General features: G+C 62.3%; 97 protein-coding genes, 5 pseudogenes and 1 riboswitch (1 of these 103 running past the window's edge). Of the genes and pseudogenes, 34 read left to right on the forward strand and 68 right to left on the reverse strand.

Features of this window, described 5'->3' with window-relative positions:
- The 10 genes and pseudogenes from SB772_RS30125 to SB772_RS30170 form a co-directional block, all read right to left on the reverse strand.
- Nucleotides 1–159, reverse strand: a pseudogene (locus SB772_RS30125) (c-type cytochrome biogenesis protein CcsB); the annotation flags it as partial.
- A 104-nt stretch (nucleotides 160–263) separates the two neighbouring features.
- Nucleotides 264–935: a c-type cytochrome gene (locus tag SB772_RS30130; protein ID WP_410836813.1), complete on the reverse strand. Its 672-nt coding sequence runs from the start codon at nucleotides 933–935 to the stop codon at nucleotides 264–266.
- A gap of 175 nt (nucleotides 936–1,110) precedes the next feature.
- Nucleotides 1,111–2,496 carry a cytochrome C gene (locus SB772_RS30135; RefSeq protein ID WP_410836814.1) on the reverse strand — a complete coding sequence of 462 codons (1,386 nt, stop codon included), beginning with the start codon at nucleotides 2,494–2,496 and terminating at the stop codon, nucleotides 1,111–1,113.
- A 213-nt stretch (nucleotides 2,497–2,709) separates the two neighbouring features.
- Complete coding sequence (locus SB772_RS30140) at nucleotides 2,710–4,311, reverse strand: cytochrome C (protein WP_410836961.1); 1,602 nt, start codon at nucleotides 4,309–4,311, stop codon at nucleotides 2,710–2,712.
- 95 nt (nucleotides 4,312–4,406) lie between these two features.
- Nucleotides 4,407–5,243 (reverse strand): hypothetical protein, encoded by an 837-nt coding sequence (locus tag SB772_RS30145; protein ID WP_410836815.1) that lies wholly within the window; start codon nucleotides 5,241–5,243, stop codon nucleotides 4,407–4,409.
- Between the two features lie 27 nt (nucleotides 5,244–5,270).
- Entirely contained in the window at nucleotides 5,271–6,089 is an 819-nt protein-coding gene (locus SB772_RS30150) for an outer membrane lipoprotein-sorting protein (RefSeq protein ID WP_410836816.1), read from the reverse strand.
- 42 nt (nucleotides 6,090–6,131) lie between these two features.
- Nucleotides 6,132–6,653, reverse strand: a complete 522-nt coding sequence (locus SB772_RS30155) for a hypothetical protein (RefSeq protein ID WP_410836817.1) — start codon at nucleotides 6,651–6,653, stop codon at nucleotides 6,132–6,134.
- A gap of 13 nt (nucleotides 6,654–6,666) precedes the next feature.
- Nucleotides 6,667–14,871, reverse strand: coding sequence for a choice-of-anchor Q domain-containing protein (locus tag SB772_RS30160; RefSeq protein ID WP_410836818.1), 8,205 nt, complete (start codon nucleotides 14,869–14,871; stop codon nucleotides 6,667–6,669).
- Nucleotides 14,872–14,888: 17 nt separating this feature from the next.
- On the reverse strand, nucleotides 14,889–16,496 hold the full coding sequence (locus SB772_RS30165; RefSeq protein ID WP_410836819.1) for a multicopper oxidase domain-containing protein: 1,608 nt from the start codon (nucleotides 16,494–16,496) through the stop codon (nucleotides 14,889–14,891).
- A gap of 10 nt (nucleotides 16,497–16,506) precedes the next feature.
- A complete protein-coding gene (locus SB772_RS30170) occupies nucleotides 16,507–18,072 on the reverse strand; it encodes a multicopper oxidase domain-containing protein (RefSeq protein WP_410836820.1) in 1,566 nt (521 codons plus the stop codon).
- 464 nt (nucleotides 18,073–18,536) lie between these two features.
- Here SB772_RS30170 and SB772_RS30175 point away from each other — a divergent pair, with 464 nt between their 5' ends.
- A complete protein-coding gene (locus SB772_RS30175; RefSeq protein WP_410836821.1) occupies nucleotides 18,537–18,791 on the forward strand; it encodes a pentapeptide MXKDX repeat protein in 255 nt (84 codons plus the stop codon).
- 69 nt (nucleotides 18,792–18,860) lie between these two features.
- Here the strand turns inward: SB772_RS30175 and SB772_RS30180 are convergent, their stop codons facing one another.
- The 3 genes from SB772_RS30180 to SB772_RS30190 all read right to left on the reverse strand — a co-directional run bounded on the left by SB772_RS30180 (nucleotide 18,861) and on the right by SB772_RS30190 (nucleotide 22,610).
- Nucleotides 18,861–20,507: a glycoside hydrolase family 32 protein gene (locus SB772_RS30180; protein ID WP_410836822.1), complete on the reverse strand. Its 1,647-nt coding sequence runs from the start codon at nucleotides 20,505–20,507 to the stop codon at nucleotides 18,861–18,863.
- Between the two features lie 95 nt (nucleotides 20,508–20,602).
- A complete protein-coding gene (locus tag SB772_RS30185; RefSeq protein ID WP_410836823.1) occupies nucleotides 20,603–20,854 on the reverse strand; it encodes a GntR family transcriptional regulator in 252 nt (83 codons plus the stop codon).
- A 166-nt stretch (nucleotides 20,855–21,020) separates the two neighbouring features.
- Complete coding sequence (locus tag SB772_RS30190) at nucleotides 21,021–22,610, reverse strand: glycoside hydrolase family 68 protein (protein WP_410836824.1); 1,590 nt, start codon at nucleotides 22,608–22,610, stop codon at nucleotides 21,021–21,023.
- Nucleotides 22,611–22,809: 199 nt separating this feature from the next.
- Between SB772_RS30190 and SB772_RS30195 the strand changes: the two genes are divergently transcribed.
- Complete coding sequence (locus SB772_RS30195) at nucleotides 22,810–23,823, forward strand: substrate-binding domain-containing protein (protein ID WP_410836825.1); 1,014 nt, start codon at nucleotides 22,810–22,812, stop codon at nucleotides 23,821–23,823.
- Between the two features lie 6 nt (nucleotides 23,824–23,829).
- Here SB772_RS30195 and SB772_RS30200 read toward each other — a convergent pair whose 3' ends face one another.
- Together SB772_RS30200 and SB772_RS30205 are read right to left on the reverse strand one after the other, a co-directional pair.
- Nucleotides 23,830–24,792, reverse strand: coding sequence for a substrate-binding domain-containing protein (locus tag SB772_RS30200; protein ID WP_410836826.1), 963 nt, complete (start codon nucleotides 24,790–24,792; stop codon nucleotides 23,830–23,832).
- 110 nt (nucleotides 24,793–24,902) lie between these two features.
- Nucleotides 24,903–26,243, reverse strand: coding sequence for a leucine-rich repeat-containing protein kinase family protein (locus tag SB772_RS30205; RefSeq protein ID WP_410836962.1), 1,341 nt, complete (start codon nucleotides 26,241–26,243; stop codon nucleotides 24,903–24,905).
- Nucleotides 26,244–26,515: 272 nt separating this feature from the next.
- Here SB772_RS30205 and SB772_RS30210 point away from each other — a divergent pair, with 272 nt between their 5' ends.
- From SB772_RS30210 to SB772_RS30220, 3 genes are all read left to right on the forward strand, one after another.
- Complete coding sequence (locus SB772_RS30210; protein ID WP_410836827.1) at nucleotides 26,516–27,106, forward strand: methylated-DNA--[protein]-cysteine S-methyltransferase; 591 nt, start codon at nucleotides 26,516–26,518, stop codon at nucleotides 27,104–27,106.
- 131 nt (nucleotides 27,107–27,237) lie between these two features.
- Nucleotides 27,238–28,017, forward strand: a complete 780-nt coding sequence (gene surE, locus SB772_RS30215) for a 5'/3'-nucleotidase SurE (protein ID WP_410836828.1) — start codon at nucleotides 27,238–27,240, stop codon at nucleotides 28,015–28,017.
- A 183-nt stretch (nucleotides 28,018–28,200) separates the two neighbouring features.
- A complete protein-coding gene (locus tag SB772_RS30220) occupies nucleotides 28,201–28,779 on the forward strand; it encodes an NnrU family protein (RefSeq protein ID WP_410836829.1) in 579 nt (192 codons plus the stop codon).
- Between the two features lie 82 nt (nucleotides 28,780–28,861).
- On the opposite strand, the gene SB772_RS30225 is transcribed toward SB772_RS30220, so the two are convergent.
- From SB772_RS30225 to SB772_RS30270, 10 genes are all read right to left on the reverse strand, one after another.
- A complete protein-coding gene (locus SB772_RS30225) occupies nucleotides 28,862–29,644 on the reverse strand; it encodes a DUF899 domain-containing protein (RefSeq protein ID WP_410836830.1) in 783 nt (260 codons plus the stop codon).
- Between the two features lie 51 nt (nucleotides 29,645–29,695).
- Nucleotides 29,696–30,325 carry a glutathione S-transferase family protein gene (locus SB772_RS30230; protein WP_410836831.1) on the reverse strand — a complete coding sequence of 210 codons (630 nt, stop codon included), beginning with the start codon at nucleotides 30,323–30,325 and terminating at the stop codon, nucleotides 29,696–29,698.
- An 88-nt stretch (nucleotides 30,326–30,413) separates the two neighbouring features.
- Complete coding sequence (locus SB772_RS30235; RefSeq protein WP_410836832.1) at nucleotides 30,414–30,875, reverse strand: SRPBCC family protein; 462 nt, start codon at nucleotides 30,873–30,875, stop codon at nucleotides 30,414–30,416.
- Nucleotides 30,872–31,207, reverse strand: a complete 336-nt coding sequence (locus SB772_RS30240) for an ArsR/SmtB family transcription factor (protein ID WP_410836833.1) — start codon at nucleotides 31,205–31,207, stop codon at nucleotides 30,872–30,874. The genes SB772_RS30235 and SB772_RS30240 overlap by 4 nt, the downstream gene beginning before the upstream one ends.
- Nucleotides 31,208–31,261: 54 nt before the next feature.
- Complete coding sequence (locus SB772_RS30245) at nucleotides 31,262–31,933, reverse strand: DUF2894 domain-containing protein (protein ID WP_410836834.1); 672 nt, start codon at nucleotides 31,931–31,933, stop codon at nucleotides 31,262–31,264.
- A complete protein-coding gene (locus SB772_RS30250; protein ID WP_410836835.1) occupies nucleotides 31,926–32,573 on the reverse strand; it encodes an OmpA family protein in 648 nt (215 codons plus the stop codon). Before SB772_RS30250 ends, SB772_RS30245 begins: the two co-directional genes overlap by 8 nt.
- Nucleotides 32,570–34,666, reverse strand: a complete 2,097-nt coding sequence (locus SB772_RS30255; protein WP_410836836.1) for a DUF802 domain-containing protein — start codon at nucleotides 34,664–34,666, stop codon at nucleotides 32,570–32,572. The genes SB772_RS30250 and SB772_RS30255 overlap by 4 nt, the downstream gene beginning before the upstream one ends.
- Before the next feature lie 10 nt (nucleotides 34,667–34,676).
- Nucleotides 34,677–35,420, reverse strand: coding sequence for a DUF3348 domain-containing protein (locus SB772_RS30260; protein ID WP_410836837.1), 744 nt, complete (start codon nucleotides 35,418–35,420; stop codon nucleotides 34,677–34,679).
- A 209-nt stretch (nucleotides 35,421–35,629) separates the two neighbouring features.
- Nucleotides 35,630–36,781 (reverse strand): branched-chain amino acid ABC transporter substrate-binding protein, encoded by a 1,152-nt coding sequence (locus SB772_RS30265; protein WP_410836838.1) that lies wholly within the window; start codon nucleotides 36,779–36,781, stop codon nucleotides 35,630–35,632.
- Nucleotides 36,782–36,911: 130 nt separating this feature from the next.
- Entirely contained in the window at nucleotides 36,912–38,141 is a 1,230-nt protein-coding gene (locus SB772_RS30270) for an NAD(P)/FAD-dependent oxidoreductase (RefSeq protein ID WP_410836839.1), read from the reverse strand.
- Nucleotides 38,142–38,561: 420 nt separating this feature from the next.
- On the opposite strand from SB772_RS30270, the gene SB772_RS30275 reads away from it, so the two are divergent.
- A complete protein-coding gene (locus tag SB772_RS30275; RefSeq protein WP_410836840.1) occupies nucleotides 38,562–39,965 on the forward strand; it encodes a PLP-dependent aminotransferase family protein in 1,404 nt (467 codons plus the stop codon).
- Nucleotides 39,966–40,006: 41 nt separating this feature from the next.
- Here SB772_RS30275 and SB772_RS30280 read toward each other — a convergent pair whose 3' ends face one another.
- From SB772_RS30280 to pxpB, 5 genes are all read right to left on the reverse strand, one after another.
- Entirely contained in the window at nucleotides 40,007–41,077 is a 1,071-nt protein-coding gene (locus SB772_RS30280) for a rhodanese-like domain-containing protein (protein WP_410836963.1), read from the reverse strand.
- A gap of 160 nt (nucleotides 41,078–41,237) precedes the next feature.
- The gene (locus SB772_RS30285; protein WP_410836841.1) at nucleotides 41,238–41,891 is read right to left on the reverse strand and encodes a peroxiredoxin; all 654 of its coding nucleotides are present in this window, start codon (nucleotides 41,889–41,891) and stop codon (nucleotides 41,238–41,240) included.
- A 375-nt stretch (nucleotides 41,892–42,266) separates the two neighbouring features.
- Nucleotides 42,267–42,407 carry a hypothetical protein gene (locus SB772_RS30290; RefSeq protein ID WP_410836842.1) on the reverse strand — a complete coding sequence of 47 codons (141 nt, stop codon included), beginning with the start codon at nucleotides 42,405–42,407 and terminating at the stop codon, nucleotides 42,267–42,269.
- A 266-nt stretch (nucleotides 42,408–42,673) separates the two neighbouring features.
- Nucleotides 42,674–43,624 (reverse strand): biotin-dependent carboxyltransferase family protein, encoded by a 951-nt coding sequence (locus tag SB772_RS30295; protein WP_410836843.1) that lies wholly within the window; start codon nucleotides 43,622–43,624, stop codon nucleotides 42,674–42,676.
- Nucleotides 43,621–44,388 (reverse strand): 5-oxoprolinase subunit PxpB, encoded by a 768-nt coding sequence (gene pxpB / locus SB772_RS30300; protein WP_410836844.1) that lies wholly within the window; start codon nucleotides 44,386–44,388, stop codon nucleotides 43,621–43,623. Before pxpB ends, SB772_RS30295 begins: the two co-directional genes overlap by 4 nt.
- A gap of 165 nt (nucleotides 44,389–44,553) precedes the next feature.
- Here pxpB and SB772_RS30305 point away from each other — a divergent pair, with 165 nt between their 5' ends.
- The 3 genes from SB772_RS30305 (at nucleotide 44,554) to SB772_RS30315 (ending at nucleotide 47,654) form a co-directional block, all read left to right on the forward strand.
- Nucleotides 44,554–45,435, forward strand: a complete 882-nt coding sequence (locus SB772_RS30305; protein WP_410836845.1) for a LysR family transcriptional regulator — start codon at nucleotides 44,554–44,556, stop codon at nucleotides 45,433–45,435.
- Between the two features lie 159 nt (nucleotides 45,436–45,594).
- Entirely contained in the window at nucleotides 45,595–46,422 is an 828-nt protein-coding gene (locus SB772_RS30310) for a creatininase family protein (protein ID WP_410836846.1), read from the forward strand.
- 59 nt (nucleotides 46,423–46,481) lie between these two features.
- Nucleotides 46,482–47,654 (forward strand): YncE family protein, encoded by a 1,173-nt coding sequence (locus SB772_RS30315; protein WP_410836847.1) that lies wholly within the window; start codon nucleotides 46,482–46,484, stop codon nucleotides 47,652–47,654.
- A 77-nt stretch (nucleotides 47,655–47,731) separates the two neighbouring features.
- Here the strand turns inward: SB772_RS30315 and SB772_RS30320 are convergent, their stop codons facing one another.
- The gene (locus SB772_RS30320; RefSeq protein ID WP_410836848.1) at nucleotides 47,732–48,823 is read right to left on the reverse strand and encodes a hypothetical protein; all 1,092 of its coding nucleotides are present in this window, start codon (nucleotides 48,821–48,823) and stop codon (nucleotides 47,732–47,734) included.
- Between the two features lie 563 nt (nucleotides 48,824–49,386).
- Between SB772_RS30320 and SB772_RS30325 the strand changes: the two genes are divergently transcribed.
- Nucleotides 49,387–51,060: an alkaline phosphatase family protein gene (locus SB772_RS30325; protein WP_410836964.1), complete on the forward strand. Its 1,674-nt coding sequence runs from the start codon at nucleotides 49,387–49,389 to the stop codon at nucleotides 51,058–51,060.
- Between the two features lie 75 nt (nucleotides 51,061–51,135).
- On the opposite strand, the gene SB772_RS30330 is transcribed toward SB772_RS30325, so the two are convergent.
- The 5 genes from SB772_RS30330 to SB772_RS30350 form a co-directional block, all read right to left on the reverse strand.
- Nucleotides 51,136–51,603: a universal stress protein gene (locus tag SB772_RS30330; RefSeq protein ID WP_410836849.1), complete on the reverse strand. Its 468-nt coding sequence runs from the start codon at nucleotides 51,601–51,603 to the stop codon at nucleotides 51,136–51,138.
- A 219-nt stretch (nucleotides 51,604–51,822) separates the two neighbouring features.
- A complete protein-coding gene (gene glnA, locus SB772_RS30335; RefSeq protein ID WP_410836850.1) occupies nucleotides 51,823–53,328 on the reverse strand; it encodes a type I glutamate--ammonia ligase in 1,506 nt (501 codons plus the stop codon).
- Nucleotides 53,329–53,412: 84 nt separating this feature from the next.
- The gene (locus SB772_RS30340) at nucleotides 53,413–53,622 is read right to left on the reverse strand and encodes a hypothetical protein (RefSeq protein WP_410836851.1); all 210 of its coding nucleotides are present in this window, start codon (nucleotides 53,620–53,622) and stop codon (nucleotides 53,413–53,415) included.
- Nucleotides 53,623–53,684: 62 nt separating this feature from the next.
- Nucleotides 53,685–53,978, reverse strand: a complete 294-nt coding sequence (locus tag SB772_RS30345) for a GYD domain-containing protein (protein ID WP_410836852.1) — start codon at nucleotides 53,976–53,978, stop codon at nucleotides 53,685–53,687.
- Between the two features lie 161 nt (nucleotides 53,979–54,139).
- Complete coding sequence (locus SB772_RS30350; RefSeq protein WP_410836853.1) at nucleotides 54,140–54,970, reverse strand: sugar phosphate isomerase/epimerase family protein; 831 nt, start codon at nucleotides 54,968–54,970, stop codon at nucleotides 54,140–54,142.
- A 411-nt stretch (nucleotides 54,971–55,381) separates the two neighbouring features.
- Here SB772_RS30350 and SB772_RS30355 point away from each other — a divergent pair, with 411 nt between their 5' ends.
- Nucleotides 55,382–56,809 (forward strand): MFS transporter, encoded by a 1,428-nt coding sequence (locus tag SB772_RS30355; protein ID WP_410836854.1) that lies wholly within the window; start codon nucleotides 55,382–55,384, stop codon nucleotides 56,807–56,809.
- A gap of 50 nt (nucleotides 56,810–56,859) precedes the next feature.
- Here the strand turns inward: SB772_RS30355 and SB772_RS30360 are convergent, their stop codons facing one another.
- Nucleotides 56,860–57,474, reverse strand: a complete 615-nt coding sequence (locus SB772_RS30360; protein WP_410836855.1) for a TetR/AcrR family transcriptional regulator — start codon at nucleotides 57,472–57,474, stop codon at nucleotides 56,860–56,862.
- Nucleotides 57,475–57,557: 83 nt separating this feature from the next.
- On the opposite strand from SB772_RS30360, the gene SB772_RS30365 reads away from it, so the two are divergent.
- The 3 genes from SB772_RS30365 (at nucleotide 57,558) to SB772_RS30375 (ending at nucleotide 59,801) form a co-directional block, all read left to right on the forward strand.
- On the forward strand, nucleotides 57,558–58,700 hold the full coding sequence (locus SB772_RS30365) for an MBL fold metallo-hydrolase (RefSeq protein ID WP_410836856.1): 1,143 nt from the start codon (nucleotides 57,558–57,560) through the stop codon (nucleotides 58,698–58,700).
- Nucleotides 58,701–58,773: 73 nt separating this feature from the next.
- The gene (locus SB772_RS30370) at nucleotides 58,774–59,052 is read left to right on the forward strand and encodes a hypothetical protein (RefSeq protein WP_410836965.1); all 279 of its coding nucleotides are present in this window, start codon (nucleotides 58,774–58,776) and stop codon (nucleotides 59,050–59,052) included.
- Nucleotides 59,053–59,363: 311 nt separating this feature from the next.
- Complete coding sequence (locus tag SB772_RS30375) at nucleotides 59,364–59,801, forward strand: YciI family protein (protein ID WP_410836857.1); 438 nt, start codon at nucleotides 59,364–59,366, stop codon at nucleotides 59,799–59,801.
- A gap of 55 nt (nucleotides 59,802–59,856) precedes the next feature.
- Here SB772_RS30375 and SB772_RS30380 read toward each other — a convergent pair whose 3' ends face one another.
- A complete protein-coding gene (locus tag SB772_RS30380) occupies nucleotides 59,857–61,773 on the reverse strand; it encodes a potassium transporter Kup (protein WP_410836858.1) in 1,917 nt (638 codons plus the stop codon).
- A gap of 303 nt (nucleotides 61,774–62,076) precedes the next feature.
- Nucleotides 62,077–63,681, reverse strand: a complete 1,605-nt coding sequence (locus SB772_RS30385; protein ID WP_410836966.1) for an alpha/beta hydrolase family protein — start codon at nucleotides 63,679–63,681, stop codon at nucleotides 62,077–62,079.
- Nucleotides 63,682–63,856: 175 nt separating this feature from the next.
- On the opposite strand from SB772_RS30385, the gene SB772_RS30390 reads away from it, so the two are divergent.
- On the forward strand, nucleotides 63,857–64,663 hold the full coding sequence (locus SB772_RS30390; protein ID WP_410836859.1) for an alpha/beta fold hydrolase: 807 nt from the start codon (nucleotides 63,857–63,859) through the stop codon (nucleotides 64,661–64,663).
- A gap of 389 nt (nucleotides 64,664–65,052) precedes the next feature.
- On the forward strand, nucleotides 65,053–65,280 hold the full coding sequence (locus SB772_RS30395) for a hypothetical protein (RefSeq protein ID WP_410836860.1): 228 nt from the start codon (nucleotides 65,053–65,055) through the stop codon (nucleotides 65,278–65,280).
- Between the two features lie 89 nt (nucleotides 65,281–65,369).
- Here SB772_RS30395 and SB772_RS30400 read toward each other — a convergent pair whose 3' ends face one another.
- Nucleotides 65,370–67,595: an NADP-dependent isocitrate dehydrogenase gene (locus tag SB772_RS30400; RefSeq protein WP_410836861.1), complete on the reverse strand. Its 2,226-nt coding sequence runs from the start codon at nucleotides 67,593–67,595 to the stop codon at nucleotides 65,370–65,372.
- A 509-nt stretch (nucleotides 67,596–68,104) separates the two neighbouring features.
- Between SB772_RS30400 and SB772_RS30405 the strand changes: the two genes are divergently transcribed.
- The gene (locus SB772_RS30405) at nucleotides 68,105–69,151 is read left to right on the forward strand and encodes a VTT domain-containing protein (RefSeq protein WP_410836862.1); all 1,047 of its coding nucleotides are present in this window, start codon (nucleotides 68,105–68,107) and stop codon (nucleotides 69,149–69,151) included.
- Between the two features lie 232 nt (nucleotides 69,152–69,383).
- Nucleotides 69,384–70,970: an inorganic phosphate transporter gene (locus SB772_RS30410; RefSeq protein ID WP_410836863.1), complete on the forward strand. Its 1,587-nt coding sequence runs from the start codon at nucleotides 69,384–69,386 to the stop codon at nucleotides 70,968–70,970.
- A 100-nt stretch (nucleotides 70,971–71,070) separates the two neighbouring features.
- Here the strand turns inward: SB772_RS30410 and ppk2 are convergent, their stop codons facing one another.
- The gene (gene ppk2, locus SB772_RS30415) at nucleotides 71,071–71,997 is read right to left on the reverse strand and encodes a polyphosphate kinase 2 (RefSeq protein WP_410836864.1); all 927 of its coding nucleotides are present in this window, start codon (nucleotides 71,995–71,997) and stop codon (nucleotides 71,071–71,073) included.
- A 229-nt stretch (nucleotides 71,998–72,226) separates the two neighbouring features.
- Nucleotides 72,227–72,634 (reverse strand): VOC family protein, encoded by a 408-nt coding sequence (locus SB772_RS30420; protein WP_410836865.1) that lies wholly within the window; start codon nucleotides 72,632–72,634, stop codon nucleotides 72,227–72,229.
- Nucleotides 72,635–72,820: 186 nt separating this feature from the next.
- Here SB772_RS30420 and SB772_RS30425 point away from each other — a divergent pair, with 186 nt between their 5' ends.
- On the forward strand, nucleotides 72,821–73,858 hold the full coding sequence (locus SB772_RS30425) for a S1C family serine protease (RefSeq protein ID WP_410836866.1): 1,038 nt from the start codon (nucleotides 72,821–72,823) through the stop codon (nucleotides 73,856–73,858).
- A gap of 107 nt (nucleotides 73,859–73,965) precedes the next feature.
- On the opposite strand, the gene ggt is transcribed toward SB772_RS30425, so the two are convergent.
- The 6 genes from ggt to SB772_RS30455 form a co-directional block, all read right to left on the reverse strand.
- The gene (gene ggt, locus SB772_RS30430; protein WP_410836867.1) at nucleotides 73,966–75,699 is read right to left on the reverse strand and encodes a gamma-glutamyltransferase; all 1,734 of its coding nucleotides are present in this window, start codon (nucleotides 75,697–75,699) and stop codon (nucleotides 73,966–73,968) included.
- A 189-nt stretch (nucleotides 75,700–75,888) separates the two neighbouring features.
- Nucleotides 75,889–77,292, reverse strand: coding sequence for an MFS transporter (locus SB772_RS30435; RefSeq protein ID WP_410836967.1), 1,404 nt, complete (start codon nucleotides 77,290–77,292; stop codon nucleotides 75,889–75,891).
- 102 nt (nucleotides 77,293–77,394) lie between these two features.
- Nucleotides 77,395–78,159 (reverse strand): NTP transferase domain-containing protein, encoded by a 765-nt coding sequence (locus SB772_RS30440; RefSeq protein WP_410836868.1) that lies wholly within the window; start codon nucleotides 78,157–78,159, stop codon nucleotides 77,395–77,397.
- Between the two features lie 25 nt (nucleotides 78,160–78,184).
- Nucleotides 78,185–79,204, reverse strand: a complete 1,020-nt coding sequence (locus SB772_RS30445) for a flippase-like domain-containing protein (RefSeq protein ID WP_410836869.1) — start codon at nucleotides 79,202–79,204, stop codon at nucleotides 78,185–78,187.
- Nucleotides 79,201–80,019, reverse strand: coding sequence for a 2OG-Fe(II) oxygenase (locus tag SB772_RS30450; protein ID WP_410836870.1), 819 nt, complete (start codon nucleotides 80,017–80,019; stop codon nucleotides 79,201–79,203). The genes SB772_RS30445 and SB772_RS30450 overlap by 4 nt, the downstream gene beginning before the upstream one ends.
- Nucleotides 80,016–80,726 carry a CDP-alcohol phosphatidyltransferase family protein gene (locus SB772_RS30455; protein WP_410836871.1) on the reverse strand — a complete coding sequence of 237 codons (711 nt, stop codon included), beginning with the start codon at nucleotides 80,724–80,726 and terminating at the stop codon, nucleotides 80,016–80,018. The genes SB772_RS30450 and SB772_RS30455 overlap by 4 nt, the downstream gene beginning before the upstream one ends.
- 236 nt (nucleotides 80,727–80,962) lie before the next feature.
- On the opposite strand from SB772_RS30455, the gene SB772_RS30460 reads away from it, so the two are divergent.
- Entirely contained in the window at nucleotides 80,963–81,397 is a 435-nt protein-coding gene (locus SB772_RS30460) for a hypothetical protein (RefSeq protein ID WP_410836968.1), read from the forward strand.
- Nucleotides 81,398–81,432: 35 nt separating this feature from the next.
- Here SB772_RS30460 and SB772_RS30465 read toward each other — a convergent pair whose 3' ends face one another.
- Nucleotides 81,433–81,963 (reverse strand): hypothetical protein, encoded by a 531-nt coding sequence (locus tag SB772_RS30465; RefSeq protein ID WP_410836872.1) that lies wholly within the window; start codon nucleotides 81,961–81,963, stop codon nucleotides 81,433–81,435.
- A gap of 627 nt (nucleotides 81,964–82,590) precedes the next feature.
- On the opposite strand from SB772_RS30465, the gene SB772_RS30470 reads away from it, so the two are divergent.
- The 3 genes from SB772_RS30470 to SB772_RS30480 all read left to right on the forward strand — a co-directional run bounded on the left by SB772_RS30470 (nucleotide 82,591) and on the right by SB772_RS30480 (nucleotide 85,054).
- The gene (locus SB772_RS30470; RefSeq protein WP_410836873.1) at nucleotides 82,591–83,742 is read left to right on the forward strand and encodes a porin; all 1,152 of its coding nucleotides are present in this window, start codon (nucleotides 82,591–82,593) and stop codon (nucleotides 83,740–83,742) included.
- A gap of 148 nt (nucleotides 83,743–83,890) precedes the next feature.
- Nucleotides 83,891–84,391 carry a hypothetical protein gene (locus tag SB772_RS30475; RefSeq protein WP_410836874.1) on the forward strand — a complete coding sequence of 167 codons (501 nt, stop codon included), beginning with the start codon at nucleotides 83,891–83,893 and terminating at the stop codon, nucleotides 84,389–84,391.
- A 156-nt stretch (nucleotides 84,392–84,547) separates the two neighbouring features.
- On the forward strand, nucleotides 84,548–85,054 hold the full coding sequence (locus SB772_RS30480; RefSeq protein WP_410836875.1) for a metal-dependent hydrolase: 507 nt from the start codon (nucleotides 84,548–84,550) through the stop codon (nucleotides 85,052–85,054).
- Nucleotides 85,055–85,427: 373 nt separating this feature from the next.
- Here SB772_RS30480 and SB772_RS30485 read toward each other — a convergent pair whose 3' ends face one another.
- The 3 genes from SB772_RS30485 to SB772_RS30495 form a co-directional block, all read right to left on the reverse strand.
- Complete coding sequence (locus tag SB772_RS30485) at nucleotides 85,428–86,624, reverse strand: PLP-dependent aminotransferase family protein (RefSeq protein ID WP_410836876.1); 1,197 nt, start codon at nucleotides 86,622–86,624, stop codon at nucleotides 85,428–85,430.
- 120 nt (nucleotides 86,625–86,744) lie between these two features.
- The gene (locus tag SB772_RS30490; RefSeq protein WP_410836877.1) at nucleotides 86,745–87,917 is read right to left on the reverse strand and encodes an NAD(P)/FAD-dependent oxidoreductase; all 1,173 of its coding nucleotides are present in this window, start codon (nucleotides 87,915–87,917) and stop codon (nucleotides 86,745–86,747) included.
- Nucleotides 87,918–88,067: 150 nt separating this feature from the next.
- Nucleotides 88,068–89,567: an aldehyde dehydrogenase family protein gene (locus SB772_RS30495; protein ID WP_410836878.1), complete on the reverse strand. Its 1,500-nt coding sequence runs from the start codon at nucleotides 89,565–89,567 to the stop codon at nucleotides 88,068–88,070.
- A gap of 326 nt (nucleotides 89,568–89,893) precedes the next feature.
- Between SB772_RS30495 and SB772_RS30500 the strand changes: the two genes are divergently transcribed.
- The 3 genes from SB772_RS30500 to SB772_RS30510 are packed head-to-tail and all read left to right on the forward strand — an operon-like array spanning nucleotide 89,894 to nucleotide 91,253.
- Nucleotides 89,894–90,217, forward strand: coding sequence for an ArsR/SmtB family transcription factor (locus tag SB772_RS30500; RefSeq protein WP_410836879.1), 324 nt, complete (start codon nucleotides 89,894–89,896; stop codon nucleotides 90,215–90,217).
- Nucleotides 90,214–90,657 (forward strand): SRPBCC family protein, encoded by a 444-nt coding sequence (locus SB772_RS30505; protein ID WP_410836880.1) that lies wholly within the window; start codon nucleotides 90,214–90,216, stop codon nucleotides 90,655–90,657. Before SB772_RS30500 ends, SB772_RS30505 begins: the two co-directional genes overlap by 4 nt.
- Before the next feature lie 32 nt (nucleotides 90,658–90,689).
- The gene (locus SB772_RS30510) at nucleotides 90,690–91,253 is read left to right on the forward strand and encodes a cytochrome b (protein WP_410836881.1); all 564 of its coding nucleotides are present in this window, start codon (nucleotides 90,690–90,692) and stop codon (nucleotides 91,251–91,253) included.
- Between the two features lie 93 nt (nucleotides 91,254–91,346).
- On the opposite strand, the gene SB772_RS30515 is transcribed toward SB772_RS30510, so the two are convergent.
- Nucleotides 91,347–92,234: a LysR family transcriptional regulator gene (locus SB772_RS30515; RefSeq protein ID WP_410836882.1), complete on the reverse strand. Its 888-nt coding sequence runs from the start codon at nucleotides 92,232–92,234 to the stop codon at nucleotides 91,347–91,349.
- Between the two features lie 172 nt (nucleotides 92,235–92,406).
- On the opposite strand from SB772_RS30515, the pseudogene SB772_RS30520 reads away from it, so the two are divergent.
- A pseudogene (locus tag SB772_RS30520) lies at nucleotides 92,407–92,967 on the forward strand (electron transfer flavoprotein subunit beta/FixA family protein); the annotation flags it as partial.
- A 1-nt stretch (nucleotide 92,968) separates the two neighbouring features.
- Nucleotides 92,969–93,286: pseudogene (locus tag SB772_RS30525) on the forward strand (electron transfer flavoprotein subunit alpha/FixB family protein); the annotation flags it as partial.
- 451 nt (nucleotides 93,287–93,737) lie between these two features.
- Here the strand turns inward: SB772_RS30525 and SB772_RS30530 are convergent.
- The 7 genes and pseudogenes from SB772_RS30530 to SB772_RS30560 all read right to left on the reverse strand — a co-directional run bounded on the left by SB772_RS30530 (nucleotide 93,738) and on the right by SB772_RS30560 (nucleotide 99,667).
- On the reverse strand, nucleotides 93,738–94,550 hold the full coding sequence (locus tag SB772_RS30530) for an HpcH/HpaI aldolase/citrate lyase family protein (RefSeq protein WP_410836883.1): 813 nt from the start codon (nucleotides 94,548–94,550) through the stop codon (nucleotides 93,738–93,740).
- The gene (locus tag SB772_RS30535; RefSeq protein WP_410836884.1) at nucleotides 94,547–95,923 is read right to left on the reverse strand and encodes an MmgE/PrpD family protein; all 1,377 of its coding nucleotides are present in this window, start codon (nucleotides 95,921–95,923) and stop codon (nucleotides 94,547–94,549) included. The genes SB772_RS30530 and SB772_RS30535 overlap by 4 nt, the downstream gene beginning before the upstream one ends.
- A gap of 82 nt (nucleotides 95,924–96,005) precedes the next feature.
- Complete coding sequence (locus tag SB772_RS30540; protein ID WP_410836885.1) at nucleotides 96,006–97,184, reverse strand: CaiB/BaiF CoA transferase family protein; 1,179 nt, start codon at nucleotides 97,182–97,184, stop codon at nucleotides 96,006–96,008.
- Nucleotides 97,185–97,203: 19 nt separating this feature from the next.
- Complete coding sequence (locus SB772_RS30545) at nucleotides 97,204–98,367, reverse strand: acyl-CoA dehydrogenase family protein (RefSeq protein ID WP_410836886.1); 1,164 nt, start codon at nucleotides 98,365–98,367, stop codon at nucleotides 97,204–97,206.
- Between the two features lie 18 nt (nucleotides 98,368–98,385).
- Nucleotides 98,386–99,228, reverse strand: coding sequence for a MaoC family dehydratase N-terminal domain-containing protein (locus SB772_RS30550; RefSeq protein ID WP_410836887.1), 843 nt, complete (start codon nucleotides 99,226–99,228; stop codon nucleotides 98,386–98,388).
- 161 nt (nucleotides 99,229–99,389) lie between these two features.
- Nucleotides 99,390–99,503, reverse strand: a pseudogene (locus SB772_RS30555) (citryl-CoA lyase); the annotation flags it as partial.
- Nucleotides 99,482–99,667 (reverse strand): hypothetical protein, encoded by a 186-nt coding sequence (locus SB772_RS30560; RefSeq protein ID WP_410836888.1) that lies wholly within the window; start codon nucleotides 99,665–99,667, stop codon nucleotides 99,482–99,484. The gene SB772_RS30560 and the pseudogene SB772_RS30555, both read right to left, overlap by 22 nt.
- A 350-nt stretch (nucleotides 99,668–100,017) precedes the next feature.
- On the opposite strand from SB772_RS30560, the gene SB772_RS30565 reads away from it, so the two are divergent.
- Together SB772_RS30565 and SB772_RS30570 are read left to right on the forward strand one after the other, a co-directional pair.
- Nucleotides 100,018–100,707, forward strand: coding sequence for a 2OG-Fe(II) oxygenase (locus tag SB772_RS30565; protein ID WP_410836969.1), 690 nt, complete (start codon nucleotides 100,018–100,020; stop codon nucleotides 100,705–100,707).
- A 377-nt stretch (nucleotides 100,708–101,084) separates the two neighbouring features.
- A complete protein-coding gene (locus tag SB772_RS30570; protein WP_410836889.1) occupies nucleotides 101,085–103,007 on the forward strand; it encodes an FUSC family protein in 1,923 nt (640 codons plus the stop codon).
- 110 nt (nucleotides 103,008–103,117) lie between these two features.
- Here SB772_RS30570 and SB772_RS30575 read toward each other — a convergent pair whose 3' ends face one another.
- From SB772_RS30575 to SB772_RS30600, 6 genes are all read right to left on the reverse strand, one after another.
- Nucleotides 103,118–103,381 carry a hypothetical protein gene (locus tag SB772_RS30575; protein ID WP_410836890.1) on the reverse strand — a complete coding sequence of 88 codons (264 nt, stop codon included), beginning with the start codon at nucleotides 103,379–103,381 and terminating at the stop codon, nucleotides 103,118–103,120.
- 19 nt (nucleotides 103,382–103,400) lie between these two features.
- On the reverse strand, nucleotides 103,401–104,006 hold the full coding sequence (locus tag SB772_RS30580) for a hypothetical protein (protein ID WP_410836972.1): 606 nt from the start codon (nucleotides 104,004–104,006) through the stop codon (nucleotides 103,401–103,403).
- Nucleotides 104,003–105,406 carry an Imm72 family immunity protein gene (locus SB772_RS30585; RefSeq protein ID WP_410836891.1) on the reverse strand — a complete coding sequence of 468 codons (1,404 nt, stop codon included), beginning with the start codon at nucleotides 105,404–105,406 and terminating at the stop codon, nucleotides 104,003–104,005. The genes SB772_RS30580 and SB772_RS30585 overlap by 4 nt, the downstream gene beginning before the upstream one ends.
- 11 nt (nucleotides 105,407–105,417) lie before the next feature.
- On the reverse strand, nucleotides 105,418–106,938 hold the full coding sequence (locus SB772_RS30590; protein ID WP_410836892.1) for a hypothetical protein: 1,521 nt from the start codon (nucleotides 106,936–106,938) through the stop codon (nucleotides 105,418–105,420).
- Complete coding sequence (locus tag SB772_RS30595) at nucleotides 106,935–109,646, reverse strand: type VI secretion system Vgr family protein (RefSeq protein WP_410836893.1); 2,712 nt, start codon at nucleotides 109,644–109,646, stop codon at nucleotides 106,935–106,937. Before SB772_RS30595 ends, SB772_RS30590 begins: the two co-directional genes overlap by 4 nt.
- Nucleotides 109,647–109,761: 115 nt before the next feature.
- Nucleotides 109,762–110,013 (reverse strand): PAAR domain-containing protein, encoded by a 252-nt coding sequence (locus SB772_RS30600; protein ID WP_410836894.1) that lies wholly within the window; start codon nucleotides 110,011–110,013, stop codon nucleotides 109,762–109,764.
- A 474-nt stretch (nucleotides 110,014–110,487) separates the two neighbouring features.
- Here SB772_RS30600 and SB772_RS30605 point away from each other — a divergent pair.
- Nucleotides 110,488–110,745 (forward strand): annotated as a pseudogene (locus SB772_RS30605) (metal-dependent hydrolase); the annotation flags it as partial.
- A gap of 269 nt (nucleotides 110,746–111,014) precedes the next feature.
- Here the strand turns inward: SB772_RS30605 and SB772_RS30610 are convergent.
- Nucleotides 111,015–111,764, reverse strand: a complete 750-nt coding sequence (locus SB772_RS30610; RefSeq protein ID WP_410836895.1) for a CbtA family protein — start codon at nucleotides 111,762–111,764, stop codon at nucleotides 111,015–111,017.
- An 11-nt stretch (nucleotides 111,765–111,775) separates the two neighbouring features.
- Nucleotides 111,776–111,997 carry a CbtB domain-containing protein gene (locus SB772_RS30615; RefSeq protein ID WP_341317949.1) on the reverse strand — a complete coding sequence of 74 codons (222 nt, stop codon included), beginning with the start codon at nucleotides 111,995–111,997 and terminating at the stop codon, nucleotides 111,776–111,778.
- Between the two features lie 42 nt (nucleotides 111,998–112,039).
- Nucleotides 112,040–112,179: riboswitch (cobalamin riboswitch) on the reverse strand.
- 57 nt (nucleotides 112,180–112,236) lie between these two features.
- Here SB772_RS30615 and SB772_RS30620 point away from each other — a divergent pair.
- From SB772_RS30620 to SB772_RS30630, 3 genes are all read left to right on the forward strand, one after another.
- A complete protein-coding gene (locus SB772_RS30620; protein ID WP_410836896.1) occupies nucleotides 112,237–112,812 on the forward strand; it encodes a histidine phosphatase family protein in 576 nt (191 codons plus the stop codon).
- A 104-nt stretch (nucleotides 112,813–112,916) separates the two neighbouring features.
- Nucleotides 112,917–113,477: a MarR family winged helix-turn-helix transcriptional regulator gene (locus SB772_RS30625; RefSeq protein ID WP_410836897.1), complete on the forward strand. Its 561-nt coding sequence runs from the start codon at nucleotides 112,917–112,919 to the stop codon at nucleotides 113,475–113,477.
- A gap of 6 nt (nucleotides 113,478–113,483) precedes the next feature.
- Nucleotides 113,484–115,343 carry the 5' portion of an FUSC family protein gene (locus SB772_RS30630; protein ID WP_410836898.1) on the forward strand. The gene runs 243 nt beyond the window's last position, so the window shows 1,860 of its 2,103 coding nt (coding positions 1–1,860); it begins with the start codon at nucleotides 113,484–113,486; its stop codon lies off the right edge, out of view.

The raw sequence follows: 115,343 nt of genomic DNA on the forward strand, positions 1-115,343 counted from the left end.
GCCCGCAACCATCGCGAGGGCGAACAGCCAGTCGGTCATGCCGAGGCGCTTCAGGAACGGCCGCTCGTCGAACTGCGTCGAAGACGGTAAGGCTTGCGAACGTAACGTGTGCTCGGAGGCGGGTACGCCGGAATCCGGGGATGATTGCGTCAGTTCCATGGCTCTTACCCTTGCGAAGATCGCGTCGATGGGTGCGCAGCACTGTTCACCATGACGTTACGGGTGCCCGATACCCTTGTTGACCGGCAACGACGGCCTGATCACTAATTGCTTGTCGTCTCGTTCGCCGTCCCGGGCTCCCCCGGCGGAAACGCCTCCAGGTAAGCCGCTACTGCACGCATATCCTGCTCCGACATGTTGTTGCAGACCGCCTTCATGGCTTCGCTGCGGGGCCGGTCTTCGGTGCGCTGGAAGATCCGTAGTTGTTTCAAGGTGTAGTCCGCATGCTGACCGGCGAGGCGCGGAAATTGCCCCGCCCCCTCGCCGTGCTGACCGTGACATGAAATGCACGCCGCCACGCCCTTAGCCGGCAGGCCGGAGGTAAAAATCGCCCGTCCTTGATCGATCAGTGCGGGATCGCCCGGCTCACCCATGACCGTCTGATGACTTGAAAAATACGTAGCAAGCTCGTCGATTTGCGCTTCGCTCAAGTGAGTAAAGCCCCACATGAATCTTTTGGCGTTCGGATCGGATCGACTATGCGTCTTGAAGTCCGTTAATTGATTGATCAGGTACTCCTTCTGCTGACCCGCCAGTTTGGGAAAGGCGGGCGACACGGACACGCCGTTCACGCCATGACAATTCGAGCACACTTGCAGAGCAATTGTCTTTCCGGGGACAGACGGGTTATCGACTGCCCTGGACCGTTCCAGGTCGTGACAACCCGACCCGGCAAGCAACATCCCCAGGGAGATGAACTGCGCCAATTTGTTCATGTCACGAACCTCCAAACTGTGCTTACCGCCCTTTAAGGCAGCGCGACAAGGCGCAGCGCATTCAGTGCGTATTTCAACGCCCTCGTTTCCGCCGGTATTGCAAAAACGCAAAGCACCTTCCTTTTATTCCAGGGGCAAGTACGACTATCTCGAGTGGCAAACGCTGGCGTCGATATCACCAGTACGCGGCCCATAAGTAGACAAACAGCGTGTCGTTGTCCGACGCGTTGCGTCCGCTACCGTCGTAGTTGGATCGGGATCCAAGGTATTTGGTGAAATGCGTGTACTGCAGGCCGACCCGGATGTTCTGCACCGGAATCCAGAAGATCTCGGGTATCCATCCCTGCGTGGCAGGAGAAAAGTTCGCGCTGCTGGCGTAAGCCGCGCTATCGGTGCTGCCCGTCACATTGAAGAAAGCGAGGCTCACGCCGTACTTGGCCTGATAGATGTACGACATTTTCAGCAGCATCGATTTGAGATTTGCCGACTGACTGTCGCCCAACACGAAATTATTCGGATCACTGATATTCTCGTGAACGTAGCGTGCCTGTGCGGTAATCGTATGCGGTTCCAGCAGGTATTGATACTGCGCGTCCACGCCGATATCGCGATAGCGGGTCACACCCTGCGTGAATATCGGGAAAGCGTTTGGATCGTTGGGATAGACGTCGGCCAACAACCCGAACGTCCCCAGCATGATGTTATGCGGGCCCCATTCGCGAGTCAGCGCAAGGCGCCAATACGGGTTGTAGCCTTTCAGATAGGTCTGCGGGTGGGCCAGGTCTCCGGCCTTGCTGCCGTGGCTCAGAAACGACCAGATCCCGTCGGCGGTGCCATACGCGGTCAGTTCCGCGTATACCGTCTTGTTCCAGTACATGTAGCCGCCAATGCCGACGACCTGCTGCGCCAATGCGCCCTCGATCAGAGGCGTAAACTGCGGGGACCCAACCGCGCTCGTCGACGAAGAAAGGTAGGGATAGCTCCATGCAGGCGCCGTGTTAAAGACGTCCTGCATGGTCGGATTGTTGTGCAACGTTACGCCCAGTATGAAATCGCTCGCTTCGCCGATGATCCGTTCCACATAACGGACATCGGTGTTGTCCGATGCCCATTTACCGATCCACCGGCCGTCGCCATTCTGGTGATCGTAGTTCGTGTAGGTATATTGGGCGAACGCGCCGATCTTGTCGGTGATCTTCCCGGCGAGGAAAATGCTCGCCGCGTCCCAGGTCAGATTGCCGTCTTTGGGAGAAATCGGATTTCCGTTAACGTCGTTGTTGTGCCGTGTCTTGGTCACATCGACCGTTCCCATCACGGCTAGCGGAATGGTGCGTTCGCCGAGGGTATAACCATTTAACTTGAACATTCGCCCATAGGGCGTGAGTTCGGGAAATTGCCCACCGGCGTGACACGCCACGCAACTTTGCCCCGTCTGGCGCGCGAATATGGGCAACGCGTGCGCGGTGGAAGCCAGCAACAGACACAGCGCCGCGAGTGCGGCTGTCGAGCCGCGGCGAAGCAAACGATAAAGCGCATGATTGCCGATACAAGCCTTTGGCATGGCCGTCTCCCCTGCGCCGTATACCGGCCGCCTTACACCACGAGCAATAAAGACCTGGGACTGCATCAACGGCAGTTCACAGTTCTCACCGCTCGCCACACTTCCATTGTGCAAACAGGCGATGAAACCCGGCAGGGGTCAACGTCCTACACTTTGGGTAGGTGGGCGCTCCAGTCCATCGCGTTTCGACGGCCGCCCGTGGTTCTCGGGAAACTACGGCACGATCCACGCACCGTCGGCGACGAGCCGCATGCTGTCAGGCTCCGCAAAGCGGACGATATAGCCGCCTTTGGACGCGAACTGCTGCCCCGGCGCCAGCGTCAGGCGCGGGTAGTAGCCAGTCAGGATGCGGCGTTCAAGCATGTCCTGGATACGCTCGATCAGATATTCCCTTCCGAACGCATCGACCATATGACTGAGCGTCTCCGCAAGCAGGCCGCACGCAAGATAAGTGTCCGCCTGCACCTGCGGGGCGATCATTGGAATTTTGCGAATCGAGAACCAGCCGAACGCATAGTCGACGCGGACACGCCGTCCGTCCGGCAAGTCGAACGGATACGCGAGGCGCGTGACGCCGCGCCAGTTCGCCGGCAATGGCGTGTTATCCAGCCCGCCCAGCAGCCCCGACATGAACACCGTGTCCGACGGCGGCGATGAACGGCCGAGCACCGCGATGTCGGGCGGACGCAGCCACAGCACGAGCACATCCCCACGCGAAATGCCATGCATGGCGCGCACGACGCTGTCGCCTGGCGCAAGAACGCGGTTCGCCACCGCCATGCCGTGACCCTTCAGTGCGGCGGCAAGCGCTTGCGCACCCTGTTCGCCGTTGTCGCCCGCGCGATAGACCTGCCAGACCCTTGGCAGCGCTTGCGCCGGCTTGCTGCGAGCTTCATCGAGAATCCGGCTGGCAAGCAGATCCGACTCGAGCAGCACGCCCTTCGAGAAATACACGGAATAGAAATCGTGGTCGGTTTCGACCGGCACTTCCACATTGGGAAAGAGACACGGCACGGCCTCCTGCTCGCAGAACTCGTGGACCGGCGCCCAGTTCCTCCCTCCGAGTCCCGACAGCACCGCAAGCACCGGCTGCGCCGCCAGATAGCGCCGCAACTGTTCATGCCATGTCGCCGGCGGGCCGCTCAGCTCCCACACGTGCAGTTCCCAGCGGCGATTGACCATGAACATCATTTTGCGCGACGAGCGCAGCGGCGGCGTCGCGCCAAGCGGAAACACGTTCTTGTCATCGAAGTACTGCTTGAGCACATCGAGCATGCCACGCCGTTTCACCGGGTCCGCATCGGGTGTGATGATCGTCGCGAAGTGCAGCACCGTGTCCGTGACACCCGTCGGCACGCGTCGATCAAGGCGCTTCAGATAGCCGGTCAGCGCTGCCATGTCGGTGTCGTTCAGCGCGTACTGCGGCATCAGATTGCTGAGCGGCTTGCCTTCCGAATCGAGCCCTTCGCGTATCGCTCTTGCGATCTTCGCATCCGTGTAGGGCTCGCGATCGGTGCGCATGCCGGGAATGTAGGGTATGTCGAGATCTTCGAGGCTGTCCGCGCGAGGATGGGCCAGATACCGACCGGTGATCGGCGGGATGCGGGTCGTTCCCTCTCTGGAGCCGAGGCCGCTGCGCCGATGGCAATTCATGCAGGCCGCAGCGGCGCCGCGCAGGTTCACGCCGCCGTCGTGCATCGCTTCGAGCGGTTCGCCCGAACCCAGCACGCCTTTCTGGTAGATCGCTTCGCCCGTGCTCGCCGTCGTGACCGGCGGCGCTGCGGGAGCACAGTTCGCCTTGCCCACCGGCACCATCAGTCCGGCGAGCAACACGCATTGAACGAGCGTGCGCGCCACGATCGGCCGCGCCCGCGCGATGGCTTCCGGGCTGACCCAGGCGCGGTCCATGGCTACGGCGTCGGCCGGGTCATCGCGCGAAGCACCGGCGGCGAGGCGCCGGCTTCGACCGACACCGAATTGCGATGGCCCTGCGAGGCGGGCCTCGTGAACGTCGCATCGTCCAGCGGCGGATTCAGCGATATTTTCTCGATCGTCAGCTTGTCGCTCCTGCCGGAAGCCGCCGCGCCGCTTTCGATCGTGAACGGCACCTGCAATCCAGCGACATTCTTATAGTCGCTGTACTTCACTTCCACCGTGACCGGCCCGTGAGCGCCCCGCGCCTGGCGATCGTACTTCACGTCCAGAAAGCTTTGCGCGTCGACCCACACATGACGGGTCACACCGGAAGGCAGCTTCACGCCAAGGCGGTAGGCATCGTGTCCGTCGAGCTTATCGATACCGTCGAGCGTGATATCGATGCCCTTCGCCTGATGGTCGATCAGCATGCCGTCGATGACCTGCTCGTCATGCGCGGACTTCACCTCGTCCATCGTGTACGGCCGAAAATCCGCGTTGCCCATGACGCTCGGGCTTAGCTTCCAGCCCTGCCGGCCGTCGAATACCCGGACCGCCTTCTGGTTGAGCACGGAAATCTCGAAACGTGTCTTGTTCGGGCGCTTCAGCGCGAGCATGAACGGCAGATCCCGTGCCGGGGCGTTGGCACTATCCACGTGCCCGACCCAGACCATCGTCTGGATCTTCCGCCATGCGTCGAGGCCGCCCCTCGCGGCGATGTTTTTTTCGACGATCTGGTCCGCGCTCAGATCGTGCTCCGCCGGTATCTGCTCGCTCGCGTACACCGCCATCGTCAGGCAGCCGACGAGCATCCACAATACGATTCGTGTCATGGCCGTGAACCTCACACGGATGTTCGGCTAGTGGCTCGGCACTTTGGCCATGGCCAGTTGCGGTTTCGCAAACAGGGTGTCGTCCGTCGGCGGATTCACCGTGACATGCTCGATCGTCAACTTGTGCGGCTGTTTGCCACCAGTGACAACGGTTTCCAGCGTGTGCGGCACGACGAGCCCACTTTCTTTCCGGTAGTCGCGATAGAAAATGGCGACGTCGTGCATCTTGCCGTCGAGCTTGCGTGGTTCGCCGTCGATCTTCAGTTCCAGAAAGCTGCTTGCGTCGATCCAGATGCGGCGTGAGGCATTGTCTTTCGTGGTCACTTTCAGGACGTACGCGCGATGTCCTTCCACCTGTTCCATACCCAAAGCCTCGACCCGCGAGCCCTTGCTCGCATAATCGATCAGCGGTCCGTCCAGTTCGGCCGACATCGCAGCCGATTTGGCCTCCGCAGGCGTATAGGGCTCGACTTCATCGCGTCCGAGGAAAGGTCTCACTTTCCAGCCCTGTGCGCCGTCGTAGACCTGAAACGCCGTCTGATCGTTGAAGCGAACCTCGAAGCGGCTCTTGTGCGGCCGCTTCAACGTCATCACGAACGGCAGCCTGGTGTTCTTCTTGCCGCCGGCTTCGATCTGCCCCGACATCGTCATCGTATTGACCGCGTGCCACGCCTGAAGCCCGCCGCGTGCCGCGACGTTCCGCTCGACGATTTGCGCCGCGCTCAAATGACTCGCCGCCGCGGCCTGAGCCGTGCCTGCGGCCGAGGCCGCGAACGCAACCGGGCCGGATGCCAGAGCACCGGCCATAGAGGCTGCGGAGAGCGCCATCAAAAGAAACCGGGTCATGAGTCACCTCCTGCGTTTATGTAGCAGACCGCTGTGCCGCGATCATTCGACAATCAATCCGTCGATATGAAGCGAACCGACGAATACGTCGACCCGGTCCCCCGCCTTGATCGGATTGCCCTTGTTGGAAAACACCATCCAGTATTCCTGACCGACTTCCAGCGGGCCGGTCTGGCGCAGCTGGCCAATCTTGTCCATGACCGGAATCTCTAGCAACGCGTGGCTCGCTTCCCCGTACAGATAGGCGGTCGCGGTCTTCTCGCCGAGCAGATGCGCCGCCTGCGGATCCGTCACGCGATAGCTGAAGCGAATCAGATTGCCCGATGCGGTTCGGCGCACGCTCAGGTTGTCGACGCCCTTCACCAGCCCGTAGTAGTTCTTCGCGTGCTGCGACATGTTCACCGGCAAATACGACGAGTGCCTGAGCGTGGACGCGGCCGGCGGTTTGTGGGCCGCCGGTGCGCCCTGATCGGCCGCGACCGGTTGAAGAACCGCGGTCGCGGCCAGACAAACGCTGCTCGAGAGCAGTACCGCCGACGTCATCCAGGGAGATCGAAGTTTCATTGCAGCGTCTCCATCACGGTATGGGCGACAGTGTCACGTTCACCAGCCCCTGCAACAGGCCGAACAGACCGCCCGCCTGGCCCCCCAATGCGAGCGGATCGATCGTAGTGCTGCCGAACAGGCCCGGCTGCACGAACTCGACTGCTCCGATGTCGTATCCGGCACCTTGCGGCCTCGACGTGCCGAAGATGTCATGATTCGGCGCACTGGCTGACGTGCCGCGATTGATTGCCGGCGAGGCGGACGTGATCGAGTAGTTGCCCAGCAGTACGCCATAGCCGGTGCCGCCGGATGTGACGGACATGTTGAACAGCGAAAGTGGGCCGTACGACATGTTGATCCACTGGTTGCCTTCATCAGGCACCGCCGAGGGCAGCAGGCTGAACAACGGATTCGGCAGCACCGCGTCCGCGATGCCCGGTGGCACCGCAAAGCCGTTTCCGCCGCCCTCCGGCGGCACACGCGCACCGTTGCAGTACTGGCTTACCACCGCCGGACTGGAACCGATGTTGTTCGCGCCCGGGTAGTCGCCGGCGTCGGTCAGGATCGAGAACCGCGGGCTCATCGACAAGCCCGCCTGACGGCTGCTGGCCGAGGTGTCGCCGAACGCGCCGATGTCCCAATAGACGGCGTTCGAAGCGCAATAGCCCGTCGGGTGCCCGGCCTGATTCAACGTCGGGTTCAGCGCCACCGTATTCTGCAAGCCCGGTATGTTCGGGTTCAGCCCTGCGACCGTGATATAGAACGAACGGTTTTGCCAGAACATGTTGTTGGTCAGCACCGGGTTCGAGAACGTCTTGCAGTTGGGCTGGCCCACGGGGCACACCACATTCGGATTGGTGAACGCGGCCACCAGGTTCGACGTATGGCGCGCGGTTTCCAGTCCGGCCGGCTGATAGGTCGACGTCGTGATCGGGTTGCATGTCGTTTCCGATCCCACCGTCGTGCAGTTCGGCGGCCCGACGTTGGCTTGCGTGGCGGCATTCGTATTGAACAGCACGCCCGCGGATGCCGTCGCATCGTTGGAGACCACCGTGTTGTTGACGAAGCTCACGCGCACCGCATCCTGCAGCGAAACACCGCCTCCTGCCCAGCCGGCCACGTTGTTCGCAATGATGTTGTTGATCACGCGAACCTGGTACCACTTGCTCTGGTCGCTGGGGCTGCGTTGCACGTCGGTGCCGTTGATGTTCTGCAGCCGCAGGCCTCCGCCCTTGCCGCTTTCCGCCGTGTTGCCCATGATCAGATTGCCGTCGATTACGAGACCGGGGCCGACGCCATCCGAAAGCTGCGGTGCACAGTCCACGTCCACGGTCGCGTTCTCGCAGAACGTGCCGTCCGGAGGCACGCCCTGAGCGATCACGCCGCCGCCGTACGTAGGCAGCGTCGGGTTGTTGCTCTGGTTGAACAACACCCAGTTGTGCGAGATGTCGCCGTTATAGCTGAACCCGAAGTGAGCGACACCGCCGCCGTCACCGCTGCTCATGTTGCCGCAGACCCAGTTGTAGTTGAAATGGTAATTGTCCGCGCCCGTGCAGAAGGTCACGCCCCCAGCCGACGAAGGCGTGGTCGAGTTGATTTCATCGCCATACGATGCGTTCGACGTGACCGCATTGTGATGCACATTCACCTGGGTATTGAACGCAAAGGGCAGTTCGGTCACACCGTCACGACCGCCGATGGTGCCGTCCGGTGTTTCGACCTGGCCGATCGTGATGCCGCCCGTGAGCGTCCCCGCATTACTGAACACACGGTTGTTAGAGACTTCCATGTTGTGGTTCCAGCCGTGCAGGAAAATCCCGCCGCCGCCTTGCGAACTATTGGTGAAGGTCATGCCGTCGATGCGCGACGGATTGCACTTGAAGTTGCTCGGATAGTTGGTGCAATCCGGGGGGTTCGGCTGGAACAGGGTCGGGCCCGCGAGCGGCGCGCAGATGCCGTTCGCGGTGCAGTTCGGATCGGGTTGCAGCACGCCGCCCACCAACACATCCTTCACGCCTTTACCGAGGACCGTGATAGCCGCGCCTTCATAGGCGCCCATCAGCGTCGGTTCGATCAGCAGCTCGGAAATGTTGCCGTTGAGGCTGAAGTCCCAGCCCGCGGTCGGCTCGAGCGGTATCGCATCAACGTGGCGCCGCATCGTCGACGGACAGGAATACGTGCCCGTCGGATCGTACGGATTGCTCGGCGAGATCAGGCCGCCGTTCAGTGCCGCGCCAAAGAGACAACCAACCTGCCTGCGCCACGGGTCCATCTTGCCCGACGGATGAGTGTTCGCGTTGACGGTCACTGACGTCGCGCCGACACCTTGCAGCCGGACCGGTTTCCACATGAGCAGCATTTCGTTATAGGTTCCCGGACCGACGATGATCAGGTCGCCCGGGGTCGCCTTGTCGATCGCGGTCTGGATCGCGTTGCTCGTGGCGTTCTCGCCATTCACGTAAGTCGGCGCCTTGCCGCCGACCGTGACGGTGACTGTGTCGATCGAGCGCTTGCCGTTGCCGGCCGTGACCACGAGCTCGCCGCAGGACGTGGGCGTCAGCACGTTGCGTTGCTGGATCGTGCAACTCGACTGCGCCCCGATCAACGGCGGAACGATGACCTGAATCTGCGTATCGGACCAGGACCTCACGATGGCATTGACACCTCCGATCGTGACCGATCCAGTGCCTCGCGTCGCACCGAAGCCATAGTGGCGCGTGACGAACTTCTGGTTGAACGGCGCAGTGGTCGCAGCAGGCCCGTTGTACGCGTGGTTCGGCACCGGTTGGTTGCCAAGCGACTTGATCGTCAGCGTGTGACCGACCGCGCTGACCCACGGTCCTGCGCCGCCGCCGCTCGAATCGCCTGTGACGGTGGAGATCGCCGGGGTCGCATCCGGGTACGCGCAGTCAGGTGGATTGTAGCCATCCGCGAAGGCCTGGACCGGCACCACCGGCGTATCCATGTACTGGGTCTGTCCGGGCATGAACGGAATCTCGTAGCAGAACTGGCTGTACGCTGGATTGAACAGCGGATCCCGGATCGTTTGACCGGGATGCGCCGGATCGGGCATGTCCGGATCGTTCATGCAGGCGACCATCATCGTCGGCGCATAACCGGTCGGATTCGGCGGGTTGACCTCCCAGGTCGAATAGTTCAGTCCGTTGAAGATGCCCCACGAATCCGAATACGTGCGGGCGACTTCGTTGCCGGCAAAATCCTTCATCGAAATCGGCACGTTCGGCACCGCGAATTTTTCACCGAACTGCGGCGAATACGGGTCGAACTCCGACGAGAAGTCATCCAGCATGAAGCCCGTATAGTGCGCGGCGACATGCGTCGAGCTGAACAGCCAGAACTTCGCCAGCGCCGACATCTGGTTCGTGAGCGTCACTTCCTTGCGGTCGCACAGATGCCTCGATGCGCCCGCGAACGGCGCGACTTCCTTCGAACCCGGGAACAGGCTGATGTAGTCGGGCACGATGCGCAGCGCACCGACGCAAGGCCAGAAGGTTTCGACGCTGCCCGTGTCGCTTTCGTGCCGGGGCAAGGAGCCGAGATCCGAGGTCGAATTCTGCGCATTGTTCGGGTTATAGGTGGAATTCATCGCAGCCTGATCGGGCAGGATGAAGATGCTGCCCAGTCCGCCGAACTGCTGCGTCACCGGCGCAATGTAGTTGTCGCCGATCAGGATGTTCTTGTCTTCCTCCTTCACCAGTTCATAGCCCGGCGGCACGATCACTTCCACCACATACTTGCCGGCCGGCAGCATCTTTGTGCCGTCACCCGAAGGATTCGCCACACAGATCGTGCAGTTCGTCGCGCTCGGCTTGCCGGTGGTCGAACTCCGGGCCGTCACACTGGGGAATTGGTACATCCCGTCGTATGGCGCAGGCTGCAGCTGGTTGAACGCATGCATGCCGTCGTAGCACTTGAACTGCGAATGCGCGGGCAACGCACGATGCTGCGGGTCAAGCCACTGGGTCGTGTCCTTCAACGTGAAGAAGTACGGGTCGGTGGTTTCCTGTCCTGGACAGTTCATGTTCGGGACGCCGTCGGAACGGAAGCCCTGCGCCCAGTCGTCCCAGCTCGAGGTCTTCGTCGTATCCACCAGCGTCAGGCTCTGTGTCCCATCCGCAGCCGTGCCCTCCTGATACAGGTTCACCGTGACGTTCGGCACGTCCGGTGTCCAGCTCGTGTGGAGCAGCAGCGCGGGATCGTCGAACGGACGCGTCGACGCGTAGACGACTTCACCCTTGATGCCGCCGTTTTCGGTCGGGCCGAACGGCGCCTTGCCGAATTCGATGAAGGAGCTTTGGCCGGAGAATCCTTGCCAACCTTCTGTGGTCACCCACGGCGGATCGACTCTGCCCGTCGACGGGTTTGTGCCCGAACGGTCGGTGCAGTCCGCATCGTTGCAATACACCGCGCCTGGCACGCGCAGGTTCGTCGGCAGGTGCGCCGTCGCCGATTCCACCGTGTTGGCGAAGTTGGTGGCAATGTTCGAACTGCCCCCGCCTGGCGTACCGTCGGGCGGACCGCCCGCGTCGTAGACCACATGCACGCCGGTCTGCTTGAAGCGGGTTGTATCCGCTTCCGCGACGTACCAGTTGAAGAGCGGGAACACTTCGTTAAATCCGGCGTAGCCGTTCAGGTCGGTGTTGTTGAAGTTCGAATAGCTGCCGTCGCGGAAGCGGATATTGGTCGGCACCAGCGTCAGTCCGGGCTCGTTGGACTGCGACACGCCGTCCCCGTTGAGATCCATGAAGGTCCGGGTATAGAGATTCGTGTGCCATTGAAGCACCGGGATATCGCCGAGATTCTTGCTTTGCCCGCCCTTTAACAGAACCGCCGTCGCAAGGCCGTCGACGATCTGGTCGTTCCACTGATCGAAGACCGTGAGTCTGTACGTGCCGTCAGGCAGGCCGGGGAAACTGAACGTGCCGTCGGCGTTGCACTTCGTGAATGAGACATCTTCCCCGTCCGTATCGCCGATGCTCACGTAACACTGCGTGAAACTCAACGAATCGCGCGAGCCCGCGCCATACAGATTCTGGTTAGGTGGACGGCTGTAATGCAGGTTCGTGATCCGGCCGCTGACCGAGTTGTTGCAGGTGGCCGTGCCTGTGCACAGCAGAGGCAAGCGGGCATTGATGATTTTCGGATTGGCAAAGCCGACCGACACGTGAAAGCCCGCCGGTCCGAATTCCTGGAAGTATGCCGGCCCGGCTACCTTGATGAACGCGTCATGGGCCTTCTGTCCATCCAGCGTGTTCGTCTGCAGCCACTCTTCTCCCCTGCCGATCCTGTCGGCGCCCGGCGTGGCGACCACGCCGTACCGGCCGGGCATCAGGTTGGCGATGATGGCCTGGCCGACGAGCGGCGATAACGTCTTGCCATCCGACTCGTACTTCGGACACGTCGGAATCATGCCGAGCAGTCCGTCGTTCGACGTCGTCGAAATCGGGCACGCGTTGAATCCGGTGGACGGATCGATCGTCCCCTGCAACGAGTTGGACAACGGCATGTTGAACATGTCGTAGGTCATCTGCCCGGTTGGGTCACCGGTACCGCCCGCATCGTCGAAGAGCTTGATTTCGAAACCGCCGAGACCCGGCTCGTGGGCGGTGCCGAACGTATCCGTTCCGCCGCTGACGTCCACTTCACCATTGAGCGGCGTGTCGTCCTCGAACACGAACACCGAGATCTTCGCCGTCGCGAGCGGCGTTTCCTGCAGCAGCACGTTGACGCTGGACTGTGCGGGTGCGATCGGCGCACCGCCCATGCCGTGTCCACAGGTGCCCGAGCCCGGCGCAAAATCCGCCCCGCCCGGACCCGACGGGCAGTCCTTCGCAATGTCGAACTGCCGTTGCGCACCGTCCGGTTTATTCGGATCTACCGGCTGCGGTGCGCCCGCGCCGTTCGTGAACGTATTGCCGGCGTCGCCCGGCAGGATCGAGATGTAATAGTGCTTGGTCGGATCGAGCGCCACCTGGCGCGGGTCGACCGGCACCTGCTGCGTAGCGCCCGTACGGCACGCGCCGTTGCCGACGTCGCACACCGTCGGCACGTGCGTGTTAGTCGCCGGATCGAACACCGTCTGTCCTGACTCGCACGCGACAGTGCCGACGCAGCCCGCGGCAATCACCGGCATGTAGCTGGAATGGAAGCTCGTGCCGAGACTGGGAACCGGCAGCGGCGGACACGTGGCCGGGCGCGGCGTCGTGTTCACCTGGCATGCGGGATCGATCTGGAAGGTGCGGTCTTCCTCGATGATCCAGCGGTAGTCGGTCAGCTGAACCGGGGTCTTGCCCGGCGCCGTGCTCGGCGCATCCAGCACCTTGACGACCAGTCCGCTGCCGCCCTTGAACGTTACCGTCACGGTCGCGGCAGCACTCGACGTGTTCTGCGAATTCACTGCCTTGTAGTGGAACGTCACATTAGCCGTCGCATTGCCGACCGGCGGTGCCGCGGGTATGGCGGTAAACGATCCGTCCGGATTCAGCGTGACGGTCCCGCCGGTCACAGCGCCGGAAACAGCCGCGGTGAGCTGAAGCCCGGCCGGATCCTTAGCGTTGGCCAGCACGCCGGGCGCGCCGATCTGCAGCCGCGACGCGATGTTGCTGGTGTAACTGCCGTTGCCGGCCAGCGGCGCACCGGACAGACAGCCGGATCCGGCGGTACAGGCCGCCAGCGTCACCGTCGCCGTCAGCGCGGGATTGCCGTTCGCCTGATACACGAAGCTGTCGGAGGTCGTGCCGGCGTTCGGCACATAGGTGAACGTGCCGTCCTGGTTCAGCGTGAGCACGCCGCCGGTAGGCTGTGTCTTGACCTGCACGCCGTAAACATGGACATCGTTGGCAATCAGGCCTCTCGTCGGGTCCGACACGTTCACCGCGCTGCCCGCGACCAGGAAGTACTTGTCGGGATTGGCGATCGCATTCTGATTGGCGGCCGTCGCCGTCGGCAGCGCGCCGCTATTGACGCTGATGTAGCCCTGCATCCCGCCATCGCGCTGGTTGTTGGTGGACAAACTCAGTTCGCGGTCGAACACCGGAAGCGCCAATGCGCCTGCAGCCGGTGCGTTCAGCAATACGTCCTGGGTCTTGCCGGCCGCCAGAAACACTTCCGACTGCACCCGCGCATTGCCGGGCAACACATTGCCGTCCTCTGCAATCAGCGAGAAGCCGGAAACAGCAGGCGTGCCGGTTTGGGCACCCACCACCGACGGGACGTGCATCCGCAGACCTGCGTTCACGAAGCGCACGAGCAGCTGGCCAGTCGACGCAGGGGCGTTGGCGGAAAACGCCGATGCGTTGGCATTCGTCCGATCGAAGGCGACGCCGTTGATCAGGTAGTAACGCGGATCGTAGTTCACTGCCGGCGGATAGCAGGTGCCGAACGACGTCGACTTCGAATCGCCGCAACCGCCTGACAGACCCGACCACACTTTGGTTTCGCTGAAACCCGCCGTCATCACCGCCGCCGCGACAGCGGTGTTTTGCACGGGATCGATTTCGCTCAGCACGAGCGGCACGTCGGCGTCATAGCAGATATTCGGATACGCCTGATACGTCTGCGACGCCACTGGGCAGGTCACACTGCCGCCGACCGGCGTCTTCACCACCAGCACGCCGTACAGTCCCATCGGCCCCTGGATCGACGGATGCGTTCCCGACTCGATCAGATAGGTGCCGGGACTCAGGTTGTTCCAGGTGAGCGCCGTGGTCGTGCCGGTCGCCACCTCGGTCGCAAACGACTGGACGCGAGGCCCCTGCGCGGGCGGCGTAAATGTCGCGCCGCTCGAACTGCTGGCAATCGGCCAGGTCGTCGCGGTTTGCGTCGGATGCGGCGGACTCGGCAGGCTTGTCGCTGTCGTTCCCAAACCGCCGCCCAACTGCCCCACGACGACGAGCGAGGTCGGCACGGCGCTGGGCAAGGTATTGGTGAGATTGATCGTCAGCGGTCCTGGCGGCACGGTAATCACCACCGGCGACCAGTTCGCTCCGGCGCCTGGATTCGCCGCCGCACAGGTAGCCGGCGCCACCGCAGCCGGCGTACAGGTGTAGCCCCACATCGGCACAGCCTGCCCGTCGGGCATCGTGGCAGTCGTCGCTTTCGCTGTCAGATTGACAACCTGAGCGAAAGATACGCCACTGGCCGTCAGCAGAATGGACGCTGCAACCCCTGCCTTGAACACGTCGAAGAGGGTCGCCTTAAACTGGGTGGATCTCATCGCGCTTCTCCCCGCCTCTAATTGGATTCGTCAATCAGGAAAACCTGTGGATCGACGAGCATCATCATCATCATTCCGCCTGGGAAGATGTTGTTCGTAGTGATCTCGCGCTCGTTATGCGAGTGCCACATGAATGCAAAGCCTGCTTCGTTTGCCGGCGAATTCGCGATCGTCCCGCTCGGTGGCGTCGTCCCGGTGGGCGAGGTGGCGCGCATGGTCGCGTCCGGCCCGAGATAAGGACTGCCGCCATACCAGGCGCCGTTCGTCAGGAGGTGCGAGTCCGGCAGGGTGACCGGCCCGCCGCTGCCGACATTGCCGAACGGACGCGTTTCGAGCGCTTTGTTGTGATCGGCGCACCACTCGTAGTAGTTCGGCGCGTGCGGGTCTGCCGTGTAGTAGCCGTTCGCATCCGGAATGCAGACACTGCCGTCGCCGGGCTTGTGTCCATAGACATCCCAGTTCAGGCCCTTGCCGGTCCAGTAGAAAATCCCGTCCATCGCGAGGCCCGGCGTCGTAGTCGTCGTGAACAGCAACGGGCCGGCCGCCTTGGTCGCGTCCGTCCTGCTCAGCAGCAGGTTTCCATCGCGCGCCAGCACACGCACGTGATTGCCGTGCTCGTGGAACGGATGCTGCCAGCGGCCAGTACCGACGATCCGCAACAGCACCAGTTCACCGGGATGCATGTGTGGATTGCCGTTGTAGGGCTGGTGCGGATACTGCACCGCGTAGTTCGGGTCCATGTCGTCCGGCATCGAGCGGCCGTTTACCATGAAGTAGGCGGGGTGATACGGCTCCGTCTCGACAGTCATGCAGCCGTTTGGCAGCGTGCACGCGTTCGCAGCCTGCTGTTCCGCCTGCGTATGGATGCGCGGATCCATTTCGGAGAACTGGAACAGATACTCGCGGTCGTAACAGGCCGTGCTGTGGTTATAGGCCGCGGCAGCGTTGCGGAAGTCCGTCTGACCATCCGGCAGAGTCGCCGCAACCGCACGGCAGCCGGTCGGCACGGCAACGGTTCCGGGCGCCGAGGTCGGTAAAACGATGATCGCGCCGTACAGGCCCATTTCGATCTGCAGATCGCCCTGTGTGCCGCTGTAGTACGCATGCGTGCCAGCCGTTGCCGCGACGAAGCTATACGTGACCGTGCCGCCATGAGCGGCCTCGCGTGTCAGCAATCCCGGCACACCGGTGAGCGCGGCAGGACAGGTCCCATCGGGGTTCAACGCCGCGGCACAGACCTGGAATCCGGGAAAGAGGATCGAGGTATTGCCTGCCGCCGCCGGCAGGTTATTGGTGAGCGTTACCGTGACGACGTCGCCCTGTTTGACGATCAGTGTCGGACCGGGAATCTGCATGCTCGGACAGTTCGCGCCCGCGATCGTGGACGGCGAAAAGCCGGCCGGCGCCGTGCGGCATCCGTAGCCCCACGAATAAACGCTCGTGCCGTCGGGTTGGCTGATGCGATTCGCCTCGGCGCTCAGATCGAAGCGCGTCCCCGTGATGCCTGGCGCTGCCGCTTGCGCGTGCATGCACACGAGCGCGGCGAGCGTCGCCGCGCCGACCCGCGCAAGCCGTCCAAGATGCGCGAGCACCGCGATCCATGTGTTGTGTTTGATGTATCCCACGGCTCTTCTCCTAGGTGCAGGACTTCGTGGTCGGGTCCACCGCGTGGCAGATGTGGACCTCGGTCATCAAGCCGCCAAAGTTTTCTGCGTCATTCGACAGGTGATCGAGATTTGGCGTGTACAGGTAATAGACCGCCCCCGCCGCATACTTCGTCGTGTCGCTGGCGTCGAGGATGACGTCGATGGACTCGCCGCCGCCCAGCGTGATCGAGTTCGTTTTGTAGGTCAGGTCGTTGCCGGCCATGTCGCGCAGCAAGCGGGCATTGATACCGACCACGTGCATCGGGATCCCGAGCGACGCCAGCGTCTGAAACTCGCTGACGTCGAGGTCCGAAATTCTGAGCAGTGCCTTGCCGCCGGCCGGGATGTTGATCAGCGTGGGCAGCGGTTGCGAAAAATGTTGCGTGCCGTCTGCCACCACCGTCTGGATCGGCCCCTGATTCACCGTGTCCGGATAGCTGCGCCCGTTCAGCAGGAAGTACTTGTCCTTCATGTCGGTGAACGGCTCCGGATTGAACGTCATGCCCACGAAGTGGAAGTTCGGATCGAAGCCGTGTATCTGAATCGGGTATTCGACGTCGTAGGCGGTCGAGCCGTCGCCGTCGTTGTACGCGTACAGCGTCGGCGTGCCGCTCTTGTTGTTGACGTGGAGCACGCTGTTCTGCGGCGGCAGAGGCGTCGTGCACAGAATGTCGTTGCCGCACGCCGTGCGCAGATCCCGCTGCTGCGCGACCAGCGAGTTGTACAGCGACTGCCCGCCGGGCACGCGGTTCTGGCGCGGCCGCACGAAGATCTGGCCGACCATACCCATCTGCAGGTGTTCCGGCGGCGTGATGTGGCAGTGCCAGAAGTAGGTGCCCGCATCCGGTGCGAGGTAGTAGTACGTGAAGCTCGCGCCGATGTTGATCGCGACCGATGCGTCCGGCACGCCGTCATAGAACGACGACGCGTTCGGATAGCCGTGGAAGTGCACCGTGTGCTGCTCGAACAGGTCGGGCCGCATGATCATCCCGACGTTGGTCAGCGTCAGGAAAAACTCGTCGTCCTCGTCGATCGCCATTGTCGGCGCCGGCATGCTGCCGTTCATCACGCCGATGTCCATGATCTGCCGTGGATCGACGTGGCCGGTCAACTGACCCGGAGGCACGGATTCCGGATCGGGGACCAGACCGACCGCACCGTTGAAGGTCACGTCCACTCTCGGATCGCCGACGGTGTTGAACACCGACGCGAACTGCGTGCCGGGAAGGCCGGCCTGGATATCGGCGAGCCCGGACAGAGGACCGAAGGAAAACAGATACGTCTGCGTGCCGTCCGCCATCGTCGCGTAACCGTCGCCGCCCGAGATCTGCTGGCACTTGATTGCGCCGTTGACGACGCCTGTCGACGCGGAAGTCTGTCCGGTGTAGGACGGCCCGGTGTAGGCGGGCTCCCCTGTACCGCGCGGCAGCGCCGTCGGATGCGCCGGCGTGGTTGGCGGGCATTGCACCCGGAACGATTGCGCGAATGAAGGAATCGCGAACATCAGTAACAGCAGTGTTGCAACACTGCTGAGATATGTGCGGGTACTGAACATATGACCTCCAGCCCAGGGGTCAGCCAGCGCGATGCGCGCTGGACGTCATGCTCTACTGCGAATGCGGGCTGGTTACGCATCTACATCAGCCCGTATCTGGATTCTGAATAAGAGCGACGTAGTCCGGGATGGGTCACCCCCCTACACTTGCGGTAGGGCAAACCCAGCGACGGTACTCAAGTCGATTCGAAACGCTATTTTTTCGGGAAAGACAGCGATCGAGCGCCAGGCGCAGCGCAGCTTTCCACTCTGCTCACATTGCGGGTCTTTACCCATGCCTTTCGGCGGGGGATTCCTACTTCCCTTCATGTCTATCGAGGCAAGAATGTGAAAACAGTCCCCGACTGTCGGGCACTGGAACGTGCCTGGGTTACAACGGGTTGAGGACACGAAGCGGTCCGCACCGTCGACCCACTGCTCTTGAGATTTCCGGCCTCCCCATTGAATTGCTGAAGGATCACATCATGAACAAGCTAACTGTCGTCATTCTCGCGAGTTGCGTCACGCTCGCCACCGCTGGCGCCTTCGCTGCCGATAGTGCGTCCGACGATTCGATGTCAAAAGACGCAATGAGCCAGGAGACCACGGCAACGGCAACGACAACGGAGCACGATGCGGCGAGCATGGACAGCATGGCGAAAGACGCGATGAAGGAAGACGCGATGAGCCATGACAGCATGGCCAAAGATGAAACCAAGAACGACGAGGTGAAGCAGTAGTTCACCTGGCGAGCGCGCGCTGAGCTGACATGGAAGCGCACGCTCCGCCCGCCGGCAAACGCCTTATGGCTAATGCGACGCTGTTGCCTCGCGCGGATCGGAGAGATCGGTAATCGCCAGATCGCTGAATGTCGCCTTGCCGCCCTCGGCGAAAACCGAAACCCGATTATCGTTCGCGGCCGGAAAAACGAGATCCGTGATCACGGTACGGCCGTGATCGGCAAACACTTCCACGGAATTCCTGTCGACCACCACGGCAAGGTGCAACTCGCCGTTCACGAGCGGCATATTGACGATGTGCTGTTTGCTGAAGGCATTCGAGAAACCGGTTTCGCCTGACTTCGAACGGTCGAGCGTCAATGTCCGGTTGACGGTGTCGTAGAAGATGCGGGTGCCGACGTCGCCATTCGCCGAACCTCGCACGATGAGACCGGCACGTTGGGCCGAGTGCGGACTGATCGTCACGTCGATGTTCTGCACGACGCCTCGGGTGAGCCGGCCGAGTTCCTGCACGCGCGAGGACACACTGAGTTCTCTTATGCGCGTGGCCGCCCCCTCGCTGACAAGCGACGCATATTGCTCCACCGGTTCGAACATCAGTTGCGGCACGCCGTCTACAGTCTTCAGCGCGAGCTCGCGAGGGAGCGCCGTGGCGCCCTTCCACGGTGTGGTGGGGATGCGTTCGGCGTAGTCCCAGTTGCTCATCCAGCCGATCGTGACCGCCTTGCCGCCGGGCGCATTGGCGAACGTTCCGGCTGCGTAGTAATCGGCGCCGTGATCGAGCCACTGGTATCGCGAAGGATCCGAACCCGGCGGCGCCGCGTTCTCCCGCGTGAACGTCCTGCCGTCGAAGTTGCCGACGAAATACATCGCGCCGGACCCGCCCGCGATCGACCACGGATTGACGTTGACGATCATCACCCACTTCTGCCGGCGACTGTCTCCATCGAGCGGCAACGGGAACAGATCGGGCATCTCCCAGAGTGTCCCTTGATGAGGAATGCCGGGCAGACTGAAGTCGCTGAGGAAGTCCCAGTCGATGAGATTGTTCGAGCGGTACATCTTGACCACGTGTGCGTCGGCCACGACGGTAGTCATCAGCCAGTAACCGCCCGGCGCGTACCAGGAAACCTTCGGATCACGAAAGTTTTGCGATTCCGGGTTGAGCGTCAGCACCGGATTGTGCGCGTATTTGCGCCACGTCTGGCCGTCGTCCGTGCTGTAGGCGAGCGATTGCGCCTGAGTGCCCGGTTGATGTCCGGACCCGGCCTTGTATACGCTGGTGTAGAGCGCGATTAGCGGCGACGAATTCGCCGGACCCAATCCGGACGTGTTGTGTGCATCCACGACAATGGAACCGGAGAAGATCTCCCCGGTTTCATCGACATGCATGGCGACAGGCTGCTCGCTCCAGTGAAGAAGATCGCGGCTGGTGGCATGTCCCCACGACATGTTGCCCCATGAATTTCCATCCGGATTGTATTGATAGAACAGGTGATAAAGGCCCTTGTGAAAGACGAGTCCATTGGGGTCGTTCATCCAGTTGCGTTGCGGCGTGTAGTGCAGCGCCGATCGCCATTGCGATGTGCATGCAGCGTCTTCGCCCAACGGTGCGGATGGCGCAGCGCACGCTGTGGAAGAAACGGTCAGTAGTGCAAATAGCCAGGCCGCCAGCGCGCGCGGTTTGGAAATGAAGGGATGTTGCGGGTCGTACATGGATTGCCTTTTTCCTACCTGCGCACGCGCGTGAACGGGGATACCGTCACGCCGCGCGAGCGCAGTCGATGAATGCTCATCGGGTCGACGAACGATCAGGCGGAGAGCCTGAGAATGACGGTGCCTCTGCGTCTGCTGCCCACGGTCAAGCCACGGCGCGAAGTCTCGCGCATGGCGCGATTGACGGTGTTCACGTGCAGGCCGAGGAAGTCCGCCAGCATCCGTTGCGGGGGCAAGGTATCGCCAGGCTTGAGGCGACCGGATCCAATTGCCGTTTCAATCGCCTCCACCACCGCGCGATACGCGGGTCCGTTGTATGAAGACAAATCTGGAATCCAGGCTTTCATCGCTGCGTTCTCGTTGCTGGCGTTTGCCGTTCGGACACGGCGACGATCGGGCGCTCGTCCAGTGCCGTGCCATGGGGAACGGGCGAACAGGCGAATGGCCGGAACGGGCAACGAACAGACTCGCCACCCGCCCGGCCTTCGTCAGACTGCTTGACTGAACGGGATCTTATTGAGCGCTGTTCCCGCCTGAATTGCCCGGGCTGGCGTCGGCGTTAGCCGGAATGTCGCCGTAGCCGCCCAGACCGCCCTTGCCGTAGCTGCGGTCGAGGTCGGTCGAATCGCCGTGAATATTGAGCTTCACGGTCGGCGACAAGGTACCGCCACGGCGCGGACCGACGGCGTCGATGAACGATTCGACGAGGCCGCCCGGCATCACGTAGTGCGAGTACGACTGGAATGCCCGCGGATTCTGATTCGGGTCGAGCGCGTACGGCGCACCGATCGGCTGATCGAAATCGGTCGGATTGCCGAGCACCAGGCCGCTGCCCTTGTTCAGCGGCAGGAAGTCGCTGCGGATGCCGTTGCCGACGAAACCGTACACGCCGTCAGGACCGTCGACACCCGCTGCATAGGTCGGCCGGTGGCTGATCGTGAACAGGTAGTACTTGCCGTCCTTGATGTAGATCTGCGGGCGCTCGGTCTGATCGTTGACGCAGTTGGCCGAGAGCAGCGGCGGCAGGAACTTCCACTGCGTGAGCTGCGGGTTGGTGGCCACCGCGAGACCGACGTTCGCCTTCTGATAGGTCGCGCCGGAATTCATCACCGTATTGAGGTCTTCCTTGTACGGATCGTTGGCCGCATAACCCAGGTCGGCATCGGTACAGGTGCGGGCGCCGCGCGGGCCCGCCGTGTTGCCTTCGAACACCATGAACGTCTTGCCCGGATTGGCCGGATCGACGAACACGAACGGATCGCGGAACGAGTAGTAGGTGTTCTGATCGCGCGACTGGTACAGCTTGCCGTCCGGTTCGAGCAGCGCGTCATGCTTGTCGAATCCGTCGAACCACACGTGCGTGTCGTCGGCGTGAATATGCCCGTCCGTGCGCGTGATGATCGCGATCGGCGGCGTGATGTCCTGGCCGCCCTCAGCCGTGCGGTTGAACGACAGCGCGGTGTAGTAGAGGCTGAGATTGTTGCCGTTCAGCATCCGCGCGGAGCCCGACCATTCCGCGTTCTGCGTCATCGGCGCAGTGCCGAAGACCTTGACGCTCGCGCCGTCCGGGAACAGGTGCCCACCGTAGGTCCAGCCGCCGTTCGCCGGACGCAGCGCGGCCGGAATCCCCGCCCGCCGGTAGAAGAAACCGATGCGAGCGTGCACGTGACGATCGTCGAACGAGTAGCCCGCGTGCGGATCGGCCGTCAGCGAGAAGATGACTTCCCAGCCCTTGTAGCTCAGGTTGTTCGCCTTGACGTCGGAAAGCGGCCACGTATCCCACACCCAGACGTTCGAGTTGATCAGCGGGAAGTCCGACGGAATGTCCGGCATGGTCAGCGACGCCGGCAGCGAATTCTTGTCCGCAGCCGTCGCGGTGTGCGATTGCGCCTTGATCTGGCGGACGTCCGCACGCGTCCAGCGCATCGTGAAGCTGCTCTCGGGGTCGTAAGCCTGCTGCGAGTGCGGGGTCGGCGCCGGGGACCCGGCAACCGTTTGAGCCAGCGCGGGCACCGCCGTGACCGCAAGCAGGGAACCGGAAACCAGGCCGGCGCGCAAGCGGGTGCGGGCTGAAGCCGCAGGTGAGAGTCGTAGAGATACCATTTTTGGCCGCGTCCTTATGAGTAGGTGAGAATGTGTAATATTTCGCAACATCCACAACAAAACCGGTTTGGATACTAAGCCAAACCGATTTGGACGTCAAACGTTTGCGCGACACATGTACCATGCGGTGTGTTTTGTCATGAAACGGTTGCCAGGATTTGCTGGCAGCCGGAAACGGGGAGTTCACGAGGGTGCAACGGTGAAGGTGAATTTAAAAACGCTATCCAGCTCGCTCGGTCTTTCGCGAACGACCGTGAGCCGGGCGCTAAACGGTTACGACGATGTCAGCGAAGCGACCCGTGAACGGGTCAGAAAAGCCGCCGAAGAACTGGGCTACCACGCGGACCCGACGGCGCGCCGCCTCGCGACCGGCCGTGCGGAGGCCGTGGGCATCGTCTATCCGTTCGGGGCGGGTGATCTGGGCGACCCACGCTTTGGCGAAGTCGTCGCGGGCATCACGGAGAGTCTTGGCGCGAAGGGGCTCGACCTCTTCATCGTTTCGGCGCGGCCGAATGCGGAACTCGATACGTACCGGCGCCTCGTCGATGGCAAGCTGGTGGACGGCCTGATCGTGGCGCGTACGCTGATGGACGATCCGCGTATCCGTTTTCTTCAGGAGCAGAATTTCCCGTTTATCGCGTACGGCCGCACCAACAGTCCCGTGCCATACGGATGGTTCGACTTCGACAATGAAGCCGGCGCCCGTGCGGCGGCTCAACGCCTGATTGATTTCGGGCACCGCAGAATCGCCATGGTGAGCGCGCCGCAAACGATCAGCTTTGCGGCGCAACGGCGCGCGGGGTTTCTGAGCGCATTGCGGGAGGCGAATATCGAGCCGGAGGCATCGCTGATCGTCGAGTGCTCGTTTGACCGGACAGGAGGCTACGAAGCGACGCGCGCATTGTTGAACCGCGCCGATCGGCCGTCAGCCGTGCTGATCGACAACAACATTGCGGGTACGGGCGCGTTCCGCGCCATCGCCGACAGCGGCAAGAAGATCGGCACGGACATCTCGTTGATTGTCTACGACGGCGTGCCGCCTGACGTTGCGTTCCCGTACACGGTGACCTCCGTCGTGCAGCCTACCGGGCATGCGTCGGGCACGGCCATCGCCGAGCTGATCATGGACACCATCGCCGACAGCGCGCATTGCGGGCACCGGTTAGCGCAACCCTCTATCGAGCCGGGCGATACAGACGGCCCGCCCCGCTGACAGCGCTCAAAGGTTCTCTTTCGCGACCAGCTGCAACGGCGTTTCAATGAAGCGCGACAACTCGCTCTGCTTTTTCCCTTCTGCGATGGCCTTGAGCGCCACGTCGATGCCGAACACGGCCTGCCTGTCGGCGAACTGGTTCATGGTCGCGAGCACCCGGCCGTCGGCGAGCAGCGGTTTGACGGCATCGCTATTGTTGTAGCCGGTGACGTACACACTGCCGGTTCGCCCTTCGTCGCGCACTGCCTCGACCGCGCCCAACGCCATATTGTCGTTGCCGCACAACAGCGCACGGATTCGCGGATGGTCGCTCAACATCCTGGCCGCAACGGCTTTGCCTTTTTCGTATTCCCAGTCACCGGATCGTATGGCGACGATTTTCATGCCCGCCGCGCTCATTGCATCCTTGCAGCCGGCCGTGCGTTGCTGCGCGTTGCGGTCGACGGAAATACCTTCGACGATCCCGACTTCGTCGCCCGTTTTGAGTCTGCGCGCCAGATAGTTACCCACCTCCATCGCACCCTTCCGGTTGTTCGGACCCACGAACGGTACGGAGATGCCCGCGGTATCCTGGGCGGCTTCATCGAGCGGGTTGTCGATGGCGACCACGATGATGCCGGCTTTGATTCCCTTCGCGATGACGGGTGTCAGCGCTTTGGAATCAGTCGGTGCGATAACGATCGCATTCATCCCGGCATTGACCATTTCATCGACGATGCGAATCTGGGCGGACGTATCGGTTTCCGCTGCCGTTCCCCGAATCGTCAGATCGAACTGCGACGCGAAGTGCTTGTGGTAGTTCTGCGCGGCGCTCGCCATGGCCGCCGCGTACGAGTCGGCGAGAAATTTCAACACGAGTGCGACCTTCGATTTTCCGCCCTGCATCGTATCGGCACGTGCCGCGCCTGTCAGGCCCGCCGCCGCAAGCGCGCCGGCAACGAGCACGCGGCGGCGCATCCTCTGTGTCATTCGCTTTCTCCCCTCCTGACCCTGGCTGACGGACAATCGCCGCGCCTTCACATAAAAACGCTTCGTTATTGTACTGATTCGACTGAAGGAGCCATGCAGCATTAGCGCATTTAGATCGAAGCCGTCAGCGCGGACAAACCGGAGGCGATCTCATCGAACAACGGCCTGCTGCCCACGTCCTCGCTCATGCAATCCGCCTTCAGCTTATCGAGCTTCGCCACGATGCCCTGCTGTTCCTCCGGCAGATCGCATCGATCGATCAATTCCTCGAGCAGACAACCAAACGCCCGAACTTCGAGCTGCTGAAGCGCAGGCCCAAGCGCCGGGTCGTCGGGCGCATAGAAAGCTGCCGCGCCGAAATCGCCCAGCAATGCGCGGCCTTGCCCACAGTGCAGAATATTGTGGGCGTACAGGTCGCCATGCATGACGCCTTGCAGATGCAAATGGCAAGCTGCCGAAGCAATGCCATGTGCAATGCGTAACGCAGAAGTCAGGTCGAAACGGGCGTCCGGCCCGTAGACGTCGCGCGTGCACGACGCGAGGCTCGGCGGCCCGGCAAGGTTTCTGAATTCCGGATCGATCAGTTCCATGACAAGCCCGTGCGCGCCCGTCGGATGGTCCTTCACCTTGCCCATCACTGGAATCAGATTCGGATGATCGCCGGCACGGATGCAAGCTGCCATCTCGCAGTCCGGCAAACCGTCGCTGGTTACCGCGCCTTTGAACAGCTTGACTGCAATGGGTTGAGACGCGTTCCCAGTAGTCCGAATGAACGCCGCGCGGTAAATGACGCCGGACGCACCCTCGCCCAGCTGATCCTCGAGTTTCAATGTGTCCCAGCGAATCCCGGCGATCGGCGTGTCGGTCAGCGCTGCGGTCTCCAGCGCAGCGCTAAACGGATTGCCGGCATACGCAAGCCAGCAAAGCCGCGGCAGACGCAACAACCACGCGGGCAGGCCGCTTAGCTTGTTGGCCGCGAGACGCAGGAGTTCGAGCCGCGAGCAGGCGGCCAACGTCTCGGGTAACGTCTGCAAGCGGTTACCGGCGAGCATCAGCTTCTGTAGCTGCGTGCAGTTGCCAATTTCGGCAGGCAGCGCTTCAATCTCGTTGTCGGTCAGGATCAGCCAACGCAGTTGAGCGGGAAGCGATCTGCCCGACACCTCGCGTATGCGGTTTGCCTTGAAGCCGATCATACTCAATTGCGAGCATTGCCCCAGAACCTCCGGCAATTCGGTGAACCGGTTGTCAGAGGCGAAGATGATGCGCAGCTTGCTCAGCCGCGCCAAATCCGCGGGCAGCGTCGAGAGCGCATTGCCGGACAGGTCGAGGATTTCCAGCGTGTCGGACAGATCGAAAATCTCGCGTGGAAATTCGCTCAGCCCGCAGGCCAGTTTAAGTCGGCGAGTCCCCGTCAGTTGTCCGGCCCGCAGTTGTTCAAGTGTGTTTGTCACAGTCGTAGAGAAGATATCCGGGTTGCCGGTGAGCGTCGTGCCCAAGGTATCGATTCTAATCTGCGGCGCGCACAGTCATGGATTGACGAGTATCGCATCCACCCGGACACGCGCTGAAGACAGACGCGAGGCATTGAATAGCAAGTTCCGAAGCGCCCTCAGACAATCTGTGGTTTAAATTAGCGATTATCGGCACTATTTCATAGCGGGTTCGCGAACCCGCGTTGGCGGCCCGCCATCTGCGCCGCCGACTAGCTCAGGAGTCAAGCGAAATGACCTACGCGTACAAGATGATGGATTCTCCCGTCGGCAAGCTGAAGCTCGTTGCACACGGCGACCGGTTGACCGCGATTCTGTGGGAGAACGACAAGCCGAACCGCGTGCGTCTACACGCGATGGTCGAAGCGAATGATCGGCCGATCCTCGTCGAAACCGAGCGGCAACTGAACGAATATTTTGCCGGCACGAGGAACCGGTTCGACCTGGCACTCGATTTTGAAGGAACCGGCTTCCAGAAGAAGGTTTGGGAGGCGTTGTTGACGATTCCGTTCGGCGAAACGCGCAGCTATAAGGAAATCGCCGTGCAAATCGGCGACGTCAAAGCCGTGCGGGCAGTGGGTGCGGCAAACGGCAAAAATCCACTCTCGATCGTCGCGCCCTGTCATCGCGTGATCGGTGCTTCCGGAGATCTGACGGGCTTCGCCGGTGGGTTGGCGAACAAACAGTTTCTGCTGTCACTCGAATCCGGACAGACTTCGCTGGACATGAATGTTGCCGTTGAAAACGAGGAGGCGCCGGCGCAACCCGCAAGGCAATCGCCACGCTCGGAGAAGCAGCCGTCGCTGTTCGGCAGCGGCGGGTAGGCAACGCGTTTGCGGCCACAGAACGCACGTGTATAAAGCATGGTTCACAATGAGCGCATTCCGCCTTGTCCCCCGGGGACCACCACGCTCACAATGAAACTTTCCTTACCTATCGAGAGGAGCTTGCTGCGATGTCTGCCTATGAAGCCAAAGTGCCGCGCGTACTGTTGACGAACGACGACGGTATCGACGCGCCCGGTCTCGCCGTGCTCGAAGCCGTCGCCGCCGAACTCGCACACGAAGTCTGGGTGGTCGCGCCCGAGCATGATCAGAGCGGCACGTCGAATTCGATCAGCCTGCATTCGCCGCTGCGGGTCAGCCGCCAGGGCGAGCGGCGTTTCGGCGTCGTGGGCACGCCCGGCGACTGTGTCGTGATGGGCGTGCGTCATCTGATGCGTGACGCGCCGCCGACGCTCGTTCTCTCCGGCGTCAATCGCGGTGGCAATCTCGGCGTGGAGACGCTGTTCTCCGGCACGGTGGGCGCGGCAATGACGGGCCTGTTACTGGGCCTGCCGTCGTTTGCCTTGAGCCAGACTTTCAGCGATCGCGACAACGTGCGCTGGGACACCGCACGTGCGCTGGCACCGGATGTGATCCGTCGGTTGCTCGCGATCGAACATGAAGTGCCGACCTGCCTGAACATCAATTTCCCCGATGTCGACGCGGCGGCGGCCGGCCCGCTCACGCCGACGAAGCAAGGCGTCGGACTCGTCGAAGATATCGAGGTGCTGCCGCAGGTCGATCCGCGCGGCATGGCCTACCATTGGTTGCGTTTCCAACGCGGCGCGCGCACGAACGACCCCGATAGCGAAACGGCTGTGGTGGCCTCGGGCCGCGTGTCGGTGACGCCGCTTTCCTTCGATCGCACGGATGAGCGCACTTTCGCGAAGCTCGCTGCATCGCTGTTGTGATGGTCGGCCCGAATGCCATGCTCAAGCTCCGCGCGTAAAAATCGCCTATGCTTGCTACGAAGCACGATTGCCTGCGATGAGTGATTGCATCGCGATCTGCTTTCACGGCTGGCGCCGAAAGTTGGCGATATGCCACCCGCTTACGACAAACCGAATTGAACTCGATCCACGGTGGAGTCCGACATGGCGATACTCATTCTGGGATTGTTGCTCTTTCTTGGCGTGCATTCGGTACGCATCTTCGCCGAAGACTGGCGCAGCGCGCAGATCGCACGCGTCGGCGAGAAGCGCTGGAAGGCGATCTACTCGATCGTTTCGGGCATCGGGCTGGTGCTGATCGTCTGGGGCTATGGATTGGCGCGCGCGCATCCCGTACCGATATGGACGCCGCCGATATGGGCACGGCACGTTGCAATACCGTTGGTCGCCGTCGCGTTTATCCTGCTGCCTGCCGCGCACGTCCCGAACAACCACTTCAAAACGCTGCTCGGTCATCCGATGGTTCTGGGTGTGCTGCTGTGGGCCTTCGCACATTTGCTGGCAACCGGTACGCTGTCGGCAGTGGTGCTGTTCGGCGCATTCCTGCTCTGGGCAATCTTCGATTTCCTCGCCGCGCGGCGACGCGACCTGCGGGCAGGGACGACGTATCCGCCGGCAAACGTGGCACGCGACGGCATCGTGATCGTCTCCGGACTTGTTGCATGGGCGTTGTTTGCGTTTGTGCTTCACGGGTGGTTGTTCGGCGTGCGGCCGATGGGGTAGGCAACGCCGTCATCATGCGCCTCATGGCTCCTTCAGGGCAAGGTCATCGCCAGCGCAACGATCGCGCAGCACATCGCTCAGCCTATTCAGGAGCGCCGCAGGCGCATGCCGGGGCATGATAGCGGCCGTTGTTTTCGACTACTCCGCCCTGGCCATACATATTGTGCGGTCGGGCCCAATCGACCAGAGAGTGAAACGGACCGTTCTCGTTGCGGCCCTTCGGCATCACGTCCAGAAACCCGTAAATCCCAAGGAACTGCTCGCCGCCGCGGCCGAACGTCGAATAGGTCAGGAATATCTCACCAGCCGCATTCTTGAAGAAGACGCTATCGCCGGAGAGATCCTGCAGTCCTGCAGCCCAGTCCGGTGCCTGCTGAAAGTTATAGAGCGCTCTGCCTGAAGCGACCTGCCCGGCTGTGAAAGACACGTTGAAATCGTAGTTGAAGTCACTGCGCGAGGAAGACACCCACCGGAAGCGCCATCCCATACGCTTGCGCACTACCTCTATTTCAGCGATTGGCGCCCGCGCCACGGCGACATAGCTCACGTCATTGTTCTCGAGGTGCGGCAGCAGCGGATCGATGTGGTCCACCTCGAGCGAACATCCGACGCACTGGTGCTCGACGCCGGGACCCAACATGAAGTGCTTGATGAAGAGCTGGCTGCGTCCGTCGAACAGATCCGAAAGCGTAATCTGTCCGTCGGGCCCATCGAATACGTACTCCTTTTCAATTTTCATCCATGGCAGTTCGCGCCGCTCGGCGGCCAGCGCGTCCTTGCGATGCGTCAGTTCCTTTTCCTTGACGAGGAATGCGATCCGCGCCTTCATCCATTCGTCAGGTGACACGACACTGTGCGTATCCATGTTCCAATCCTTTGCAAAGTAAGCGCGGGTTAGGACCAGCCGGGCAGAAACTCATGCGTTTGCGGCTTGTCTCGCCGGAAACGGATCCCGCCACGCGTCGATTGCGCTGAGTTGCTCGTGCCAGCGCTGCACCTCCGGAAATTTTTCCAGAGGCATCGCCGCCCGTTTCGCGTAGGGAAGGGTCACGGCGACGGAAAAGTCGGCGATCGTGAGGTCATCGCCGACCAGCCACTTGCGGCCCCGGAGATGCTGATTGAGTACGCCGGCAAACTTTTGGAACATGCCCTGCGCTTCTGCCACCACCGACGGGTCGGGGTCGCCGAGTCCGAACTGCGGTTTGATAAGGTGTTCGAAGTAAAGCGACCCGCCATGCCGATAAAAATGCTGGCTATTCCAGCTGAGCCAACGCACGACATCAGTCTGGCGCGCGTCCCCTGGCCAAAGACTGGAGCCTGAGCGCTGCGCCAGATGGCAGATGATCGCGTCGGCCTCCCAGATGCTTTTGTCGCCATCCACGAGGCACGGCACCTTGCCGTTGGGGTTGATCGCCAGATAGGCCGGCGCGGTATGTTCGCCTTTCTTCAGATCGACAAAGACATACTCCACCGGTACGCCGAGATATTTGGCGACAGTGCATGCTTTTCGGGGAGCCAGGGTTTCAGCGTAATAAAGCTTCATCATCGACCTCGACATGAGTTGCGTCTGATTTGAAGATCAAGTCTTGCGGCCTGGCGTAGCGGACCGCAGGACGTGTCGCCGGGACACGCTCTTATGCGCTTGCGTCACCGGCCTCGTTCACTTCGGCAAGGAACGCTTCGAGCTTGTCGAACGCGCCGTTCCAGCCGACGTAGTGGTTGTCGCGCGCGACCTCGTCGAAGAACTGGGCATGGGTGAAATTGAGCTCGGTCCCTTCCGCGACAGGACGCAGCCTGATCGTCACGAGGGACCGGCGCTCGGGCATGGTGACCCACTCCCAGGTGAAGACGAGCTTCCGGTCCACTTCCACTTCCTTGTACTCTCCGCGGCAATCGTGCGTTTCGCCGTCCAGCGTCTGAAACACGACGCGAAAGCGCCCGCCGACGCGCGGGTCGCTTTCGGCGCTGAGCACCGGCCCACCGTCAGGCCCCCACCACCGCGCCATCAGTTCGGGCTGGGTCCACGCTGCGTAGATCTTTGCCGGCGACGCCTTGATGCGCCGGATAATGGTCAGGCTCGGCTGCTCTTTGATCATTCCTCGTCCTCCTCCACAAAGTCGGTGAGCCGATCGAGGCTGGCGGACCAGAAACGCTCGTAGCGCTTTAGCCAGGCCATCGCTTCTTCCATTGGGCCTGCGATCAATTCCACAGAAACGGTTCGTCCACGCTTGGTGCGCGACACCAGACCCGCGTCGCTCAGCACGTCGAGGTGCTTCATGACCGCGGGGAGTTTGAGCGGCAGCGGACGAGCGATCTCCGTGATCGACATGCCGGGCTCTTGCTCCAGACGCGCGAGAATCGCCCTCCGTGTGGGGTCCACAAGAGCCGAAAACGTACGATCGAGTTGATTGACAGGAGACTTCACCATATGGTGAACTATAGACGATGATTGCGCGCTGTCAAGGCATTCGCGCTCACGCCGCTAGCGTGATTTGCCCCGGGCACTCTTTCTGGCGCTCCCGGCGCGAGGCGCGTCTTTACTTGCCAAGACGCCGCCGTTCATCTGCTCCATCCACGACAAGGCGTCGACGTACGACAGGAACTGCTGGAGATAACCTGGCGACAGTTCACGCATCAGCGAGAGCGACCGGTGCACCAGGCTACTCGAGTTGAGCGGCCCCGCATTCCCGGGCACTTGCTCCAGCGATTGCCGCACCTGCCGCTCCGCCCTGACCTTGGACGAGACTTCCCTGAAGTAATCGAGCATCTCCAGTTCCGGGTACGAGGCGGACCGGGGCATGGCCGGGGCAACGTGACCCGCTGCGGACCCGCCGCCATCCGCCGGCGCATGGCTGGCGATGTAGTCGATCAGTCCGGCAAGCGCTCCGCGAGCGGGCTCGCCTGGCGATGCGACGCGGCCGGCATCGCGAGTCTTGAATGCGGCGCGCTCGAGATCGTCGGCATACGCCTCGATCAGTTTGGACAGCCTGGCATCCAGGATACGTCGCGCCTCGCCACTGTGGCGGGCCGCCCGCCGGTCCAGTGCCTCGATGAAATGAAAGCGCATGGGATCCAGGCGATCGGCGCCCTGCTCGCGCCATGCGTCGAGCTTCGCCCGGGCGGCGCTTGTCGCAGCCCGTCCACCACTACCCACGGAGCTTCACCGTCGCGGTCGACGGCCTCGGGACAGGTGCTATTTCAACACGCCGGTTCCTGGCCCGTCCCTCGTCGTTGGCATTCGAACTCACGGGCTGCCCGGAACCGAACGCGGCCGCAAACAGCGAGGAGGCGGGGACGCCTGCATCGATCAACGCACGGGTCACGGTCAACGCGCGCTGGGCCGACAGCTCCCAGTTGTCGGCAAAGCGATGGTTGCCGTCCCGCACTTGCCGGTCGTCGGTAAAGCCGCTCACCATCAGGATTTCGTCGCGGGCCTTGAGATAACTGGACAGAGGCCCGGCCAGGCTCTTCAGTAGTTCCCGGCCTTCGGGCTGCAATTGATCGGAGTTCAGCGCGAACAACACGCTGCCGTTGATGCCGATGCGCCCGTTGACCAGCGTCACCCGGCCCGCCGCCAGCGGCCCTGCCAGTGCCTGCTCCAGGGTCTTGCGGCGCTGCGTTTCCAGCTGCCGCTGCTTGACCTCTTGCGCAAGCCTTGTCGAGAGTTCCAGCTGTACGCCGATGACACCCACCAGGATCAGCATGAAGGCGCCCAGCAGCACCGACATCAGGTCGCCGAAGACGGGCCATATCGGCGCGGTCGTCTGCGCGCCGCCGTCGATTTCTTCGCTCATGCCGCTTCGGCTCCGGCGGACGCCCGCTGGCCGGCGAGCTGTTGCAGGTCTTCGACGATCTGCTTCTGCGACATCATGCTCAGGTCGATGACTTCCCGAGCCTGCGCCACATAGTAGGCAAGCTGTTCGTCACTGCGCGCAAGCGACTTGTCCAGCGCGGCTTCGATACGCTGCAGGTGAGCCACCAGTTTGTCGTTCGACTCGCCGAACAACTGCACGGCCACGCCAAATGCTTCACCCAGGCTCGCCACCTCGACCGCGCTGCCGGTGACCTGAGCAGCGACGGCGCCCAGCTTCGCGGTCTCGAGCTCGACCTTGTCGGTGAACCGCGTGCCGACACGATCCAGCAGATCCGCCGACGTCGCGACCAGCGCATCGACGGCTGAGCGCTGCTCAGTGGAGGCATGGTTCACGGCATCGAGCAGGGTTTCCAGCGTTGCCAGCAGGCGGCTGCGCTCCTCCAGCATCGCGGTGTCGCGGACCATGCTGTCGGAGAGCTTCTGGCGCAGTTCGGCGACGACTTCGGCCGCGGCCTTAGGGGCTTCCGACGCGGCTTGCACGAGCCGGGAGATCTCGGCGATCGTATCGCTGGCGTGCGCCTGCATCTGGGCCGATATATCGCGTGCGGTTTGCGCCAGCGTGTCGCAGATTTCCTGCTGGCGGCTTGCAGTGCGCGTGCCGGCCTGCTCCCACTCGCGACTCAACGTAGCAGCCATTGCACCGAGCGTCCCGGTCCACGCCGCCAGCCGTTGCTGGTCGCGCGAAGCCAATTCCGCCTGCAGGTCTTCATGCGACTGGCCCACAGTGCGCAGCAGCGACGCCGAGTGCTGCTCGAAGGTTGCTGCGGCGGCCGCCAAGGCTTGCTGGTTGTGGCTTGCCAGCTTCTCGCCGACGCGCTCTTGCCGCGTCAGCGCCTGGTTCCACGCCTCCGACACATTGCCCGCGGTGGCTTCCAGGCGCACGGAGACGCTGTCCAGCAGGCCGGCCGAGCGTTGCTCGAAGGTTTCGGTGAAGCGATCCAGCGAGGTGCGCAGGTCCTGAACAAGCGCCTCGCTCGATCGCTGGTGCCCCGCCAATGCCTGGTTCCAGATATCCGCGACGGTCGTGGTGGTCGCCTCGAAACCGCTCGACAGCCCATCCAGGTGCCGCTGCACCGCGTGCGTGACGGTGTCGTGCAACGAGGCCGTCTCACGCGCGAGACCCGCCATCGTGGCTTCCACGACCGGCTGCAGCGCCGCGCCGGCGACCCGGGCAGTTTCGGCGACGCTCTCATTCAACGAACGCTCCACCGAAGCAGCGAGGCGGGTGTAAGCGGCCTCTGTCCTGCCGTGGAAGGCGTCCTGGCTGGCGATCTGCCGCTCGTTCAAGGCCTGGCTCTGTTGTTCGATAGCCGCCATCATCGTCTGCAGCCGGTCGACCAGCGTGGGCATCATGTCGGCCTGCCGCTGCAGAAGCTTGAAGCTTTCCTCGCGCTGATGGGTCTGCGAGTAGATGCGCAAGGTCGTCGCGATCTTCACGTCGAGCATCTGCGCTGCCTGGATCCGCTCGCGCCGGCACAACGCGGAAAGCAGCCCGAGCATGGCGGATGTGGCCACGCCCGCAATCGAGGTGCCGAACGCAAATCCCAGCCCCTTGATCGGCGCGGCCAGCGAATCCCGGATAGCCTGCAAGTCCGTCGCGCTTTCCAGCGCCATGCCGGTGCCCCTCAGGGTCGCCACCATGCCGAGCAGCGTGCCCAGCATGCCCAGCAACACCAGCAAGCCGACTAGATACGGCGTCAGCGCCGGGCCGGCCAAGGCCACGCGTTCACCCTCGATGCGCAGGCGCACCGCATTGCGCAGGCTCGGATGCAACGGGTCGAGCCAGGCGCCCAAGCTGGGCGGTGGTTCGGTCAGCCCCGTAACGATACGCGCCAGGGCGGAAGTGGCCTGGCTGTAGCGTCGCAGTTCGAGCGCGCCCGCCAGATAGCAGGCGCCAACTAACAGAGTGACAGCCAGCGCCAGCGGGTTCGAGCCGACGTAGCCGACGCCGATCCAGCACACAGCAGCCAGACCAACAACAAAAACAACAAGATTCAAAAGATTTCTGGACATAGCGTCCCAGTTAGCTAGTGCGAAGGGCCGCGAGCAACCCTTCGACCGGTTGAAAACGAACTTCCAATTCGGCGAGCAACACGCTCTGCATATCCTTGCGGAACACGTCCAGCCATGCATTGGGCGTGACCGTTGCGGCGTACCCGGAGGCTTGAGCGTCGGCCGGCGTCTCCAGCCCGGCCTGGCGCAAACGCTCGAAATGCCCGCCGAGCAAGCCGGGCACGGCGCCCAGCAGACTCTGCTCGCGCGCGCTCAGCGCGCGCTCCATGACGGCATCCACTGCCGCGAGCCGGGCCATGCCGGGCGTCCTGGTCGCGAGCATTCCCCGTAGACGGCCGCGCAGGTTGCCGATGCCCGTCTCCATCGCCTGCTGCATGGAGACATAGCGGTGACGAAAAACCGCGTAATCGACGGCCGCATCCACAAGGGCGTCCTGCAGGGGCGCTTGCGCGGACCCGCGCCGCTTGGCGGCGGCGAACGCGCTGTCGCCGGCGATGGCATTCGCCAACGAGGTGCGCACACGGGCGCACTCGTTCTCTTCGGCGTGGCTTTTGGCTCGCGCGCCGGAGGCTGCGGCAGGCGGATTGCCGTTCAGCGCCGTGGACAGCGCGATCGCGTCGGTCCAGCCGAGCCATTGGCTCAGCCGGTCCGAGAGCGATTGTCCGGATCCGGGAACATCGATGTCCGTCAGGCGCGCAAGTAAGCGAATGAGCGTCGGGCCGCTGAAAGCTGTGCGCTGGGGGGCTTGCACCATACCACCAGAATCAAAAAAGTCAGCAGTTTACACGCCGGCGGGCGATGGCTGCTGACTCTTGATGAGTGGGGGCCGGTAAGCGCGGATTTACAGCGTGGCCGATAGGACCGGCGCAAGCACACCGGAAGCGGCCTCGATGCGCGTACCAATAAGCGCGCTCGCATACGACGCCGACGGCACCCTCACTCTTCCATGGCTTCTCGAACAAACTAAACGCCGCTCCCCCCCACCGTTTTGACGCTCTTCCACTGCCCCTGCTGGACTTGGAACAGCGTGTAGGGCGGCTTGATAAGGTCGCCATAAGGATCAAACGTGATCTTGCCCGTCACGCCCGTCACGTTGACCTTCGCGAGACTATCGACAATCTTTGCGCGATCGAGCGAATCGGCACCGTGAATCGCCTTGATCATGGCGAGCGCGGCGTCATACGCAAACGGCGCATACAGTTCGACATCCTGGTTAAAGCGCGCCTTGTAACGCTTGCCGAACTCCTGCGCGGCAGGCAGTTTATCCAGCGCCGGCCCCGGCTCCAGATCCTGCGTACCGTCCCCTGCCGTGCCGGAAATCTGCAGGAAAGCATTGCTCTTTAACGCACCCGCGCCGAACAACTGTGCTTGCATGCCGAGCGAACGCATCTGCTTGACGAGCATCGCGCCCTGTTCATCCAGACCGCCGAAGAAAATCAGATCGACGTTCTTGCTCTTGAGCGTCGTCAGGATGGCGCGAAAATCGACGGCTTTGTCGTTGGTGAATTCGCGACCCACGATGTTGCCGTTCGCTTCCTTGGCGCCTTTTTCGAACGCATCCGCGAGTCCTTGCCCGAATGCCGTACGATCGTCGATGATGCCGATGCGCTTCGCCTTCATCTGCTCGACCACAAAATGTCCCGCGACGATGCCGCCGATGCCGTCGTGCCCCATCGTGCGAAACACGTTCTTGTAGCCCTGCTTGGTCAGTTGCGGATTGGTCGAACCCGGCGTAATCATCGCGACGTTCGCCTGATGGTAGACCGTCGAGGCCGGAATGCTGCATCCCGAATTGTAGTGGCCGATCACGCCGACCACGCCGTCATCGACCAGTTTCTGCGCGACCTGAATCGCCACGCGCGGATCCGCCTGGTCATCCTGAACGTCGAGCACGAACTTGACCGGCTTGCCGCCGACCGTGGGATGCCTGGCATTCTCTTCATCGAGCGCCAGTTGCGCGCCGTACTGCAAATCTTTGCCGACGCGAGCAACCGGGCCGGTCAACGGTCCGACAAATCCAATCTTGACGACTTCAGGATCGGCGGCCCACGAAAACGGCGTGTGCGTGCCGAGTGCGAAGACGGCCAGACTCAAAAGCCAATAGCGGCGATTCATGATGCGCTCCTTGCGAGAAGTCAACGTCGCGCGTTGTGTTGATCGACCGGTCCGATGCGCGACGCGTCGAAACCGTCCTGCGATGCCTGCGATAAAACTTGAACCTGTGCTGCGAAAACCGCAGCAAAATCTAAAAACGCGTGGCCGCGTACGGCGCGAGATCGAGCGGCGGCGCACGCCGCGCGATCAGGTCGGCGACGATACGCCCGCTCACTCCGGCTAGCGTCAACCCAAGATGCTGGTGGCCGAATGCGTAAATCACGCGTTCGCTTGCGCGCGAGCGTCCAAGCACCGGCACACCGTCCGGCAAGGTCGGGCGAAAGCCGAGCCAACTGTTATCGGGCTTATCGAGCGCGGGCAATGCGCGCTTCGACGAGAACGTCAGCAGGTCGAGCAACGAGCGATTACGCGTCTCGCTGAAGCCGCCGAGTTCGACCGTCCCCGCGACACGAATCCCGTCGCTCATCGGCGTCATGTAAAAGCCACGCTCGGCCCAGCCGACCGGCCGTGAGATCAGTTGCTGCGCACCCGGATAGCGCACGTGATAACCGCGCTCGGTATCGAGCGGCACCGCATCGCCGCATTGTTTGGCGAACTGCGCGGAACGCGCGCCGGTCGCGATCACGACGTGACTGAAACGTCGCGCGACACCGTCGACCGTCAGGCTCGCGCCATCGGCAGACGGCTGCACTGCGCTGACCGCCGAGCACTGCATCTGCAACCCTTGCGCGGCGAGCCGTTCATAAAGCGCCTGCAAGAAGGCATGCGGATCGGAAAAATGCCAGCTATCGCGGAACAGCACGCCGCGCTCGAAAATGGGCGCCAGCGAAGGTTCGAGCGCGCGAATGTCGTCGCCGGCAAGCACGTCGAACGCGACGCCGAGTTTCTGGCGCAGATCGAGTGCGGCTCGCGCGGCGTCGAACGAAGCGGCATTCGAATACAGATAAAGACACTCGCGCGGCCGTACGAAACGCGCCAGTTCCGCATCCGCCAGCAGCGGCGCGTAACCGTCCTGCGCATGAGCGAGCAGCGCGGCGAGTGCATGGGCGCTCGCTGCATAACGGCGCGGCAGCGAACTCATCATGAAGCGCACGAGCCACGGCGCCAGCTGCGGCAGATACTGCCAACGCAACCTGAACGGACTGTCGTTCGCCAACAGGAAGCGCGGCAAATCGCGGAACACGGACGGGTTGTTCACCGGAATACACGCGTAGTGCGCGAACGTCCCGGCATTGCCGAACGACGCGCCCTGCCCCACGCCGCACGGATCGAACAGCGTGACGCGATGGCCGTCGCGCATCAGCGACGCAGCGCTCGCGAGGCCGATGAATCCCGCTCCGACGATAGCGATGTCCGGCATTACTTGTGCCCTTCCAGCGTTGGTGCGCCGATCCGCGCGAGATATCCGGTGGCGGCGCCGCGTTTCGGGGTGGCCTCAGGCGCGGCGGACTGCGGAAAGCTCATCGAAACACTCCTGCTGACAGATCGTGGACGCTGCCCGGCCGGCGCTTCACAGCACGCTCAGCACACGCCACCGGACAAACTCTGGCATCTAGAATCACACAATATTTTTTTGTGTGCAATTAAAACGCGTCTTGTGTGGTCCTGGCACTTTCCCTGGATGGGCATTGGCGCAGTACTTGCGGCGTGTCCCGGGTTGGCCGCCATCTACCGGGAACCCCGCTGGCTGAGGCTTACAGTCGGGCTTGTGTGGTATAGAATCGGCACACATCCGCAAAACTGCGGACAAAGACGATTTTGTATGGAGACAATCTGACTTATGGCTTCTGGCAAAGACGCGGCGCAACGCGCCAACGGTGCGCCGACGCGGGCGAAGCGCTCCACGTATGTCGAGGTGTCCAGTTCGATCGAGAACGAGATTCGCAGCGGCGTTTATCCGCCCGGCAGCCGTCTGCCGCCACAGCGGCAACTCGCGACTGAGCTGGGCATCAACGTATCGACGGTGTCGCGCGCGTACAAGGAATTGCAGTTGCGCGGGCTGGTCATCGGCAGCAAACGGCGCGGCTCGCTCGTCACGGGCGGCGCCATGCCGAGTGTCGAGCCCACGCACGCGGCGAGCAACGCGGCGATCGATTTGACCGTCAACCGGCCGGCCACCGGCGAATTCCTCACCTGCCTCGCGCGCACGCTCGCGGACTTGCCGCAGGACCCGCGCTACCCGCAACTGCAGGAATACCAGCCGCCACAGGGGCCATCATGGGCGCGTGCCGCCGGCGCGCGCTGGATCGCCGCGCCGGGCTTTGCGCCGGCGGCCGATCACGTGGTCGTGACAAGCGGTGCGCAGCACGGCCTGTATGCGGTGTTGAACAGCCTGATCGGCACGGACGGCGTGATCCTCGCCGATCAACTCACCTACTACGGGCTGAAAGCGCTCGCGCCGGTTTTCCAGTTCGAAATCGTCGGCATTCCGAGCGACCGCGACGGTCTGCTGACCGACGCGGTCGAAGCCGCATGCCGGCGTATGCCGGTGAAGGCTATCTTCACGGTGCCGAATCTGCAGAACCCGACTGTCACGACGATGAGTCTCGAACGCCGCATGGCGCTCGCCGACATTGCTCGCCGGCACGGCGTGACAATCATCGAGGACGACGTCTATGGGCCGCTGGTGTCGCAGCGCTTGCCGACGATCGCGAGCCTTTGTCCGGAACTGACGTTTCACATCGGTGCCACCTCGAAGATCCTCGCGCCCGGGTTGCGGCTCGGCTATCTGCTCAGTCCGCCGGACAGTTCCGCGCTCTGCGCGGAGGCAGTGCGCACCACCGCATGGATGCCCGCGCCGATGTCCATGCTGATCGCGTCGATCTGGATCGAGGACGGCACCGCGCGCCACATCATGGACGCGCAGCTCGCCGAAATTCGCGCGCGCCAGGATCTCGCGCGGGAGCTGCTGCCGCAGGAGTGGGTGCAGACCGATCCGGCGTGCATGTTCGTGTGGCTCAAGTTGCCGCCGCCCTGGCGTGCGGATGATTTCGCCGCGAATGCAAAGGCGCGCGGCGTGGTGGTGATGCCGTCGTCGGCGTTTGCCGTCGACCGGTCTGAAATCGAGCACGGCGTGCGGATCAACCTCGCATGCGCGGCGAGCCGCGATCAACTGGTGAGCGCGCTACGTCTCTTGACGGGGACACTCAAAGACCGCCCGCGAGCGCTGTTCGGGACGATCTGATCCCGGCGAACCGCTGACTAAACCGATATGGCGAAGGGCGGCTACATGCTGCCGTTCTCGACGGTGCGGCCTTCTGCACGCCAGCGAAGCATGCCGCCGGCCAGGTTGGCGACGGCTTCGAATCCTGCCTGCCGCAGGATTGCGGTAGCTTGCGCTGAACGTCCGCCAGCCCGGCAGACAGTCACGATCGGGCGCTCCCGCGCGAACTCGCCGGCGCGCCCGGCCAGTTCGCCAAGTGAAATGAGCCGGGCTTCAGGAATATGCCCTAGCGGCCCGTCGAACTCGGCGGGCTCGCGCACGTCGACGATCTGGACCGAACCGGGATTTTCCTCGAGCCACTGCGGATCGATTTCCCAGATGCCCGCGAAGGTGTAGGTCAACGGCGCCCAGCCGGGTTCGGCCATTTGCGTGGGATCGTTCATGGCGACACCGCATTTCAGATTCGCCGGCACGGCTACGTCGATTTGCCTCGGATGCGGCAAGCACAGATTCGTCATATAGACGGCGAAATCCTCCTCGCAGAGTGCACCGCCCAGACGCGGATTGAAGCGCCGCTCCTCGCCCGCACTCGTGACGGTCAGACCGCGATAATCGTGGGCCGGATAAAGCAGGCACGTGTCGGGCAGCGTGAAAATCTGCTGGTGGATAGCCTGGAACATCGAGCGCGCGTCGCCGTGCTGGAAATCCGTGCGGCCCGTTCCGCGGATCAACAGACAATCGCCGGTAAACGCCATGCTCTCGTCGTCGAGCACGAGGCTGATGCATCCATTGGTATGACCAGGTGTTGCTCGCACGGTCAGGTACCGTGCGCCGAATCCGCATCGGTCGCCGTGACTCAGGTAGCGGTCTGCGCCCTCTGCGCCGCTCGCGGCCGATATCGCAATCTGGCTGCCCGCGCGGCGCTTGTGCATCCACGCACCGGTCACGTGATCGGCGTGGACGTGGGTGTCGATCGTATAAAGCAGACGCAATCGAAGCTCGTCGATCAGTGCCGTATCCCGGCGTACCTGCTCGAATACCGGATCGATCAGCACGGCTTCTCCCGTCGTGCTATCGGCGAGAAGATACGTGTAGGTGGAAGATTGCTGGTCGAATAATTGCCGGAAAATCAGCACGATTGCGCTCCGTCGCCCGCGCCTGCGAGCCATTTGAGGACGGCGGTAGACAGAACCGGCGCCGCCAAACCGCCCTGCAAGCAGCAGGACTAGCAGGATTCGCGGCGGGCGCCGGCCTCGAATCGCCCGGCACTCGCCGCCCCGTTCAGCCAGGCCGCTACCGCGGTTGTTGCACGTACCGCAGATACGGCTTCAGGGTTTTGAAGCCCTGTGGATATTTCTTCTTTGCGTCATCGTCCGAAACGGATGTCGGAATGATGACGTCTTCGCCCGGTTTCCAGTTTACCGGCGTCGCCACCGTGTGCTTCGCGTTGAGCTGCAGCGAGTCGAGCAGACGCAGCACCTCGTCGAAATTGCGGCCCGCGCTCATCGGATACACGAGCATCGCCTTGACCTTCTTGTCGGGTCCGATGAGGAACACGGAGCGCACCGTCGCGTTGTCCACCGCGGTGCGCGCGCCGCCGCTCGCGTTCGGGTGAATCATGTCGTAGAGCTTCGCGACGCTCAGATCCCCGTCACCGATCAACGGGTAGTTGATTGCGTGCCCCTGCGTTTCTTCGATGTCCTTCACCCATTTCTGGTGATCGCTGACGGGATCCACGCTGAGGCCGATCACTTTGGTGTTGCGCTTGTCGAACTCCGGCTTGAGTCCCGCCATGTATCCCAGCTCGGTGGTGCAAACGGGCGTGAAATCCTTGGGATGCGAGAACAGGATCGCCCAATGGTCGCCGATCCATTCGTGAAAATGGATCGTCCCCTCGGTCGTTTCGGCGGTGAAATCGGGCGCTTCTTCTCCTAATCGAATCGACATATTTATCCTCCATGTGACGGTTGCGCCAAGGTGACATCGCCGCTGTCGGAGCGACGGCGCCTGGCTGCCTGGGTTGTAGTCAGATGATTCGTTTGATTTACGATCGACCGCCGGACTGCTCATCAGGCACTACGCGGGAGAATCATCCGCGAACGCAGCGGATTCAGCGCCTGGTTCCAAACGCCGTGATGCGGAAGGTCGCGTCTATAGCGTAGAACAAAATAAGACTTTCATAGCGGCTATCGTGCAATGCAGGACGAACCCGTCTGCCGTTGCGGCGACGGGATGCTGGCAACGGGGCCGATATTACCGAATCAGCGTCTTCAAGCTGGAGCGGGTTGATATCGGGTTGAAGTTCGCACAGTGCGATTGCCTTTACAGCAAGGAGGAATCCGCTGTTTCGCGCGTCCTCGCAAGCGTCAGCAAACCGATGGCCGCCGCGCCGACGAGCAGGACCGCGGGACTCAGCAGATTGCCGGTCTTTCCGATCAGCGCGGTCGCAATGTAAGGCGTCACGCCGCCGCCAAGAATAGCGCCGAAATTGAAGCTGAAGGCAACCGTAGACGCCGAATTCGTAGTACTCGATCGCGGTTCCGGCGGCCGCAGCGGTCGCGGCCTTGCGAGCGACGTGTTTGGTCGAAAATGAGGCGGGCGCGATGTCTGCGTCAAAAGTGGCGGTTGGGACGTGGGGCATTTGCGTTCCATTGTGAGGATGAAAGATGGACTACGTCCCGCCGCGATCGCGGGTGAAGCCGCTCTCGAAGCGACGACTCAGATCGCGATCACGCGCGGCACAGTTGCTCCAGTTGCGTGAAGCTACGCTGCTGGGACAGAAGGAGGCGCTGCGCCTCTACGAGATCGACCAGCTCGAAGCGCACGGTGTCGCCGGGTATCTGCTGGGCAAGACGTGGCAGGTCGACGGCGCATACGTGCGCGATCTTCGGATAGCCGCCGGTCGTCTGGCGGTCCGCCATCAGGACGATCGGCTGACCATCGGCGGGCACCTGTATCGCGCCGAAACCCACTGCTTCGGACGCCATTTCCCGAGGTTCGATGAGACCGAGTCCAGGGCCTTGCAGGCGATAGCCCATGCGGTCGGACTGCGCGGTGATCCGGTACGGTTCCCGCTCGAGCGCCCGCCTTGCGTCCGCCGTGAAATACCGCCATTCGCGCCCCGGCGTGATCCTGATCGGCGCGTCATTCGATAGCAGCACGTCTTCGGCGAAAACCGTTTCCGGGAAGAGCGAAACGCTACGGCACGTCGCGCTTTCCTGAGTGAACAGCATGTCGCCCTTCTTCAAAGGCCGGCCGGCGTGCCCGCCGTAACCGCCGCGTGCAAACGTGCTCGTGCTGCCCATGACCGGTTCGATCGAGAAGCCGCCGCGCACGGCGAGGTAGGTACGCAGCCCTGCATGGCGATCGCCAAACGATATCTCGCAGCCGGCCGGCACATTCAACGAGCAATTGCTGAAGAGCGGCTGTCCGTCGAGCTGGCAGTCGAGATTGCCGCCACAGAACGCAATCGTTGTCTTCTCGTGAAATCTGAGCGTCGGCCCCATTAGCGTAATTTCGAGCGTCGGCGTAACGGGCGCGTTGCCGACCAGTGCATTGGCCAGCCGATGCGCCCGTTCATCCATCACACCGTTGACCGGAATGCCAAGATGCTGATGGCCGACGCGGCCAAGATCCTGAAAAGTGCTCAACGCCCCCGGCTTGATGACCTCGATGCTCATCGCGCCTCCTCTGCACGCCCGCTCGCCGGCCCATACGCCTGGAACTGCGCCGGCGTGATCGGCATGAAGCGGATCCGGTCGCCCGCGTTCACAAGACACGGCGTATCGCGCGACGGATCGAACATCAGACAGGGCGTCCGGCCGATCAGATTCCAGCCGCCCGGCAGGGTCATCGGATAGATGACGGTTTGCCGGTTGGCGAGACCAATGGAACCGGGAGCGACCGCCATGCGAGGTGTCGCGCGCCGGGCCGGCGACAGGCGTTCGTCGAACATGCCGATGTACGGATGCCCAGGAGCAAAGCCGAGCAGCATCACGTCCACCAGCGAGCCACTGTGCAGCGCGATGATTTCGTCGGTGGCGAGACCGCACGAGCGCGCCACTTCTTCAAGATCCGGTCCGTGTTCCCCGCCATAGCACACGGGGATTTCCACGACGCGCGCCGACTCGGGCTGCGCTGCGGATACGCCTTCCAGCAGGTTGGCCACCACTTTCGCCAGCGCGTCGTAAGGCGCCTGCGTTTCATGCGAAAGCGGAACGCGCGACGGCGCATAGTGAATGCCGACAGTCGTCATCGCAGGTGCGATGTCGATCACAAAGGCGAGCTGCGCGGCCGCGACGCGCGCCGCCAAGCCCCGCGCCCGCCGATTCTGCTCGACGCGGTCGGCGCCTGCCACGTCGATGATCAGAAGGCTCTCGCCCGACGGAAAGAGCGACCATGAACACTCAGGAACAACTTCCGGCAGGAAAGGCTCGCTTTTCATGGGGCAGATCCAGCTTCAGGACAGAGTTCGGCGCAATCAGCGGCGCAACGGAACATCTGGAACGACCCGGAGGTCACGCCATGAAGGGCAGTCTAGGGATGACAAAAATAGTGCAAAAGCGATATATTTTGACCCTCATCAACAATAATTTCGATCAATAAACCCATGATGCGAGAGCTCAAAACCTTCCTGGCTGTCGTGCGTTACGGCACCTTTGCCAGTGCCGGCTCTCATATCGGGCTGACGCAGTCAGCCGTCTCCGCGCAAATTCAGCGACTGGAAGAAGACCTCGGATTTGCGCTCTTCGATCGCACGGGCCGATCCGCGACACTCAACGAGTCCGGCAAGCAAACGGTCAAACTGGCTGAAGACGTCCTGTCCGCTTATGCGCGGCTGGCGGAGAAAGGCGGCGATGCGGAACACTCCGGCATCTTGCGCATCGGCGCCATTGCATCGGCGCAGGCGTCGTTTCTCATCGGCGCGATTCAGCAATTCCGGCGGCATTCACCCGGATGGAGGATTCGCGTCGTCCCCGGTGTGTCGCTCAACCTGCTGACACAGGTCGACTCGGGCGAGGTGGATGTCGCGGTGATCATCAAACCGCCGTTCGCATTGCCCGCCGAGTTGCAGTGGCGCACCTTGATTACGGAGGCCTTTGCGCTGCTGGTTCCCCGCGAGCTTGCGGATCAGCCATGGCGCACGCTGCTGAAGACGGAACCGTTTGTCAGGTACGACCGGAATTCCTTCGGGGGCCGGCTTGTCGATCGTTTCCTGAGAAGGATTCGGGTCACGGTGCACGACGTGGTCGAACTAGATGAACTGCAGGGAATCGTGGGACTCGTCTCTCACGGCGTCGGCATTGCGCTGATTCCCGAGGCTGCCGCGCTCCACCTGCCTGACAACGTCGTCGCGCTGTCCTTGGGGGAAGACACGTTCAACCGTGAAATTGGACTTGTTCAGCGAGGCACACAACATCAGCAACCCGCGATCGCGCGGTTTTCGGCTTGCCTGTGTTCCGCGGTCGACGGAATCGGGCGCACCCGTTGAAGATGCGTCGTCGTGGCTGAGGGACGAATACGTACTACGCTAGCGATCCAGTCACCAACGGACTCATTGAGCCTGATCACGGAAGAGACGTTCCCTTGTCGGCCAAGCTCCCGTAAACTGCTCTCCCATACTCACTCCCCCTTCCTTCGAGGATTCAGGATGCGCCTCACCCTACGGCGAGCTTTCGCTTCTGTCATGTTGCTTGTCACTACTGTCGCTACTCAACAAGCTGTCCTCGCGCAGACACCTAAGACGGTGCAGTTGGAGGACCTCACCTGGACCGAGCTGCGCGATCAGATTCACGCGGGCAAGACCACCATCATCATTCCCATCGGCGGAACCGAGCAAAGCGGGCCGGACGTTGCGCTCGGCAAGCACAATGCGCGGGTGAAGGCGGTGTCCCAGCGCATTGCAGAGGGCCTGGGCAACGCGCTCGTCGCACCAGTCATTGCCTATGTGCCCGAGGGAGGCTACGCGCCGCCGACCTCGCACATGCGTTTTCCCGGCACGATCACGGTGCCCGACGACGTGTTTGAAAAGACCCTGGAATCCGCCGCCAACAGCTTCAAGATCCACGGCTTCAGGAACATCGTTTTTCTCGGTGATCACGGCGGCTATCAGAACGACATCAAGCGGGCGGTAGCCCAGCTCAACAAGGCATGGGCCGGCTCCGGCGCGCGAGCATTCGTGCCGCCCGAATATTACGGCGCCAGCTCCGACGGATACGCACAAATCCTGCGCCAGCACGGCTACCGCGACGACGAGATAGGGACTCACGCGGGACTCGCCGATACGTCGCTGTTGCTGGCGGTCGCGCCGCAGATGGTGCGGCTGGAGCACCTGCGAAGCGGCCCGAAACTCGGGGCCGCCGATGGTGTCTACGGGGGCGATCCGCGTCGCTCGAGCGTCGAACTCGGTCAGTTGGGCATCGAAGCGATCGTGTCGCAGACAATTGACGGCCTCAGGAAAGAAATCGCCGGCCGCTGACGGATTCGCCGGCGTCCAGGCTTTGTTTTCAACAACCTCCCTCGATAATGGAAGCCGACATGCATTCGTGTTCGCGTCGTTTGTCACGCCTTGCCTCGTCCATCGGCGCCGCGTTGGCCGGCCTATGCCTGGCCGGCGCTGTGTCCGCCGCACCGGCAGTTGCCACGGTAGCCGGCATGCCGCCCGTGGTGAATGCCGGCAACCTCTATAGCGAAGCAGGCACCGGCCACCTCAGTCCAGCGGTGTCGGGCGCCTTGCCACGGGTCTATGTGCCCAATCTGCGTTCGAACGATGTCTATGTGATCGATCCGTCGACGTTCAAGGTGGTCGATCGTTTCCACGTCGGCTTCAGCCCGCAGCACGTCGTCCCGGCGTGGGATCTGCAGACACTGTGGGTGGCCAACAATGCGGAAGGCCGGCCCGATGGCAGCCTGACGCCGATCGATCCTAAAACCGGAAAACCCGGCAAGGCGGTCATGGTCGACGATCCCTACAACATGTACTTCACGCCGGACGGCAAGGAAGCGATCGTGGTAGCGGAAGCGCACGCGCGGCTGGACTTTCGCGATCCGCATACGATGGCGCTGAAGTCCAGCCTTTCCGTACCGGAGTGCAAGGGTATCAATCACGCTGATTTTTCGATTGACGGCAAGTACGCGCTGTTTACCTGCGAATTCGGCGGGAAGCTGGCGAAGATCGATCTTGTCGACCGCAAGGTCGTGGGCTACCTTCAACTCGACAAAAAGGGCATGCCGCAGGATATTCGCGTCTCGCCGGACGGCAAGGTGTTCTATATCGCCGACATGATGGCCGACGGCGTATTCATGGTCGACGGCGATAGCTTCGCGAAGATCGGTTTCGTCAAGACCGGCGTCGGTACACACGGCCTGTACCCGAGCCGGGACGGCACCAGACTGTACGTCGCCAATCGGGGCTCCAATCTGATCCACGGACCGCGCCACGGCAAGGGAAGCGTGTCGGTCATCGACTTCACCACGCGCAAGGTCGTCGCGAACTGGCCGATTCCGGGCGGCGGCAGTCCCGATATGGGCAACGTCAGCGCGGATGGCAAGATGTTGTGGCTGTCCGGCCGGTTCGACGACGTGGTCTACGCGATCGACACGACCACCGGCGCGGTCAGGTCCATTCCGGTCGGCGCGGAACCGCACGGCCTCACCGTCTGGCCACAGCCCGGGCGCTATTCGCTGGGCCACACCGGCAACATGCGTTGACCCGTGACGCGTGACGACCGGTTGAGCCGCATACATTTTCATGCGCTGCGGCTCAACTTCGTCACGCTACCGGCGCTTCAGAAACGCTGATCCCCTTCAGTCCCCGGCGTGAACGAAACCCCACGCAACACCTCCGCAAAGGCCGCGCTGCGCAACGCCACGAATTTCTCGCGAGCCGCACCGGAAGCGCTCGTATTCGTGAGTATGTCGCGAATTGCAACCAGCTTATTCGGATCCGCACCCACATCGCCGTTACCGCTGACGGTCGACGTAATCGCCCAGATAGTGACCGTGCCGTCATCTTCGACACGGCCGGTCAGGTTCCGGAGGCCATCGGTTGCCGGTGCCCACGGCAATCCAGTCGCCGCATTGGAACCACTCGGATAGCCGGGCACCGTGTACTGCTGACCCAGGTTCAGACCCGCCTGAAGCGTGTACGCGAGCGTCCACTTTTTCGCGCCGGCGTTGTACACCCACTTCTGCAGACCGGCGCCTGTCTGCGCGCCAGCATGCGTGAAAAGGTCCGAGCCGCCGGTGTAGCCATCGCCTTCGTCGGCCACATAGAGCGTCGTGGCATTGGCGAACCAGAGACCAAATGGGTAGGAAAGCGAAGTCGCTTTTTTGTTGGGCGTCGACGGGAAGCCGGCCAGCACGCACATATTGTTCGGTAGTCCGCTGGTCTGCAGCGTGGCGGCGTCGTAAGCAAGCGGCTTGCTGGGCAAGGTCGCATTGGCGGACGGCACACCGACACCTGACGGGCATGCCGTTCCCGTGGTATCGACGAAGTACACCGTGTTCACACCGTTGCTGCCGCTGCCCTTCGTAAAGTAGAGGACGTTGTTGAATACCGTCATGCCGCGGAAGTTATCGTCCTTGCCGATCTTGTCCGCCGACGCGCCAAGTTCGGTAACCGAAAAACTGGCGACCGGCGCAGGCGTCCCCGGATCCTGCTGCGCCTCATGCTGTTTCGCCGGGTCGATCAATTGCGCGCCGGCACCGAGAATCACACCGACGGGTTGAGGGTTGGCACCGTTACCCGCGTTGCCGGCCGTGTAGAAAACATCCTGGCCATTGCGATTATTCAGGATCGCAGAGCGTCCATTGTTGCCGCTATACGCATTCGTCCCGGTAAAGCGGAAATGACCATTGCGGTCGACGCTTTGTTCCACACGTAGGGATAAGTGCCGTCGTTCGGCGCGCCAGTAGCCGCGCTACACCCTCCCTGAGTGCTCCCGCAATTCGGCGGCAGGATCGCACCCACCTGAACGTTGCTTGACACGTTGTCGTACACGCTTCGACTGACGACCAGCAAGCCCGGCTCGAAGCGGCCTTCGCCGTGGACTTCGGACTGCTGGGCATGCGCGCTCAAACTGGCGGCGCAGAGTACCAGTGCGACTGTCGGAGCTGGCCGCGCGAGCGACGAGCGGCGAATCATCTTGCGAACGGGAGTCTTTTTCATGAGTAGTTTCCGGACGTATAGGGGAATGCTTCGCAGACGGACTAGCTGTGCAGCCAGGTCACCGTAGCAGCGCTTGATGAAAGATTGGTTACCGCGACTTCAGTGCAAACCCGAATCGCCAAACCACAGCGTTATGCGAATTTTTTTGGCCAATGCACCAGCCCGCTCTTACGTTAGCGAATCGAAAGAACCGGTTCATCTCCACGACTCAATTCCGTTGCACAGTCATCTAGCACTACCAGATATTTCGTGACTACTTTCATAGGACAGGACATGAAGACGATCAGGAGATGGACGCGTGTACAGGGTGCCGTCGGCGCCGGCATTGTCGTGCTCGCCGGCCTGCATGCGCCAGGCGCAGCAGCGCGTGATGCGAACGAACATGATCACGACGCAGCAAAACACGTGCTGCTGATCAGCTTCGACGGGTTGCACGAGCAGGATGTCGCACGCTGTATCGGTTCGAACACGTGTCCCAATATCGCGTTGCTGGCGAAGTCCGGCACCACGTACACCAACGCCCACACGCCTGGCCTATCGGATTCGTTCCCGGGTCTCGCCGCATTAGTCACGGGCGGCTCGCCGAAGTCAGCGGGCCTGTTCTATGACGTGTCTTATGACCGCACGCTCTACGCCCCAACCGATACCCATTGCACCGGCAAGCAGGGCTGGAATGTCGTGTTCGACGAAACTACAGGCATCGATGGCGAGAACGGCGGTGCGCTGACGCATCTCGACGGCGGCGGCGCATTCAATCCGCAGGCCATCCCGAACGCGTTGATCAACGGCGTCTGTACGCCCGTGTATCCGCACAACTATGTGAAGACGAACACGATTTTCGAGGTGGTCAAGCAAAACGTTAAAAATGCTCGAACCGCCTGGGCGGACAAGCATGCGTGGGGCTACGACTGGCTCAACGGACCGTCGGGCAAAGGCGTCGACGATCTTTCCCGCACCGAGATCAACTCGATCGATCCGGCTACTCAAACTAACTACACCGATGTCTACACGCACACGGAACAGTTCGACGATCTGCATGTGCAGTCGCTGATCAACGAAATCGACGGCAAGGATTCGACCGGTAAATCCGGCGCCGACGTGCCTACCGTTTTCGGCACCAACTTCCAGACCTTGAGCGTCGCACAAAAAGCGCTGATGGCAAATGGTGGCGGCTATCTGGACGCCAGCTTTACGCCGGGCGCGCAGGTGACGGGGGCGATCGCTTACATCGACAACGCCTTGGGCCGTATCGTCTCCAAGCTCAAGCAGCGCAACCTTTACTCGTCGACCGCTATCATCGTCACAGCGAAGCATGGCCAGTCCCCGACGGATCATTCCAAGCTGGTGAAGAACGGCGACACGCTCACGAAGCTGCTTGAAGCAAACAATTATCTGGATCCGAACGGCAACTTTGGGCAATTCAACACGACCAGCGGCAATCTGAACGACGGGACGGGCCTCGTCAATACGGGCATGGCGCAGACCGACGACGTCGGCCTGATCTGGTTGCGCGATCAAAGTCAGTTGTCAGCGGTGGTGAAAACGCTGAAAGCCAACCTGAGCTGCAATGCGCCCGGCATTTGCGCGGATGGTTCGCAAGCGTACATTCTGTACGGCCCGCAGATCGCTGCCCGGTTCGGCGATCCCGCGAGCGGACGCACGCCCGATATCATCGTGCAGCCGAACCCGGGCGTGATCTATACGTCGAGTAAGACCAAGGACGAGGAACACGGCGGCAACGCGCCCGACGACAGCCATCTCGGTCTGGTGGTCTACATGCCCGGCGCCCATCACGCTGGACGGACCGTCGACGACCCGGTGCTGACGACGCAGGTCGCGCCGACGATCCTGCGCATGCTCGACATCGAACCCGAACTGCTGCATTCGGTGGCGATCGAGGGCACACGCACGCTGCCCGGCTTCGATCGCGGACACGATCACTTCTAAGCACGCAAAGCCGTCATCCGCGGCAGCGAGCGGCACACAACCGGCGCGGCGCGACTCCCGGGACGTTCAACCGTCTCAAGTCGCGCCGTGGCCGGTTTTCGTCGGCTGCCGGACGACGAGGACCGGGATCTGACTGTGCGTCAGGACCTTCTGGGTCTCGCTGCCGAGCAAAAATGCCCGCATGCCGCTTCGACCGTGGGACGCCATGACGATGAGATCACAGTGGCGTTGTTCTGCAACGCTGATAATCGCCTCGTACGGGTGTGCACGATTCATGGCAACCGTAGCGCACTCGACACCTGCTTGCGCGGCAGCTTGGGTGATGACCGCGAGGTAGTCATCCGCACGCTGGCGGGCAACCTGAATGACACGCTCCTCGTTGTCCGCGATCATCTCCGTGCCATACGCGAGGACGCGAAATTCCGGAATGACATGGAGCCCCGTGACTTTGGCTCCGCTTTCCACGGCGAGCTTCACCGTCATATTAACGGCGGCTTCAGAGAGCGCCGAGCCGTCGGTCGGTACCAGTAGATGCTTGAACATACGTTTCTCCCCGCAACCAGGCCCGGCCGCGGCGATATCCCGTTTGGAGCTTACCGCCTGAAGCCTGGCACACCTGAATCAAAGGCGACCTCTTCGAGTATAGTCACCCCGATGCGGTGCCGGGTGGCAACCTGTTTGCACGAACTCCGGCGGCGGCTGCACTGCGTATTGTCAGTACGAAAACCTCCCACACGGGCCATGACCGGCTCGCCGGTCATTTTAAGTATCGAAATACAGATAAAACTCCCACGGATGCGGACGCAGTTTGATCGTGTCGATCTCGCGTTTGCGTTTGTATTCGATCCAGGTCTGGATCACGTCTTCGGTAAAAACATCGCCTTTGCGCAGAAAGGCGTTATCGCCCTCCAGTGCGGCGAGGGCCGTATCGAGCGAGCCCGGAACCTGCCGGATATTGCTGGCTTCTTCTGGCGGAAGGTCGTAGATGTTCCGGTCGAGCGGATCGCCCGGATCGGTCCTGTTTTCAATTCCGTCGAGACCGGCCATCAGCATCGCCGCGAAAGCGAGGTACGCATTGGCCGACGGGTCCGGACAGCGGAACTCGACGCGCCTCGCATTCGGCGAATCCGAATACATCGGGATGCGCGCCGCGGCCGAACGGTTGCGCTGTGACATCGCCAGATTGACGGGCGCCTCGTACCCCGGGACCAGGCGCTTGTATGAATTAGTGGTGGGCGCGCAAAAAGCCATCAGCGCCGGCGCATGTTGCAGCAAGCCGCCGATGTACCAGCGGCACATGTCGGACGTCAACGCCCAACCGCTTGCGTCGTAAAACAGATTCTGTTCGTCTTTCCACAAGCTCTGGTGACAATGCATGCCGCTTGCATTGTCGGCAAACAGCGGCTTCGGCATGAAAGTTGCCACCTTCCCGTGGCGGCGTGCGACATTCTTGCAGACATACTTGTAGATCATCACGTTGTCGGCCATGCGCGTGAGCGTTGCAAAGCGCATGTCGATCTCGTTCTGGCCTGCCGTCGCTACCTCGTGGTGATGCACTTCAATCTGTACGCCGGCCTGCTGCAGCGTCAGCGCGATCTCCGAGCGGATCTCCTGCAGCGTGTCGTGAGGCGGCACCGGGAAATAACCTTCCTTGTAGCGCTGTTTGTAGCCGAGATTGCCGCCGCCGTACGCGCCCTCGTCGCGACCTGCGTTCCAGTCGCCTTCGGCCGAGTCGACATAGTAGAAGCCACAATGCTGGTCCTGGCCGAAGCGGATGGAGTCGAAGATAAAGAACTCCAGTTCGGGTCCGAAATAGCATGTCGTCGCAATTCCGGTCTGGCGCAGGTAGTTCTCCGCTTTTTTCGCCACATAGCGCGGATCGCGCGAATAGGGCTGCTGCAACACCGGATCGACGACATCACAGATGAGCGACAGAGTCGGCGTGTCGCAAACCGGATCGACGAAGGCAGTCGCCGGATCGGGTCTGAGCAGCATGTCCGATTCGTGGATCTCCTGAAAGCCGCGAATCGACGAGCCGTCGAAGCCGATCCCGGCGCCGAAGAGGTCCGGGTGAACTTCGGGAAGTGTGATCGAGAAGTGCTGCCAGAGTCCGGGTAAGTCGGTGAATTTCAGATCGACGATCTGGATATTTTTTTTCTGCAGCAGGTCGATCACATCGCTCGCGCCTGCTGGTCGAGTGACGCGGTAGCGACCTGCTTCGACGGACACCGCGAAAGGCGATTCAGAAGGACCTTGCGTAGTGGACATTGGCTTCCTCCTCTTCCGGCCCCCGCCTCTGATCCAACAACTTTAGTCTGTCCACGTACGAAAACAAGGCGCCCGCCGCCCTGGCTACCGGTCTTCCTCGAGCGCTTTCAGATAGGCGTCACCGGCGTCTTGAGCAGCAGCGCGCATGGCGTATGTTTCGTCCGAAACGAGCGAACGTTTGACCTTTTGTGACCCAAAGTCGACCAGCGTGATGACCCACACATAGGCGCCAGACTGCTCGGCCGTTTGCACGAAAGCGCGCACTTCATCGCTGTCGTTTGCCTTCGCTTTCATAGTGACCTCCAGAGATACAGTCGCGGAAAGAAAACGGTTCGCGTGCCGGATACCGGCCTGATTTATGGGAGTTTGGCAAGACTCGCGCTGAATTCGTTCTTCGTGAACGCACGAAGCGTTTGCGTGCGGACATTGCCTGCAGAACCGAGCGCGAAGCCGAATGACATGAAGCTTTGCTCATCCGGTGCTTCCACGATCGTGACAATGTCATATTCGCCTAACGTCCAATAGATCTGTTTCATTTCACAACCGAAACTCCTGGCCAGCTCCGCGGCTTGATCGGCCCGCTGTGGGCTGTTTTTGATGTTGCGTATTCCCTGATCAGTGAATTGTGCAAGAACCACATAAGTCGCCATGACGATTCCCCTTACGATTGGTGCGAGTCGGGATCCAGACGCGCAGACAGGCCGCGAACGCTACCGCGATCGCGTTGCTCGAAAGCGTTCCGCGCGTAACCTGATTTTAGGCAATGGAATCGCGAGCCACTGACTGTTTGGTGCCCCCATTGAGTCAGCGATCAGTCTGGACCGTAAGTCGTATCGAGTACGGCAAGGGTAGCCTGGCGAAGCTTCCGCGCGCGCTCAGTGGCGTTCGCCGCCTTCGCCCAACGTTCCATCGGCACTTCGAGGCTGATCGGCAGATCATCCGGCAGCGCACGCAGGATTCCGGCCAGATCGAGGTCGCCCTCGCCCGGAATCAGCCGCTCGCAACGCGCCTGATAGAGCAGCGTTTCGAGGTCCTTCGGACGCTCGGCGGGTGCGTCGCAGAACTGCAGGTAGCGGAAGTATTCGCGCGGCAACGCACGCAGTTCGTCGGTCGACGAACCCGCGCGATCGAAGTGGATCGGATCGACGAGCAGGGTAGCATTCGCCCTCCCCGCTGCCTTCACGATACGCGCGGCTTGCGTGATGTTGCTGACATCGGTCCATGGCATCGGTTCGATCGACGGCGTGAGTCCGAGGGGCGCGGCAAGCTCGCATAGCTTCGCCAGGTTATCGGCGGTACGCGCTTCGTCGGGATCGTTGCCCGCGACTAGCACGTAACGCGCGCCAAGCTCGGCCGCCGTTTCGAGCATCGGCTCGTAGGCCGCCACGTCGGTATCGGGCTTGAGGCGCAGGATCTCGGCATCGAGCACGCCAATACCGGTGTCCTTCAGACACGCCAGCGTCTCGCGTTTCAATCGCGTATCGCCAACGAAGTCGTAACGCACCTCTTGATCCGTAGCGGGCAGAAGCCGCAAACCGACGAAATCGTAGCCGGCGTCGGCAGCGCACTGGACCATCTGCGGCGGCGTCAATTCGATGACCGTCAATGCGGCAAGCGACAACGGGCGATTATGCTGTGACATGTCCTTCTCCCATCAGTGCACGTTGGCCTGGCGCTACCGTTAGCGAGCGGACATCGGTACACGGCCCGCCGCCTGTGGTGTCTTGCCGCCGGCGCAGACTGCACCGGGCCTTCATGGTCAGTCGTACCCACTGCGTACAGCGCCGACAATCTATTTGCAATCCTGATCGAGTCATTGCGCCAAGCCATCCGACTTCAGGCCGGCGGAGGACTTGCCACGCCTGTCTCGGTTTGCGTGTCACCCGCCGGGTAAACACCGAGCGGAATTTCATCCCACACGATATTGAAGACTATTCCACACACAACAGACTTGGATCAATATGGGTCCCAGCACCTCACCGACCGAGCGCTTTTGATCGGAACAAAGAAGCCGAAGAACGCCCGGCCTCAACAAATCAATATCGGAGACGACATGGAAGCCCAATCGCAAGGAGCATCCAGCCCGGACGACGTGCAACATCACCGCAAGCAGACCAAAAGGGCGACCGCGAGCGGCTGGATCGGCTCGGCGCTGGAGTACTACGATTTCTTCATCTATGCGCAGGCCGCGGCGCTGATCTTCCCGCAGCTGTTCTTTCCGTCAGGCAATCCGAAAGTGGCGATCATCGCGTCGCTGGCAACCTATGGCGTCGGTTACGTTGCACGGCCGATCGGCGCGTTCTTCCTTGGACACTGGGGCGACACGCACGGCCGCAAAACCGTGCTCCTCGTGTGCATGTTCCTGATGGGCGCATCGACGATGGCCGTCGGTCTCCTGCCGACGTATCAACAGATCGGCATGCTCGCCCCGACGCTTCTCGTCATCGTGCGTCTGATCCAGGGCTTCGCGGTGGCAGGAGAAATCTCCGGCGCGAGTTCGATGATTCTCGAACACGCGCCATTCGGCCGCCGCGGGTATTACGCGAGCTTCACACTGCAGGGCGTGCAGGCCGGGCAGATTCTCGCTGCGGCCGTCTTCCTGCCGCTCGCGTATTTCATGCCGGAAGACGCATTCAATTCGTGGGGCTGGCGCATTCCGTTCCTGCTCTCCGCTGGCGTACTGGTCGCGGGCTACATCATCCGCCGTGAAGTCGAGGAAACGCCCGCGTTTACCAAGGAAGCCGGCGCAGCCGAAGTGCCGAAGGCGCCGATCAGGGAAGCGTTCAAGTACGGTTGGAGGGACATGATCCGTGTCGTCTGCATGGCGCTGATGAACGTGATCCCCGTCGTCGCCACGATCTTCGGCGCGGCCTACGCGGTGCAGGCCGCATACGGTATCGGCTTTCACAAGAGCGTGTATCTGTGGATTCCAGTCGTTGGCAATATCGTCGCGGTGCTGGTGATTCCGTTCGTCGGCAATCTGTCGGACCGCATCGGCCGAAAACTGCCTGTCGCAGTCGGCGCGATCGGCTCGGGGCTGCTTTCGTTCGGCTATCTCTACGCGATCAGCATCCATAACGTGCCGCTCGCGTTCATCGTGTCGCTGCTGATGTGGGGAATCGTCTACCAGGGTTATAACGCGATCTTTCCGAGCTTCTACCCGGAACTCTTCCCGACGCGCTCGCGCGTTTCGGCGATGGCGATCGCGCAGAACGTCGGCACGCTCATCACCGCGCTGCTGCCGGCGCTGTTCGCGACTGTCGCGCCGCCGGGATCGGCCAACATTCCGCTCACCGTCGGCTCGATCACGCTGGGCGTGACGATCATCGCGGCACTCGCGGCATGGAGCGCACGCGAGACGTATCGCATCCCGATGAGCCGGCTCGGCGAGCCCGACGCCGTTCCTATCGACAAAGCCGAATATGACCGGTTGCGCGGACAAACCGTAGCGGACGAGAAGCTGGCGAGGGCGTCCGCCTGACCAACCTTCAAGGCGCGCTCGTCACGATGCCACCCAAAATCGCGCATCAATCACGCGTAGCGCGCAAGAAACATATCGGCGGCGGATTCCGCTACCTGCTTCTGTTCCTCTTTGCTGAGAGGCGGCTGCCCCATCGTCACCTGCGGCCAGAAAGCGAACGCTTTCACAAGGCCCTGCAACTGCTGCGAGGCGAACATCGGGTCCGCTGTCTTGAGACGGCCGTCGGCAGTGGCTGCACGTATCCACACGGTCAAGTCTTCTTCGCGCTCACCCATGCGGGCCACCATGTCGCGCGCGCGCTCCGGCGAATGAATGCCTGCCGCGATCGCAACGCGCGCGAGCGACAGGAATGCCTCGTCATTTAAAAGACTCAGCTTTTTCAACAGCAACTGGAGCAATTGCGAGCGCAACGGCTGAGAGCCGGAATAAGCGGGTGCCTCTGCCGTGTCACTCGCGTCCCACAACTGCCGCAGGATGGCAGCGAACAGTGCTTCCTTGCTTGGAAAATGATTGTAGACCGTACGCTTTGAGACGCTCGCGCGGGCTGCGATGCGGTCCATGCTGGTTGCGTCGAAGCCGGCGCCGAGAAATTCTTCGATGGCCGCGCTGATCACGGCGGCGCGCTTGCGGTCGGTCAGGCGTAGACGGGTATCACAGGTATTCATAGCCAAATTTTACACCGGGCAGTTTACTTTTCTTGGCAATAAACTACACTGCACAGTCTACTTTCTGCCTCGGGACGCCTTACATGACATCGTTCACCGGTTCTATCCGCCGCGCTTTGGGCCTGACAGCAGCGCGACGCGGGCGTGAATCATTCGACTCGTCGGCTCAGCATGACGGCGAGCGCTTTCGTAATGTCAAGCCGCGGCCCGTCGAAGGAATCGGCAAAATGTTGAGCATCGCGTGGAATGTGTTGCTCAACAAACCGGACGGCACTGCGCCGGCAAGCACCCTGCCCGTCGATGCGTTGACACGCGAACAGCTTGACGCGGCGCCTGAGCGCAGTCTGTATCGTCTCGGGCATTCGACCATGCTGCTCAAACTGCGCGGTCAGTTCTGGCTGACCGACCCGGTCTTCGCCGAACGTGCGTCGCCGTTCAAGCGGTTCGGTCCAAAACGCTTTCATGCCCCGCCCATTGCGCTCGCCGACTTGCCGCCACTGCGCGGCGTGATTCTGTCGCACGACCACTACGACCACCTGGACCGCGAGACGGTGCTCGCACTCGCCCGTAAAACGAGCGTGTTTCTGACGCCGCTGGGCGTCGGCGACCGGCTGATCGAGTGGGGTATCGACGCGTCGCAAGTGCTCCAATTCGACTGGTGGCAGGGTGTAGAGATCGACAGTGTGGCGTTCACCGCGACACCTGCCCAGCATTTCTCCGGCCGCAGTCTTTTCGACGGCAATAGCACCTTGTGGGCCTCGTGGGTCATCGTCGACGGCGATCTGCGCGTGTTCTTCAGCGGCGACACGGGCTACTTCGACGGTTTCAGGACGATCGGCGAGCGGCTCGGTCCATTCGACGTGGCGCTGCTCGAAACGGGCGCCTACGACGCCCAATGGCCGTACGTTCACATGCTGCCGGACGAAACCGTCCAGGCGCACCTCGATCTGCGCGGCCGCTGGTTGGCGCCGATTCACAACGGCACGTTCGATCTGGCGATGCATCACTGGCAGGAACCGTTCGAGCGCGTGATGGGGCTCGCCGCCGCGCGTGGCATTCCGCTCGCGACGCCGCGCATGGGCGAGCGGCTGGATCTGGCCGCACCGCACCGCGGTGAGCGGTGGTGGCGCGAGGTCGCCGAGGTCGCCGAGGTCGTGCAGGAGCCGAGGACATTGCGGCGCTGGTTTGCCTGCCGCCGTGCTGGGCAAGCAAATTCGCAGGGCTAATGCCGGTTTTCCCACACACCAGAAATTGACCCGCCGTCATACTGACCGTTCGGGTGTATGTTGGGAGATCGCCATGTCGGTATATCTCGATGAAGGATTCAGACCCTGTGTCACGGAATGCGCGACCGTCGCGTTTCGCGTGTGCTTCGACGATCGTGCCCAGATCTTCGAGGTGAGCGCTGAGGCACTGATCAGATATTGCGGGGCCGCGAGCGGGCGGCGAATGGACCTTCTGATCGCGTTCGAAGACGCGCAGCTTGAAATATTGAAGGTGGCGGAGCTCAAACAATCTTTGAAGCCAGCGGAGCCCATCAAGCTGGGTCTCGATGAATTCAGAATGGTCATGCACTAGCTGCTGGCGGAAACGGCACGGCCCAAGGCAACGACGGCGCGTGCCACCGAGGCAGCTAGCTTCCCGCAGATTCCGGCATCGCGACAAAACGCTCTCCGTGCGATTCGCGATGCGCGGATGTCAGGGCCATCTCTCCCGGTACGTCAATCCCAATGAGAAGACCGAGGGAATAGCGTGCGCGTGCACCCAATCTTTTGAAATCGGCGTCGATTTCAGGTAGCCCGATTCGTCGTAGTATCAGAGCCGCCAGTCGATCCTGAATCGACTTCGGGGCCGTGCGGCTCGCACAACTCACTCAAGGAGAAACGACGATGAAAGTCATGGTGATGGTGAAGGCTACAAGCCAGTCAGAGGCCGGCAAAATGCCCAGCACGGAACTGCTTACCGCAATGGGCAATTTCAATGAAGAACTCGTCAAGGCAGGCGTGATGCTCGCGGGTGAGGGCTTGCACCCGAGCGCGAGAGGCAAACGGGTGCGCTTCTCGGGCAGTCAGCGGACCGTGATCGACGGACCGTTCGCGGAAACCAAGGAACTCGTCGCCGGGTTCTGGCTGTGGCAAGTCAAGTCGATGGAGGAAGCCGTCGAATGGGTCAGGCGCTGCCCCAATCCCATGGAAGGAGAATCGGAGATCGAAATCCGCCCGCTGTTCGAGGCCGCCGATTTCGGCGCCGAATTCACGCCCGAACTGCAGGCCCAGGAAGAACGCCTGCGCGCCGCGGCCGAAGACGCAGCGAACAAGCCGCGCTGACGCGGGCACGCGGCCCCGCATCGCGAGCGGCGCACATCGTGTGAGGCGTAGCGCATCAGATTTCCACGCGTGCGCCCAACTCGATGACCCGATTGGCAGGCAGCTTCAAATAAGCCGCGACGTTGCCGACGTTGTGCAGCATGACCGCGAACAGCCGCTCGCGCCACATCGCCATGCCGCTGTCGCGCGTGGGCACCACGGTCGCCCGGCTGAGGAAATAAGACGTCTCCGCTGAGTCGAAGGTGAGACCCGACGCCTTCAGCGCGCGCGGCAGATCGACCTCATCCATGAAGCCATAGGTGATCGTGATCTGGTAGCAGTCTGAGTCGAGCGGGTGCACGGTCACTCGCTCGCTCGCCGGAACCCACGGTATCTCCTCATTATTCACCGTCACGAAAACCACGCGATCGTGCAGCACGCGGTTGTGCATCAGATTGTTTATCAGCGAGTGCGGCACGCCATCAGGATCAGCCGACAGGAAGATCGCCGTACCGCCGACCCGCATCGGCGAGCGGGCCAGCAGCTTCGCCAGGAATGGCTTGAGAGGCGTCGTCCCGGCCCTCACGCGCGCTTCGGCACGCATCATCTCCCAGCCGCGTCCCCATGTCGCCATGATCGTGTAGATGATCAGCCCGATCAGAAGCGGGAACCAGCCGCCCTGCTTCAGCTTCAGCAGATTCGCGGAGAAGAACGTCGCGTCGATGACGAAGAAAAATACCGTGGCGAAAACACACAGCAGCCAGTTGTAGTGCCACGCGTAGCGCACGACGAAGAACGTGAGAAGTGTTGTGATCAGCATCGTGCCGGTCACGGCAATACCGTATGCGGAGCCGAGCGCCGTCGATGAGCCGAAGCCGAGCACCGCAGCCACGACGGCAGCAAGTAATGTCCAGTTGATGCCGGGCACGTAGATCTGCCCCATTTCCCTTTCCGACGTATAAACGACGTTCATGCGCGGCAGGAAGCCGAGTTGCATCGCCTGCTTCGTCATCGAATACGTACCCGAGATGACAGCCTGGGACGCGATGACGGTCGCGATCGTCGACAACACGATCATCGGATACAGCGCCCATTGCGGAAACAGCCGGTAGAACGGATTCTGCAGCGCTCCCGGTTCGTCAAGCAGCAGCGCGCCCTGCCCCAGGTAGTTCAACGCGAGCGCCGGGAACACCAGGCCGAACCAGGTCAACCTGATCGGCTTCGCGCCGAAATGCCCCATGTCGGCATAGAGCGCCTCGGCGCCCGTCAACGACAACACCACCGCACCCAGCGCAACGAAGGCCAGCCACCGGTGCCGCAGACAGAATGCGAGCCCGGTGAAAGGATCGAGCGCAACCAGTATCGCGGGCGCCCTCGTCATATTGACCGCGCCCACCACGGCGAGCACGATGAACCAGAGCACCATCACAGGTCCGAAGATATTGCCGATGCCGGCTGTGCCGCGCTTCTGCATCACGAATAGCGTGACCAGCGCAACCAGCGTCACCGGTATCACGTACGTCTTCAGAAACGGCGCGGCGACCTCCAGACCTTCGACCGCGCTCAGCACCGAGATTGCCGGCGTGATCACACTGTCGCCGTAGAAGAGCGCTGCGCCCATGATGCCGACGCCCAGCAGCGTACGACGCAGCCGCGGCCGTGCCGTCACTGACGAAGCAGCGAGCGCCAGCAGCGCCATGATGCCGCCCTCGCCGTGATTGTTCGCGCGCAGAATCAGCGCGACATACTTGAGCGAGACGACGACAATCAGCGACCAGACGATCAACGACACAATGCCGACCACGTTCAGTGCATTCAGTGTGAGTCCATCGGCCGGATCGAACACCGTCTGCAGCGTGTAGAGCGGGCTGGTGCCGATGTCGCCATACACGACACCCAGCGCTGCAAGTGCGAGCGCTGGCATCGCCGGCCGGTGAGGCGCGGGCTCGCCGGGATGGCCAGCCTTGGCCCCGGCGGATACTGACTGGCTCATGTCTCGCTCCAGATTGGCGCTCCCGCGATCCACCGCACTCGATGTGCCGCTGCGCCGTGAGGAACAGATCGTCGCGTGTTCGCTCCGGATCGATCTGAAAGCACGATCAATGATCAGTTGATTGGCTTGCTGTCTTAGTTGTTCAAAGTATAGGGAAGCAACAGCCGAAAAGCAGGTTCGACGTGACAGCGACAAAAAGCGTGCCACGACGCCCCGTCGGCGTCGGAACGCCGCCGCATGCCGGTCGATTGCCGCTGTTCGGCCAATAAAGTCTGCCAGGCGGTTCGGATGTTGGCGGCGCGCCTAGAAGTTCGCGAAGAACGCCCGTGCGGCGACCATGCAGGACGACGCGACGAGTTCGCCATGATAGGCCTGAAGCACTGCGGAGGCGCCGCCGTCGGTGGCGCCTGCAGCAACGGCCTGGCTGGCGAGCGTCGATTTCGCGAGCGCAAAACCCCGCTTGATCGGGGCGTAAGCGTCGTTGGGTCCGGAGATCGGAGAGTCGACATCCAGCACGGACGTAAGCCCCGCCGGCACTTTGGCGTTCTGCCAGTAGGCCTGTTCGATCTGTGCGTTGAAGAAGAATACCGTGGGATCCGACTGGCCTCCGCAGAGCAGAACCGGCGAACGCGGAAGCCAGTTTCGCAAATCGTTCCGCTTGAATGCCTGACGCAAGGGGTGGGTCGGATTGGCTGCCGGCGCCAAGGCAACGGTTGCATTGGGGAAGGCGCCATCAGGATTGGCGGACGCGTCTTCGAGAAGACTCAGGCGATACTCGTTGCGCACGAGGTTTGCACTGCCGAACCCTGAAGCAAACAGCGGCGTCAGTGCGGCCGGCGCGAGGGGCGGCGAGGTCGGCGGCGTCATGGAAGCGAACTGCGGGGCGGGAGGAACGCTGCTAAAGAGTTGCGTCGCAGGCAGTTTCCCCTTCGCAAACAGGGTGTCGAGCGGCCTCACGTTGGGCAGCAGATTCTCGATGCCGGGCGCGTAGGCAGCTTCGTAAAAGTCGCCGGGCTTGCGATAGATGTTCTGGTACGCATGCTGGTAGCCCGTCACGATCAGCGTCGTGAACAGCGTCGAGCCCAGGTTCACCTCGCCTTCGATAAGCGCGTCGGCCGTGGCGGCGAGCGCGTAGGGCCCCGATCCCGGCGCGGCAGCTGTCACGGTGACGCCCGCGGCCTGCAGCGCACGATGCGTCGCCATTGCAACGAAGCCGCCTTGCGAGTAGCCGGTGACAAAGAGCTTGCCGTTTTCCCGCGTTTTTCGGCCCGACCTCTCAGGCCTTTCCGTCTTCGCTTCGCTCAAGGCGATGCGCGCCGCCCGAAGCGAGTCGATCATATCGGCCGCTTGCTGGTCGGCGTTCAGGTAGGGGTGGTACGGCAGATCGGAGCCGGCATAGCCGGCGTAGTTGCTCGCCACCACGATATAGCCTTGGGCTGCGTACATGGCAGCGACGCTGATGCCCTCCGACGCGCCGTCTCCGTTGGCAGGATCGCTTTGCGTCACGTCGGCGATATTGTAGTTGCGATAGGCGGTGGTGCCGTGCGCGTAGAGCATGAGCGGGCGCCCGCCGCTACAAGCCGGACGTCCGCCGGGAATCATCAGGGCGGCGCTGGCGGTGGTCGGTTTCCCTGCCGCGCCGATTGTGCGGTAGCGGAGATACACGATCTCCACGTTGCAGGCGGGGGCGCCGGCGACCTGGGCGAGTTGCTGGCCGGAGGCGGTCGAAGCCAGCAGCTTCGAGAATGCGGCTGCGCTCAGGCGTAGTGTGGTGCGTTGATCGAGGAGTTGGCCGCGGGAATGGCAATGTGCGGCATCGCATCTGGAGTCGTCTTGTCCGTAGACGGCGGCGCTCAACATGGAGCAGGTCAGGAATGCCAAGGCCGCGTTTCGCAAAGCTACAGGCATGCGAGGCTCCGTGTTGTTCGTGTGACAGCAGTTGGGGGCGCCTTCCAGAGTGAGATGAGTATAGGTAAAGAGGTCGTGCAGGGCTAGCGTCGTCTTCGGCGACTTTTGCAATGAAATGCTCCACGCCGCATGGCATTCTCCAACAGATCGCGAGACAACCGGAACCAGGTACCACATGAAATCCTACGACGACGACCTCGAACACTTCGAAGCACATGGCGCCGCGCCTCTACCTGTTTCAAGCGACCAGGGCGACGTAGAGCACGATGGGGCGCGCATCCGGTACGCGACGTACGGAGCCGGCTCTCCAGTGATTCTGCTGCATGGCGGCCTCGGCCATAGCGGCAACTGGGGCTACCAGGTGCCCGCGCTGGTCAGCTCGGGGCATCGCGTGGTGCTCGTCGATAGCCGCGGCCATGGCCGCAGTACGCGCGATTCACGGCCCTACATGTATGAGTTGATGGCGTCCGACGTTCTGGCCGTAATGGACACATTGCAGCTTGAACGAGCGGCCATCGTGGGCTGGAGCGACGGCGCATGCGTCGCCATGATCCTCGGCATGAAAGCGCCCGAGCGGGTGGCGGGCGTATTTTTCTTTGGCTGCAACATGGACCCCAGCGGCACCATGGAATTCACGCCGAGCCCGGTCATCGACCGGTGTTTCAGCCGGCATGCCAAAGACTATGCGCAACTGTCGGCCACGCCGGACGACTTTAACGCGTTTGTCGGCGCGGTCAGCGAGATGATGAAAACCGAACCCAATTATTCCGCGCGCGATCTGGCTGAGATTCGTGTGCCGATTGCGATCGTGCAAAGCGAGCATGACGAATTCATCAAACACGAACATGCCGACTATCTCGCCCGCAGCATTCCCGGCGCGGAATTGATTCTGCTTGCTGGCGTGAGCCACTTTGCGCCGCTACAAAGGCCGGATCAATTCAACAGCGTGATGCTGGCTTTCCTCAGCAAGGTTCTTGTCTAAGGAATGGCGCGCAGGATTGCGCTTCGTCTTGACGCCGCGATGGATCAGGTCACGCCAACCATCCTGAATTTCACGATGTGGCATGATGCCTTGCTCTGTAAAAAATCGTGGTGCAAGGCACAAATTCACCATTTCGCAATGTCGCCCCACGTTGCACATTGCAAAACGACACGCACATGTCGTTGTTTTTAAACAATATTTTTTGATCGAATGAACCGTCTAACAACGCCTTGCGACGCGAGCGGCTGACGTAGACTCTTTCACATGAGTTAGCGCTTCATGCGGTCGGGTTGAAACGGATAGGACCAAAACGCTGCTGAGTTTGTCCCCGCCGCCCGCAAGAAGCCGCCACGATATCGCGATTTTTAATGGCAATTGGGAGACTAAAAATGAAAGGCTTTCGTTTTGGTTCGACGCAGGGAGCGTTCTACATTTTGCCGGGACAGGATGGTTGGGAGGCAACCTTCGGCAACGAGACGCTCGGTGAGTTTTCCAGCCCGCAACGTGCGGCCGATGACCTCGCGCGCGGCTTGACCTGCCCGCATCTGTCCGAAGTCGACACGTCGACGCTCGAGATTCCGGAAAAAATCGGCGATTGGGAAATCGTTCACGTGTGATGGCGGCAGGCATGCCGGCCGTGCACGCCCAAGTAGCAGCGACGATGGCGCTCACGAGCGCCATCGTCGTGTTTACCGCGTTCAGTACTTTAGGCGACAGCGTCCACGATCTGGTTCAACGTCGAGCTCGGGCGCATAGCCTTGCTCGTCAGTTCAACGCTCGGACGATAGTAGCCGCCGATATCCACCGGCTTGCCTTGCACTGCGCCCAACTCGTCGAGAATCTTCGCTTCGTTGTCGGCCATCGCCTTCGCAACGCCGGCGAACTGCGCCTGCAGTGCCCCGTCTTCGGTTTGCGCGGCCAGTGCCTCAGCCCAGTACATCGCCAGGTAGAAGTGGCTGCCGCGATTGTCGATACCGCCGACCTTGCGCGCCGGCGACTTGTCGTTATCGAGGAACTTGCCGGTCGCCTGATCCAGCGTTTTGGCCAGGACCGCCGCCTTCGGATTGTGATAAGCATTGCTCAGGTGTTCGAGCGACGCAGCCAGTGCGAGGAATTCGCCGAGCGAATCCCAACGCAGGAAACCCTCTTCGACCAGTTGCTGAACGTGCTTCGGCGCCGAACCGCCGGCACCGGTTTCGAACATGCCGCCACCTGCCATCAGCGGAACGATCGACAGCATCTTCGCGCTGGTGCCCAGTTCCATGATCGGGAACAGGTCGGTCAGGTAGTCGCGCAGCACGTTGCCGGTGACCGAAATCGTGTCCTTGCCGGCGCGAATGCGCTCGAGCGAGAAACGGGTCGCTTCGACCGGCGTCATGATGCGGATATCCAGACCGCTGGTGTCGTGATTCTTCAGGTAGCGCTCGACCTTGCTGATGATCTGCGCGTCATGCGCGCGAGCCGCGTCCAGCCAGAAAATCGCGGGCGTGCCGGTAGCGCGTGCGCGGTTGACCGCGAGCTTGACCCAATCCTGGATCGGTGCGTCCTTGGCCTGGCACATGCGCCAGATGTCGCCGGCTTCGACCGGCTGCTCGAGCAGAACCTGACCCGCCGTATCGGTCACGCGAACCACACCGTTCGCTGGAATCTGGAACGTCTTGTCGTGTGAACCGTATTCTTCCGCTGCTTGCGCCATCAGGCCGACGTTGGGCACGGTGCCCATCGTGACCGGGTCGAACGCGCCGTGTTTCTTGCTGTCTTCGATCACAGCCTGGTAGACGCCCGCGTAGCAACGGTCCGGGATGACCGCTTTGGCGTCGTGCAGTGCGCCGTCCGCGCCCCACATCTTGCCCGACTCGCGAATCATGGCCGGCATCGACGCGTCGACGATCACGTCGCTCGGCACGTGCAGGCTCGTGATGCCCTTGTCGGAATTGACCATTGCCAGCGGCGGGCGCTGTTCGTACTGTGCCTTGATATCCGCCTCGATCGCTTCACGCGTTTCGGCCGGCAGAACTTTCAGGCGCGCGTACAGATCGCCGATGCCGTTGTTCGGATTGAAGCCCACTTGCGCCAATGCGTCCGCGTGCTTTGTCAGTACATCCTTGTAGAACACCGACACAACGTGACCGAAGATGATCGGATCCGACACCTTCATCATGGTGGCTTTCAGGTGCACCGAGAACAGCACGCCCTTGCTCTTCGCATCGGCGATCTCCGCTTCGATGAAGCTGCGCAACGCGTTCTTGCTGATCACCGAAGCGTCGATGATCTCGCCCGCCAGCACCGCCGTTTTTTCTTTCAGGACCGTCTTCGTGCCGTCAGTCGCCGTCAATTCGATCTTCACGCTGCCGGCCGCCGCGATCAGCGCGGATTTTTCGCTGCCGTAGAAATCGCCGCCGCTCATGTGCGCCACGTGCGACTTCGAGTCCGCGCTCCATGCGCCCATCTTGTGCGGATGCTTGCGTGCGTAGTTCTTGACCGACAACGGCGCGCGGCGATCCGAATTGCCTTCGCGCAGCACCGGGTTCACCGCGCTGCCCTTGATCTTGTCGTAGCGAGCCTTGACGTCTTTTTCAGCGTCGGTCTTCGCTTCGTCCGGATAGGCCGGCAGCTTGTAGCCCTGGTCGCGCAGTTCCGTGATCGCGGCCTTCAGCTGCGGCACCGACGCGCTGATGTTCGGCAGCTTGACGATGTTCGCTTCCGGGCGCGTGGTGAGCGCACCCAGTTCCGCCAGATCGTCGGAACCCTTTTGTTCCGCGGTCAGATAATCCGGAAATGCAGCGATGATCCGGCCGGCAAGCGAGATATCACGCGTTTCAACGATCACGTCGGACGAACGCGTGAAAGCCTTGACGATCGGGAGCAACGAGTAAGTCGCCAGTGCAGGCGCTTCGTCGGTAAGGGTATAGATGATCTTTGGCGTGGACATGTTTAATGCTTTGCTTGGTGAAATGAAAGACAGAGCGTTGGTAGCGCTGAGCCAGCGAGGTTGCGACGAACGGCGCAAATGCCGCGCGACCCGCGGCACTACTTTTTACGGCCCGCACGTGAGTATATGCGTGTTTTCCAGTACCCGCTGCTAGATAAACATATCCCAGAGACGCCCTAAATGCGGCCGAAGCCCGCCAGGCATGGGTTAGAGGCCATCACGCCAGGTCTTTCGTCAGATGTCTTATAGATGACTCGAACGTGGTTTCGCTGTCAATGCGAATCACTTGCATTGCAATTTGTAAGCGTTTGCCGCTGGTTGTTGGCTGTACAGCTGCGGCGGTAGTTTTTTCCTGGTTTGTTTGCCTGCGCGGCACACAGACACACACCACCGGAAGGGCAAAAAAACAACCTCGCTTCCCTTCGAGTATTCTCATCAGCAAAGCCCCCCGACAGGAGCACACGCACCACGGCGAAACCCCAAAAACCCAACCAGCAGGAGCATCCCAATTGGTAGAGTTTCCGTCTTCGGCGGTTTCAACCTGGGGCGCCGCAGTCGTATTCCTGAACGTCCTGTTGACACGCCTCGGCGTGCCGATCCCCGCGGTTCCAATGCTACTGTTCGCGGGCTCGGCAATCGCTGCCGGCTCGCTGTCTTTCTGGCCGGTCTTCGGCGCCGCCGTGCTCGGTGCGCTCATCGGCGATGGCGCGTGGTTCACGGCGGGCCGCATCTACGGCCGCAAACTGATCTTCGCGCTCAGCCGGCTGTCGCCCGCCATCGATTCGAAACTCGGCAAAGCACGCTCGCTATTCGAGCGCTTCGGCGTTCCGCTCGTGTCGATCTCGAAGTTCGTCCCCGGGCTCGGGCTCATCACCCCGCCATTGATGGGCACGACAGCCGTCGATGCACGCATCTACGCAGCGTGGGACATCGCCGGCGTGACGGCGTGGGCCACCTTCTGGCTGCTCGGCGGCGCCGCGGCAGAACGGCAGCTGCATATGCTGCTCGCGTTCGTCAGAGCACGCGGCGGCACGGTCATCGATATCCTGCTGGCAGCCGCATTGGTGTACCTGGCGTTTCGCCTGCTGCAACGGCGCCGCGAGCGTCGGCGGTTCGCACCCGCAGCACCGGATGCCGATCCGGAAGCCACACCCGCCGGATGGCGCCGCATCGCACCGCCCATGGTCCTGGATGCGCGTCCAGAGGCGCTGGCGCATGAAGCGCCGCGCCGCATCCCCGGCGCGCTGGCGCTCGATCCGCACTCGCCCGAACAGATCGACGGCGCGCTGCTCGTCCATGACACCGTCATTTACTGCATCTGCCCGGACAGCGCGACTGCCGTCGACGTCACGGAACGGATGCGCCGCAACGGCTACACGCGGATTCGCGCACTAAAAGGCGGCCTGGACGCGTGGCAACGGCGCGGCTTTCCCGTCGAGCCACTATCGCCGGTTGACGAACTGACGACCGGCACACGCGTCGCGAAACCACCCGGCGACACGCGCGACGCAGTCACGCTGCGCGGACTCGCGCCACGGCGCAACGAAGGCGCCTGAACACGCGACGCAACAACGCCGGGTGATCGAATCCGGCGCCACGACAAACACCGAACCCGGCCTGCCTGGGTTGATCCGGTCCTCTGGTAATGCACCCCCGCAGTGCGCGGAAAATCTCCGCGAACTTCCCTCCAGGCCCCGTCCCGCATGGGTGTCGCACCCGCTGTCATCATTGCGACACACGGCCCGCTCAGCATCGAATGCTCCGCGACAAACTTCGAGGGCACAGGCCATGCCGGAACTTTCGTACCCGCAACCCGATGCTGCAAGTGGAAAGGGGCGCAATCTCGGCCTCATCATTTTCCTGGTTGTGATCGCTGTGGGTGCCGTTTATTGCGCCACGCATTTGCTGGACGACTTGCAGTCGGTTCACGAAATCTCTGTCCTGCCTTATTTCCTGCTCGCCATCGCACTCCTGATCGCACTCGGTTTCGAGTTCGTCAACGGCTTTCATGACACCGCGAATGCAGTCGCCACTGTGATTTACACACACTCGCTCGCACCCAACATTGCGGTGGTCTGGTCAGGCGCATGGAATTTCCTCGGCGTGCTGACTTCAACCGGCGCGGTGGCGTTCGGCATCCTGCAACTGCTGCCGGTCGAGTTGATCTTGCAAGTGGGCAGCAGCGCCGGCTTTGCGATGGTCTTCGCGCTGCTGATCGCCGCGATCATCTGGAATCTCGGCACCTGGTATTTCGGACTGCCGTCGTCGAGCTCGCATACGCTGATCGGCTCGATTATCGGCGTCGGCCTGATGAATCAGATGCTGCATGGCGCGTCCGGCACCAGCGGCGTCGATTGGAACCAGGCGCTCGGCGTCGGCAAGTCGTTGCTGTTTTCGCCGCTGGTAGGCTTTCTGGCGTCCGGTTTGCTGCTGCTGATCCTGAAGGCCGTGGTGCGCATTCCGGCCTTGTATAACGAGCCGAAGGGCAAGGAACCGCCACCTTTCTGGATTCGCTGCCTGCTGATTCTGACCTGCACGGGCGTTTCGTTCGCGCACGGTTCGAACGACGGCCAGAAAGGCATGGGCCTCATCATGCTGATCCTGATCGGCACGGTGCCGACAGCGTATGCATTGAACAAGGCGGTTACGCCGGCCGAAACGCAAACCTTCCTCGCGGTCTCGCAGCAGGTCTCGGCGACGCTTGCCAAGTACACCAACGGCGCGCCGCCTTCCGCGAATCCGCGCGCCGATGTGGAAGCCTATGTCCGCACCCGCCAATTGACGCCCGCGACGTTGCCGGCCTTGCAGCAACTGGTCGGTCTGATTGGCCAGCAGGTCGGCGCATCGGGATCGATGGCGGCCGTGCCGCAAAGCCTCGTCGATAACGTGCGCAACAATATGTATGTCGCATCAGAAGCGATCCGTCTGATGGACAAGGCCAAACAACCCGCCTTCTCCGCGGACGACGCCAAGGCCATCGACAACTTCAAGGCGCAAACCGATCACGCCACGAAGTTCATCCCGACGTGGGTCAAGGTTGCGGTCGCCATCGCGCTGGGTCTGGGCACGATGGTGGGCTGGAAGCGCATCGTCGTGACGGTCGGCGAGAAGATCGGCAAGCAGCATCTGACCTACGGCCAGGGGGCATCGGCTGAAATGGTGGCCATGCTGACGATCGGCGCGGCCGACGCGTATGGCTTGCCGGTTTCGACAACGCACGTGTTGTCGTCGGGCGTGGCCGGAACCATGGCGGCCAACGGCTCCGGCTTGCAGTGGGCCACCGTGCGCAGCCTGATCCTCGCGTGGGTGCTGACGCTGCCGGTTTCTATCGCGCTGGCCGCGGGCTTGTACTGGTTGTTCCGCATGGTGTTCTAAACCGCCGGGGCCGGTCAGGCGACCGGCCCTCGGAAGCGCTGGCGAAAAATCGGCGCTTAGAAGCTTTTTCCGTTTTCGCCGTTCCGGCAATCAATACACGTCAATACACTTCCGGCACGATCATCGATTGCGGCACCGGCTGGCGAAGGTATTCGGCGTTATAGACCCGCGCAGGCAGTTCGATACTCGGGTGCTCGATCTCGTGATACGGCACCTGGCTCAGCAGATGATGAATGCAGTTCAGCCGTGCGCGCTTCTTGTCGACCGCCTGCACGACCCACCACGGCGCTTCGGGAATGTGCGAGCGTTGCAGCATGACTTCCTTGGCCTGCGTATAGGCTTCCCAGCGGCGCCGGCTTTCCAGATCCATCGGGCTCAGTTTCCACTGCTTGAGCGGATCGTGGATGCGGTTCTGGAAGCGGATTTCCTGCTCTTCGTCGGTGATCGAAAACCAGTATTTGAGTATCTGTACGCCGCTTCTCGCGAGCATCTTTTCGAACTCCGGCACCGAGCGGAAAAATTCCTCGTACTCTTCGTCGCTGCAAAAATTCATCACGCGCTCGACGCCCGCGCGGTTGTACCAGCTGCGATCGAACAGCACCATTTCGCCGCCTGCCGGCAGATGCGAGACGTAGCGCTGGAAATACCACTGCGTGCGTTCGCGGTTATTCGGCGCCGGCAGCGCCGCAACGCGGCACACGCGCGGGTTGAGCCGCTGCGTGATGCGTTTGATCGCGCCGCCCTTGCCGGCCGCATCGCGTCCTTCGAAAATCACCACGAGCCGATGACCGGTCTGTACGATCCAGTCCTGCAGCTTGACGAGCTCGCCCTGCAGCCGGAACAACTCGCGGAAGTACATCTTGCGCGCCTCGCGATGCTCCGGCGTGAAGCCGTCCGAGCCGTCGATAATGCGGTCGTCGACCTCCATTTCGAGCTCCTCGTCGTACGCATCGATGAGGTCTTCCTCGAAACGGCGCTGCCGCTCTGCCAGCAATTCGGCCTCGGGTCTCGAATCCAGCTCTTTCATCGCGGTTCTCCTGGCAACGGAAATGGGTAGGCGCGCGGCGCAAGCGCAGCGCGCACAAATGCGTCGATTATCGAAGCACGAGGTGTCAGCCGTGTTACTTGCCGGGCAACCGCGCGCTTGCACGACGTTTGCATGACGTTCGCAGCGGGTTTGCACGATCCGCGCGCACCGTCGGCCTGCACACCTGGCTGACAACCATGATAGCGAGTTTTGCGCGTCCGGCCCGGCGCTAGCGCAGCGGCTTTGCGAAGCTCAGTTCGTGACCGTCCGGATCGGTAATGTGAAAATATCGCTCGCCCCACGGCGCATCGGACGGTTCGAGCGACGGCTTCAGCCCTGCCGCCAGCGCTTTCCGATAGAGCGCGTCGACATCCGAGACATGGATGATGACGCGGCCCCACCAGTTGACCGGCGCACGCGCATCGACGATCAGATTCAGATACGACCCGCCGAACGCAAACGACGTAAATGCTTCCCGCGGACCGCCGAATTTTATCGGGAAACCGAGCGCTTCATAAAACCGCACCGCGCGCGGCATATCGCCGGTGGCGAGGGTGATGGCGCTGAGCGATTCGATGCGCGGTTCCGGCTGCACGGTCGCAGCGGTCGCTGCGACCGGGGTGGCGGGCGAATTCATGATGGCTGTCTCCTTGGCATGGCAAGCCCATGACGCACCGGGCGCCGGGATTCCCGCAGGCGCGGCGGTGCAGGCTGGCGCAGGAAAGTGTCTCACAGGCAGCGCCTACGCACCGTAGGGTTGCACCGCACTTGAAAACGCACGCGACGTCCCGCATCTGCGTTCCCGATCATCCGGAGCATCGCCATGGGAAGCCGCCCTAGCTTCATCGATGACCTGTCGCGCGCCGCGTCCGACGCCCCCGGGCCAGCCACACTCAATCCGTTATCCGACGACGCTCTGCTCGACGCCTATTCCCGCACCGTCATCGGCGCGCTGGAACGCGTCCAGCAAGCCGTCGCCTTCATTTCCGTCGAGCGCCGGCTGCCGGGCGAAGTGGGTAGCCGCAACACGCGCGGCGGCACCGGCTCCGGCTTCCTGTTCACGCCCGACGGCTACCTGCTCACCAACAGCCACGTCGTGCATGGCGCCACGCACATTCGCGTCACGCTCGCCGACGGCGCGCAATACGATGCCGATCTGGTCGGCGACGACCCGGGCAGCGATCTGGCCGTGCTGCGCATCGGCTCGCCCGAACCGTTGCCGCACGTCGAACTCGGCGAATCGTCGCGGCTCAAGGTCGGGCAGATTGCGATCGCGGTCGGCAATCCGCTCGGGCTCGCGCAAACCGTCACGACCGGCGTGGTGTCGGCGCTCGGCCGCTCGCTGCGCTCGAACTCGGGCCGCATGATCTACGACGTGATCCAGACCGATGCCGCGCTCAATCCGGGCAATTCGGGCGGTCCGCTGATCAATTCGGCGGGCCAGGTCATCGGCGTGAACACCGCGATCATCCCGGGCGCGCAGGCGATCTGCTTCGCCACCGCGATCGACACGGCCAAGTGGGTCATCATGCAGATCTTCGCGTACGGCCGCGTGCGGCGCGCGTACATCGGCGTGGCGGGTATCACGAGGCCGCTGTCGCGCCGCACGCAGCGCTACTTCGGCTTGACGTCCGGGAGCGGCGTACAGGTGATGGAAATCGTCAAAGGCAGCCCGGCCGCAATCGGCGGCCTGCGCACCGACGATACGATCGTCGCGATCGACGCACTCGCAGTGCAAGACGTCGATGGCCTGCAACGCACGCTCGATTCCTCGCGTATCGACAAACCCGTCGACATAACGGTTTTGCGCGGTGCGCAACGGCTCGATTTGACGTTGACGCCGGTCGAGCAGAGCAGCTGATTCACCACTTCCGCCGCAATAAAAAAGCCTCGCGCGAAATCAGCGCGAGGCTTTTCTGTTAAACACGGCACGTCTCCGCGACGCACCGTCCGGCTTGCATCGACCGCTTACTGGATCACCCGCGTCACGCCACGGCCACGCGGATCGGCAGCGGCTTCGGGCGTATCGCCGTTGACCTTGATCGCCTGGATGTCGCCGCTGAAATCCTGCCCCTTCAGCGTGTAGCCCTTGGCTTCGATCTGCTTGGCGAGTTCGCCGTCGATCGGCTTGTACGGCTCCCAGAAGATCGTATTCGGCGGCAACAGCTGATGATGGAAGCGCATCGCGCCAACCGCTTCAGCCAACGGCATGTTGAAGTCGTAAATATTGTTGATCACCTGGAAGATCGACGTGAAGATGCGCGAGCCGCCCGGCGTGCCGATCACGAGCGACACCTTGCCGTCTTTGGTCAGGATGGTCGGACTCATCGACGATAACGGGCGCTTCTTCGGTTCGATCGAATTCGCGTCGCTGCCCACTACGCCGAACATATTGGCAACGCCCGGCTTCGCGGAGAAGTCGTCCATCTCGTCGTTCAGCACGATGCCGGTACGGTCCGCCACCACGCCCGAGCCGAAATAGCCATTGATCGTGTACGTGTTCGACACCGCGTTACCCCACTTGTCGATCACCGAGAAGTGCGTGGTTTCCGCTTTCTCCGGCATCGACGTGCCGAGGCCCGGCTGCACGCTCTTCGTATCCGACGGCGTATTCGGATTGACTTCGGCGGCACGCTTGGCGATGTACGCGTCGTCGGTTAGTTGCGCGATCGGCACCTTGTAGAAGTCCGGGTCGCCGAGATACTGCGCGCGATCGGCGAACACGCGCTTTTCGATTTCCGCGATCAGATGCACGTATTGTGCGGAATTGAGCGCGACGTCCTTGAAGTCAGGCGCGATATCGGCTTTCATCTTCAGCAGTTGCACGAGACCGATACCGCCCGAGCTCGGCGGCGGCGCGGTGTAGACGCGATAACCGTTCCAGTCCGCCTGGATCGGCTGGCGCCACACGGCCTTGTACTGTTGCAGATCGGCCTTCGTAATCAGGCCGTGACCGCGCATTGAAGCCGCGATCAGATCAGCCGTCTTACCGCTATAAAAGTCTTTCGCGCCTTGATCCGAAATGCGCGTGAGCACCGCAGCGAGATCGGGTTGCTTGAAGTTGACGCCCTGCTTCAGATTGCCGAAGTAGGTGTCGAAGTTGGTCTTGCCGGCGAAGTCTTTCGCCGCCTCGTCGCGACGATCCTGCAATTGCTGGCTGACTTCAAAACCCTCGCGTGCATAGTGAATCGACGGCGCAAGCACCTGCTTCCACTTGAGCTTGCCGAAGCGGCGTTGCGCCTGCCACATGCCATCGACGGTGCCTGGCACGCCGACCGCGCGGTAGCCGAACAGGCTCATGCCCTTGATGACTTCGCCCTTGTCGTCGAGGTACATGTTCTTGGTGGCCGCCAGCGGCGCTCGCTCACGATAGTCGAGGAAGTACGGCTTGCCGTCGACATACAGCGTCATGAAACCGCCGCCGCCGATATTGCCTGCTTCCGGATACGTCACGGCAAGCGTGAAGGCAATCGCGACTGCCGCATCGACGGCATTGCCGCCTTCCTTGAAGATCTGCTCAGCGGCGTCGGCGCTGTACTTGTCGGCGACCGCAATGGCGGAAGCCGTGAGAACAGCCGGTTGAGGTTTCGCCGGCGGCTTCGCGACTGCAGGCGTGGCCTCGAGAAAACCGACGGAAACGGAGACGAGTGCAACCAGCGCGAATCCACTGGCAGATGATTTGGCGTTGCGGAACAACCTCATTGAATACCCCCCATGACGACTCTCTCATACGACGACGAAAAAAACTGTCTTGGGCTTATAACATGCGAACCGTCCCGTTGCGAAGCCGCGGCATCCGTAGTGCGCATGCTGCAGCACACAAAAAAGACGCGCAGAAAGGTCCGGTCGAAGCGCTCCGCAGCGGCATGAGCGGCGCAGCACACCGAGCGTTCAGGCGCGGCCCCGGTTGCCGCGCGCGATTTCATCGCCGGCGCCTTGCGGCAAACGCGCAGTCACCGGAATCGACATGAACGAGAACAGGCCGACCACGAGGAACGCCGGCCAGAAGTCGGAGAAGACGATGGTCGAATGACCCTGTACGTTGTGTGAGAGTTGCAGCACGAGACCCGCAATCGTCACGCCGAGCCCCAACGAAATCTGCTGGATCACGCTCGCGACACTCGTCGCGCGGCCGACATCGCGGCTCGGAATATCCGCATACGCCAAGGTGTTCAGCGACGTGAACTGCAACGACGGAAAGAAGCCGCCGAACAGCACGACACACCAGATCAGCCAATGCGGCGTGCCGGGAAAGAACAGTCCGTAGACCGCAATGGCGAGCCCGGCGCAGCCCGCGTTGAACATCAGCACCGTGCGGAAACCGAAGCGTTCAAGAATGCGCGACGCGGCCGCCTTCATGAAGATCGACCCGAACGCTGACGCGCAAGTGATCGACCCGGACTTGAACGCAGTCATGCCCAGCCCTTCCTGCAACGCAAGCGGCAACAGAAACGGCACCGCCCCGAGGCCGATACGAAACAGCGAACCGCCCACCACACTCGCGTGAAAACTTGGAATGCGCAGTAGCCGCAAATCGAGCACCGGCAATTCGACGCGGCTCGCATACAACGCGTAAATCAGCAGCAGCACCAGGCCGAGCCCGCCCATGCCAATCGAAACCGCGTTCGACACCAGCTCGCCGCCCACCAGCGACAAGCCCAGCATGAACAGCGACGCCCCGCTCGCGGACAGCACGAAGCCGGTCCAGTCGAGCCGCCCGGGATGCGCTTCGCGCACGTTCGCGATGTGCTTGTTCGCAAGCCAGATGCCGAGCAGGCCAATCGGAATGTTGATGAAGAAGATCAGACGCCAGTGCAGATACGTCGTGATGAAGCCGCCGAGCGGCGGCCCGACCACCGGCCCGAGCAGTGCGGGCACCGTCAGATAGTTGACCGCGCGAATGAAGTCCGACTTCGGCATCGAGCGGAAAATGATGATGCGACCGACCGGCACCATCATCGCGCCGCCGATGCCCTGCACGAAGCGGGCAAACACGAAGGTGCCGAGCGACGTGGAGGCCGCGCACATCAGCGAGCCGGCCATGAAGATGCCGATTGCCGTGCGAAACACCGTGCGGGACCCGAAGCGGTCCGCGACCCAGCCGCAGATTGGAATGAAGACGCCGAGGCCGATGACATAAGCCGTCACGGCGAGCTTGAGGGTGATGGGATCCTGGCCGAGATCGCGCGCCAGAACCGGCAGCGACGTCACGATGACCGTGCCGTCCACGTTTTCCATGAACATGGCACACGCGACGATCAACGGAACGATGAAAGTGCCTAAAGCGAGAGGCATTGGCATGACGACGGCGTGCTAAGCCGTCGGCGTAAAGCCGCGATTATCGCATCGCATCGACAACAGATGGTGTTGCAGCGGCCTGTTATTCAGGCCCGCCCCTTAACGCGGCGCGCTGACCAGCGGTTGCAGCTGCGGCAGAATCTCGGTGCTCGCGCGGGCGACGTCGTTCGGGAAGTCGATTTCGATCCACGGCGCGCCGGTCACGTCAGCCGTATCGAACACCTGGCTGTGTTCCAGCAGCAGGTCGCGCACGGCTTCTTCGTGAGGCATGTTGGCCCGGCCGCTATCGACATAACCGGCAACGATCTGCGCAAAGCGCCGGGCAGCTTCTTCGCGGAAGCGGAAGAACCCCACCGATTCGCCGATCGTGTCGTACTCGAGATTGACCGCGAGCTGTTTGCGCAATTCGACCGGCACGCCGTCTTTGAGGCACAGCTTGACGGGTTCGTCGCCGGCTTCGAATTCACGGTCGATCAGCAGACGGTTGACCGTCTCGCCCGCCACCAGCGCGCTGAGGATGCGCTCGTCGTACAGCACGTCGGCGTCCATCAGCAGCACGTCGCCGCCGCGCGTCAACGCCTCGGCCACCGTGTGCACCGTCAGCACGCTGCCCAGGTCGAAACGCGGATTCAGCACGGTTTCCACCCGATGCGGCCAGTCGATCCGCTGCAGTTCCGCTTGTACCGACTCCGGCTGGAAACCGAGCGCCAGCACGACATCCGTCACGCCGGCCGTTTCAAGCATTTGCAGATGCCGTTCGAGCAGGCTCATGCCGTCGAACTGCAACAGACACTTCGGGAACTGTGCCTGCGGCGGTTGCTGGAGACGCAGGCCGAGGCCCGCTGCGAGGATGATGGCACGCATGCGCGGTCCTTTGAAAAAGTACGGACTAGTCGGCAGCCGGCACGCGCGCCGTGGCGCGCCGCCGTTGCCAGCTTCGTTCGTTGAAGTGCAAAACCAGCAGACCCGGCAGGCCCAGCAGGATTTCGCGAGCGCGCTTGGCCAGCGACAACGCCAGCGCCGCATCCGGCGGCAAACCGGCCAGCGGCGCGAGCAGCAGATAACCGCCCTCCTGCACGCCGAGCGAGCCGGGAATCATGAACGCCGCGCCGCGGATCGCCTGCCCGAGGCTTTCCAGCAGCAACGCATCGAGCCAATCGACCGGATGGCCGAGAAAGCGCAGCGCGAGCCACACCTCGACCGTGCCGACGATCCAGCCCAGCAGGCTCAGCGCGAAACTGAGCGCGACGCGGCGGCGTTCGCGGTAGATCGCCTGCACGGCGGCGTCGACGGCTTCGGCGCGCGTCATGAGCGCTGACCAGTCGTGCTTGCCGAACATCCTCGAGACGACGCCCAGCAAACGGCCGAACAAGCCGCGCCGCTGCGCGTAGTAAAAGCCTGCGATCAGCGCGGCCAGCACGCCGGTGGCGAGCAGCGTTGCGGTTCGCAGATCGTGCAGCGCGCCGTGCGCGGCGTAGGTGCCGAACAGCAGCAGCCCGAGCAGCGCGAAAACGATTTGCGCGAGCGCCTGTGCAGTCGTGCTGACGGTGATCGCGGCAGCCGCATCTCGCATCCGCATGCCGCGCTGCGAAAGTTGCCGCACCATCACCACCGGACCGCCGATCTGGCCGGCCGGCAACAGGCTATTGACCGATTCGCCGATCCAGCGTGCGAACAGCGCGTCGCGCAGCGTCAGATTGCGATGCACGCCGTCGCGATGACGCTGGAACAGCACCGAAATCGCGCCGGCGTCGAGCACCAGCGGCACGAGGTGAAACGCCGCGACGAGCACGAGACCCCAGCCCGCCGCGAGCAGCGTCGAGGCGACCGAACCGAAACCCTGCCATGCGAGCAGGCCGACAAAGAGCGCCGTCCCGAACGACAGCAGAATCAGGGCCACGCGCGTCATGCGGGGTCCTTGCCGCGCCTGGTCATCTGACGGAAAACCTGACGGAAGCCGAAGTACGCGATCGCGTCCTTCATGTTCGAGATGAAACGGCGCCACGGCCGCATGTTCGGGTCGGTAACGTATTCGAACGTCAGCGACACGCGCATTTCGTTTGCGCCGGCCGGCGTGACTCGATGACGCAGCTTGTCGCCGTCGAAGAACACCAGACCGCCCGGCGGAATCTGCACTGAACCCGGCTGATCCGGCACATCCGGATTGCGCGTATGCAATTCGTAGTCGAGCCGGCACGACGATTCGTCGATCACGCCGAGCAGCAGCGTGTAGCGGCGGCCGTCATAGTACGAAGTGTCGTAATGCCAGCCGATGTGGTCGCCGGCGCGGGTGTAGTAGTACAGCGCGTATGCGTGCGGATCGTCCGCGGGCGACACTTGCAGCTTGTCGCCGCTCAGTTGCTCGAGCCAGCCGATCAACGCTTTCGAACGGTACAGCTCGGCGATGAATGGCGCGAGGCGGTCGATGGTATGACGGCTCACGCTGCCGCCCTGCTTGTGACCCGGCAGATAATTGCGGTTCACTTCGTCGAGGAGCTCGCGGGCGTTCTGGACGAGCTGGGCGGTGACTTCGGGCGCGAGGAAGTCTTCCAGATACAGGAACGCGTCCTGATCGGCGAAATCCTTGCGCAGACGCGGATTGTCGAACGTGCGCGTGCGGCTTGCGACCGCGCGGTCGGCATTGGGTGCAACGGCGGCCGGCGACGAACCGGGCAAACGTTCTGAAGATGGCGAGATCACGTCTTCTTCGGCGTGCATGCTCATTCGCTGGCCCACATTTGACGGGATTTAGAAGCCTCGGAAGCGCTGGCGGCCGTCGCCGCCGAACGAGCGGCCCGGCGCGCGGTGCGCCGGAAGTCGACAATCACCCAGATCGCAAAGAGCGGCGCGCCGATCGACGCTGCCACGATAAATGGCGTCACGACACTCGTCAGCGTGACGATCGGCAGCAGATACAGCACGTCTTCGGTTTCGAAACCGCCGACCGATGCCTGCCGGGTGCCCGCTTTGCCCGCCATTTCCTCGCTGCGCATGCGCAGGAAGAAAATCAACGCGACCGCGACGCCGGCCACGGCGCCCAGCAGACCGGGCGCTACAGCCGGCTCGTCGGCGCGCGCTGCTTCGACACCCACGCCCATGCCGACAAACAACATGACAGTCACGACGGCATCGCATGCGAGGTCGTAAAAATGACCGATCCGGCTCGACTTGCCGCCAACGCGCGCGAGTTCGCCGTCCGTGTGATCGACGAAGTTCGACAGTACGATCAGGAAAGCCCCCGCATTGGCCCATGCAAAGCCGCCGTGAGCCAGACACAGCGTGCCGGCGACGCCGATCAGCAAGCGTAGTGTGGTGAGGTGATTCGGCGTGACCCATGTGTTCACGAGCGGGGTCACGAGCCGGCGAGCGAGCCGCGCGTCCCACATTCTGGGCTGCGGCACGTCGATAGGAGTTTTTTGTTGCGAATTCATAATCCGGAAATATATATGGGATTTTGAAAGCTTGCTTTCGCCATGCAAGCTTCCCGGAGACCCATTCGTGACCGCAATCTGGCTGCGGCAAAGCAAGATTTGCCGAATCGAGATAAAGTGCGAGTCCAGTTGCGCCTGTAACGCCGGATTTTTCGATGCGCAACGTCCTTCGGGTCCCGACCAATAGCCGCCCGTTGCGAACTCACTACATCGAATACGGGTCGCCATTCACGCTTATGAAACGCTTCTTTTCCTCTGTACTCCTTGCGCTGTCTGCTGCGGCGCTGCCGCTCACCGGCCATGCCGCCGCACTCGATGCACCGTTGACGTGCAATGAGAGCGGCCACCAGTTCATCGCCGACCTCGCTCAGCTGCAGATGATCGATCCGAAGCCAATGCGGGTGGAGAGCAATTCGATCAACGCATTCTCGCCGGCCCAGGGCGCTGAGCTGACCGCATTCGGCTTTCACGTATTCGCAGTGGTCGGCTACGAGAAAGACGACCCGATGTTTCGCGTCGGAGATGGCGAACCGGTCGCCCAATCCGCTTACGGCGTGGTGGTATTCGGCGGCGAGTCCAAGGTGCAGAGCGCGATTGCCGGTGCCGGCAGCACAGCCATCGTGCATCGCGTGGCGCCGCTCGTGACGGCGATTTTCTGCAAGCGGAGCTGAGGAGCGGCCGTCAGATACCCCACCGACGCGCCGGATTAGCCCGGCCGGCGAAACTCGTTTTCGACCCACGCAGCGGCGCTCGCCTTGCTGAGCTTGAAATTCGGCGCGACCTGTACTTGCGCGAGCTGTTCGCCGAAGGCGTCGAGCGCGGTCAACAGCGCGTACGGCTCGTCTTCATCGGGGACGATATCCAGCGTGATGTCGAGTTCGTCTTCGCCGTTGGCCACTCGCACCTCTTTATGTAACTGCGCGCGCAATTGCTGCTCATGGCGGCGCAGCACTTCCGACGCGGTTTTCACGAGCGTGTTGAACGCCGACGTGTCGAGCGGCTTCGGATCTTTCTTGTTGCGGCCCATGGTCCATGGGCCGACGAGCGCCGGTTCCGGCTCGCCGTCCTTGATCATTTCGACGGCCCAGCCGTCGTCGTCCTCGTTTTTGATGACGCGCGCGGTCCAGCCATCGTCGCGCCACAGACGCGCTTCGTGCTGGGTTTCGGGCATTTCAGACGAGCCTTCCGTCGTGGAATCGGCAGCGGTGTCGGACGAAGGAAGGGGTGTATCGGTCATTGCAGGTTCACTCACGGTCGCGGGGCTCAAACACATCTCAAGCACGTGATTCTACCCGCCCCGCACGCGCCGAACGCGGCGCTATGACGAACGGACAAGTCCGGAAGAGAACACCGTTAATCGAAACAATCTATTTCGCCTCTTTGTTGGAACTTATAAATCAATTATAAAAAGACGAAAAAAAACGCGGCTCGAAAGCCGCGCATGGAAAGATGAAAAAGACACCCTTGGTCAAAGGGTAAGTGAATTGTAGAACCAGATTTCACAGAGAAAGACCACATGAACTGGAAGAGTCCGTTGCAGAAAGGCGGGTGAATCGTACATTGCGAAATATTACGCCCCAATCCATGCAGGACAAAGCGCAGCAAGGCCGTCGCGATCGAGCAACATCAGAAAGATTGACAGGCAACTCGCGAATAGCGGCTCAAACATATTTTTTCTTTATTTACCTGTACTTACACAATTCAAATTCGCTATTCCGTATTCGCCAATACATTTTTGCGCCATATGCGATAAAAGAAATGAATGACAGGAATACACTTCGCAGCGGATCGCCTGGCTGCCGGCGGGATCGGCGGTGAGCACTGAAATGCGATTCTCTAATGCACTGTCTCGGAGTTACTAAACATGAAAAAAACCCTCATCGTCGCGGGCATCATGGGCGCGTTTGCTGTCACCGCTCAAGCGCAAAGCAGCGTCACGTTATACGGCACGCTGGACGCCGGTCTCGTCTACTCGAACAACCAGGGCGGCCACAGCAACTGGCAGCAAGGCAGTGGTTCGGTGTCGAATACCTACTTCGGCCTGCGCGGCAGTGAAGACCTCGGTGGCGGTCTGCATGCGATCTTCACGTTGGAAAACGGTTTCAATCTGAACAACGGCCAGTACTCGGAAAGCAGCACGATGTTCAATCGCCAGGCTTTCGTCGGTTTGAAGAGCGACCAGTACGGCGCGCTGACGCTCGGCCGTCAGTATGACTCCGTGGTCGACTTCCTGGCGCCGCTGTCGGAGGCGGGCGCGGGCTACGGCAACAATCTGGCCGCTCACCCGTTCGATAACGACAATCTCGACAACTCGTTCTCGATCAAGAACGCCGTGAAGTACACGAGCGCGAATTACGCCGGCCTCAAGTTCGGCGGCCTGTACGGCTTCAGCAACTCCGCCGGCCAGTTCTCGGACAACCGCGCATGGAGCGCCGGTGCTTCGTATGACAACGGCCCGTTGAGCGTTGCTGCTGCTTACCTGCAACTGAACAACTCGGGCAGTTCCAACCTGAGCGGCGCCGTGTCGCAAGGCAACGGCACCGCGGCTGTCGCGGCCAACCTGCAACGCACGTTCGGCGCGGGCATCAACTACACGTATGGCCCGGCAACCGCCGGCTTCGTGTACACGCATACGCAACTGGACGGCATCACCGGCGTGGACGTCGGCGGCACGACGCTGCCTGGCGTCGCGGGCACAAACCTGCACCTGGACAACTACGAGCTGAACGGCCGCTATGCATTGACACCCGCTCTGAGCCTCGCGGCTTCGTACACGTTCACCGACGGCAAGATGTCGGGTTCGAACGGCTCGGGTGATCCGAAGTGGCACACGGTGTCGCTGCAAGGCGACTACTCGCTGAGCAAGCGTACCGACGTGTACCTGGAAGGCGTGTACCAGCACGCATCGGGCCAACTCGGCAACTTCGGCTCGAACGTCGCGGCAATCAACACGCTCGCGCCGTCGTCGACCGGCAACCAGGTTGCTGCGGCTGTCGGCTTGCGTCACCGTTTCTAAGTTTTTCAGGCAGTACGTGCAGGCCGGATGTACCGATCCGGTTTGCAGCCCAACCCGCGCGCGACGCGATCACGTGCGGGTTTTTTCTTGGAGCCCAGGTGTCGACACGTTACGTTTTGACACGTAGTGGTAGCTGCAGCGCAAGCGCGTGGTGGTTATACTGGGCGCGGCTGCCTTCCTCGCTGCGACGTCGTTGCGGCTGAACGGCGGCTTCGCCGCGAAGCATGGCGTTACGGTGAATCTCGTCGCGCTTCGCCCGCGCCCCAAGTTCCCGTGCACGACCGGGGACGCCGACGACCGGACCATGAAAAAACACCTCCTGCTTGCTCCCGTTGTTGTTCTACTCGCCGCCTGCGGTTCTTCCGGCGGCCCCGCGCAAGATGCGTCCCAGCCGATGGTGTATGTGTCTTCGCCGCGTGCGCCTGCCGATATCGCCGATTGCCTCCATCACCGCTTGTCGCGCGTGCGCGTGTCGCGTGCCGGCGGCGCGACTGAAATCGCGGTCGGCTCGGATTCGAACCACTCATATTTCGTCACGCTGACGCCGTTGAACGCCGGCTCGGTCATCAAGGTGATGCGCCCGGCGAATGCACCGGACGATCCACCGGAAGCGGAAATGCGCTTCGATATTGCGCGTTGCGCGACTTGAGATTTTTGCCGCGCTGTTTTGTAGCGCTGTTCGTCGTGCCCCGCTCGCGTCGGCGCGTGATTTTTCGAAGTCGCGCTTTGGCTATTTTTTTACGCGCGCATCTGCGAGCATAGCCGCCCTTTGTCTTTCATGCGGCGCGTTGCGTCGCGAGTTTCGATGGCATCCAATAAAGCACATCACGCGACGGGTTTTGCGGCCGGCGTCATCGCGGCGGCTATCGTTGCGCGCACGGGCGGCGGCAGGTCGTTTCATATCGGCGTGCTGTTGAGTTTCGTTGCCGGCGTGGCCGGGAGCACGGCGCCGGACTGGCTCGAAGTGGCCTGGTGGTCGCGGGCGCGGCGGCTGTGGATCACGCATCGCACGCTGACGCATTGGGGCGTTGGCTGGCTGGCGTTGCTGGCTTTTTCCTATCACTGGCTCGGGCATTCGGTGTATGCCGCGCCGGCGTTTGGGTTTGCCTGCGGTGGGTTGATGCATTTGCTTGCTGATTGGCCGAATCCGCTCGGCGTGCCGTGGGTCGCTGGGCGTCATTCGTTGAATTTGTGGAACAGTGGGCACTGCGATTTAATTGTTGTCGCCGCTTCGTGGGTTGCCGCCTGGTTTGTCGGCGAGCATGTCTGGTTGCATGGTTTTTCGCTGCTGCGGCATTTGAAAATGGGATAAGCGGTTGTTGATTTGCCTACGGCGTTCGTGTGCCTACAGTGTTGGCACACAGCAGGGAAAGACCAACGCCGCGGGCACACAGAAGAGTCGCGCCGCCAAAGGCAAAAAAACCGGAATCTCCGTTGTGGACTTGTCCACAGAAATTGTTCGCAAGCCTGTGGATATCCTGCGCACGAGTCACGCAAGTGATTGACCTCATTCAGATTCCATCCTCTGCTCGCAGCGAGTCTGCAGGTCGAAATCGTGGTGAGTCCGCCGCTCGAACCGCAGCGCAACTATCGATCAAATCGAGCGGAGCGACAACGTCTTATGGAATGACCAACGTCTTCACGAGTGTTAGTCTGACTTTGTGACGCAGTAAGATTAGCCGCCGTCAAAAGCGTTCGAGCGCCTGCTTCATTCGCTGCACGCCGGTTTCAATATCGGCCACGCCAGGCGCCGCGAATGACAGCCGCAGCGCTGCCGCATCGATATTGTCTTTATAGAACGCGACGCCCGGCACGAACATAACGTTGCGCTCGATACAGGCACACAGATAATCGGACGCATCCTGCCCGCCCGCCAGGCGCGCCCACACGAACATGCCGCCATCCGGACGATGAAACGCGATGCCGCCGGGCAGGTGCGTGCCGAGCGCGTCGCACAGCGTGCGGCACTTGACGGCGTATGCGTCGACGATCCGCGGCAGATGGCACTCCAGCGCGCCGCTCGCGAGGTATTCAGCGGCGATCGCCTGGGTCCACGGCGAACTGCACAGGTCGACGGTCTGCTTCGCGACCACGCAGCGGCGCAGGATTTCCGCATGCGCGACCATCCAGCCCACCCGCAAACCGGGCGCGACGATCTTCGACAAACTCGAAAAATGCACCACCCAGTCGCGCGAGCCCGGCACCTGTTCGGAGAGCGCGAGCAGCGACGGCAACGCCGTGCCGCTGAAACGCAGGTCGCCATAGGGATCGTCTTCAACGATCACGAAGCAGTGGCGTGCCGCCAGTTCCAACAACGCCTTGCGCCGTTCCAGCGACAAGGTCGCGCCGGTCGGATTGGCAAATGTGGGCACGGTGTACAACAGCTTTGGCGGCCGGGCCAGGGTGCCCGCTTCGAGCAACGCAGCGAGAGCCGCGACGTCAAGTCCGTCCTGATCGACCGGCACGGTCACCACGTCGGCCTGTTGCAGCTTGAGCGCCTGCAAGGTCGCCGGATAAGCCGGTTGTTCGACCAGCACGACATCGCCCGGCGCGACCATCACGCGCAGCAGCAGATCGAAGCCTTGTTGCGAACCCGTCGTCACGAGCAATTCCTGCGGCGTGCAGGCCGTGCCGCGACGTGTCATCAATTGCGCGAGCTGGTCCTTGAGGATGGCGAGGCCATCGGTCGGGCCGTATTGCAGGCAAAGCGTGGTCTGCTGCGACGCACGCGCCGCGGCGGCGTCGAGCCCGTCGTGGTCGAACAGATCGCTTGCCGGATAGGCGCCGGCAAACGAAATCATGCCGGGTTGCGCCAGGTACTTGAACAGCTCGCGGATCGGCGAACCGGTCGGCGCTTCGAATGCGGGGTTGAACGTGAACATGTGACGGGCCGTTTCTCTGTCGATGGAGGATCGGCGTCGATTGTGGCCATCGTCCGTGTGCGCGGCAAACGATATCTACGCACTACGTATTGCATTTTCCGCATCATCTGCAGCGTGCGCCTAGACCACGTTCTTCTCCACAATCGGCCGGTTTTCGAGCACGCGAGCAAAGCTGAGCGCGCCGAGATCGAGCGTCGTATATCGCCCATGCAGAATCAATTCGCTGACGCCGCGGCCGGTTGCCGGGCCTTGCTGCAAACCATGGCCGCTAAAGCCGTTGGCGAAAATACAGTTATCGACATCCGGGTGATAGCCGATGATCGCGTTCTGGTCGAGCACGTTGTACTCGTAATAGCCGGACCAGCAGTTCTGCACGCGCAGCGCTTCGAATTGCGGCACCCGATGCGCGAGCGTCGGCCAGATCACCTCGTCGAATATCGCGTGATCGACTTCGTCGAGCGGCAAGTCGTCGGGATCGTTATCCGCTGAAGGCGAGGCGCCGCAGATAAACGATCGGCCTTCGGGACGGAAATACACGCCGCTCGGATCGATCAGCAGCGGACAACGTTCGAGCCGCGCGGGCGAACTGACGTTAAAAATACTGCGGCGGCGCGCGAACACCGGAAGGTCGATGCCGGCCATCTGCGCGACTTTGCGCGCCCAGGCGCCCGCGGCGTTCACCACCACGTCGCATGGGCAGGTTTCGCCGCTCGCGGTCCGCACTTGCGTGACGCGCTTGCCGTCGCGCTGCAGCGCGGTGACGTCGGCCGCGACAAAGCGCGCGCCGAGCGCCTGCGCTTTTTTGCGCAGCGCCTGCACGAGGCCGTAACCGTCGAACCAGCCTTCGCCGCTTTCGCCAAACGCGCCGGCCACGAGGTCTTCTGTATTGAGCCAGGGAAAGCGCGCTTGCAACGCGGCTTTGTCGAGCAGACTGATATCGGCGCCCAGACTTGTTTGCAGCGCGTGATTCGCGCGCAGCGTTGCCTCACCGGCGGGCGTCGCGAGAAAGAGATAGCCGCCTTCGTGCAGATCGATCGACGGTTTCGCGCCGTCGATCTCGAGCAGTTCGCCGATCGAGCGCAGAAACTCGATGCCGAACAGCGACATCTGAATGGAAAGCGGCGTGGAGAATTGCTGACGGATCGACGCCGCCGATAACGCCGACGACGAACGTGCGTAAGTCGGATCGCGTTCGATCACGGTGACGCTGACCGTCGGGTCCGACGCCTTTAGAAAATACGCAATCGAGCTGCCGATTACCCCACCGCCGACGATCACGACTTTGGAACTCACGTCCTACCCCACGAGAAGCGTGGCCGCTCTGAAACGGCGGGCGGCGCAAGCGGATTGCTGAAGAGATGTGTGCGCAGCGGTGCGTGAACGCGCCGCTGCTTTCTGTCGAAGCTGCCGAAGCTGCCGAAGCTTCTGAATACGCTACCGCTGTCAGCCGATATTGAAGTCGATGCCCTGCGCGAGCGGCAATGCCGACGAGTAGTTGACCGTGTTGGTCCCGCGGCGCATGTAAGCCTTCCACGCATCCGAGCCCGACTCGCGGCCGCCACCGGTTTCCTTCTCGCCGCCGAACGCGCCGCCGATTTCCGCGCCGCTCGGCCCGATGTTCACGTTAGCGATGCCGCAATCGCTGCCCGAGTCGGACAGGAAGCGCTCCGCTTCGCGCAGATCGGTCGTGAACACGCACGACGACAGACCATGCACCGCCGCATTGTTCGCCTCGACTGCGTCCGCGAAATCCGCATAGCGCAACACGTAGAGAATCGGTGCGAACGTTTCCTTCAACACCACCGACGTTTGCGACGGCATTTCAACGAGTGCCGGACGCACGTAGTGACCGCCTTCATAACCCTTCACGTCGACACGCTCGCCGCCGAACACCTTGCCGCCTTCGGCCGTGGCCTGCTGCAGCGCTTCTTGCATGCGCGCATACGATTGCTTGTCGATCAGCGGCCCCATCAGCGTGCCCTTTTCGAGCGGATTGCCGATCGGCACCTTGCTGTACAACTGCTTCAGACGCTCGACGGTCTTGTCATAGACGCTCTCGTGCACGAACAAACGCCGCAGCGACGTGCAGCGCTGCCCTGCCGTGCCCACCGCCGAGAACAGGATGCCGCGCATCGCGAGTTCGTGATCCGCGGTTTGCGTGACGATGCCGGCATTGTTGCCGCCGAGTTCGAGCAGCGAGCGGCCAAAGCGCTTCGCGACTTCCACGCCGACCGTGCGGCCCATTTCCGTGCTGCCCGTCGCGCTGACGATCGACGCGCGCGGGTCGGCCACCAGCTTCGCGCCGACATCGCGGCCGCCGTTGATCAGCGCGGTGAGGCCGGCCGGTGCGTCGCCGAATTCCTTCAGCGCCTCATTGAGAATCTGATTGACGGCGAGCGCGGTCAGCGGCGTCTTTTCCGACGGCTTCCAGATCACCGCATTGCCGCACACCAGCGCGAGCGCCGCATTCCACGACCACACGGCCGCCGGGAAGTTGAACGCGGAGATCACGACGCAGGTGCCCATCGGGTGCCAGGTTTCGGCCATCCGGTGGCCCGGACGCTCCGAGGCGATCGTCAGACCGTACAGCTGACGCGACAGACCGACGGCGAAGTCGCAGATGTCGATCATTTCCTGCACTTCGCCCATGCCTTCCTGGAGAATCTTGCCGGTTTCGAGCGTGATGATGCTGCCGAGCGCGTGCTTCTTTTCGCGCAGACGGTTGCCGAGCAAGCGCACCAGTTCGCCGCGGCGCGGCGCCGGGACGTTGCGCCATGCGGCATAGGCCTCTTTCGCATTGGCGAGGGCCGCGTCGACTTCCGCCACCGTGTTGCTGGCCACACGGCCGATGAGTTCGCCCGTAATCGGCGAATGAACCGCGATGTCGCCGGCTTGCGCTGCATGGGCGATGCCGAGATCGGAGAGGATGGTGGAAGCGTCCATGAGAATCCCTTTAATTTCCAATGCGAAACAAGAGTAAGTTCGGAAACTATACACGCGGGTTTTTGCGGCGGCAAGGGTATTTGCCCGGGGCTGACGGCCGAATCACGCTTCCAGGCCGTGTCAGCCTTTGTTGAGCAAGTGGATCACGGACACGGAACGGCTGCCGGGCGCGCCGATGGCGACGCTTCGGCGATGCCTCGCTGCGAACTCAATCGTTTCTTATTGGAAATAACCGCCGTTCACAGTCCGCATCCGAACGAGCGCCTGTGCCGCCTTGCATCGGGTCGTTCTTGACCAATAAATAACCGTATGGTTATGATTAAGACATGCAAACCGATCCCGACAATCTCTTCAAGGCACTCGCCGATCCAACCCGCCGGGCGATCTTCGAGCGTCTCGCGCGTGACGGTGAGCAGAGCGTACGCGCGCTGACCGATGTGGCCGGCGTGTCGCAACCCATGGTCTCCAAGCACCTCGGCATCCTCAAACTCGCGGGTCTGGTGCGCGATCGTCCGCAAGGGCGCTCGGTTTACTACAGCGCCGACCCGCAAAGCCTGGCCCCGTTGATCGACTGGATGAGTCTTTACGGCGCCTTCTGGCGCGACCGGTTCGATCGCCTCGAAACACTCTTGAACCGGATGGACCAATGACCACGAACCCTGCTGCCACGCGCTCCGTTGTCGTCGAACGGGACATGCCTCATTCGCCGGAGAAGGTCTGGCGCGCCCTCACCCAAGGGCCACTGATCGAAGAATGGCTGATGGCGAATGATTTTCTGCCGGTCGTCGGCCACAAGTTCACGTTCCGCGCCGCGCCGATGGCGCATTGGAACGGCGTGACGGACTGTGAAGTGCTGGTGGTCGAACCGAACGAAACGCTTGCCTATAGCTGGAACGCATCGGGCGAAGAAGCGGCCAACGGACTGAAAACCGTCGTCACGTGGACGCTCATGCCGACCCGGCGCGGCGTGCTCGTGCGCATGGAGCAAAGCGGCTTCAGGCCTGAAGACGAACAGAACTACCAGGGCGCGAACTACGGCTGGCAACGGTTCGTCGGCGGTTTGGAAAATGTGGTGGCAGGACTGGACTGACAAGGCACGCGATCAATCACAAGGAGAAGAACATGAAGACACGCGTATCCCGCTATCACCCGTTGCTGGTGACGCTGCACTGGCTGCTTGCGCTATTGATCACCGGTGCGCTGGTTGTCGGTTTCTTCGGACTTGCCGCGACGCCGAACACCGATCCCCAGAAGATCGGCGTCTTACGCTTGCACATGGCCGGCGGCATGCTGATTCTCGGCCTGATGGCGATTCGCTTCGTCGTGCGGATGCTGAGCGCGAGACCGGCGCGTGCGACGAGCGGCCATCCATCGCTCGATCGAATCGTGCCGCTCTTTCACTACGGATTCTATGTACTGGTCGTGGCGATGGTGGCGACCGGCTTCGCGACGGGCATTCTCGCCGGGCTGCCGGCGATCGTGTTCGCCGGTTCGGGGGCGCCGTTGCCGCCGAGCTTTGCGATCTATCCGACCCGGGTGGCGCATGGCTATCTAGCCGTTGTGCTGGTCGGTTTTATCGCGTTGCATGTGGTTGCCGCGCTTTATCACCAGTTCAGCAAAAAGGATCGCCTGCTTGGCCGGATGTGGTTCGGGCACCGGGCGATCCCGCCGTCTGCGGGGCAATGATCGCGGAGAAGCAACGGTAATACGTGCATCAGGCCGGGGAGCCACACAGCGGAGACTGCAATCTCCTGTGCTCCTCTTACCTTCGCCGCGCCCTCAAACGCCCGCCATCAGCCTGTCGACCAGCACTCGGGCAAACGGCGGCAAATCCTTCACGCTGCGCACGCATATCTTGAGCTTACGTTCGGCCCATGCATCATTAAGTGCGACGATGGCGATCTGCTTCGTCTTCTTGTGACGCAGCGCGACTGACTCCGGCACGATGCCGATGCCCACGCCCGCCTCGATCATCCGGCACGCCGCCTCGAAGTTGCCCACCTGAATGCGCAGCTTCAGACGAGCGCCGAGTGCGTCGGCGGCGCTGATGACGAATGCGTGGATTGCGCTGGACGTTGGCAGGCTCACGAAGTTGGCGTCGAGCAATTGCGCGAAATCAACCGAGGACCGCTTCGCCAACGCGTGATCGGGTGATGTGACCAGCACCAGCCGATCGTCGCGATACGGCAGCATTTCCAGATGTTCCGCGTGCACGTTACCCGCGACGATACCGATATCCGTCGCGCTATCCGCCACCCCTTTGACGATTTCACCGCTCAGCACTTCGCGCAGATCGATGTTGACGTCCGGATGGTCCCGCAGAAAGTGGCTCAGCACGGCGGGCAGAAACTCGCTGATCGCGGTGGTATTGGCCCAGATGCGCACGTGGCCCTTGATGCCTTCGCCATACTCCTGCATGTCGCCGGCCAGATGCTCGACCCGTTCGAGCACGAGCCGCGCATGATGCACGAAGGCTTCGCCCGCGGGCGTGAGTGTCACGCCCTGACTGGTTCGATAAAGCAGCTTGAAGCCGAGCTGCTCTTCGAGATTCTTGACCCGGTTGCTTGCCGCCGGCGCCGACAGATGCGACCGCTCCGCCGCACGCGCGAGGTTCTGCGTGTCGGCGATGTTGAGGAGCAAGCGCAAATCCACGAAATCGAAATGCATGATGAAAGCCAGGGATGAAACGCCAATGGACGCTCGCAATGCAAAGGCCAATCTTAACCGGGCGCGAAGCAAGCGTTCGAAAAAACCGAATTCCCTGCGGGTACCGACGCTGTCAGAGTGAGCCGATTCGCGCTTCGGTTCGATAAAAGCGCTTAATTTTGGGGAGACAGTGTTGAAGATTCTGGTGCCAGTCAAGAGAGTGGTCGATTACAACGTGAAGGTCCGGGTGAAGTCGGACGGTACGGGCGTCGATATTGCGAATGTGAAGATGTCGATGAATCCGTTCGATGAGATCGCGGTTGAAGAAGCGGTTCGTCTGAAGGAAGCAGGCATTGCTACCGAAGTGGTGGCCGTTTCTTGCGGGGTGGCGCAGGCACAGGAGACGTTGCGCACCGCGCTGGCAATTGGCGCGGACCGGGCGGTTCTTGTCGAGTCTTATGAGGATCTGCAACCATTGGCAGTGGCGAAACTGCTGAAGGCGCTGGTCGACAAGGAACAGCCGCAGCTGATCATCCTCGGCAAGCAGGCCATCGACGACGATTCGAACCAGACCGGCCAGATGCTCGCCGCGCTGGCTAATCTGCCGCAGGCGACGTTTGCCTCGAAAGTTGTGGTCGCGGACGGCAAGGCAACGGTGTCGCGTGAAGTGGACGGCGGCGCTGAAACGCTGTCGCTGACGCTGCCGGCCGTGGTCACGACCGACCTGCGCCTGAACGAGCCGCGCTACGTGACGCGGCGAGAACTACACCAAGGTTCTGGAGCCGCTGGCGGACAAGCTGAACGCAGCGCTGGGTGCCTCGCGTGCGGCCGTGGATGCGGGCTTCGTGCCGAACGACTACCAGGTTGGGCAAACCGGCAAGATCGTCGCACCGCAACTGTACGTGGCAGTCGGCATCTCGGGTGCGATCCAGCATCTGGCCGGCATGAAGGACTCGAAGGTCATCGTCGCAGTCAACAAGGACCCGGAAGCGCCGATTTTCAGCGTCGCCGATTACGGTCTGGTGGGCGACCTGTTCACGCTCGTGCCGGAACTTGCAGGCGAAGTGGCCTGAAGCAAAGCCGGGGGCGCGGCGAGCTAGCCACGCCTGATGGACCGTTCCGACGAGCACGCAGTGCGAGGCGGGAAGAATGACTGCCTTGTCACTAAGTCCGAATGTACGAGAACACGGATACTAGGCGCAGGTGCCCAAACCGCCTTGCGGTTTGATGAAGTACCGCCACGGCGCGCGCAGCGCCGCCGGAAGTATGACTGCCTTGTCACCAGGGCTGAATGTGCGAAGGCACCGATTCCAGATGCTCCACTGCCTCCTCCGAGCCAGGGGACCCGCTTCAAAGCTAGCGGTGTGAGCCGCTTTCTTTTGCCTACTTTTCTTTGCGGCCGGCAAAGAAAAGTAGGTGCCCCCCCGCACAGGGGGAACGCTAATAAACCAATATCAAAGCAAGGAAAGGCGACGCCGTAGGCACACAGACAACAAACGCCGCGTAGGCAAAAAGACAAAAGACCTACCTATCCTCCACAATCCGCCGAGCCTTCAAAATCACTGGCAAATCAACCATCTTGCCGTCAACGGCCACCGCAGCGCCGTCGCTAGCTCCCACAGCAGCCAACACCCGCCGCGCCCACGCCTGCTCGCGGTCGGTCCACGCATAAGCTCGATGCACCGCATCAACCTGCTTCGGATGAATGCACAGCTTGCCGCCGAAGCCAAAGCGCCGGCCACGCCGCGCGTCGGCTTCGATCGCTTCGATATCAACGATGGTCGTGGACACCCCATCCACCGGCGCGCCAATGCCGGCCAACCGCGACGACAGCACGATCTGCGAGCGAAACAGATGCAACTCCTCATCATCGCCGTCGATGCCGAGATCGATCTGAAAATCGAGCGTCCCGAACACAATGCGGCTCACGCGCGGCGCCGCGCATAGCACCGCGAGATTCGCAAAACCGCGCGCGGTTTCGACGATCGGCAACACGGTCAACGCGGAATGCGCATGGGCCAGCACGACCTCGATCTGTTCTCGCGTCTCGGCCTTCGGCAACACAATGCCGGCAACACCCGGATGCGCCACCAGTGCAGCGATGTCTTCGCTAAACCATGACGTATCCGAGCCGTTGATCCGCACCCATGCACGGCGTGATGCATCGCCCGATACAGCGGCAAGCACCGCCGCGCGCGCCGCGGGTTTTTCATCGGGCTGCACGGCGTCTTCGAGATCGAGAATCACCGCGTCCGCGCCGGCCGCGTGCGCTTTCTCGAAGCGCTGCGGCCGGTTGCCGGGCACGAACAGGTACGAACGCGGCAACGCGGCGCTCATGCGGCCACCGTCTCTTCGAACACCAATTCGACCCGTGCCCGCCCGGCAATATGCCATGCCTTACCGAGCAGTCGCGCGGCCTCGCCTTCGGTCGCCGCGCCGGAAAACGCCGCCAGCCGATGCAGCTTGGCCGCGATCTCATCGCGCGACAGCGTATTGCCCGGGTCGCCCTTCGGTTCGTCGACGCGGCCCGTCAGCGTGCGACCGTCGCGTGTCGTTACCGTCACCTTGCCGATCCAGCGGGCCGGATAGGCGGCATCGACTTCGGCGTCGAAGGCCATCTCGACGTTGTCGCGGAAGGCGGCGATCGAATCTGCATCGAAGCCCTGCGCGAACTCGGTCACGCCCGCGTAACCGTGATACGCGACGAGCCCGAGCACCGTGCCCATGTTGAACTTCGCCTGGTGCACGGTGCGTGGCGTGACGACTGCGCCGAGCACGTCGATTGCGCCCTGGTGAACGTGCGCGACCACCTTCGCGATGTCGCGCGGCGCGAGGCAATGTTCCTGCACCACTGCGAGCAACGCATCGGCGGCAGGATGCGTATGGCGGCAAGCGGCGTGGTACTTGAACGACGTCTCGGCCGTCGCCCAGCGCGTGCCAAGACGATCGACGAGGCGCGCCGGATCGGCGTCGCTCGACATGCCCGCGGCCATCCCTTGCGCGCCTTCGAGAATACGCGTCGCACCCTTGAAACCGTCGGCGGCGAGTTGCGCTGACATCAAACCGTTGGCGGCGGCCATTGCAGTGTGCAGTTGCTTGGAATCGGCGGCGTCGCGCAAAAACTCCCACAAGCCGCTCGCTTGCGTGCCCGCCGAGCCGAACGCATCGAGCATCTGCGTCGGCGACAACCCGAGCAAACGTCCGGCAGTAGCCGCCGCCGCGACCGTGCCGACAGTGCCGGTGGTATGAAACACCTTGTAGTGCGAGCGTCCGAGGAATTCGCCGATGCGGATGCCGACTTCATAGCCCGCCACTGCCGCCGCGATGAAGTCCCGGCCCGACGCGCGGTTGGCCTGCGCCAACGCAAGCGCCACCGGAAACACAACGGTCGCCGGATGGAACACCGAGCCGTTGTGCACGTCATCCTGTTCGGCGAAATGCGACGCCGCGCCGTTGACTATCGCCGCGAAATACGGCGTGGTGCGGCTACGGTCGATCAGGACTTCGCACGGGTCGTGCTTGGCGCTGCCACCAGCCTGGCGCGCAAAACGCGCGATCGTTTCGACCGGCCGCGCGCCTTTGCCGGCCAGCGCCGAGCCGAGCCAATCGACATAAAGGTTGACGGTGCGCTCGACCACCCCTGGCGGAATGCTGTCGAAATCGAGTTGAGCGGCGAAGGTCGCAAGCGTAAGGCTGGGATGGTCGGTCATAGCGAGGTTGCTTTAGAGTCGCGTCAGGTTCGTTCAGATCGTCGGCGTGGAATCCTTCACACGTCGAAACAGGAGGCACAGTTCAAATCGTGCCGGCTTCGCGCAGCGCGTCGATCCGTTCGCTGTCGTAGCCGAGTTCGCGCAGGATGGCGTCGGTATGCTCGCCAAGTGCGGGTACGGGGTCCATGCGCGGGTCGAAGCCGGTTGGCAAGCCAGGCGGCAATAATGCGGGCACTGTGCCCGCCGACGTGCCGACTTCGTGCCAGCGCTCACGCGCCTTCAACTGCGGATGCACCCACACGTCGGTCAACGTATTCATCTGCGCGTTGGCGATACTGGCGTTGTCGAGCCGTTCGATCACCTGCGCGGCGGTCAGCTTCGCGAACGCGGCGACGATCACGTCACGCAATGCCTCGCGTGCCGACGTGCGTTTTGAATTCGACGCGAAGCGCTCATCGGTAGCGAGTTCAGGTTGCACGAGCACGCGCTCGCAGAATAGTTTCCATTCGCGCTCGTTTTGCAGACCGAGCATCACCGTCTTGCCATCGCCGGCGGGGAACGGCCCATACGGATAGATAGTGGCGTGCGCCGCGCCGGACAGCGCGGGCGGCTGTTGACCATCGATCGCGTAGTACAGCGGATAACCCATCCACTCGACCATGCTCTCCAGCATCGACACATCGATCCGGCAACCGCGTCCCGTGCGGCCACGCAATAGCAGCGCGCTGAGAATGTTCGAATACGCGTACATGCCGGCGGCGATATCGGCAATCGAGCAACCGGCTTTGGCCGGCGCACCCGGCGAACCGGTGATCGACAGAAAACCGGATTCGCTCTGAATCAGCAGGTCGTACGCTTTCTTGTCGCGGTACGGGCCATCGGCGCCATAGCCGGAAATATCGCAGACGATCAGCTTGGGGTACTTCGCGCTCAACGCGTCATAACCGAGCCCGAGCCGGTCGGCCGCACCGGGCGCGAGGTTCTGCACCAGCACGTCGGCATCGGCGACCAGTGCATCCAGAATCTCCGCCGCCTCGGGCTGCTTGAGATCGAGCGCGAGACTTTCCTTCGAGCGATTGGTCCAGACGAAATGCGAAGACAGTCCATGCACGCGCTCATCGTAGCCACGCGCGAAATCGCCGGCACCGGGCCGCTCGATCTTGATCACACGCGCGCCGAGATCGGCAAGCTGACGCGTACAGAACGGCGCGGCGATCGCGTGTTCGAGCGTGACGACCTTGATACCGTCGAGTGGTCTCATGTGTGTGTCAGCCCGGAAATCAGAACGAACGCGGCAGCCCGAGAATATGCTCGGCCACGTACGAGAGAATCAGATTGGTGGAAATTGGAGCAACCTGGTACAGACGCGTTTCGCGGAATTTGCGTTCGACGTCGTATTCGCAGGCGAAGCCGAAACCGCCGTGGAATTGCAAACATGCATTGGCCGCTTCCCACGAAGCATCGGCGGCGAGAAGTTTCGCCATGTTCGCTTGTGCACCGCACGGCTCGTGTGCATCGAAACGGCGGGCCGCTTCGAAACGCATCAGACTGGCCGCTTCGACATTGATGAACGAGCGCGCGATCGGGAACTGCACGCCCTGATTCTGGCCGATCGGGCGGCCGAACACGACGCGTTCTTTAGCGTACGCGGTGACCTTGTCGACGAACCAGTAACCGTCGCCGATACATTCCGCGGCGATCAGCGTGCGTTCCGCGTTCAGGCCGTCGAGGATGTATTTGAAGCCCTGCCCTTCTTCGCCGATCAGATTCTCGGCGGGGATTTCGAGGTTATCGAAGAACAGTTCATTGGTCTCGTGATTGACCATGTTCGGAATCGGCTGCACCGTCATGCCGTGGCCAATCGCTTCGCGCAAGTCGACGATAAAGATCGACATGCCTTCCGATTTCTTCTTTACGTCCGAAAGCGGCGTAGTGCGCGCCAGCAGGATCATCAGATCCGAATGCTGCACGCGCGAGATCCACACCTTCTGGCCGTTGATCACGTAGCGGTCGCCGCGTCGCTCGGCGGTGGTCTTGATCCTGGTGGTGTCGGTGCCAGTGGTCGGCTCGGTCACGCCCATCGATTGCAGACGCAGATCGCCGCTGGCGATCTGCGGCAGATACTTGCGCTTTTGCTCCTCGGAGCCGTGACGCAGCAGCGTGCCCATGTTGTACATCTGACCATGACACGCGCCGGAGTTGCCGCCGGCACGATTGATTTCTTCCATGATCACGGACGCTTCCGTCAGCCCCAATCCCGAGCCGCCGAAGTCCTGCGTGATCAACGCGGCGAGCCAGCCGGCCTTGGTCAGCGCGTCGACGAACGCTTCGGGATAGCCGCGTGCTTCGTCGATCTTGCGGAAGTACTCGCCGGAGAACTGCTGGCACAGATCGCGAACGGCCTCGCGAATGTCCTGAAAGGAATCCTGTTGCGTGGTTTGCATAATCGAATCTCGTGTAGTTCAGGCCAGCGTGGCCGTCGCGCGCATCGTCAGATAGCCTTCGTGGTCTTTGGCCCACAGGTCGATGGTCTTGCCGTCGGCGGAAGGTTTGCCGCAGACCGTGAAAGGCTGGCCGGCGAAGGTCGGGCGCAGCGCCTTGAACGCGAAGCTTTGCAGCGTCGCGTTGGGCTGTTCGCGGCGCACCAGATCGACCAGCAAGGTCGCAATCAGCGGACCGTGGACGATCAGGCCCGGGTAGCCCTCCACCTGCGTGACGTACGGGTAGTCGTAATGGATGCGATGACCGTTGAAGGTCAACGCGGAGTAGCGGAACAGCATCACCGCGTCTGCGTCGATGGTGCGCCGCCATGTTTCGCCTTCCGGTGCGAGCGCCGGTTGCGGCGGGCGGGCGCCCTCTTGCGGCGCATCGCGATAGACGATGTCGTGTTCCTCTTCGAGCTTCAGTTCGCCGTTGGCTTCGATCGCGTGCTGCACAGTGACGAACACGAGACGGCCCGACCGGCCGGTCTTGTCTTCGATATTGGCGATGGTGGCGGTACGTTTGGCGTGCTCGCCGACTCTGAGCGGCGCGTGAAAGGTCAGGCGGCCACCGGCCCACATGCGGCGCGGCAACGGCACCGGCGGCAGGAAACCACCGCGCCTGGGATGGCCGTCCGGCCCGACCTCGGACAAAGGCGCGGTCGGCAGAAAGTACAGCCAGTGCCACAACGGCGGCACCGTATTGCCGCTTTCTTCCCGATCGAGCGTGGCGGCCATTGCCGTCAGCGGAAAGGCCGTGATGTCGTCCTCGGTCACCGCCTCCTTGTTGAGCCAGTCGTCGAGTTTCTCGGGGGAGGCAGGCATGTGCGAAGTCTCCGAATACGCTTATTGGGGTTAATAGGGTCTTACTATGAACCCGGCGCTACGTTTCGCGAAGTTTGCATTTTTGAACCCGGCCTTTTCTTTTGCTTAAGACGCCCGCGTAGCGGGCGATCCGACCACGCTTCGCCGCGCAAATGGGCAGACGCTTCGTCTTCAATGCGCTGCCAGATTTCGATCGCCATCGGCTTTTCGCCTTCTTCCATGATGTGGCCGACCAAACCGATCGCGCGCGCCATCACGCCGAAGCCGCGCACGATCCCGACGAATACCGAGCCGAGCCCGCACAGCCGACGTTCTGCCACAGACGTCCAAACCTCAACTGCGCGCCGTCTTCACGAATCGCGACCGCGTCGGGCGTGGCGGCGGCCCAGTAACGCGGAATGTCGCTGATCTTGTGCGGCTCCAGTCCAGCCAATGTCATGTTCCTTATCCCCTGTGCTGCGCGACACGTGAAATGCGCCGCTCGACTGGATGCCAGTGTGTTCGAGCCGCGCGGCCCGAACAATTTGTTTTCAGCGAAGTGGGGATTCGGCGTGGCTTAACCTGGTAGTTTTACTGACGCCTCGCCGGCGCCGCTCGCCAAACGCAAAGAATTGGAGAGCAAGAGTCGGAGTGCGTGAAATTGAACGCGTGCTTACACTCCGTCATCGATCGATGATCGCCTGACGGAGAATGCTCGTGAATACTATTGTTGCGAATTCGCTGGAGCTGGAATTGGAGCCTGAGCGTCCCGCTGAGCAGGATGCTGGCATCGGCTCGCCGACGCAGCGCGTGGACGCGATCGACTGGTTCGATGTCGAAGAAGAGCTGAACGGCTACGGCTGCGCGATCCTGCGCAATCTGCTCACGCGCGACGAATGCGACGCGCTGACCGCGCTCTATCCGCAGGACGAGCTGTACCGCAGCCGCGTCGTGATGGCGCGGCATGGATTCGGCCGCGGCGAATACAGGTACTACGCGTATCCGCTGCCGCCGCTGGTGGGCGGTTTGCGCAGCGCGCTCTATCCGCGTCTGGCGCCCGTCGCGAATCGCTGGAATGCGGTCATGGATATCGACGTCCGCTATCCGGCCACGCACGCTGAATATATCGAGCGCTGTCACGCCGCCGGCCAGTTGCGCCCGACGCCGTTGATCCTTCAATACGCCAAGGACGATTACAACTGTCTGCATCAGGATCTGTACGGCGAGCACGTGTTTCCGCTTCAGGTCGCGATTCTGCTGTCCGAGCCAGGCAAGGACTTCACCGGCGGCGAGTTCGTGATCACGGAGCAGCGCCCGCGGATGCAGTCGCGCGCGGAAGTCGTGCCGCTCGGCAAGGGCGATGCGGTGGTGTTCGCGGTTCATCATCGGCCGGTGCAAGGCACGCGAGGCGCGTATCGGGTGAATCTGCGGCATGGCGTGAGCCGGCTGCGGTCTGGTCATCGGCACACGCTGGGGGTTATTTTTCATGATGCGGCTTGACCTTGCCTGAGCCTGCTTGAGCCGGCGTGCTGGCGTGCCGCCAGCCGTGGCCGCCGCCGCGCTGGTGCCGCCGCCTGACTCCGACCTCCGTCCTTGCCAGCTCGCCGCGCTGCTGCGCCGCCGCAAAAATTCGACTACCGTAATTTTGAACCAGTATCATCCGGGGAAACCCGAACCCGCCGACGCGCTGCGCCACCCTTTGCAGCGCGTCGGCGCGCCTGTTCGTGAGTTCATTGCCCGTCGTCGGACGGGGCTTTCAGCTGGTGATCCCGGCATGGCGGCCCTATTCGGCGATATGAAGGTGGCGGGCCGCATGTCCGCCCTGTCGCAATCGGTCAAAAGCCGGTCGCGGTCATTTAGCCTGGATATCATCGATCATGATTGCTGCCGCGTTTTCGCGCGCCGCCGACCGCCTGCTGGTTGCGGACCCGGGGCTCGTGCGTCTCCACACCGCGCTGCGCGCCGCGCTCGCCTGCCTGCTGACCGGCATCGCCAGCATCGCGTGGACCGTCTCTCATCACCAGCCGATCACCCTCGCCGCGCCCGGCATCCTGTTTGGGATGGTTGCGCCGCTGTTCGTGCGCGATGCGCAACGGCCTGCGTGGTTTAGCACCCTCTTCTGTCTTTATCTGTGCGCCTGCGCGTGCTTCGCTGTGGCGGCCGTGCTGAGCCGCTATCCGCTGGCTGGAGATGCGGGCTTTCTCGTCGTGATGTTCGCCGGCACGCTGTGCCAGGCTTGCGGACCGCGCGCGCTGGGTTGCGCGATGCTAGGGGTGGTGTGTTTCTACCTCGGCTTGTATCTGCATCCTTCGTCTGCACATCTTGTGCAGTCCCTTCGGCTGTCGGCGTTCGCGCCGCTGATGGTGGCGCTGGTCGGCCGCGTGATCGTGCCGATGCGGGTGGTTGCCAGTTTCCGGCTTGCCGTTCATACGGTGACGCTGCGTGCATCGCGCGTACTCGTCGCGCCAGGTGCGGCACGTCTTTCGGCGTTGAACGAAGCGGCGCTCTCACTCGAAGAACAATTGGCACTGCTGAATCCGCCCGATGCCGGGACGATTCGCGAGCGGATTGTCGAAGTGGAAATCGCGGCCGGACAGCATGCGTTTGCTTCGATGCCGGCATACGGCAGTGCGCAAGCGAGTGCCGACGTGCTGCGCCACGCGATTGTGCGGCTCAAGGAGATCGCGCATCGAGGTCATACGCGCCGCGCTTCGCCTTTGTCAGCGCACGGCACTGCTGCTCCGTCCGCGACGCAACGAATCGCCGACCTGCGCACCAGGCTCTGCTGGCTGCCCGCCACGCGCGCCACGACCGCCGCGTTTCTCGCGATGCTGATCGGGCACTCGCTTTCTCCAGAGCGCTGGTTCTGGGCGGTCATCACGACGTTCGTGGTGTTTCTCGGCACGCGATCCCGCGCTGACACGGTCTATCGCGGCGCGCAGCGCCTCGCTGGGACGCTGGCCGGCGCGTTCGTCAGCGTGTTGCTGGCTGCGCCGCTGCACGACTCGCCGGTGCTGCTGGTCGCGTCGATGGTGCTATGCGTGTTCGGCTGGGCTTACTACATCCTGAGCGCCTATGCGCCGGGCGTGTTTTTTATTACCGTGCTGGTAGGGCTTGTGTACGGCGAACTTGGTTTTGCGATGGGGCCGCTGGTCGAATTGCGGATCGAAGAAGTGCTGGTGGGTTGTCTGGTGTCGTTTGCGGTCGCGATTTTGATGATGCCGCTCGCGGCGACGCGGCATGTCGAGACGAGGCTCGGCGCCGTACTTGGCGCGCTGAGGGACGTGGTGCGGATGACGGCCGGTTCCGTCGCCGACGATCAACCGCGTGCAGCGGTAGTGCCGATGCGCAGGCTCGATCGCAGCTGGCATGATCTGCGCATCGCGCTGAGGCCGCTGCAGACGCAGCGAGTGGTGGTGTGGAATCCCGACGTTGAACTTGCTACCGGTTCGCTGCTGTGTTGTTTGCATTGGGTGCGAGTGTTGAGTGATCCTTTGCGGCGTGGCGCGTCGGGGGATGTGGCGCTCAACGCTGCGGCTGTGACCGCTGCCCATGCGGAATCGATCGTTGCTCGGCTTGATGTGTTGATTGCGCGGTATAGCGGCGGGTTGGCTAATTCCGTGCGCGGCGCGTTGAATGAAGGTGCTGCGGTACCGGATGGTTTCGATGTTGATCCGGCGATGGCGCCGGCGCTCGCCCAGCTTGATGGCGCAGTCGCGCAGTTGTTTGATCGGCTGACGCAGCCAGCTGCCGAAACGCGGCGGGTATTCAATTGGGCGCTGAGAGGTAGAGGCGCGTAGGCGACTACCTCTCAGGTCCAGTCCAGGTTAATACATCTGAAGACGGGTACGGAAAGCGCCGACAATCAGGGAGCGGCTTTCGTCCGGGCAGACAGTAGTGAATTACTGCGTCACGGCTTGTCGACCGGGTCTTGTGTGACAGTCATGTATTGCTTGATGTCCGGCTGACCCAGAGCGATCGTATTAAGCAATCCGACTCCAAGCTGTCGCGCGAATTCGTCGTCAAGTTTGAAATCGTGTTCATCAGCCAACACCACGCCCATTCTCCCGGCCACGAGCGGGGCCAGTCTGCTTGGATCAACGGTGTGCACGATTAACTGTTGCAGATCTTCGTTGTAGGTCAGAACCATGGAATACGGCGGATGTTTGGCCATCAAAACCCTCTGCATCGATCTAAAGCCTGTCGAGTGGCCGTTGCGTAACGGTCATGTATTGCTTGATGTCTGGCTGACCCAGCGCAATCAGATTGAGCACTCCACCCCCAAACCGACGCGCGAATTCGTCATCAAGCTTGAAATCAAATTCGTCCAGCAGGATCGGCGCTTCAAGTACACGCCACGCGAACATCCCTGCGTACTCGTACAGTCCACCTACCATTGCAAGTGTCCGGGCATCGACCTCGAAGTCCGGTGTGCGGCTACTGACCGGCTGGCGAAGCGGCATGCCAAGGGTCGCAAACACGCCATCCTGGCTGACGAGCAACCGGTCCTGATGCGCGGCCCAGCCGACGTGCAGTACGGCGAGGTATTCGTCTCCCGAGCGAAAGGCTTCAATGCCAAATTGTGCCGCCTTCGCGGGAGCAACCACCAGGTCCTGGGTTGCACGCGCGATACCGGCAGCCAGTACCGCATCGGAGAGTGACAGGAAGCAACGGACCGCGTTCTTGCCGTCCATCAGCTCTGTGGCGAGCCAGTGAAAGCGCCTTGGTTCTGCCACAGCTTTCTCGTTAACAAGCACATAGACTTCCGGCGACGTGAAGCAGGAATCCGCGCAGATCACGACGGCCTCGCTGCGTTCGGGTGGTCATACTCCCCCTGCTCGCCGATCCACTTCCAGACGATCCGCGCTTCGTCTTCGTCCGTGTAGGCCCCGAAGTTCGGCATTCGAGCACCGGCCTGCACGCGCAGCGGCATCATGCCCAAGTTGCCGGGCCGGGTAAACGACTCGTAGCCCCGGATACCGGCCGGCACGATCGGCTTCCACAGACCGGTTTTCGGACACGCTTCGCCGCTCTTGCAGTACACGGGCTTCGGTTCGATGACCGGGTTGTAGCCGAGCATCGCAACGGCATCCTCTGGCAACAGTTCCGGCTCTGGTTCCGTGGCCTGCTCGTTCAGATACCAGATGACCAGATTCCCGCCCGGGCTGCGTTCCGGTCCCGGCATCGGGTCTCCGGCTGCCACCCGCACCTTCTGGTTCAGGTGGTTCGCGAACCATTCGCCGGTCTGCGGACAGATTTCTCCGGGCCAGGCCCTGCGCACCCGCGACTCGATGACCACCGGTTCCGGCAGGAAGTAGTCCTCTTCCTCGACGGGAATGCCGCCGCTGGAATAGCGGGTATCCTTCCAGATCAAACGCCAGCGGACCGCTTCGGATGTATCGGTGCCTTCCGTCTGGTACTCGCTCGCCGTGTCGCCCGCCAGATAATAGTTCGGACAACGTACGCCAGCCGTGGGACCGACCGGCCACGGCTCCCATATGCCGGTCACCGGGATCGGCTGGCCGCTCCACACCTGGCCTTCGCTCTCCTCGTTCTTAGGCGGGCAGGGCGGCAGATGCGTGGGGAAGACGATGGGCGGAATACTATTCCTAGGTTCGGTATCGAAAAAAATGCTTTCATAAGTCCAGCACATCACCCTCCGAGACTCGCGCGTGCCGCCAAGCGAAACAACGCCTCGCTTTATACCGTTCTTAGATGCGGTCTTGCACATGAGAGAAATCAGTGTGGCGGCTAGATCAGCTTTCCCGAAAACACCGATAGACTCATAGCAAAACCAGCGATAGCCGAGCTTGTAGAATAGCGAGTCGCTGTCGCCAGCGCCAATTTCCTCATACCGTCGGCCCCATATGTATGCGCTGAACCGGATCGCCTCGCGCAACATGCCGAGCGCCTCGGCCCGCCGGGCCGGATTGGTCAGCAGAGGCCGCGCGTACTCCATCGGTTTCAGGTATTCGAGAAAGCGTTGCAGGTCTTCGCCATAGTCGATCGGCTTGCCAAGCAGGCTGATTTCGACATTCTCCGGCTTCCTGATCTCGCGCTCGAAGTCGCGCAGGAACCCGTCGTACAGGTCGATCGCCCGGCGCAGCGACGTGGCGCTGGTGTATTTCTTCAGCAGGTAGAACGCGCGGTCGCGGGCCGCATCGTCATTCCTGCCTGCAACAAAGATAAAACTGGACATCGCGGCTTTCCTTAATGTTGCTGTTCGGCGCTGGTGCGATCCGGCACGCCACGGCTCACGGCAGCGGGGGCCCGGGTGGTGTAGCCCTGCGGCACGGTTTTCGGCGCGAGTTCATGCGGCTCCATCGCCCGCACGGCCGCCCGCTCGCTGGAGCCAAACATTACGTCGGTCCACCGGGTCGGCTGGGCCATCAGCGTCCTGACGTATTCCCTGAGCACAGCGTTGTGGGGATGATCGAAGTCGATCACCAGCTGCGTTTCGCCCCCCGCCAGATAGCGGCCCAGTTCCGCGTCATACTGGCTCGACACCTGGCCGCGCCAGACCCGCAGCCCTTCCCAGCCGGGGGGCACCACGACGCCAGCGGCCCTCAGTTCATCCGCTGTCGGAATATGAGTAAGCTGGACATACGCGCCATTATGGTTCCACTCCTGTACCACGGCCCAGTTCTCGCGCCACTCGCGGCCGTTCTTCGGCAGACCTGGCAGCCAGTAGTTCGATACCTTGGTTCTGGGCGGAATGCTCTTGTGCCGGGCAGAATCGATGACCCGCGCCAGCATTGCCCTGCCGGGATGGATAGTGTCGGCCACAATCGGCTTATCGCGGCTAAACGACTCAATCGTGGTAAAGATATCGTCGCCGGTTTCTTTGTCAGTCGCAACGTTGCGTCCCGTACTCAAATCCAGCCACCCCTCCTTGTGCTGATAGCTGGCCAGCGTCGCGGGCGGGTGGGCAATCTTCCCGCCATCGCGCGCCATTGTCGCGAGCCGCCCCTCGGCCTCACGCGTGGTGACGTTGCCCGCGCCCACCGTGATATCGGCCCACGTGCCCTCGACCAGATGCGCGCGCATCCGCACCAGGCAGTCGTTGAGGTCCTTCAGTGCCTGCGGCACCATCCGGTTGGCGAGACGCCCGATCTCCTGCAACTTCGGCGGCAGCGCCGCCAGATACTGGCGCACCGCAGGGGGCAGGACGCCGCCCATGTTCCTGACAATGTACTGGCTCGCGCGCGTGAGCCGGTCGAGCAGTTCGGTAAGCGCGCCCGCGACCGCCCCCTGATAGCGGGTGAAGTCAAGCTGGCGCAGCCATTCATAGGCGTTGCCGCGCCCCATGCGGTTCAGGAACAGGACGATCTCGGCGGCCAGCTTTTCGAGGTTCTCGCTTTTTTCCAGCGCTCGCACCACCAGCCTGCCGACGCCCTTGAGGACGCCACCGAGCAGCGGCACCACGGCGATCAGGCACAGCACGAGCCTGATCCATTGCCAGCGGTCTTCGGCTTTCTGCCGGTCGTCACACATGCCAAGACAGATTGCAATCGCATCGCGCGCCGCCGTGCCTTCGCCGAGGACCGGGAACATGCTGATCACAGCATCGAAAACGATCTGGCCGGCGGTCTGTTTCTGGCTGAATTCACCAGCCAGCGCGCCACCTACCCATTCGACCGACGCCGCCGCGCTGTTCCAGATCAGCTTGCCCACCTCGATGGCACCGATCCGGTTGTCGGTCGGATTGTTATTGTTTGCAGGATCGCTCATGACACTCCATTGCTGTTCCGGCTGGCGGAGGTGGTGAAATCGCTCTCGGTCCACGACGACTTGTGGGCCGGGTTCGGGTCCTGGATCTTGCCCTGCCAGTCGCGCTGGTCGGGGCCGAAACTGATCCGCCCGAAGCCTCCGGGCGCGCTGCTGAGGTCGGCGCGCCCGGCGCTATCCAGCACGCCGCTGTGGTGCCTGCCGTCGTCGTAGGCGATATCGAACTTCGCGCCGTGGACCGGTTCATCGTCCCGGTAGGCGTGACTGAGCGCACACGGATTGCTGAAGGTGCGTTGCGGGAACGTCAGCGGCATCGCCTGCGGCCCCTCGGTCGCATGACTGCCCGCATGCACGAGGTGGTTGCCATCGGTGTAGACGAAGTAGCCTTGGTCGTTGATGACAATGCGTGTGCGACCGGCATGCAGCACGATTTCCTTTTTGGCCGTCAGGTTGATGGCATCCATCGTGCTGATGATGTTCAGAACCTGCTGCGCGATGAGGCTCAGTTCATTGCGCTGCGACTCGATCTTCACCTTGCCGGTGCCCGCCGTGAGACCGATGTCAGACTCGTGGGCAAACAACGAAACCCCCTCCTTCACGCTCGCGAGCAGCGAGCCGCCCGCCGCGATGCCGACATGCCGGCCGCTCGTCACCGCGAAGTCCTCGTTGCTCGCGACGTGCGTGCCCTTCTCGGCGGTCAGGACGATGCCTACAGCACTCGCGATAGCGATATGCCGCTCCGTCAGTTGCGGGAAGTCATCTTCGCCCGCGCTGGTGTTACCCTGGATCGCGTCGTTCTGCGCCTTGATCGCCTTCGTGACGACGCTCTGGTCCAGGTCCTTGCGCTGCGCCTCATGCTGCTGCGCCAGTTCCGCCATACTTTCGTGAAGGTCGCGCGCCCGCGTGAGCCGCGCGACCGCCTCGTCGGCATTCTTCGCGTGCCCCGGTGCGCCCGGCTGGCCGTCCGTCGTGATGAACAGTCCCATCAGTCCGCGCACCACGCCCCAGAAATCGGTGCGCAGATCGAAGCCCTTGCCCCGCGCGTCCTGCCGTCCCTTGCGGCCCAGGATGCGCCGGATAAAGCCCAGGCTCAGCTGCGATGCGCCGTAGTCGCTCGATACCTGCGTCTGGATTTCGCCCCTCGTATCATCGATGACGACCTGCCCGGACTGGACGCCGTGGTGTTCCTGGCCCCGGATGCCCGAGATGGCCGCGTTGCCAGGCAGATCGTAGGGCGACTGGTTGAAGGCGTTGACCACGCTGCCGGTGACGACCGGCAGATCCGGGTCGCCGTAGTAGTGACCGATGGTCACTTCATGGCCAATGCGCGGAATGAAGGCGGTGCCCATGTGCGGCCCCTGCCACCGCTGCTCGACGCGCAGCCAGATGCCCGCGTTCTCGTCGCGCTGCCCCTGCCGGTCCCATTCGAACTGGACCTTCACGCGCCCATAGGCGTCGGTCCATATGACCTGGCCGGCCGGTCCCACGACCACCGCTTTTTCCACCCCGTAGATGCGCGGCTTGCCGATGCTGCGGGCCAGCCGGAACGGCTCGTTGGCGGGCTGGATGTCGAATCCCGCCTCACAGCGAAACGTCTGGCCCGCGCCCGACTGCCCACCGATATCCTCGATGTCCAGCGTGCAGGACACCACCAGGTATTCGCGGTTTGCCTCCTGCTGCGGATAGCCGGTCAGCGTGAAGGTGTGGCCGACCGTCAGGCCGCGCAGATTGCCTTTTCCGCACGCGCGCAGACCGGCGCAACGCAGCGCTTCCATGCGCACGCGGGCCAGGTGCCGCGCTTCGGCCTGCGCATCATTGGGCTCGCCCGACAGCCCCATCGGCCCCGCCTGCGGCTGGCTGTAGTCGCCCCATGCGTAGTGCTCCTGATTCGCGTGCGCCGTGTTGCGCGGGTCCTGCTCGCCGACCGAAAGATTGGCACCCGGCTGGGTATAGTCATAGTCCGTGAGCGTGACCCTGCCTGGTGTGAGTCGGCTCGTTACCGACAGTTCGTGAATGTGCTCCTCGTCAATCCGCTTGCCGGTCGGCGCGGAATACAGGATCGATTCATAGGCGGGACCGTGACGATGATGCCCGCCAAGCGTATCGCACAGCACCAGCCGCTGCTTGCCGCCGCTGTATTCCATCCACCACCAGATTCCCCATTCTTCCCACAGGCGTTGCAGAAACTGCCAGTCGGACTCGCCCGCCTGGCGCTGCACATCGCGCGGCGGATACCTCCTCGCGGAGACCGGGCCAGCAAGGCGCTTTTCCACCGGAAAGATGTATTTGCCCAGCACCTCGTCGGTGATTTCCTCGACGCTCCTGTTCTGGAAAATCCGGGTGTCCTGAGTCTGGGTTGCAAGCCAGAGCCACGGACGCAGTTCCAGTTCGTAAATGATGGAACGCCCATCCTCGCCGACGATGCGGGCCATGCTGACGATGCCGGTAATTTCCCGCACGCCCGCGCCGATATTGCCCGCACCCGAGTTGCCGGGCATCCCCGGGATGAACTGCCCCTTGCCTTCAATCTGGATGAGTACCGTTACCTCCGTGCCGACCACCGAATGCAGATTGAAATTCGCCGTTACGCTGGGCGAAAACGCCAGCGCATCGTCAGTCCTGAGTGTGAGCAGATAACGGTAATCGTCCAGCCTGCCAAGCGTTTCACCGCCCTGCAAGCGGATGGGGACGAGCAGAGGCAGGCTGTCCATGCCATGCGTGGGCAGTGCTGCGCCCGACACGGCGAGCGTGCGTGCCTGAAGTGGTTTGAACATGCGTGCGAGGGAGAGAGTGGGAGGAGAGAATCAGGCGGTGGTCACAATGCCGTCACGACGCGATCAGGGTCGCGCCGCAGCCGGTTTTGTCGCCCGCGTAGCTGACCACCTTGCCCTTGTGGGTCCGCTTGCCCTTTGCGATGATGGGGAAGGTGCCCTTGCATAGCGGGCACATGACCTTGTGGCCGTCGAGCGCGACCGGGACGCCCATGTGCGTGAGGTCCGGCGCCGCTTCGACGACCGTTCCATTGTGATCGGTCCTGTCTCCCAGCCGGATCATCGGCTGGCCGTTCTCATTCTTCATCGTGACGCCCCCTGGTTATTTTTCACCACACCGGAAACCGAGCGGGCATTATTAACGACGGTTGCCGCGCATGTCCATATATCCATATCAATCAGGTTAGCGAATTAATTTTGAGATAAACATCTGTCAATGTTTTACTTTTCCCGATCAACCTTTTGGATCAGTGCGCGACGGCGTATGTGAGCGCGATGACGCGCCACCCGTCATCGCTGCCACCGTCACCGGCCTCGAACAGTCCGAACAGGGGCCGGACACGGTGCCACTGCGCGTCGGTCAGGTCCTGCGGGGATACGGCAATGGCGGGAACTTCGCCACACCTCTTCATCAGCTATCCTTATCGGTATTCAGCCAGGTAGACACGAGGACACGACATCCCTGCGGGCTGGACGGCGTCGGCCGAATAACGTCGGACTGCCCGACGGCAGGACATTGCCGTCAGCGAGCGGCGATACGCGTGCGCGGGCCGCTTCCATGGTGGCGTTGCTGGCTTTTTCTTATCACTGGCTCGGGCATCCGGTATATGCCGCGCCGGCGTTTGGGTTTGCCTGTGGTGGCTTGATGCATTTGCTGGCTGATTGGCCGAATCCGCTCGGCGTGCCGTGGGTTGCCGGACGCCATTCGTTGAATTTGTGGAATAGCGGGCACTGCGATTTAATTGTGGTCGCCACCTGGCTTGTCGGCGAGCATTTTTGTGTGCATGGTTTTTCGCTGCGGCATTTGAAAATGGGATAAGCGCGGCGGTTCTTTTTTGCCTACGGCGTTTGTGTGCCTACGGTGTCGGCACACAACAGGGAAAGGCCAACGCCGCGGGCACACAGAAGGATCGCACCGCCAAAGGCAAAAAAACCAGAATCTCTATTGTGGACTTGTCCACAGAAAATGTTCGCAAGCCTGTGGATAACATCCACACAACCGCACCAAGTCCTTGATCTATTTAAATTCTTGCGCGCTGCACGTCGGCGCAACCACCTTAGCGATCGCGCCTCCTGCAACAGCGGCAATCAGAGGTAAGCAGACTTCGCCGCCGTGCGGCCCGTGGAACTCAGCAATTTGCTCCGCTCCGCCATCGCGCCGAACAGCAGCCCGATCGTCGTCCACATGATCACCTGCATCCCAATCGCCGCGACGCGAAACTTCCATAGCAGCACAGCTGGAAAACCAGCCGGCACCTCGTTAATCGTCGGCATCGACAATTGCACCGCGCCGATAATCACGATAAACACCACCCCCGCCACAATCGACCCATTCCACATACCCAACTTCATCACCGCGCGACGCCGTACCTTCAGCGAAAACACCATCGCGGCCAGCGAAACAGCAATCATCAGGAAGAACAATCCGGTTCGCGTCCCGATCGTCTCTGGATCGCCTACCGACGGTGGATTCGCCGGGTACTTGAGGTTCGGGACGATCACCAATGCAATGAACGCGCCAAGTGCGAGCCATGCAGATAACGCGCGCGCACTCGACGTACCAGCGCGGCCATACGCATACGCGAACACCAACGAGAACAGTCCGCCGAACGCCGCGCCATACGTCACCACGCCTGTCAGCAACCCCAAGCCCGCTTGCGTGCCACGACTCACCAGTTCACCGTGATCGTGCGCGTCACCGCTCGCCGCTGCGGCCTTTTCCTCGAACGAAATCGCCTGCTCGACCTGCGGTTCGCCGACGACTCTGGCAAAGCCGAACGTGAGCAGTCCCGCGGCGATGCCTGCAAGCATGCCGCGTACCAACAATTTACCAACCATGTTCGTCTCCGTTAGTGGCAAGGAAAGCCGAGCAAATGACGGCCATCGTGCACGAACTCATGCACATACATGCCAGGAATCAGCGACGTAGCGCCCTGTTCCGCACCAACGAAGTAAAGCGCGAGCAGCAGCAGCAAACCGCCAAACACGACCCAAGGCAACAGCTCGCGCAGCGGTATCGGTGTGGGTTGAGTGGCAGGCTGAGCAGCCGGATCGAAAACTGCATCGGTCATGATGGACATCTCCTGGGGGTAACGCGCCCCGATAGTCGATTGAAGAGGAATGGTGCGAAGCTCAGGTCTGGCTTTCGACGTGTGAACACCGATTACAGTGGCGCGACCGCGCCGGGCTCCCACCGGCTTCCGCGCTTCGCAGTCCAGCTATTCTACGCGCTAAACTTTGTCCCTCGGTAGCGCAATGCATGCGCGCGGCATCCGGCTTTTGCCCGGCCACCACTATGGGAAGGAACTGAATGGACACCCGGCTGTTACTGGTCAGCCACGCGTCGACCGCCGCCATGCGCGCAGGCCGCTTCCCCGCCGACGATCCACTCGACGAACGCGGCCTCGCCGAAGCCACCGCCGCGCGTGAGCGTCTGTCGATCGCTCGCGACGCGACGGTTTTCGTCAGCCCTGCCCTTTGTGCACGCGCTACGGCATCGGCATTGGGGCTCGCGGCGACGGTCGCGTCCGAACTGGCCGATATCGACTACGGACAATGGCACGGCCGGCGCCTCGCGGACCTCGCTGTCGAGGCACCGCAGGACCTCGCGGCATGGACGTGCGATCCGGATGCGGCCGCGCATGGCGGCGAGTCGTTCAGTCAGCTCGTGAAACGGATAGGCCAATGGCTCGACGCGCCAGGCGATGCATCAAACGATGCACGCAGCGTCGTCGGTGTCACGCATGCGCCGGTGATCCGGGCCGCGATCGTCCACGCGCTCGGGGCGTCGCCCGCCGTGTTTCCACGCATCGAAATTGCGCCGCTCTCGGTAATCGAGTTGCGACGCTCGCCGCGCGGTTGGGCGTGGTGGCCGGCGCGGCAGTAATCGAACATCGCCACCCGCTAGCGCACAGACAACAATCGCCGTCAAAGGCAAAAACCCTGATTCAATAGTTTGCTAACGAATATTTAAGAAATACAATACCGGCCATGCCGACCCTCGACACCTTACGCCGCACAGTCAGCAGCACCCTGATCGTCGCCGCCAGAAAATGGCGGCGCACAAGCCATGGCGTGCTGACGGCCTTCAACGTCTCCGAAGCATGCGCCACGCCGCTGCTCACGGCGAGCCGCTTGGGCGAAGCAGTCCGTCAGGTAACGCTGGCCGATCTGATCGGCATCGAAGGCCCATCGCTAGTCCGGCTGCTGGATCAACTATGCGCAGCGGGCCTCATGCGCCGCGACGAAGACCCGGAGGACCGGCGCGCGAAAACGGTCACCCTGACCGACGAAGGCCGCGCCGTCACGGCAAAGATCGAAGCAGAACTGGTCACCCTGCGCGCGCAGGCTTTGAGAAACGTCACGCGCAGCGATCTCGAAGCGACCTTGCGGGTACTGGCCGCCTTCGTGGCCGACGCCCCCACCGATCGAGACGATTCCCAGGGCAGCACGAACACCGCGAGTAAGCCCGCCAAACCGGCCAGAACAAAAAAATTAAACAAAGACAAAGCAAACTCCGCAACGCCACACCACACCAGGGACACGGCGTAACCGGTTATGGTCTACCCTTCCATCCGCGACTGGCTGTTCTCGGTCAAGACGTTCGCCGCAGCCATGCTGGCGCTCTATCTCGGTCTCGCGCTCGAACTGCCGCGGCCGTACTGGGCGATGGCGACGGTCTACATCGTGTCGAATCCGTTTGTCGGCGCGACCCGTTCAAAGGCGCTCTATCGTGCGTTCGGCACCGCGATCGGCGCGGCAGGCGCGATTCTGGTGGTGCCGCCGTTCGTCGAATCGCCGTATCTGTTCAGCGTGGTCGTCGCGCTATGGACCGGTACGCTGCTGTATCTGGCAATCTCCGACCGCACCGCGCGCAGCTACGTGTTCCTGCTGGCGGGCTATACGCTGCCGATGATCGCGTTGCCTTCGGTGACCAATCCGGGCGGCGTGTTCGACCTCGCGATCACCCGTACCGAGGAAATCACGCTCGGCATCGTGTGCGCGAGCGTTGTCGGCGGCGCGGTGTTTCCGAGCCGGCTCGCGCCCACCATCATCGAGCGGACCGACGCGTGGTTTCGCGACGCCGCGTTCTATGCGACCGAAACGCTCTCGGGACGCATCGCCGGCTCGGCGATCTCGGCGGCCCGCCAGCGGCTCGCGGCTACCATCAACGGGTTGGAACTGCTGCTGAGCCAGCTCGCCTACGACCACACCCGGCCGGACATCCTGGCACGCACTCACGAGCTGCGCGGGCGCATGCAGTTACTGCTGCCGCTGATGTCGGCGCTGGCCGATCCGCTGATCGCGCTCTACAACAGCGGCCGGCATTCATGGCCCGACGGCCTTGAAGCATTGCTCGCCGATGTCATCAAATGGTTCAATGCGCCGCTTCCGGTTGCCAGCAAGGGCGACCACCCCGACCCCGTAGCCGACGCGCTGCGCGAGCGGATCGCGGCGATGCAGCCGCCACCGGCGGCGATCGCAAGCTGGGATGGTGCGCTGCTGTCGAGCGCGTTGTGGCGCCTGAAGCAGGTCATCAATGTCTGGCAGGACTGCCGCACGCTGCGCATCATCATCACGCGCGAAGAAGGTTCGTGGCGGCCGCGTTTCCGCCATTGGCGCCTGGGCGGCACCGAGCGCTACTTCGACCGCGGCATCATGCTGTTTTCGACCGGCTCCGCAGTCGGTGCGATCGTTCTCGCGTGCAGTTTGTGGATCAGTTCAGGGTGGGCGGACGGAGCCGGCGCGGTGACGCTCGCTGCGGTCGCATGCTGCTTCTTCGCCGCGCTCGACGAACCCGCGCCGATGGTCTTCAAGTTCTTTACGTCGACTGCGGCCAGCGTCGTGTTCGCGGGCCTCTATCTGTTCGTCGTGCTGCCGCACGTGCATGACTTTCCGATGCTGGTGGTCATGTTCGCCGCGCCGTTCATTTTCGTCGGCACGCTGATCCCGCGCCCGCAATTCAATCTCGCTACGATGCTGGTCGCGGTCAACACGGCTACCTTCATCAGCATTCAGGATGCCTACGACGCCGACTTCCTGGTGTTCCTGAACAGCAATCTCGCGGGCCTCGCCGGGCTGCTGTACGCGTTCCTGTGGACCCGCGTGACACGCCCGTTCGGCGCCGAACTCGCGGCGGCGCGGCTGTTGCGTTCGAGCTGGGCCGACGTGGCGCTGACCGCCTCGACACGCACGATCGACGATCCGCGCAATCTCGCCGCGCGCATGCTCGACCGCCTGATGCAATTGATCCCGCGCCTCGCCGCCACCGACGATCATCGCCATCCGTCGATCGAAAGTTTCCGCGATCTGCGCATCGCCTTCAACGCGCTCGACTTGCGCCGCCTGACCCGCAAACTCGGCGGCGAAGCGCCGGCCGCGATCGACCACGTGCTCGAAGGCGTGCGCGAACATTTC

Source organism: Paraburkholderia sp. SIMBA_030 (assembly GCF_046535245.1).
GTDB lineage: Bacteria > Pseudomonadota > Gammaproteobacteria > Burkholderiales > Burkholderiaceae > Paraburkholderia.

Bases quoted from the DNA above. Each gene is read 5' to 3' on its own strand.
- SB772_RS30250 (WP_410836835.1), bottom strand. From the start codon at position 32,573: ATGAGCGAAGAAATCGACGGCGGCGCGCAGACGACCGCGCCGATATGG.
- SB772_RS30330 (WP_410836849.1), bottom strand. From the start codon at position 51,603: ATGTTCAAGCATCTACTGGTACCGACCGACGGCTCGGCGCTCTCTGAA.
- SB772_RS30500 (WP_410836879.1), top strand. From the start codon at position 89,894: ATGCAAACCGATCCCGACAATCTCTTCAAGGCACTCGCCGATCCAACC.
- SB772_RS30395 (WP_410836860.1), top strand. From the start codon at position 65,053: ATGAAAGGCTTTCGTTTTGGTTCGACGCAGGGAGCGTTCTACATTTTG.
- SB772_RS30260 (WP_410836837.1), bottom strand. From the start codon at position 35,420: ATGGTGCAAGCCCCCCAGCGCACAGCTTTCAGCGGCCCGACGCTCATT.
- SB772_RS30310 (WP_410836846.1), top strand. From the start codon at position 45,595: ATGCGCCTCACCCTACGGCGAGCTTTCGCTTCTGTCATGTTGCTTGTC.
- SB772_RS30190 (WP_410836824.1), bottom strand. From the start codon at position 22,610: ATGGTATCTCTACGACTCTCACCTGCGGCTTCAGCCCGCACCCGCTTG.
- glnA (WP_410836850.1), bottom strand. From the start codon at position 53,328: ATGTCCACTACGCAAGGTCCTTCTGAATCGCCTTTCGCGGTGTCCGTC.
- surE (WP_410836828.1), top strand. From the start codon at position 27,238: ATGTCTGCCTATGAAGCCAAAGTGCCGCGCGTACTGTTGACGAACGAC.
- ggt (WP_410836867.1), bottom strand. From the start codon at position 75,699: ATGAGGTTGTTCCGCAACGCCAAATCATCTGCCAGTGGATTCGCGCTG.
- SB772_RS30615 (WP_341317949.1), bottom strand. From the start codon at position 111,997: ATGACCGATGCAGTTTTCGATCCGGCTGCTCAGCCTGCCACTCAACCC.
- SB772_RS30590 (WP_410836892.1), bottom strand. From the start codon at position 106,938: ATGAGCGATCCTGCAAACAATAACAATCCGACCGACAACCGGATCGGT.
- SB772_RS30570 (WP_410836889.1), top strand. From the start codon at position 101,085: ATGATTGCTGCCGCGTTTTCGCGCGCCGCCGACCGCCTGCTGGTTGCG.
- SB772_RS30460 (WP_410836968.1), top strand. From the start codon at position 80,963: ATGAAACGCTTCTTTTCCTCTGTACTCCTTGCGCTGTCTGCTGCGGCG.
- SB772_RS30160 (WP_410836818.1), bottom strand. From the start codon at position 14,871: ATGAGATCCACCCAGTTTAAGGCGACCCTCTTCGACGTGTTCAAGGCA.
- SB772_RS30150 (WP_410836816.1), bottom strand. From the start codon at position 6,089: ATGACCCGGTTTCTTTTGATGGCGCTCTCCGCAGCCTCTATGGCCGGT.
- SB772_RS30270 (WP_410836839.1), bottom strand. From the start codon at position 38,141: ATGCCGGACATCGCTATCGTCGGAGCGGGATTCATCGGCCTCGCGAGC.
- SB772_RS30600 (WP_410836894.1), bottom strand. From the start codon at position 110,013: ATGAAGAATGAGAACGGCCAGCCGATGATCCGGCTGGGAGACAGGACC.
- SB772_RS30560 (WP_410836888.1), bottom strand. From the start codon at position 99,667: ATGACATTGGCTGGACTGGAGCCGCACAAGATCAGCGACATTCCGCGT.
- SB772_RS30140 (WP_410836961.1), bottom strand. From the start codon at position 4,311: ATGGTGCCGGTGGGCAAGGCGAACTGTGCTCCCGCAGCGCCGCCGGTC.
- SB772_RS30365 (WP_410836856.1), top strand. From the start codon at position 57,558: ATGACATCGTTCACCGGTTCTATCCGCCGCGCTTTGGGCCTGACAGCA.
- SB772_RS30275 (WP_410836840.1), top strand. From the start codon at position 38,562: ATGGCTTCTGGCAAAGACGCGGCGCAACGCGCCAACGGTGCGCCGACG.
- SB772_RS30340 (WP_410836851.1), bottom strand. From the start codon at position 53,622: ATGAAAGCGAAGGCAAACGACAGCGATGAAGTGCGCGCTTTCGTGCAA.
- SB772_RS30420 (WP_410836865.1), bottom strand. From the start codon at position 72,634: ATGAATTCGCCCGCCACCCCGGTCGCAGCGACCGCTGCGACCGTGCAG.
- SB772_RS30435 (WP_410836967.1), bottom strand. From the start codon at position 77,292: ATGCCTCTCGCTTTAGGCACTTTCATCGTTCCGTTGATCGTCGCGTGT.
- SB772_RS30225 (WP_410836830.1), bottom strand. From the start codon at position 29,644: ATGGATACGCACAGTGTCGTGTCACCTGACGAATGGATGAAGGCGCGG.
- SB772_RS30360 (WP_410836855.1), bottom strand. From the start codon at position 57,474: ATGAATACCTGTGATACCCGTCTACGCCTGACCGACCGCAAGCGCGCC.
- SB772_RS30530 (WP_410836883.1), bottom strand. From the start codon at position 94,550: ATGAGCGCCGCGTTGCCGCGTTCGTACCTGTTCGTGCCCGGCAACCGG.
- SB772_RS30315 (WP_410836847.1), top strand. From the start codon at position 46,482: ATGCATTCGTGTTCGCGTCGTTTGTCACGCCTTGCCTCGTCCATCGGC.
- SB772_RS30445 (WP_410836869.1), bottom strand. From the start codon at position 79,204: ATGACGCGCGTGGCCCTGATTCTGCTGTCGTTCGGGACGGCGCTCTTT.
- SB772_RS30375 (WP_410836857.1), top strand. From the start codon at position 59,364: ATGAAAGTCATGGTGATGGTGAAGGCTACAAGCCAGTCAGAGGCCGGC.
- SB772_RS30240 (WP_410836833.1), bottom strand. From the start codon at position 31,207: ATGGTGAAGTCTCCTGTCAATCAACTCGATCGTACGTTTTCGGCTCTT.
- SB772_RS30625 (WP_410836897.1), top strand. From the start codon at position 112,917: ATGCCGACCCTCGACACCTTACGCCGCACAGTCAGCAGCACCCTGATC.
- SB772_RS30345 (WP_410836852.1), bottom strand. From the start codon at position 53,978: ATGGCGACTTATGTGGTTCTTGCACAATTCACTGATCAGGGAATACGC.
- SB772_RS30515 (WP_410836882.1), bottom strand. From the start codon at position 92,234: ATGCATTTCGATTTCGTGGATTTGCGCTTGCTCCTCAACATCGCCGAC.
- SB772_RS30175 (WP_410836821.1), top strand. From the start codon at position 18,537: ATGAACAAGCTAACTGTCGTCATTCTCGCGAGTTGCGTCACGCTCGCC.
- SB772_RS30130 (WP_410836813.1), bottom strand. From the start codon at position 935: ATGAACAAATTGGCGCAGTTCATCTCCCTGGGGATGTTGCTTGCCGGG.
- SB772_RS30410 (WP_410836863.1), top strand. From the start codon at position 69,384: ATGCCGGAACTTTCGTACCCGCAACCCGATGCTGCAAGTGGAAAGGGG.
- SB772_RS30355 (WP_410836854.1), top strand. From the start codon at position 55,382: ATGGAAGCCCAATCGCAAGGAGCATCCAGCCCGGACGACGTGCAACAT.
- SB772_RS30255 (WP_410836836.1), bottom strand. From the start codon at position 34,666: ATGTCCAGAAATCTTTTGAATCTTGTTGTTTTTGTTGTTGGTCTGGCT.
- SB772_RS30325 (WP_410836964.1), top strand. From the start codon at position 49,387: ATGAAGACGATCAGGAGATGGACGCGTGTACAGGGTGCCGTCGGCGCC.
- SB772_RS30220 (WP_410836829.1), top strand. From the start codon at position 28,201: ATGGCGATACTCATTCTGGGATTGTTGCTCTTTCTTGGCGTGCATTCG.
- SB772_RS30575 (WP_410836890.1), bottom strand. From the start codon at position 103,381: ATGGCCAAACATCCGCCGTATTCCATGGTTCTGACCTACAACGAAGAT.
- SB772_RS30230 (WP_410836831.1), bottom strand. From the start codon at position 30,325: ATGATGAAGCTTTATTACGCTGAAACCCTGGCTCCCCGAAAAGCATGC.
- SB772_RS30465 (WP_410836872.1), bottom strand. From the start codon at position 81,963: ATGACCGATACACCCCTTCCTTCGTCCGACACCGCTGCCGATTCCACG.
- SB772_RS30425 (WP_410836866.1), top strand. From the start codon at position 72,821: ATGGGAAGCCGCCCTAGCTTCATCGATGACCTGTCGCGCGCCGCGTCC.
- pxpB (WP_410836844.1), bottom strand. From the start codon at position 44,388: ATGAAAAGCGAGCCTTTCCTGCCGGAAGTTGTTCCTGAGTGTTCATGG.
- ppk2 (WP_410836864.1), bottom strand. From the start codon at position 71,997: ATGAAAGAGCTGGATTCGAGACCCGAGGCCGAATTGCTGGCAGAGCGG.
- SB772_RS30385 (WP_410836966.1), bottom strand. From the start codon at position 63,681: ATGCCTGTAGCTTTGCGAAACGCGGCCTTGGCATTCCTGACCTGCTCC.
- SB772_RS30370 (WP_410836965.1), top strand. From the start codon at position 58,774: ATGTCGGTATATCTCGATGAAGGATTCAGACCCTGTGTCACGGAATGC.
- SB772_RS30485 (WP_410836876.1), bottom strand. From the start codon at position 86,624: ATGTTCACGTTCAACCCCGCATTCGAAGCGCCGACCGGTTCGCCGATC.
- SB772_RS30180 (WP_410836822.1), bottom strand. From the start codon at position 20,507: ATGTACGACCCGCAACATCCCTTCATTTCCAAACCGCGCGCGCTGGCG.
- SB772_RS30545 (WP_410836886.1), bottom strand. From the start codon at position 98,367: ATGCAAACCACGCAACAGGATTCCTTTCAGGACATTCGCGAGGCCGTT.
- SB772_RS30185 (WP_410836823.1), bottom strand. From the start codon at position 20,854: ATGAAAGCCTGGATTCCAGATTTGTCTTCATACAACGGACCCGCGTAT.
- SB772_RS30550 (WP_410836887.1), bottom strand. From the start codon at position 99,228: ATGCCTGCCTCCCCCGAGAAACTCGACGACTGGCTCAACAAGGAGGCG.
- SB772_RS30510 (WP_410836881.1), top strand. From the start codon at position 90,690: ATGAAGACACGCGTATCCCGCTATCACCCGTTGCTGGTGACGCTGCAC.
- SB772_RS30390 (WP_410836859.1), top strand. From the start codon at position 63,857: ATGAAATCCTACGACGACGACCTCGAACACTTCGAAGCACATGGCGCC.
- SB772_RS30540 (WP_410836885.1), bottom strand. From the start codon at position 97,184: ATGAGACCACTCGACGGTATCAAGGTCGTCACGCTCGAACACGCGATC.
- SB772_RS30470 (WP_410836873.1), top strand. From the start codon at position 82,591: ATGAAAAAAACCCTCATCGTCGCGGGCATCATGGGCGCGTTTGCTGTC.
- SB772_RS30350 (WP_410836853.1), bottom strand. From the start codon at position 54,970: ATGTCACAGCATAATCGCCCGTTGTCGCTTGCCGCATTGACGGTCATC.
- SB772_RS30305 (WP_410836845.1), top strand. From the start codon at position 44,554: ATGATGCGAGAGCTCAAAACCTTCCTGGCTGTCGTGCGTTACGGCACC.
- SB772_RS30495 (WP_410836878.1), bottom strand. From the start codon at position 89,567: ATGGACGCTTCCACCATCCTCTCCGATCTCGGCATCGCCCATGCAGCG.
- SB772_RS30535 (WP_410836884.1), bottom strand. From the start codon at position 95,923: ATGACCGACCATCCCAGCCTTACGCTTGCGACCTTCGCCGCTCAACTC.
- SB772_RS30295 (WP_410836843.1), bottom strand. From the start codon at position 43,624: ATGAGCATCGAGGTCATCAAGCCGGGGGCGTTGAGCACTTTTCAGGAT.
- SB772_RS30380 (WP_410836858.1), bottom strand. From the start codon at position 61,773: ATGAGCCAGTCAGTATCCGCCGGGGCCAAGGCTGGCCATCCCGGCGAG.
- SB772_RS30200 (WP_410836826.1), bottom strand. From the start codon at position 24,792: ATGACACAGAGGATGCGCCGCCGCGTGCTCGTTGCCGGCGCGCTTGCG.
- SB772_RS30400 (WP_410836861.1), bottom strand. From the start codon at position 67,595: ATGTCCACGCCAAAGATCATCTATACCCTTACCGACGAAGCGCCTGCA.
- SB772_RS30135 (WP_410836814.1), bottom strand. From the start codon at position 2,496: ATGCCAAAGGCTTGTATCGGCAATCATGCGCTTTATCGTTTGCTTCGC.
- SB772_RS30235 (WP_410836832.1), bottom strand. From the start codon at position 30,875: ATGATCAAAGAGCAGCCGAGCCTGACCATTATCCGGCGCATCAAGGCG.
- SB772_RS30480 (WP_410836875.1), top strand. From the start codon at position 84,548: ATGGCATCCAATAAAGCACATCACGCGACGGGTTTTGCGGCCGGCGTC.
- SB772_RS30620 (WP_410836896.1), top strand. From the start codon at position 112,237: ATGGACACCCGGCTGTTACTGGTCAGCCACGCGTCGACCGCCGCCATG.
- SB772_RS30170 (WP_410836820.1), bottom strand. From the start codon at position 18,072: ATGTTCAGTACCCGCACATATCTCAGCAGTGTTGCAACACTGCTGTTA.
- SB772_RS30210 (WP_410836827.1), top strand. From the start codon at position 26,516: ATGACCTACGCGTACAAGATGATGGATTCTCCCGTCGGCAAGCTGAAG.
- SB772_RS30145 (WP_410836815.1), bottom strand. From the start codon at position 5,243: ATGACACGAATCGTATTGTGGATGCTCGTCGGCTGCCTGACGATGGCG.
- SB772_RS30155 (WP_410836817.1), bottom strand. From the start codon at position 6,653: ATGAAACTTCGATCTCCCTGGATGACGTCGGCGGTACTGCTCTCGAGC.
- SB772_RS30265 (WP_410836838.1), bottom strand. From the start codon at position 36,781: ATGAATCGCCGCTATTGGCTTTTGAGTCTGGCCGTCTTCGCACTCGGC.
- SB772_RS30450 (WP_410836870.1), bottom strand. From the start codon at position 80,019: ATGAGCATGCACGCCGAAGAAGACGTGATCTCGCCATCTTCAGAACGT.
- SB772_RS30610 (WP_410836895.1), bottom strand. From the start codon at position 111,764: ATGGTTGGTAAATTGTTGGTACGCGGCATGCTTGCAGGCATCGCCGCG.
- SB772_RS30505 (WP_410836880.1), top strand. From the start codon at position 90,214: ATGACCACGAACCCTGCTGCCACGCGCTCCGTTGTCGTCGAACGGGAC.
- SB772_RS30285 (WP_410836841.1), bottom strand. From the start codon at position 41,891: ATGTCGATTCGATTAGGAGAAGAAGCGCCCGATTTCACCGCCGAAACG.
- SB772_RS30595 (WP_410836893.1), bottom strand. From the start codon at position 109,646: ATGGACAGCCTGCCTCTGCTCGTCCCCATCCGCTTGCAGGGCGGTGAA.
- SB772_RS30440 (WP_410836868.1), bottom strand. From the start codon at position 78,159: ATGCGTGCCATCATCCTCGCAGCGGGCCTCGGCCTGCGTCTCCAGCAA.
- SB772_RS30585 (WP_410836891.1), bottom strand. From the start codon at position 105,406: ATGTCCAGTTTTATCTTTGTTGCAGGCAGGAATGACGATGCGGCCCGC.
- SB772_RS30455 (WP_410836871.1), bottom strand. From the start codon at position 80,726: ATGAATTCGCAACAAAAAACTCCTATCGACGTGCCGCAGCCCAGAATG.